A 115343-nucleotide genomic window follows, 5' to 3' on the forward strand; every position below is an offset into this window, starting at 1 on the left:
GGCCGCTCCGGGGAAATGGTCTCGTGCCCTGCTCATTGTTTTCCTGGGATTCTCCTGGCTGCTTCAGGTGTTCCTCCTGGTGGCTGAGTTCAACTTCTTTGCGGAGTTCAACTCCCGGTTCAACACGGTGGCGATCGACTACCTGATCTATCCGCATGAGGTCTTCGCGAACATGTACCAGTCCTTTCCACTCGGGTGGATTCTCGGGGGTGTCACGGCAGGGGGCTCCGTGATCACCTGGCTGCTGCTGAAGGTGGCCGGCCCAACGCGCCGGCCGACCCGGAGTGTTGGCCAGGCTCCGCGTCGTACGGGTTCGGCGCTGAGCTGGGTGCTGCCGGTGGTGCTGCTGACGGCGACACTGCCACTCGTCCCCTGGCAGCAGAGTCATGACCGGGTGATGAACGAGCTGGGCAACAACGGCCTGGTCGCAGGGGTGACGGCGGCGGTGACCCGAAACCTGGACTACACGGCCTTCTACCCCCACATGGATCGTGAGGCGGCTTACCGCCGGGTCAAGGCGCTGCTGGCCACGCCAGACTCCACCTACGTGGAACCACATGATGTGTACAATCTACGGCGGCAGGTGCATGGCCGTCCCGGTGCCAAGCCTCTGAATGTGTGTCTGCTCATGGAGGAGAGCCTGGGCAGCGAGTTCTGGGGCAGTCTGGGGCGCACCAAGAAGGACGGCACTCCGCACACGCTAACGCCCCACCTGGACCGACTGGCCGACGACGAAGGCTGGCTCTTTGACAATCTCTGGGCCGATGGCAACCGGACCATCCGCGGGTTCGAGGGTATTCTGGCGAGCTTTCCGCCCCTGCCCGGGGACAGCATTGTGGCCCGTGACCGTACGGAGAACGTGGAGACTCTGGGCCGGGTGATGACCCGCCAGGGGTACGAGACGCTCTTCATGTATGCTGGTCGCAGCCTGTTCGACGGAATGGGTCCCTTTGCCATCAAGAACGGATGGAAGCGCTTCCTGCATCAGGGCAACTTTGAAAAGCCGGTTTTCACGAATGCCTGGGGCGTTAGCAACGAGGACCTCTATGCCCGCGCCATTCTGGAGATGCGGTCACTGCACCAGACGGGCAAGCCGTTTCTCCTGACGATGTTGTCGGTCTCGAATCACGTGCCATTCACCTATCCTTCCACCGGGCCGTCGCCTCTGGACGCTCTGCACCCTGAAGCTGAGAGACCTGCCCCGGACTATGCACAGGGGAGAATTTCCCAGAACCCTGATGAGCATCGGCGGGAGTTTGCCGTGCGTTATGTGGACTGGTGTCTGGGCCGTTTCTTCCAGGAGGTGAAGAAGGAGCCGTTCTGGCAGGACACAATCTTCGTCGTGGTGGCAGATCACGGCGCGCGCGTGTATGGCAGCCAGGCGGTGCCGATCAAGAGCTATGAGATCCCCATGCTCATCCTCGGCCCGGCGGTGGTCAAGCAACCTGAACGTCACTCCATGCTGGCCTGCCAGCTGGATGTGGCGCCGACGCTGCTGGGGCTCACGGGGCAGCCCTATGAATCTCTCTTCTTTGGCAGGGATCTGCTGAACACGCCGGAAGTGCCCTTTGCCAAGGTGCTCATGCACCACAACCGGGAGGTCGCTTCCTACCGGAACGAGCAAATGGTGGTGTTCGGGCTCAACCAGAGCATGGAGTTCTTTGGCGGGAACCCCAAGAGCGGCAAGATGGCGCCCCTGCCTGGGATGAGTGCGGCCAGTGCTCCGATGGTGGAGGATGCGACGGCGCTCTTTCAAGTGGCGGATGATCTCTACATGAACCGACGCTACCGGATCGACGGTGTTGAGCCGTCAACGGGGCGTGCAGAGGCTGACAAGAATCGCGTGGCCAGAGTGAAAGAGAGCCGGTGAGTGAGGGGAGGCAACGCAGGGTTTTGACCTCGCACTACTCCTTGGGAATCTGCGTCCAGGCGTGTTCCTTCCGCTCCAGGGTGAAGTGAAATTTCTCGCCTTCAAACTCGGTAACCAAATCTAGGATGAGCTTCTTTTCTGATTGCTCGATGATGCGGGCAGTGATGCGTTGCTGCCCTCCATCACCAGGCACATAGATCTGTTTTTTCTCGGGATCGAACTGGATGTATCCTTTGATAAGAAACTCCACACGCTGAAGGTAAGTGAGCTCGAAGAGTTGCTGCGGGAGGGCGAGGTAGATTTCTCCCAGACTGGTGAATTCGTAACTGGTCGTCGCAAGGAAATTGTCGGGCAGCGTTTCCGCCGCGGACACCATCGGGGCAGTTGTCAGGAAGAGCGCAAGGAGCAGAGGGGAACGTCTCATGGGGGCGGCTGATGGGGTTGTTTAACTTAAAGACGCCAGGTTCAGATCCATTCCTTGGCATTATTTGGCACGGACCACCGGGGTGCTCGGTGGAGGGCTCTTGGCGGTGATCGTGATCTTAAGTGCGTTGCTCTTCAGATCGAGCCCGGGCACCATTTCGTAAAGCTTCTGGATGGCTGGCGAAATCTTGGGCTCTGCCAACATCTGCTCGTCGCCGAAGTAGTACTGCACACCTTTCCTGGACGTCTGGTAGTAGAATCGAATGAGGTAAGTGCCTGGAGGGAGCTGGGGGAGCAGTTGAGATTGCCACGAGCCGAAGAAGCCTGATTCGTAGGGATTGAATTCCTTGCCGGAAGGCACGGTGACAAAGTCCTCGATTCGAAGCTCGTTCATGTTGCCACATCGTGACTCGGGAGAAATCTTCAGAGGCTTGCCTTGAGAATCCATGAGCTCAAAGCCGCACTTCGGGTACCGCATCCCGTAACTGGATCCATCCAGGCTGCCTACCAGCACCACGTCTCTGCCGAGATGATTGCCGATGCGGACCTTCACCTTGGGGTGCTCCCCATGGCGAACCACGGTGTTTTCCGCAGAAATCGAACAGGTGAACCACGACTCGGCGGCCGAAACGGTCGCTCCGACTGCCACGAGCATGCACAGGACGAGCGGTTTCATCATCGTGATGGCAGTTCTTAAAGGTTGGATGGGTCCTACAGCCGGAAACCAGTCAGCGTTGCGCTGGGCGGTTCGTCTGAATGGCGGCAACAGTGTCTTCGATCTTTGCCGCCATGCGCTGCATCTTCCGGTTGCCCAGGAGGAGGGTGGTCAACGACAGGAGGGCGAGAGGCAGCCAGACCATGAGCACCCACTTTCCCCAGGTGAATTGCGTGGCGATGATGGTGCACAGGATGGCACCAATGCTCGTGCGGATGAGCCAGCGCATCAGCTTGGCGCGAAGATAGTTCCTGGTGCTCAGGAGAACGGCTTCCTTCTGGGCCAACAGTTCCGCAGTGATGTCAGAAGGATCGGAGTTTGGGGCGGTCATACTCGCGATGTTTTTTTGCTATTGTCTTACAAGGCGAGTGCGGGTCAATATCAATCGGATTGCGCTGTGGGAATCAAAGTGGGGCGCTGCGGTTTTTTTTGTTCGTGACAGCTTCAAATTCATCCTTCGAGCCGTATCATGTCTGTGGAATTCAAGGACTACTACGCAACCCTCGGGGTGGCCCGGGACGCCAAGGAAGAGGACATCAAAAAGGCCTTCCGCAAGCTGGCCCGGAAGCACCATCCTGACGTGGCCGAGGACAAGAAGGCGGCGGAGGAGAAGTTCAAGGAGATCAACGAAGCCTATGAGGTGCTCGGCGATCAGGTGAAGCGCCAGAAGTATGACACGCTGGGAGCTGGATGGCGGGAAGCCGATCAGCAGCAGGGCCAGACTCCTCCGCAATGGGGCGGGGGACGGCGCTACTCCGCTGCTGGTGGGCAGGGGCATGCGCAGGAGTTCCATTTCGACGGCACCGGCTTCAGTGACTTCTTTGAGCAGTACTTTGGGGGCGGTGGTCAGGGAGGGCGGTTTCACGGTTTTGGTGATGAGGAAGGGTTTGCCGAAGAGATGCACCGCCAGGCCAACCGACCCCGTCGTGGTCATGACGTAGAGGGTGATATTTTGGTCACGCTGGATGAAGTGTTGCACGGAACAGAGCGTCCGCTTTCCCTAGCCACTACTGATCCCCGGACCGGAAAGCGGGATACGAAGTCCTTCACCGTGCGCATCCCACCTGGAGCCCCGGAGGGCAAGCGGATCCGCGTGGCGGGCCACGGGGGAGAGGGCGCGGGCGGCGGTGAGGCAGGGGACCTCTACCTGAAGGTGCGCTATGCGGCACATCCGGATTTTCGCACCCGGGGAGGGGATCTGTACTACGATCTCGATTTGGCACCTTGGGAGGCGGTGCTGGGCACGGAGGTGGTCGTGCGCGGTCTTCAGGGCGGCATCAAGGTGCGCATCCCGGCTGGCACCGGCCAGGACGGGCAGCTCCGCCTGAAGGGGCAGGGATTGCCTCAAGGAAAGTCTGGCGTGCGTGGCGATCTCTATGTGGTCGCTCACATTCAGGTGCCCACTGACCTGAGCGAGCAAGAGCTCGCACTCTGGCAGAAACTGGCGTCCGAGTCCCACTTCAACCCCCGTCCCTGAGCAAGCCATGAATCCGACTGAACCTGCTGATTCTGAAGTCCAAACGGTGCACTCACTGGAAGTGGTGGTGGAGCTGACCCACACCTCTCGCCATCTCGTGGCCGTGTATTGCCGACATGGCTTCATTTCTCCCCTGAGTGAGGAGGTGCATGGAGGCTGGACCTTTGACGATGAGGCGGTGAGAAAACTTCGCCGCATGGAGTCCATGCGTGCCGCGTTTGGCATCAATCTGGCGGGACTGCATCTGGTTGAGGAGCTTCAGCAGGAACTGGAGATGCTGCGGGAGGAGGTGCGCTTCCTGCGGGGGCGGGTGCGCTGATCCCGACTGCCCGGTCGCATCATCTGGGCAGCCGCCTTGCGCGTAACGTGATTGATGCTAGTTGAGAAAATGCCCCGTTCCGCTCCGATCTATTTCGACTCCCACATGCATACCACCCTGTGCAAGCACGCGTGGGGAGAGCCTGAGGAGTACGCCCGCCATGCGGTGGAGCAGGGGCTTAAGGGCATCATCATCACCTGCCACAGTCCGATGCCCCGGGGCTTCTGGCCCGGCGTCCGGATGGCAGACGCGCAGTTCGACGAATACGTCGCGCTCGTGGAGAAATGTCGCCAGCAGTTCGCGGGTCAGCTGGAGGTTCGCCTGGGATTGGAAAGTGACTACTTCCCCGGTTTCGAAGACTGGGCGGAGACGCTGCACCAGCGGGCGAAGTTTCACTACATCCTGGGCTCCGTGCACTGGCAGGGTCCAGAGTACCGATCCCGGTTCGAGCAGAAGGGCCCGGACGCCTTCCGCCGCAGCTACTTCGACAACCTCGCGGCTTCCGCCGAGACCGGCCTCTTTGACAGTCTGGCTCACCCGGATCTCATCAAGAACTACCACTCCGCTGACTGGAAGTTCGAAGACTGGGAGGGCGAGGCCGTGAAGGCGCTGGATCGCATCGCCAAAACGGGTGTCGCCATGGAGCTGAATACTTCAGGCGTGCACAAGAGCTATTCTGAAATGAACCCCAGCCTCCCCATGCTCAAGCTCATGCAGGAGCGGGGCATTCCGGTGGTGCTGGGATCCGACTCCCACAAACCCTCCCGCGTGGCGGAGAGCTTCGTTAACGCCCTGCGCACCGTGCAGGACGCAGGCTATGACCGTGTCAGCATCTTCCAGAACCGCAAACGGGAGGAACTGCTCATCGCCGACATCCTGCCCACGCTGGGGAAAGGCGCCGAGACGATGGAGGCGGTGGGAGTTCTTTGAAATAAACCACAGAGGCGCAGAGAGCACAGAGACTGAAACTGAGGTTTAGACAGAATTCACAAAATTAGGGTTCAGCTTTTGCGCATCGCATTTCCCCAGTCCCATTCTGTTAATTCCGTCTAAAAAGTCATTCCTCTGTGTTCTCTGTGCCTCTGTGGTTAATCCATCATGACCATCCTACCCCTGACTCCCTCTCCACCGATAAACGTGGTATCCAAACATCTCCTCCGTTCCGGGAAGGTGGGTTAGCATCTCGAACTCCCCAGACTGCTTCACGCGCTGGAACATTTCCGGGTGGCGCGGGCCGGTGACGGACTCGCCGCAGAGGTAGATGTAGAGCGGCAGGGAGCGGGCCTGGGCGTCTTTTACGATCGCTTCCAGCTCTGCGGGAGTCTTCAGTACTCGCACCTCGTGATCGTAGCTTTCCGCCTGTCGGTCGCTCACTCCGAAAGTGCCCGTCAGCGCGTTGGGTGCCTGGGCGCGGATGAACTCCACGGTCTCGCGAATCGGCTGCCGGTCATGCTCCCGGATCTTCGCGGTAGTATCCCACGTGGTCCAGGCAAAGGCACCCACGAGGAGGGCTAGCAGGCTAGCTTCCAGCCGGGGCTGGCGTCGCGCCAGAAACTGAACTCCCAGCGGCAGCACCAGCACCATGGGGATCAGGGTGTAGATCAGGTACCACACCCACATGGGTTGGTGTTTCAAGGCGGTGTGAGTATAGGCTAGTGCACTTGCCACCGTGATGGCCGTAATTCCAAGATAGCGCGATGCGGGTCGGCGGCAGGCACCGATGAAACCTAGAAGGGCCAGCAGCGGCAGGATGCCGAGTATGAAGATCTTAAAGGGCCAGCCAGCGTGCGTGATCACCAACTCCCAACTGGTGCCGGTGTGGAGATCGGGGAGGGGATTGGTGTGCCCCCAGCCGATGGCCCATCCCGAGAGCAGATCTCTCACCCAAGGCCAACCCATGTCGAGACGGGGAGAGTTGGGATCGTTCAGGTAGAGCAACAACTGAGGCACGCTGGGTGCCATCCACCAGATCACCGGGATAGCGCCCAGAAGGTTGAAACCCACCAGCCGCAGCAGTTCCCGATGCCGTCCGGAGAGCCAAAACTCCGTGACCAAAAAGAGATTCACCGCCGCCGCCACATACAGTGAGCCTGCGAAGCACAGGAGGTAACCTGCCTCTGCGAAGGCAAAGACCAGCCACCAGCGCAGCCTGCCATCCCGTGATGCCAGCAGGGCTGCCACCAGATTCAGCGCCATGAAGGCCATCATGGTGGAGTAGCCCTTGGACTCTGCCGAATAGCGGATGTGCCACGGAGAGATGGCCAGCAGGGCCGCGGCGGCCAGACCCACGGCGGGGCCACCCATCTGAAAGCCCAGCCAGCCTACCAAGATGATGGTCACCAGGGACGAGAGGAATGAGGGCATGCGGAGCGCAGCCTCATTGAACGCATCGGCGGGCGCTCCGGTGACAGCCCGCCAGACGTTCATGGAAACGCGGGAGGCTGCGGCCGTGAAGACGTGGTTGTTTCCATGTCCGTTGTCGAAGAGGGTCTTCTCCCAAGACGCAGGCTTAAAGATGGTGAGGCCATCCTTGTGCACCCACTCGCCGTGGGAATAGACCCGCAAGGAATACTCCTCGTCATTCCAGAGGCTGTGGTGCAACCGCGGAGCCCGTTCCCACGCACCCACGAGGGTGATGGCCAGCATCGCCGCCCAGAACCATGCCGGCGCGCCGGCGTTCTTGGAATGCTGAAGCCCCACCTGCTTGGGCAGCCAGTTGCGGTGCGTCACCAGCAGCAGCGCCGCTCCGACGGCGCTGACGATGCTGGCCCACCAGAGGCCAATGACCCGGAACTCTGGCACGTCCAGTTCCCGCCCTTTTGCCAGCCGCTTTTGCACCATCTTGCCCCACGGTGTTTCCGCTTCGAGCGTGTACACCACACTGCCCACCAGCAGGGCGGCCAGCACCAGCAGCAGCACGGCCCCCGACCGCCCATATTGTGTGGTGAGGCGCTGCCATTGCTGGCGCATCCAAGTGAAGGGGGCGGACAAACTCATGTGGTAAAGAAGGACGTTTGACGGTCGGGCGGTTGTCCCTATGATGCCGCAGGCGCGTGATGCGCAACGTGTTTCCGCATTCAAAACTGCAAACCCCAGAAAGATCCCGATTCAACATGAGTGACGCGTACGAGTGGGCCGCCCGATTTGGCGAGATGTTCGTGAGCTGCTGCGACGAATACGAAGAGGGCAACACCGACTACGATGCGTGGTTTGACGAGGAGGACCTCGCAAATCTGAAGGCCATCGGCTGCAAGCCCCGTGAGTTCTTTGACTTCGTGGAAGATTGCTGCGCGGCGGAGGGGCTGGAGCCCACGCCGGAATCCGCGTTGTTGATCACTGCCGTCCGTCGCGACTACTTCCTGATCGAGCAGAAGGGCCAGACCAGTACCCATGTGGTGCCGCCCTCAGAACTCCCGGCCAAGACGGCCGAGTTGGACGGGATCCCCTGGCTGCCTCGCATCATCGCCAAGGCGGAGGCCAAGCTCCGTGGCGAGATGGATCCGGACACCATGTTCTTCTGCGGGGGCGACCGGGCGTTCCTGAGCCGTCATCACCTGCATCCCGCGGATTTCCTGCGCGTGGTCTGGGCGGCCAAAGGCGACACCGCCCGCATTTTGGATTTCGTTAAAACCGGCAAGTTTTCCTGAAGACGGGAAGGCAAGGCGGGGCTAAAGCCTCGTTGCCTTTTCCCGGCTCCTTCGTACAATCGCTCTCACCCTATTGCTCCCTTCCTCCCTTGCCTGCTGACTTCATTTCCTCCCTCCCCGTCGTTGAAATCGGCCAGGGCGTTCGCTTTGACGGCGTGCGCCCCGTTTTTATCCTTGGGCCCTGTGTGATTGAAAGTGAGGCCTTTGTCTGGGACATGGCCCGGAAGCTCAAGGTCGTCGCCGACGGCCTGGGCATCCAGTGGATCTTCAAGGCCAGCTATGACAAGGCCAACCGCAGTGCGGGCAGCAGCTACCGCGGACTGGGACTTGAGGCGGGTTGTGGCATCCTGGGAGCGATTGGCAAGGAGCTCGGCGTGCCGGTGACCACGGATGTGCACAGTCCGGAAGAAGCGACGAAGGCGGCCGAATGGATCGATTTCCTGCAGATCCCGGCCTTCCTGAGCCGTCAGACCGACCTGATCCTCGCAGCAGGGTGCACTGGGCGTGCGGTGAACGTCAAGAAGGGGCAGTTCATGGCTCCATGGGATGTAAAAAACGTGGCCGACAAGCTCTTGAGCGTTGGCTGTGAAAATTTTACATTTACTGAACGCGGAACCACCTTTGGGTATCAGAACCTCGTCGCGGATATGAGGTCGCTTTACTGGATGAGAGAACTTGGCTACAGAGTGGTGATGGATGCCACCCACTCCGTTCAGCGACCCGGTGGACTGGGCACTGCTACTGGCGGTGATGGCAAGCTGGCACCTGTGCTGGCCCGTGCCGCGGTGGCTGCGGGCTGTGATGGGGTTTTCCTTGAAACCCACATCAATCCCGCCGAAGCTCTTTCGGATGGGCCCAACCAGATTCCCCTGGCGGATCTCCCGGCGTTGCTTCAACAACTGTTGCGAATCCATGAAATTGCCCGCGAATAAAGGCCCCCGCGCTTCCTGGCACCTTTCCTTGCTGCCCCGCGTGGCATGGCAGTTGCTCCTTCTGGCCACCATGCCGGTGCTTGCCCAAGCCCAGAAGGGCGGGGAGAAGTCTCTGACTGGCGCTCCCGATGGAGCGACAGGCGTGGCTGCCGTGACGAGTTCACAGGGCCTGGGGCCGTTTGGCCGCATGCTTCCGGTGGGGCAGCGCAACCTGGATGTGAAGATCCCTTCGTTCCGTGATGGCCGGCCCAACTCGCTCATGCGCGCTGGCAGCATGACCCGGCTGGATGAGGATAACATGGCCATCGAGAAAATGGACATCCGGATGTTTGGCCCTACCAAGGACCGTGATGTGCGGGTGCAGCTGAAGACTGCCACCTACCACATGCCCAGTGCCACGCTGAGCAGCGAGCAGCGCAGCCGCATCAGCCGTGAGGACTTTCAGATGGAAGGGGACAGCATGGTCTTCGATACCAAGAGCCAGCAGGGCAAGATGACCGGGAACGTCCGCATGGTCATCTTCGACACTGAAAACTTCACCAACGGGGATGCGCTGAACGGCGCGGCACCCGCACCGAACGGCCAGCCCATGGAGATGAACCTGGATGAGGATGCGACTGACGGAGCCGCCGCCGAACCAGCTCCAAAAGCATCCACCCTGGACATCAATGCCAAGGCGGTGGAGCGACCCTCCACGCCTCAACCAGCCGGGGGCACTCCAGCAACGCCTCCTGCCAAGAGCTCGGCCGCGCCTGCCGTCCCCAAGGCTGAACCTGCGCCTGCCAAATAATGAGGCGACGTCCGCCCGCTACGCCCAGCCTCCTGCCCCCTCATGTCTTTTCTTTCTCCACGCGAATGCCCCCCCTCCGCATGCCTCCCATGAAAACACTTTGGACGATGATCGGCCTCGCCGCCCTTTCACAAGGGTTGTTGGCCCAGACCAACCGGACGCCCGGCTCCGCCTCCCAGAGCCGGGACGAGGCTGCCAAGGCACTGGCTGAGGCCAACCGGGTGCTGGAGCGGGCCCGTGCCAGTGGCCAGACCGAACTCCAGCGCCGGGCCCGCGAGCAGGCTTCCGACAATGGACGCATGGAAAAGCTCATGGCGGAGGCCAAGTCCAATGTTGCCCCCTCGAACCAAGCGGCGGAAAAGGCCAGAGCCTCCCAGTCGGATGCGCGCTTGAGCCAGGCGATCTCCACCATCTCACCTGAAGGCAAGGCGCTTCTGGCGCAAAATGAGGCCCCCATCCCGACGCTGCGGGTGCCGGAGCCAGCGCAGCCGCGTGCTGTGACCACCAAGCCTTCCGTGCTGGCTGCCGATGGTCCAGGACCCAAGCCGCAACCGCTTAAAGCGACTCCTCTAACCCCGGTGGCCAAGAAGGCTCCGGAACAGACCACGATCACCGCCACGGGGCCGGATTCAGCCAGCTTCTTTGATGGCAGCCAGTCCATGGGCGTGTTCACAGGCGATGTAGAAGTGACACACCCGCAGTTCCATCTGACCTGCGACACGCTTGAGGTCTACATGCTGAAGGAGAATGACAAAAAGGAGGTGAAGCCGGCCGCTAGCGGGGCCACGGCAGGGCAGTTGGCCAAGGAAGGCGCTGCGGGCAAGTCTGGCTCCATCAGTGAGTCCACTGAAAACAGCAACATCAAGCAAGCGATTGCCAAAGGGCGCAAGGTCGTCATCAACAAGCTGAGCGAGACTGGGGAGATGCAAATCGGCACCTGCCGCCACGCGACCTATGTGGGCTCCACGGGTGACATGATCATGCGCGACTATCCGCAGGTGCAAAAAGGCACCAACCTGATTCTGGCGACCGATCCTTCTACGATCATCACCATCCTCAACAACGGACAGCTCAAGGTAAACGGTCCTGCGACCACCAAGATCATCCAGCAAGAGGAGAAGAAGAAACCGGCTGCCGCCGCTGCGGTCCCCGGCGTCATCACACCCACTCTCAGCAAGCCCCAAGGAGCACCACAGTGAGGAAAAAAGGGAAGACAAAGCTTCCAGAGCCCAGAAACTCTGGCCAGCAGGCCATCGACGAACTCGACCTCGGGGAGGGCGACGAAACCTCAGAACCAGAAGAGGACTTTTTCGCCCGTCAGCAGGAGAATTTTGACACCTCTGCAAACGGTGAAGTTCTCCTCTTTACTCGCGGTCTGAAAAAGGTCTATGATGGCCGCACTGTGGTAAATGGCGTGGATATTGAAGTCCGTCGCGGCGAGATTGTGGGCCTTCTTGGTCCCAACGGCGCGGGCAAAACCACCTCATTCTACATGATCGTGGGCCTCGTCCAGCCCAACGACGGCAAGGTCTTCTTCGAAGGCCTGGACACCACCAATGAGCCCATGTTCAAGCGGGCGCGTCTCGGGATGGGTTACCTGCCGCAGGAAGAGTCGATTTTCCGCAAGCTTTCGGTGAGGGAAAACATCCTCGCCGTCATGGAGACGCAAAATTATACGCCCGAGGAACGGGAAATGCAGTGCCAGCAACTCATGGAGAAGTTCGGCATTGACCACGTGGCGGACAACCTGGCGCTCACCCTCTCCGGTGGTGAGAAGCGCCGGCTAACCATTGCCCGGTCTCTTGTGACCGAGCCCAAACTCATCATGCTCGACGAACCGTTCTCAGGGGTTGACCCTCTGGCGGTGGAGGATATTCAGAAAATCATCCTCATGCTCAAAAGCGTCGGGCTGGCCATTCTCATTACGGATCACAACGTCCGTGAAACCCTCGGGATCGTGGATCGCGCCTACCTCATTCATGAGGGACGTGTGTTGCTTCACGGCACCCGGGACGAGATCGTCAACAATCCCCTGGCAAGGGAGCGATACCTTGGCGAAAACTTCAGTATGTAAACTACCACCCATTAAGTGGATGGTGAAAACCACAAGGAGGAACAACCATGCAAGTGCATAACGTAAACCTGCCAATCACCGTAACGGGCCGCCACGTCAGTGTGACTGAGTCCATGCGTGACTATGCCCAGAAGAAGATCGAGAACCTCCACCTCGACTACCCGCGAATCATCGACGCCAAGGTGATTCTCGACGTCGAGAAGAAAGAGCGACAAAAGGCTGAAATCATTCTTCACTGCGCCAACCACATCACTATCGAAGTGGACAGCGTCAGCAGCGACATCTACGCCAGCATCGATGAGAGTATCTCCAAGCTGGCGCGCCGGATGCGCAAATACAAGACCCGTCTTCTCAAGACCCATCACCGCCCGCGCAACGGATCCATCAAGCACCTGGCGGAGCACGTTTTCCACGAAGTAGATCTTCACAAGACCGAGGACGATCACATCGAGCCGGTCATCATCCATCGCGAGAACTTCCGCATGAAGCCTCTCTTTCCGGATGAGGCCATCATGGATCTGGAGCTCAGTGAGCGACCGTTCGTGGTCTTCCAGAACGCGAACAGCAACCGTCTGGCCATTCTCTTCCGCCGCAAGGACGGGGAGTACGGCATGATCGAACCTGACGCCACCAGCCAGGCGGCATAGGCCGCCCTTGTGGCAACCAGATCAAGCAATCGAACGGCGGCCTGCGGGCCGCCGTTCTTGTGTTTGGGAGCTGAGTGAGATTTCGAGGTTGGGTATCAGTTGTTTCTAAAATCCGGCGGTGTACGGGATGAATGCGGAAACTCTCACGGAAATGAAAAAACGGAATCCAATGACGCTGGGCCTGTGCCTTTGCCTTATCACGGTCTTCAATAGTGGGCTGGCTGCCGGCCAGTCGACAGGGGATCTTCAGGCAAAGGTGAAAGAGTTTGCAGCGGGCTCGGAACCCACGCTGACCCTTCCGCCTGGTCGATATGTCCTGCCCAAGGAGGGCCTTGTCCTGCGTAAGCTGAAGGGCCGTACCATCATCGCCAGAGGGGTGACGCTGGTGGGCACGGACCTTGATGCCACGGCGCTGCAGTTTCAAGAGTGCGTCGACGTCGCGGTGGACGGCCTGACGCTGGACTATGATCCGCTGCCGTTCACCCAAGGGCGACTGATCGCGGTGGATCGCACCGGAAGAACGGCGGACTTTCAAGTGAGCGCCGGGTATCCTGAGCTCGAACCTGTCTATCTGGAGGGGAAGAACGTGCACCTGTTCGAGAAAGACTCGCTCCGGTGGAAGAATGGGGCTCCGGACTACTACCCCATGAAGATCGAAAGGCTGGCTCCGGACAAGGGCCGGTTGGTCTTTAGCGAGCATGTGGCGGGACTGGATCAGCTCGCCGTGGGCGACCGCGTGGTGCTCAACGTCCGGAAGAAGCCTGGGGTCTTGGTAGGAAGCGGTTGTGCAAGGGTTCGATTCATCAACACCACGATTCACTCTGCACCGGGCATTGGCATCCTGGTCCGTTTTGCGGAGGATGCCGGAATCTATGAGAATGTCAGGGTGGGTCCCGGTCCACGACCTGAGGGAGCCGGGGAGGATCGCCTCTTCTCCACCTCGGCGGATGCATTCAACGCCGCCTATGCGCGTAAAGGCCCGGTGCTCAGGGGGTGTGACTTCTCCTTCATGGGCGACGATGCCGTGAACTTGCACGGCGTGATGCTGCCGGTGGTCAAGTGGCTGGATGACCGTTCCTTCGTCTCCATGCGAGCGCACAAGAGCGAGAGGTTTGATCTTCTGATCCGGCCGGGTGACGAGGTCCGTTTCCTGAAACCGCCGACCTATGCGATGGCAGCGGCTGGCAGGGTTGAAGCAATCTCATTGTGGGACAAGCCCGACGCGGGCGTGCTGGCCGACATCAAGAAGATCTGGCCGACTTCCAAAGGAGAGGGGGAGGGCGTCTTTTACGTCATCAAGCTGAAGGAACGGGTGGCAGGCGTGGACCCCGGGGACTTCTGCGACATTCCCGCCACCAGTGCGCCTGGGTTTGAGATTCGGGACAGCGCCTTTCACGATCACCGTGCGCGCGGACTACGGCTGATGAGCAATGATGGCTTGGTTGAGAATTGCCGGTTTGAACGTCTCAAGGGAGTGGCCATCAGCATCGGTCCTGAGTATGCCTTCTGGCGCGAAGCGGGATGGTGCAGCGATCTTGTGATTCGTGGAAATCACATCACGGATGTGGGGTTGGGGACCAATCTCCGGCAGGCGGACAACTACACTACCGGAGCCATCACCATCATGGGCAGGAGGGATCCTTCGAAGGAGGACAAATCTCATTTTCAGGGGAACGCCCGCATCCTTGTCGCTGGCAACGTGATTGAAGGTTGCTCCGTCAATGGCATCTCTGTCAGTGCCGCCAGAGAAGTGGAGATCACTGGCAACACGATCCGGAAGGTGAACCTGCTGGACAGTCCGAAGATGGCTGCCGACTACGGCTTGGGGGAGCAAAAGCCAATCTCTGTGCCCCATGGTGGAGCGGTGTTGCGGGACAATATGATTGATCAGTAGGCGTGGTGAGGCGGTGCCGGGCCATCCTCATTGAGTGGGCAAGATTGCCGGACGGCGGCGCCCGGCTTGCAATCTGGCGACGTGTCCCCCCCGGCCTACCTTCTCACTTCATTGAACTCATGCTGGTAGAGGAGTGCCACCGGCACCAGCGCAACCGCTTGGGAGAGGGTGTCCGTGATGCCTGAAAGGCTCTGAGTGTGGATGACGGCGGGGATCATGAGGACCCCCACCAGCAGGGCCGCGCCAAACCAGAACACACAGGTGCGAGAGATGGGATTGCCCGCGGTGCTGGGTTCATGACCCTCATGCAACATCTGGAAAAACATCCTGGCCGCCAAGGCCACGATGATGATGTGGGCGATATCAATCTCCCACTGCAATCCGATGGCGCTGCCGGCGAAATTGTACAGTCCGTGAGCTGCGCTGACACCCAAGAACGCGAGCAGGAAATTGGTGGCATGATGAAACCGGCTGCGCACCAAAACGTACAGATGGTATCCCAGAATGCCAGTGAGGGAGAAGTGAAGGACGTTGGCTGTGAGGAGTCGCACTGTGGCCACCTGGGAGTCATGATCGGTGAAGTAGGCGATGTTCTCATTCAGCGCGAAGCCGAGGCCGACGCAGCCCGCGGTCAGGGCTGCCTGCCGGCCCGAGCGGGCTTTCAGCAAGATTGGCAGGAAGAGCGCAAAGAGCAGAATCTTGCACGCTTCTTCCGGCATGCCGACGTAGAGCACCCAGTGGACCATCTGCTTGGTTGGGTTGTCGGCGGCGCTGGGCATGGGAGCGTACTCCATGGAAATCTGCAGCCAGTGCAGAACCATGACACTGGCGACACCGGCCAGCAGGGGGGGCAGATACCTCACCCAACGATGGGGATCAAGCCGACCGGAGTGGACCAGGATGAGATACCAGATGGCTGCCGCAAAGAGGGCGAGGGAGACGGCGGAGAACTCTGACCAACGTGCCAGCTCCAGCGCCACCGTGGCCCTGAAGGCCAGCTTCCGGTCATCCAGCTGGTTGGCGAGCTCCCGGAGCTGGGCGGCATGGGCTTCCGCCACGACCATGGGGTTCGAGGCAAGTTCACGCAGTACCTCCTGATCCTGCTCCTGAAGGGCCAGTTGCAGAGCCATACGACGGCAGTGTTGCGCATCCACGTACAGTGACTCCTGCAAATAGAAGGGGATGGCTTTGGCCGGCTGCAAAGCAAAGAAGTAGAAGTCCCCCAAAAACTCGCCGGCGTGCCGGACGGCTGGGCGCTGACCTGCGGCATGGATCAGCATTTCACGTTCTGTCTGCATGTCCATGTCCGGCGAGGCGAACAGGCAGCGCACATAGGCGCTGAAGAGGGGGTAGGCATCTGCGGAGGATGCGTGCTTCCGTACCACAGGCTCCAGATTGAACTCTCCCAGCTTCAGCGCTGCGGGGTCGAAAGCCGGGCGATGTCGTGGTTCTGTCTCGGCGAGGATGGCGGCGGTTTGACGAACCCAAGTGGTGAAGCGGTCCGGCTGGGGCTCTGCAACGATCTCCAGACGGCGGAATTCCTCGGTCATCTGCGCATCTTCCTCCGCTGCCGTGGCTTTGACTGGTCGGGCGGTGGAAGTCCTTACGAGGTGAACGCAGCTGGCGAGAAAGACGAATACCCCAAGGATGACGAAGACCCCCTTGATGAGGAACCAGCGGTCACGAGTAAGATGGAACGCGCGGGCACGCCAGGGGCGGGATGATGAGGGAGGGGGCGCCATGCTGCTACCAAAGCCTGAGCCGGGCGGAAGTCATCCGGCCTTTTTTAAAAAGCCGGTCATCCTTTTGATTTAGTTTCACCATCGGGCGGGCCCAAGGGGCTCGGTTCGAGGCATCACCTGATCCTGGAGTGCTCCGGCCCTACAGTCAGGACTCAGTACCACTCGCCCAGGATGAAGTCTGAAATGCGACGGATGTCCCGGATGGCCACGGCCTGATTTCCCGCGCCTTCCTCCTCAGAGAAATCGAGGCGCTGGGCGATGCGTCCGCCTTTCCACACGCGGGCCTTGGCATTGTACGGCCCTACTTGGCGTGGATTGCTCCAGGTGTGGATGGCCAAGGTCCGCTCCTGAAGAGCGGCGGCCATGTGCATGGGGCCGCTGTCCACACTCACGCACGCGTGGGAGTGACGCAGCAGCCAGATGAGCTCCTCCAGCGTGGTCCGATTGAGCAGGGATGTGACGTGGTTGCCGTGAATTTGGGGCGGGTTGGCGTACTTGCCAGCCAGCACCACCGGGTGAGGTGCCAGGCAATCGCACAAGGCCTGAATGGCCTCTGTGGTGAGGGACTTGCCATCACCACGGGAATACGGGTGCAGCACGAGGAAGGTGCCTTCCTTGGGGGCATTCGCCGGCGCGGTGCCCACGGGCAGGGTGAAAGTAATCTCCTCGGCCGGGGTAGGGATCCCCAGGGCGTTCACCAGCGTGAGGTAGCGGTCCACGGCATGAGCCTTGGAATCCACTTCTACGACGTGCTTGTAGAAGAAGGTGGCTCCCTCACGAGCATCTGACAGACCCACGATCGGCTTCACGCCGCGGACCTGGCAGATGAGCGCGCTGCGCAGCAGGCCTTGAAAATCGAGGGCGATCTCCGGCTGCTCACGGGTGCTGGTGTGCAAACTCCGGGCCCAGCTGAAGAGCTTGGGGAAGGTGCTGATCCGGCCAAACTGGCTGCGAGGGAATGGGATGACTTCCGAGATGTCCGGATTGCCTTCCAGCAGGGGCATCCATTCAGGATTGCACACCCAGCGGATGAGGAGCTCAGGGTGGGTTTTTTTGAGGAAGCGTGCCGCCGGCAGGGTGTGCACGATGTCTCCCAGCGAACTGGGTTTGACCAAGAAGACTGACTTGTACTGCGCCAGATCCGGCAACGGCTCAACCATCATCTTCCGAGGGCAAGGCGTTCCGCCAGTATGGGGGGCAGTCCGGCGTCGCAGATCTTCTGCTGCGCCGTGCGCAAGTCGTACTCCAGCCGGCGGATGTTGACCGTCTGCTTCTCGACATCGTACACGGCGTAAGAGGACCGCCAGTCGCCGTCGCGAGGCTGGCCCACAGAACCCACATTGATAAAGTACTTCACGCCGCGGCGCAGGGTCGCATCCGTCTCCCGCAGGCAGCGGACGGTGTCATCCTTCTCATACACCCTGGGTGCGTGAGTGTGCCCGTAGAAGCAGAGCTGCGTGAACTGGTAGCTGAAGCTGGCCATCGCATCGAAGCGATTGGTCACATAGGCCCAGCTGCCGGGGGAATCGAGAGTGGCGTGGACGATGGTGAAGTCCCGCACCTGGCGCACCAGCTTCAGATCCCGCAACCATTGCTTCTGGTCAGGGGTGAGTTTCTGTCGGGTCCACAGCAGTGCGCTTTCCGCGAGCGGATTGAGCTCGTCGAGCGTGCGGTCCTGAGTGGCTTCTTCGTCGTGGTTGCCTTTGACTACCGGGCAATTGAGCGCCTTGACGTACTCCAGGCATTCGCTCGGATTGGCGTTGTAGCCGACAATGTCCCCGACACAAACATAATGGGTGCACTCCTGCTCCTGAGCGTCACCCATGACGGTCATCAGGGCTTCCCAGTTGGCATGAATGTCTCCGAAGATGGCGTAACGCATGGAAGATGGCGAAGTCTAAACGTGGCGCGGACCGGGTTCAGGTCAAGCATTCGTAGCAGTCTGTGGAGGAAAAATGCTCTCCAGAGGGACTATTTACGGTGAGGGGGCGGGGTAGGGGGCAGAGGGTGGCCCACTCGCTGGGCGGCCGGGATGTTGAGTTTGCGTTCCAGAATGTCAAGATCTCTGAGCACAGAGGGGTAGCGGAAGCCCTTGTCATAGTGTCGTTTCAGTATTTCGTACGCCTGCTGCATGTCGCGGGGCTCCCCCAGTTTTACCAGCTCATAGGCGCCCATGCGCTCATAGAACGGCTTGGCACCGTTCTTCGCGGCCAGCAGAAAGGCTTCCGCCGCGGGCCGGGGATCCTTCAAACGGTCGCGGTAGATCTCTGCTTCCCGCACGAGCAGCTTGGGGTTGTTCGGATTGTACACCAGACCCTCCTGCACGATGGTGAGTCCGCGCAGGACGTACTCGCGGAATTCCTTGTTCCGGATGGCTGCCCGCAGGTCCTCGCGTTGCTGGGTGCTGGTGGCGGCATTGTACGCCATGTGCCAGGCGGCCTCATCCCAGTACATGGCCTCCCGCGGCTGCATGCGGGTGGTCAGGGTCATGAGGCTGTCCACCCGGCCCCAGTCACGATCCTCAAAGGCGACGTAGGCGCGCAGGTAGGTGATGCTGGCCACCAGCGAGCGAAGGCCGCCCAAGGCGGCGGCGAATGCCATCTGGCTCACGGACTCCCGCAAGCTCAGGGCCAGGGGGGCATCCCGCAGCTGTGCGGCTTTCAGCGAATCCGCGACCCGGTCTTCCAGCGGCACCTTGACCACCCCCAGAGCGACCAGCAGGAGCACTCCCAGTATCTTGTTTTTCATGGCAGCGAGGGGACGGATTAAAGTTCCTTCTCCACAAAAAAGAGGTAGGCCACGCTTGTGTACCCGACGATGTAAAGCAGGGCGATGCCGGACACCTCGGTGAGCACTCCGAGAGGAATGACCTCTCCGCGGATGGCGGGCTCTGCCAGGTCAAAAAGCGTGAGGTCGGGGCAGAAGACTGCGATGGCTCCGCTCAGGGACTTCTGCCAGAAGCCGGACATCTTGTCCAGGAACCACTCCCGCAGCAGCGACTGGCCGTGGCCTGCGATGACAAACGCGATGCCGACCAGGATGGTGAAGAGGGTGGAGCTGGCAAAGCAGGAGATGAGCAGCGAAACCGCCGCCACGACCGAGGCCTGGAGGAAGATGGCCCACACGGCACTGTGCAGGCTGTAAGTCAGGCCGAAGCGCGAGTTGAGATCCTTGATGAAGGCGATGTTCTCCGGAGTGGCGGCCTGCTCCTTCTCCAGCGCGGCAATCTGGCTGGAGATGATGAGGGATTGCTTCAGGTATAGCATGAGGCTGAAGACCAGATCCATCAGCAGCAAACCACCGCCGAGCAGCAGCATCACGCCCAGCAGCTTGCCAATGAGGTACTCGTACCGGGGGACGGGTTTGCTCAGCGTGGTGTAGAGCGTTCGGTCCTCCAGATCGCGGGGGAGCAGCAGCCCGGTGGCCGCAATGGCGATGATGATGAAGAAGATCTTGAGCGCGCCGAAGGTCCAGTCCTTGAGCAGCTTCAACTGCTGTTCAGGGCTCACCGCGGGGAAGGCAAAGGCGGCGATCACGATCACCATGCTGATGATCCCCATGAAGACGAGGATGCGCATCCGGATCAACTGCGTGACGGTATGCGTGGCCATGGTCCAGATGCGGCCTGGCGAAAAGGAGGAGTAAGCAGAGCGGGAGGGAGCGGAGCTCATGAGAGACTGGGGGGCAAAATCATTCGCCATCACCCGTCTGGGTGGTGGACTGGAGGAAAAGTTTTTCGAGGGTGGTGCGCGGCTTGCCCTCGGATATCAACTGGCTCTTGCCTCCGGATTCCTGCACCAGGGCGTGAATCCTGGCGAGCAGCTCTGGGGAAGCGTCCTGCAGGATGAGCTCCGTCTGATTCTCCACGGAGATGAGATCCTCCAGCTTGCCCTCACTGACCATGCGCCCGTTGGACATGATGCCGACGCGGTCGCACACTTCTTGCATCTGCTCGAGCAGGTGAGAGGTGACCACTATGGTGATGCCTCTTTCCTTGAGCTCCAGGATGAGATCCCGGATGCGGCGGGAGCCCACCGGGTCCACACCGGCGGTGGGTTCATCCAGAATCAGGAGCCGGGGCTCATGGATGAGCGCCTGGGCCAGGCCCACGCGCTGGAGCATGCCTTTGGAGTAACCGCCGATCCGACGTTCGGCGGCGTGAGTGAGTCCGGTGAGCTCCAGCATGGCTTCGGTGCGGCCCTTTAGTTCGGAGCCGCGCAGGCCGCAGAGTTTGCCGTAGAAGTTGAGCGTCTCCCGGCCGCTGAGGTGCTTGTAGAAGTAGGGGTTCTCCGGGAGAAAGCCCACGTCTTGACGGCTGGCCACTTCCTCACTGTCCCGGCCAAAGATGGTGGCTCTGCCCTGGGTGGCCTTGAGCAGGCCCAGCATCACCTTCATGGTGGTGGACTTCCCGCAGCCGTTGGGGCCGATGAGCCCGTACACCTCTCCGGCACCGACCGTGAAGCTGAGCTGCCTGACCGCCAGGAGCGGCTTCTTGGTGAAGCCCGATTTGAACACCTTGGTGAGGTTTTCAACCGTCACGGCAGGCGGGGGGGCGGTGGAGGGAGAGGGGGTGTCCATGGCCAGGTGTTCAGGAAACAATGGTAAAGCCTCTGACACCGGTCAGAGGGGCAATGTTGTTCATTTCCACTTCCTTGATGTTGCCGCCCAGCGAGCTGTTCTGAATGTCCTCAAGGAAGGCGTCGAGTTCCTCCTCATCATAGGAGGTAGCCTGCAGTTCCACCCGCCCGTCAGGCAGGTTCTTCACCCAGCCGGTGACCTCGAAACCGGAGGCGATGCGCTTGACGGCGTAACGGAATCCAACGCCCTGGACTCTGCCAGAGTAAAATACTTGCTTTGAGGTCATGGGTGCGATTGAGAAAAGAGGCGACGCTATTTCATGCCACGTTCCCGTTGGGAAGGCAACATGAGAGCCAGCGATCGAGCGGAAGGGAAGGGAGGCTATTTGCCCGAGCTTGACGGAGCCACGAGCGTCTTCTCCGCCGCCCTGGCAAATGCCTCGGTGGCGGCATCGATCAACAGCACGCCCTGGCCATTGTGAGTGCGCTTCATGATCACGAAGCGTTCGGGACCGTCGAGCTGGAAGACGTCCTTGGCCGCCTTGGTGGAGGGCGTAGCTCCCTTGTACCGACTGAGGAGCCCGGTGCGCATGGCGGAGAAAAAGGCGTCCGCGCCATTGCTATCCTTCCACAGGGTCTGCCAGACGGCATGGTCACGCTTGGCCCCTTCTCCGGCGGAGTAGGTGAGCCACATGTCATTGGCCCAGCCGGGCGCGGTGCTGGCGGCTATGGGTTCCGCCACATGTTGCTTGAGCAGGAGCACCATGCCCAGAGGGCCCATGGTATCCTCCCAAACGGGGGCGGCACCGGCGATCTTTGTCTCAGGAAGACGCAGAGCCAAGGGGCGGAAGGGCTCTTCCGCCAGGTAGAGCTGCGGATCCAGAATCTCGGCGGACGCGGTGGGGAGGCGGTCGTAGGTGGCATCGACCTGCTCCCACCCGCCGATGCTGTGCATGGCCTGCATGAAATCGAGCCCCATGCCAAAGGGCAGCAACTCCAGCTCGCGCAGGAAATTGGGGATGGGGACGGCCCGGGAGGGATCATCTGGATCTTCGCCCACGCCACCGCCGCCGCCCTTGTCCGGGTGACGGAGGGCGTGGAGGAAGCGGGTCAAGGTGGCATCGCCTGCCAGCAGCGACTCCCGGGCCAGGCGCTGGTCCAGAGTGAGCGGCTTGGCCTCTGGCGGGAAGACGGCTTTGCCAAAGTGCTTGAACAGGTATCCGTAGGCCAGCGCCAGGGCGTTCTCCCGCTCACTGGCATGTTCGGCGATCAGGAGCGTCTGACTCTCCTGGTCAAACCAACCCCCGATCTGGTGGGAGAGGAAGGCGGCTTTCAAGGCGATGGCATCGATAGGCTCTGGCACCGCGCCCACGGCAGCGAGCGCTCTGCCAAACTGCTTGCCATAGGAGGGAGGAAACTGCTTGGTCAGCCAGGCCGCGATCCGGCTCTCCACTTCTGCCCGGTCCACAGTCAGGGTGGGCAGGGGGATGTCCTGGATCTCGCGAGTTTTCACCAGTTCGATCCCGATACCGACGAAGTCAGGCGCTTCCCCGCTGGAGGTGGCCTTCATGTCCGGGCTGCAAGGGGGCGTCAGTGTGGGGTTGCTCCCCGTGAGTGAGGCCAGCTTGTCCAGAAGGGTGGAGTTCTCCTTGCGCAGGATGTCCACCTGCTCCTGAAGGTAGGTTACTTGCGACTGCAGGGTTTTGACCTCCTGGGCCGAGCCTGCGGCACCTTCCGCTGCAGGTGCTTCCATGTCCACGGAAGGGTCTAGGCCGGGGAGGCGGGGCGGGGGTATGGTGCCGAGTGCTCCACCCGGATCCGCCGCCGGGGTGGAGGGGGGAGTCTGGCCTGGGGAGGGGGAGGATGAGGGGGCTGGAGGGGAAGGTGGAGAGGGCTTCTGCGTCTGCTGTATCAGCAGGCCAGCACCCACACCCGACGCCACCAGCACAGAAAGAAGAATCAAAGGCCGGGCCATGGGAAATCGTAGAGCAGTTGGGGGGATTGTCGATTGAGGAATCTCGCGCACCCTGAGACACTTTCAGAGGAAGGTTGTTGGACAATCAATCCTGTTTTTCGGGCGGAATTTGTCGATTCCGCGGAATGGTGCTTGAAGGGAGGGACGGGGTGGCCACCATGCACCCGTTTCACCTCCCATGGGCACACGCTGGCGCATCCATCATCAGAATCATGACTTCAGTACCCGTGGCTGGGTCATGGGGGGTGCTCAATGTCACGCCCGATTCCTTTTCAGATGGGGGCAAGTTCTTTGGCACTGCCCTGGCGGTGGAACGGGGGCTGGAGATGGCGGAGGACGGGGCGGATGTGCTGGACATCGGTGGGGAGTCCACCCGGCCTGGGGCCGACCCGGTGAGCGTGGCAGATGAAATCAAGCGGGTGGTGCCGGTCATCAGCGAAATCCGCGGCCGCACCCGGGTGCTGATCTCGGTGGATACGATGAAGCCTGAGGTCGCCCGGGAAGCCCTGGCCGCGGGGGCTGATATCGTCAATGACGTGAATGCCCTGCGTGAGCCTGGCATGCTGGAGGCAGTGGCTGAAACCTCCGCCGGAGTCATCGTCATGCACATGAAGGGCACGCCACGGACCATGCAGGTGCAGCCCACCTATGTAGATGTGGTGCGGGAGGTGCGGGAGTTCTTTCTGGAGCGGCTGGATGCTCTGGCTCAGGCGGGCATCGATCCCCTGCGGGTGGCTCTGGATCCGGGATTCGGCTTTGGAAAAACGCTGGCCCATAATGTTGCCCTGCTGAATGCGCTTGAGGATCTGCGCGTGGAGGACCGTCCCTTCGTTTTGGGCGTTTCCCGCAAGTCACTGCTGGGGGCCCTGGTGGGGGATCTGAGCCTGGACCGCCGTGCGTGGCCCACGGTCGCTCTCTCCTCATGGATGCGGGAGTCGGGTGGCGAGATCGTCCGCGTGCACGATGTGAAGCCGAACGCCCAGGCCATGCGTATGACAGAAGCCATCATGGGGCCTGCGCGGCCTGCATGATGGGGCGGGTTTCTCCATCTATGCGGCACTTTTCCTGCTTCTGGGTGAATCATTCGCAAGTTGACGCCCCCTCTAATCCCAACTATAGCCTAACTCCCGTCGTAACCAAGATGACGGTCTGACTCAAACTACTACCTCCCCTAGCAACATGATCAAAATCGGCATCAATGGTTTCGGGCGCATCGGGCGTCTCGTTTTTCGCGCTATCTGCGACCAGGGCCTCCTCGGTAAGGAAATCGACGTCGTCGCGGTGAACGACCTCGTGCCGGCTGACAACCTCGCCTACCTCGTGAAGTATGATTCCACGCAGGGCAAGGCCAAGGAGGAAGTGTACAGCAAGAAGTCCAGCCCTGATGTTGCTGAAGACGACGTGCTCGTGGTGGACGGTCACGAGATCAAGTGCCTTGCCGTGAGAGAAGGTCCTGCCGCCCTTCCTTGGGGTGAGCTCGGCGTGGACATCGTCATCGAGTCCACCGGCCTCTTCACCGAAGCTGAGAAGGCCGCTGGCCACCTTAAGGCTGGTGCCAAGAAGGTCATCATCTCCGCTCCCGCCAAGAACGAAGACATCACCGTGGTGATGGGCGTGAACCACGAGAAGTATGTGGCCGAGTCCCACAACATCATCTCCAACGCGAGCTGCACGACGAACTGTCTGGCTCCTGTGGTGCACGTGCTCCTCAAGGAAGGTTTCGGCATTGAAGAAGGCCTCATGACCACCGTCCACAGCTACACCGCCACGCAGAAGACCGTGGACGGCCCGAGCAAGAAGGACTGGAAGGGTGGCCGCAGCGCTGCGATCAACATCATCCCCAGCACCACCGGTGCTGCCAAGGCCGTGGGTCTCGCCATCCCGGAAGTGAAGGGCAAGCTCACCGGCATGTCCTTCCGCGTTCCTACCCCGACCGTCTCCGTGGTGGACCTCACCGTGAAGACCGTGAAGGAAACCAGCTACAAGGAAATCTGCGCGGCCATGAAAAACGCCAGCGAGACCTACCTCAAGGGCATCCTCGGCTACACCGAAGACGAAGTGGTCAGCTCCGACTTCATCCACGACAGCCGCAGCTCCATCTTCGACGCTGGCAGCGGTCTCGAGCTCAACAGCCGCTTCTTCAAGCTTGTGTCCTGGTACGACAACGAGTGGGGCTACAGCAACCGCTGCGTTGACCTCGTGAAGTACATCGCTGGCAAGTAAGCCGCGATGTCGCCATTGGGTGACTCGAGTTAGTTAATCATCAAAGGCCGGCGGAGGAAACTTCGTCGGCTTTTTTTGTGTCTGGGGGAGTGTGTGAGGTTTGGTTTTTTGTTGGCGACTGGAGACTGATGAGCCAGTTTTTGGGGCAAATCGAGCTAACGACAGCATCCAATCTACTCATTCCACGTCACCAGATGAAATATGACTTCGGATTCTTTGAGGAGTTCTCTCGTCGACGCAGAAAGCTCTTCGGGTCCCAGGTGGCTGTTGAATCTCCGATGACTGGCTACTTCGGGTCAGCCCGAGCTGCAAGCGACGAGTTGCAAGGGATCTCTGGACCGGAAGGGGACGTCTTCTGTTCCCAAGGTGCCTATTTCAAAGCTGGAGGCAGTATCGCTGAGCTGGATTCCGTGTTGAGTACCAAGTTGCCCGCGGACTTTGCGCAATTTCATGAAGAGTATGGGGAAAGTCTGATCGTAACGCGCAGCGAGCCAATACTGCTCTACCCGACCTCTCGAGTCGTTGCGGACTATCTGGATGATGTTGATGAAGCATCGCTAGAGGGGCGCTTCTTTCGCTTCGCTTGCTACCAGGACCCTCTCTACCTGGGGCTTCGCCTGGATGGGCAAAACAAGGTATGGGAGGTGGTGCGTTGTACCTATGGCTTGCTGTATAGCGAGATGGTCGCTCCACAAGGGCGGCGTACTGTGGTTGCCCCGTCCTTTTATCAATGGCTCAGGCATTTGGTTGATTCGGACGGTTTCCCGGATGAGATCTATCCTCGCGATGGCTTCACTCCATACCATGAGGTGCTTGAGTGAGTGCGGAAAGGTGTAACGTGAACCGTGGGGCACTGAACTCTCAAACGCCGAGGAAGCCCCAAGCCTGGACTCTGGGTTTCTTCCCCGGAGTTCAAAAAGACCAAACGCGATGAAGGAGATAATTGTCACCAAGGTGATTTTCGACATCTACAACAAATACGATGGCGACTTCGGATTGCTCGATGAACGGTGGGCCTCTGAGGGCGATCGAAGGAAAGTTACTTTGCAGCAAACGATGATTTTCTCCGAGTATATGGATAAACTGAGGTGGCTCAAAGTGCGTGCAATATCTGCGGAGCTTAGGGCGGCAATGGAGGCAAGGCTAATGGAGCTTGAGGACTGCATCGAAAATGAAGTGGCAGAGGAAGTCAGGAGGCGGGTGCAACAAGAAAGTCCCTGACGCAGTTCAAGGATCTACGGGGCTTGTTTTGCGCAAGCATCTTGGAGCCGTCGACATCCTTGGTTTCTGCCTGCTAAAAACAGGTTAGCCTGCCTTGTCTGTACTACGACGGCCTGAGCTGTAACGCCACAAGACAGGCTATGCGGGGCTTCGCAGCCTTTGGCGAGGTGGTGGAAAGGTCGGTCAAGAATTCGGTGGATGAAGTGGCAGAGGCTGCGGTAAAGAAAGCGGATGATCTGCTCAGTGACAGTGCAAAGAAGACGGCGCAGGAGTCGACCTCGCATGCAGATGAGGCGGCTGAAGAGGCCGCAAAGACGACAGCACAACATTCTGCGATACTACGGAAGAATCTTGAAGATGCCGGTCGCCCTATTCTCCCAAATGAAGACGCGGCACATATTGTCGCGAGCGGTCATCCGCGTCATGCTGAGGCGAGGGGAATCCTTGATCGGGCGGGAATTGGGGTGGATGATGCAATTAACGGAGGCGGACTCCCGAGTAACACAAAAGTGCCGAATCCTCTTGGGAAAACGACCCGCAACCAGACGCACACGCATTCAAGCATGGACAAAGTAACTCGAGAATTGCGTCAGGCCGAGCGAGATGGAACAGTTCATGACATGTTGAGTGACATTGAGAGCCGTCGCCAATCAGGTAACTTTTAAAGGCACACGTATGACGATTTACCGAATAGAACCGGATGTTGACAATTATTGCAGCCTCCTGCTAGCCGATCCGGTTATGTCTGCATCCAGTCTGATGGCTTTCGATGGGACATCGAGGGCGGATCAGTGGGATCAGCCGATGACTACTGTAGTGGACAATGCTGATGCGCCCCTGCCCGACATTCTGGATATCGGTGCTGGCAATCTCGTTCTTCATGGTCGAGCCTCTAAGCTCATTAGAGATGAGCTGGCTTGTTACTGCGAGTTGCTGCCTGTGTTTTGGCCGGAAAATAGAGGCGAGGTTGTAAACGTTCTCGGACTCAGCGATTGCCTTGACGCCGAGTCGTCCAAATGGGTGATTGGTGCTCAATCCGGTAAGCGGATCAGAATCGAGAAGTATGAGTTCCTAAAGCACAAAGTTCCCGAGAGAATCGTGTTCAAAATTCCGGAGAGGCGGTTTGAAACTTTCTGCACGGATAGGTTCGCCGAGTTTTTGAAGGTGCATAACCTTCGGGGAATCAACTTAGTTCCAGTGTGGATAAGTAGCTCCGATTCGCCGCCACCAACCGCGCGTGACTGAGCTCATGAATACATATTGTCTGCCTTCTGTCGGGAGCGGTGTTGCGATGCTAGAAGACAGGCTATTTTCGGCGCCATTTACCAGGGCGCAGGTAAATCAACTCTATGACAACTACATCAATAATCGGCTCAACAAAGGTCGGGGGACAGTTGCAGAATCGGACTTCTATTTTTCTGAAGCCCAATTCAAAAGAGAAACCGGACGCTAGTCGTGCTCAGCTAAGGCGAGGCGCATCAACGCGCTTGCCGCTGATTTTATGTTGGGTTGCATTGTGCGCCGGGCTTTCTGACAGAAAGCTTTGTGGTGAATCACCGTCTCAAGTGATAGTCGTAGATCAAATCCATGGTGCTTGGGCTGACTGTGATGGGAATGAGGCCTTGCTTGTTTTCTACCCCGGGGGCAAGGTTCTTGCGACTCAATCAAAGGTAGTGGACCTTCCTTTGTCCAATTGGCATGTCGTCGGATCTTGGCGGTCCTTGGGCACTGAAAGATATGAAGTTCGCTGGCCTGATCAAGAACCGCAGGTATTCAATTTTGATCCCAAATCGCATGACGTTCTCCTCTCTCCACATGGATCATGCTCGATCAAAATGGGCAGTCCTAAGCACCTCGATGCTGTCAGGGCCTGGGCTGCGAGAGCGAGAGACGATCGGGGCAAATAGTCGGTCTATTGAAGTGCCAGGAGACAGGCTATTGCAGCAGCTTCTGTTGGCGACTGGAGACTGATGAGCCAGTTTTTGGGGCAACTCGAGCTAACGCCAGCATCCAATCTGCTCATTCCACGTCACCAGATGAAATATGACTTCGGATTCTTTGAGGAGTTCTCCCGTCGGCGCAGAAGGCTCTTCGGGTCGCAGGTGGCAGTTGAATCTGCAATGACTGGGTACTTCGGTTCAGGCCGGGCCGCAAACGACGAGCTACAAGGGACCTCGAGACCGGAAGGGGACGTCTTCTACTCCCAAGGTGCTTATTTCAAAGGCGGAGGCAGTATCGCTGACCTGGAATCCACTTTGAGCACCAAGTTGCCCGAGGACTTTGCGCAATTCCATGAAGAGTATGGGGAAAGTCTGATCGTAACGCGTAGCGAGCCAATACTGCTCTACCCGACCTCTCGAGTCGTTGCGGACTATCTGGATGATGTTGATGAAGCATCGCTAGAGGGGCGCTTCTTTCGCTTCGCTTGCTACCAGGACCCTCTCTACCTGGGGCTTCGCCTGGATGGGCAAAACAAGGTATGGGAGGTGGTGCGTTGTACCTATGGCTTGCTGTATGGTGAGATGGTTAGTTCACAAGGGCGGCGTACTGTGGTTGCCTCGTCCTTTTATCAATGGCTCAGGCATTTGGTTGATTCGGACGGTTTCCCGGATGAGATCTATCCTCGCGATGGCTTCACTCCATACCATGAGGTGCTTGAGTGACATGAAGTAAAGCGCCACAGGACAGGCTATGCGGAACTACCGCTCTTGCATCTCCCTATTCAGACCAGAAGTGATTTGCTTGGAGGGAACTTGTGGACTTGTTTATAGTGCGAACTTCAAATCCATCGGCAAAAAGGTGCTTTATTCCAATTCAGCAATGAATCGCTTGCGGAACATTTTGATCCTCTCTGTGCTTTGGCTATCCTTGGGCGGATTAAGTAGCGTGCTTGCTGTGACGGAGTCACTGAGTGAATCGGTTTTGGCAGATCTTGACGGGAGTGTTCGCCTCGTACTGGCGCGGCTTGATCATCACGATGGGGAAACAGCTTGGGCAGCCAGCCTTGATGCGAAGACCAAGGTTTGGAAGATGGGTGACACCGCGGATCTTGGGTATGCCATGCTTGTCGTTCGTGGGCTCGAAGAGCGTAAGAGGAAGGATGAAACTTTTGTTCTGAAGTCCACGCTGCTGGTTGAGGAGCTTCTTAGGAGTTTGGCAAACAGTCCTAATGTGGCACCTGTTCTCGTGCCTGTACTCCGCAGTTGGATGGCTGACCTTGCGGATGGAAAGTTGCAAGAGCCAAGCCCTGGGGTGATCAGGGCGGTTGCCACCTATTTGGTTGTCGTAGATGAGGCTGGGAATCGGGAATTCCTTGAGAAAGTCGCGAAGGATATGGAAGTTCGCGAACAATCCGAGGAGCGCTATTGGCGGAATGGTGAGCGGGTGCGCTATGCACTGAAACACAAGGGCGATGGCAGCTATGTTCTGTCAATGCCAATGCACCAATGGTGTGGGAAGATTGTGGAACATGCCAGGAGAGATGCTGGTGTGAAATCCGCCCAGGGTGAAAATGCCACGAGATAGGCTATGCGGACGCCGCATCATCTCGATGACCAAAAGGCGTGAAATTATTATTGACTGATTAGTCCAAAATGCAACATTGGTCCCATGGCAAGGCCAAGAGAGTTTGATCGGGAGCAAGCGCTGGAGGGCGCTTTGGAGCTTTTTTGGCAGAAGGGATTCAATCAGGCGTCGACTGATGAACTTCTCGACGCCATGCAAATCCGACGTCAAAGCCTCTACAATGCCTTCGGAGATAAACGAAAGCTCTTCTTGGAAACCCTCGAACGCTATTGTGCGCGGAGCATTTCCGGGCATGTCTCGCTTCTCAACCAATCCACCTCACCGCTCGACGGAATCCAGGATGTCATGTTCAGCGTGATTCGGGAGGATAACAGCGCACGGCTCAGGGGCTGCATGGGCGTCAACTCAGTCTGCGAGTTTGGAAACTCCGATCCTGAAGTCGCAGAAATTCGAGATCGATTTGCATCGATCCTTCAGATACGACTAGTCGCAGCGTTTCGCGATGGCCAAGCCAGTGGAGAGGTTGATCTGAACATGGATCCTAACGAGGCAGCTACTTTCGTCCAAATGACTCTGAGTGCCCTTCAAGTCGGCGCACGCGTTGGGGCGGACATTGCCACTCTCCGGGCCCAAGCTCAGTTTGCGATCAATCGCTTGAGGTCACGTCTCTAACGCTATTTTTTTGACCTATTATTGACCAATCAGTCCATAACAATATGCAAACAACAACCCATACACAAACCCCGACAGCGCTCGTCTTCGGTGGATCACGCGGCATCGGCTCTGCTATCGGCCGCCGTCTGGCCAAAGACGGCTCCAATGTCAGTCTGACTTATGTCTCTTCGCCTGATCGTGCGATCGAAACCGTCGCTGCAATCGAGGGCATCGGAAGGCAGGCTTTGGCCATTAAAGCCGATAGTGCGAATTCCGCCGACATCCAGAATGCGGTCCGGCAAACGGTCGATCGCTTCGGGCGGCTCGACACGGTTGTGGTCAATGCGGGCATTCTGCGAACCGGCGATTTTTCATCTGTTGGACTCGATGAACTCGACTTGATGCTGAACGTCAATGTTCGCGGAGTGTTTTTGGCCATTCAGGCCGCCGCTGCGCATCTTCATCGCGGTGGCAGGATCATCACGATCGGCAGCAACACGGCGGTGAGAAGCGGGCATCCCGGGGCGAGTGTGTACAGCATGACGAAAGCGGCGGTGGCCGTCATGGTGAAAGGCATCGCGGTCGATCTCGCTCCACGAGGCATCACGATCAACAATATCCAGCCGGGTCCCATCGCCACGGATATGACGAAGGACCTGCTCGATAGCTTGTCTTCGCTCATCCCTCTCCAGCGAGTGGGTGAACCCGATGAGATCGCGGCTCTCGTATCCTACCTCGCAAGCCCTGAGTCCGGCTACATGACCGGATCGAGTCTGACCATCGACGGCGGCATGGCCCTCTAAACACTCACACATTCTTGACGACATGAATCGATTTCAACTCGGTCTGGGAGCGGCCATAGGGATCTCCCTCGTCGGAGTTCTAGCCGCACAGATTCTGGCAACGGAACCGAATTCGGAGGCGGCGTCTCCCATTTATGGGGTGGCGCTCCCCGAAGGATTCCGCCGCTGGGAAATGATCGCGCCAGCACTCGAGGCAGAGCCTCTCAATGAACTTCGCGTAGTGGTCGGAAATGCGCTGGCGGTCAAGGCGTACGAAAGTGGGACGCTGCCTTTCCCGGACGGCTCCGTTTTGGTCAAGCTCGCGTGGAAACGTGTTCCGTCACCGGAATTCGAGCCGGCGTCCATTCCCGGCCAGGCCACGACGGTACAGGTCATGGTCAAGGACTCGAAAAAATATTCGGATTCCGGCGGTTGGGGCTTCGGCCGATTCGTTGACGGCAAACCTGTTGACCGGCTTCAACACCAGTCATGCTTCTCCTGCCATCAAGCGCGAGTTCAAAACCACGACTTCGTCTTCACCCGATTCGCCAAGTAATCATCCCGGCAACAAATCTTCACTCTCCGGCTCGTCTGGGAGGGTATCACCTCGAACCTCATTGTCATCGAAAGAAACCTATGAACCAGCTCCTCCAACTCCGTCTCCTTACTCGTGCGGTAGTCCTCACCACCCTGACTCTTCAATTTGCCTTGGCCGGATATACAAATGCGGAATCACCGACCAGCATCTCGTCAGACCGTCCGGTGAAGCCCATCCCATTTGCTCCGTTGAAACAGATCGATGCGGGAGATCTCAATGTAGGGTATGTCGATGCCGGCCGGCAGGATGGTTCGGTCGTTATTCTCCTTCATGGTTGGCCTTATGACATCGATAGCTTCGCAGAGGTGACGCCACTTCTGGTGGCCAAGGGTTATCGCGTGATCGTGCCTTATCTCCGGGGATTCGGAACCACACGGTTTCTGTCGGACGACACCCCGCGCAATGCAGAGCAGGCCGCGTTCGCCATGGATACCATCGCACTGATGGACGCCCTGAAAATTGACAAGGCCATCATTGGCGGTTTCGATTGGGGCGCTCGCAACGCAAACATCTTCGCCGCATTGTGGCCGGAGCGTTGCAAGGCTCTTGTCTCTGTGAGCGGCTACCTCATCGGAAGCCAGAAAGCGAATGAGATGCCGCTCCCCCCGGAGGCCGAACTCTCATGGTGGTATCAGTTCTATTTTTCCACCGAACGCGGCCGCGCAGGTTACGAGAAATATCGAGGCGACTTCGCCCGTCTGATCTGGAAGTCGGCATCGCCGAAATGGCAATTCAGCGACGCTACCTTTAACCGGTCAAAGGTAGCCTTCGACAATCCAGATCACGTCGCGATCACAATCAACAACTACCGCTGGAGGCTTCAACTCGCCGAAGGTGAGGAAAAGTATAAGGATTTGGAAGAACGTCTTGCCAAATTCCCTGTCATCAAAGTCCCGACCATCACCATGGAGGGGGACGCCAATGGCGCACCGCACCCAGACCCCGCCTCGTATGCCAAAAAGTTCTCTGGACCTAGCAAACATATCACGCTTCAAGGCGGCATCGGGCATAATCTTCCGCAGGAGGCCCCGGAGGCGTTTGCGAATGCCATCATCGAGGTCGACGGATATTAGACTTGTGTATCTGGAAAAGCAGGACGGTCTGGAGCGGGTGCGCACCCCGGCGGCACGACGAGAGCAGCTACTTGCGGTGTTCGCCCGCAGCGGCCTGAGCGGGGCGCGCTTCACAAGCGTACCCCGGCCGGGCCGGTGTAAAAAGGAAACGACTTTTCTCATGGCCTGAGCGGGACCACCTCACGATGAGCCTACTTCCTCCACCTCCGGATGAGGGGGTAAGCGCGAATCGGGGGAGAAGGTTAACATTCATCTCATGTCGCGCGCATCGTCTCAAACCGGTAAGGCAGGTAGGTTCAAGGGCTGGACGACCATCCGCTGGGGGAAGCTATCCCTCCGTGGGTGGGCAGAGCTCCTGGGTCTGGTGGCCGCGACGGCGTGCATCGTGGCCATCCTCTTTGTGCGGCGTGAGTACGTGCCGTACCGACCTGGTCACACCTTCAACGTGCACGACGCTGCCTTCTTTGGTTCCGCACATGCGGCAGCGGATGCCGTTCCCATAGAGGGCAACAAGGTGACTCTGCTCCATAACGGCAATGGCATCTTTCCACCCATGTTGGAAGCCATCCGGGGAGCCCGACACACCGTGAATTTTGAGGCGTTCCTGTTTCATTCCGGGAAGGTGGGAGACCAGTTCATCGAGGCATTTAATGAACGAGCCAAAGCCGGTGTGGAGGTTCGTATTCTGCTGGATGGCATTGGTTCCGGCACCTCACTGAAGAACAGTGATGTGAAGAGGATGACGGACGCGGGTTGCCGGTTCGCCTATTATCATCCCACCCGGGCGCTCCGCCTGGACCGGATCAACCGCCGCACTCACCGTCGGGTGCTTGTGATCGACGGGAAGGTGGGTTTTACTGGTGGTGCGGGCTTCGCCGACGAATGGCAGGGGGATGGCGCGAAAGTGGACAATTGGCGCGAGATCCACGCAAAACTGGAAGGTCCAGTCGTAGCCAAGCTCCAGAGCGCCTTCCAGCAACACTGGTTGAGCGAAACAAAAGAGCTGCTCACGGGTGGGCATCACTTCCCCGTGCTGGAGAAGACTGGCACGTTGAGAGTGCAGGCGACCAGTTCAAACGAATTCACCGTGGCGGCCCTGCCTCTGATCCAGGCGGTGGCCATGGCTGCGGCGGAGAAGACCATCTACATCACGAATCCCTATTGCACCCCGACCGAGGATCAAGTCTGGGTGTTGCGTGAGGCAGTGAAGCGCGGAGTTGATGTACGGATGATCCTGCCGGGCAAATACAATGACCAGCCTGCTACGAAGGCGGCAGGTCGGGGAAGCTACGGCGAGCTGCTCAAAGCCGGGGTCAAGATCTACGAGTTCAATCCAACCATGATCCACTCCAAGATCATGGTAGTGGACGGAATGTTTTCCATGGTAGGCACATCGAACTTGGACGCCAGGTCCTCCCTCATCAATGAAGAGATTGACATTTCAGTCTATGACGAAAGTTTTGGCGCGGAGATGAACCGTGTTTTCCTGGAGGACTTCAAGAACTCCAGAGAATACACCCTGGAAGATTTCAAGAAGCGCTCGATCAAGGAGCGTTTCGTGGAGTGGGTGGTAAAGCCATTCCGGTCCCAGCTTTAGGTTGCCGAACGGTGGGGTATTGTTGGTGCCACTATGGTCAAGGTTGTAGGAAAGTGCCGTTGCTACGGATGACCTCGCTGAGCCAGCGTGCGGAGTCCTTGAGCGTGCGGACCTGAGTGGCGTAGTCGACGTGAATGAGGCCGAAGCGTTCCCGGTAGCCGCGACTCCATTCAAAGTTGTCTAGAAGCGACCAGTGGAAATAACCGGCCAGCGGAATGCCCTCCGCATGGGCGCGATGCAGCTGGCGGAGGTAGCGGGTCAGAAAATCGATTCTTTGGGCATCATGCACGCGCCCATCAAGGGCAACCCAATCCATAGAAGAGAGGCCGTTTTCGAAGACGTAGAGGGGCAGGCGATAGCGCTCATGGAAGAAGCGCGAAGCCCAGTACATCCCTTCAGGGTGCAAGGGCCAACCGGTCAACGTGCGGGGTTCGCCAGGGCGCTCAGGAAGCACCTTCCATGGGCGATCGACGGCACTTTCAACAATGCGTCCGAAGTAGTAGTTAAACCCAAAGAAATCGAGCGGTTGCTGAATCTCCACGAGGTCGGACGCGGGCAGGGCGTCCAGAAAAGCAGGTAGGTTCTGACCGAGGACATCGGGATAGCGGCCATGGATCATCGGCTCGGGCCACCAGACGTTGTCCAGCCAGAGGTCATGGTCTGGCTGCCATTCGGGTTCCAACGTGAGACGTCTTGCTGCTTCAACACAGGCAGGATCGTCCGGCTGGGCGGGAATCCCAATCTTGGTGGCGATGGCGAAGCCGATCTGCGAGTCTTTGACCCTCTGGCGGATGATGGGGACGGCACGACCATGAGCAAGATTCACGTGATGGACGGCCCGCATGGTCTCCAGGTGCGGGAGCTTGAGTCCTGGAGCGTGGCTGCCTTCAGAGTAGCCCAATCCGATGAAGATCTGTGGTTCGTTGAAGGTGATCCAGTCCTTGACGCGGTCACCCAAGTGGCTTGTCACACGGTCTGTGTAGTCGGCGAAATGGCAGGCGATCTCCCGGTTCAGCCAGCCTCCGCGTACCTGCAGTGCTTGCGGCAGATCCCAGTGGTACAGGGTCAGGTAGGGGCGAATGCCAGCCTCAAGCAAGCCATCGACCAGGCGAGAGTAGAAATCGAGTCCCGCCTGGTTGATGCTTCCTGTGCCTTCGGGGAGAATGCGGGACCAGGATACGGAGAAGCGAAATGCATGGAGACCTATTTGCTTCATCAAGGCAATGTCCTCCGGCCAGCGGTGGTAGAAGTCACACGCGGTGGCGGTGGTATCACCACTGAGGATTCTTCCCGGCTGCCGACAGAAGTCATCCCAGATCGAGGGACCCCGGCCATCGGCGGTTGCCCCGCCTTCAATCTGGGCGGCTGCCGTGGCGGCACCCCAGACGAAGCGGTCAGGGAATCTAAAGGGCGTCGTCATTTGGTTCATCTGTCTCCCACTGTCGTGGTGGGATGGTTTCCCCATTGGAACAGTTTTTGCACAGGAGGTGAAGTAAACTATTTGTGCAGCATCATTGAGCAGGCGCTGGTCGAGGCAAGTTGCCTGGCATTCCGTGCTTGGATGTTCGGTAGTAGGTCAGTACTCAGAAAAAACAGACTTCGTGCAATCCGATTGCGCTCGAGGCTTGTTCCTCAGGCGTGAAGAGGTTTACCATCGCTCAAAACTAAATCCTTTAACATGCGTTGCTGAAAGTCCCGTCTCGCCGTGATGGCATGTAGCGGATTGTTTTCATATGAAGCCCTTTACCAAAGAAGCGATGATCGTACTGAGTTCCTTTGCGGTAGCCGTTTTGGTCGTATCGCTTCTTTTGCGTGAGGCACCTCCATGGATGAAAGCTGGGGCTTTTGTGTTTCTGTTTATGGGAGGGTCAGCGATTTGTAGGTTGTCATTGCGATGACATCAGACGCGGCCTTTTCAGATCTCGGGCGGATACATGATTTGCGGGGCCAATTGGATGACACCCTGGCAGGAGTACGGCGTGTGAAGTCATGCCCTCTTCGGGCTGTTGGCTTGTGTAAATACTTGCTCTCCGAAACGAATTGCCGGGTTTAATTGACACTTGTGCAGTTGCTGAATCAGGCTTTACCATCCGATAAAACAAAATCCCCGAACATGTATCGCTCAAAATCCCGTCTTGCTGCCCTCGCCTTACTCCCGATCGCCTTGCTAACAGGTTGTGATTTCCGGCTCTCCACCAACGATTCTTCGGAATCTTCGTCAAGTTCATCATCACGTGGATCGAATCGGAAGGAGATCGCCGAAAGCATTGATAAGGAGGAAGCCCTTGATGCGATCCGTCTTCAGTCTGCAACCGATCCGGGAGGGGAGAAGGCTGTAGCCTTTCGCAAGCAGATGGCGGAGCTCTTGTATGCTCAGAAGTTTGACGAACTGGAGAAGGAAGCGGCTGCTGCGCGAGCCAGCAAGGAGGTGTTCGCGAACGGGACCTGGAAAATATCGCAATTCTATTTTGCGTTTGAGCGCAAGAACCGAGACGCACAAGGACTCTGGAACGTAACGGAAGATGCCCTCCAGGCGTGGCAGAAGGCCTTCCCGAGCTCTGTGACCGCCCGCATCGCCTATGCGGACTTTCTTGTGGACTACGCCTGGCACGCGCGTGGCACCGGCTATGCCGACACGGTTACCCCTGAAGGCTGGAGGCTGATGAAAGAACGACTCTCTCAGGCGAACAAGGTCCTCGTCGATGCGCGCAAGCTTCCAGAGAAAGATCCCGTGCTGTATTCCGTCGCCCTGCAGGTCGCCTTGGGAGTCGGCCTGGATAAGGCTGGCTACGAGAAGCTCATGGACGAAGCGTATGCGTTTGAGCCGACCTTCTGGGGTTATGATGCGTCCCGGGCCTACTCCTTGCTGCCCCGGTGGTACGGAGAGCCAGGAGAGTGGGAGGCGTTTGCTGCCAAGGCGGCAGCACGTCCAGACGGTCTGGGTGCGGAAGTGTACGCGCGCATCGTGATGCGTCTGGTGGACTTCCACGAGAACCTCTTCAGGGAATCGAAAGCGTCATGGCCCAAAACCAAAGAAGGAATCGAGATCCTGAAAAAGAAGTATCCTGAGTCGGTGGAGATCCTCAGCTATGGAGCGCTGCTGGCGACCTGTGCCAACGACAACAAGACTGCCAAAGCGTACTTTGAGGAACTCGGCGACCGTTACTTGGAGGAAGGCAAGATCTGGCCGTCTAAAGAGAGCTTTGTGCACTACCGCAAGTGGGCTCGTACGGGCAAGTGGTGAATGTGCGAGGGGTAAGAGCAAGTACGAGAGTGTGTTGCATGCGACGAACGATTGTTTCTCTTTCGCTTTTGGCTGCTGCGGTGTCGGTTCTCCCGGCTCAGTCCATTCAGGATCGCCTGCGGGATCTGGGGGAAATCCCCATTTCGGAAAGGAGCGCAGAAGAGCGGGAGCGCTACGAGCGACGTCAATACAGGGAGAGGATTGTGCAACTTTTGCCCGAGTTGAACAAGGAGCGGCTTCGTGATTTGCCAGACAATTCAGAAGAGCTGCGTGAGCTGTATGCTTACAGGCTAAATTCTATCTTTGAGGTCAATTTCCCGTGGCAGGAGCTTATTGATCAAGATATCCTGACCCGCGCGGCGGCGGCGGATGTTTGTGCGGGATTGTTGGTGAAACCCAGGGATTTCAATGATCGCTCAGGCGTGATCGATTGGGTGTACAATCACTCTGAGGTAAGCTGGGCAAGGCGGATCCTTGATGCGGCCGTTCAGCTATATAAAAGGGACAAGGGTAGTCTTGAAAGTGTGGACATTCGGTGCATCGCTCGCCTTGCTGCCAAACTCGGTGATGCTAGCCACCTTGATCTTTTGAGTGATATCCAGAAATCATACAATGTTGGATTGGAAGAGCATATCTTGAAGAAGCGGCTGGGGTTGGATCCGGCAAGCCAAAGCTCCAAGAGCTCAGAGCGACTGGATGAGAGCAAGTCACCGAAGCGATGAGATGATGCGCACCTCCCAACCATGAAAATCCACCACCTCAACTGCGGCATTCTGCATGCCCCACCCAGTCCCAAGGCTTCATGTCATTGTCTGCTGATTGAGCATGAAAGCAGGTTGGTGCTGGTGGATACCGGGATCGGTCTGGAGGACATCAAACATCCTGTGGAACGGATCGGCCAGTTTGCGATTGAGGCGGCAGGGTTTCAGTTTCATGAGGAACTGACGGCGGCGCGGCAGGTGGAAAAGCGTGGCTTCAAGATTGCGGATGTGACGGACATTGTTCTTACACATGGTGATCAGGACCACGCGGGAGGGCTGGCGGATTTCCCCTCGGCCAGGGTGCACGTCTCGGTGGAAGAGTTGGCTGCCATTGAGTCCAACTGCGGACGATACTCTGCGGATCAGTTTGCGCATGGGCCCCGATGGGCTGCGCACGGGGGCTCATCTGTTCGCTGGTTCGGGTTGGAGGCGCGGCCGTTGGCTTTGGTGCCGGGGTGCGAGATTTACCTCGTACCGCTCTTTGGGCACACTCTAGGACATTGCGGGGTGGCGGTTCACGAGGGGGAGCGGTGGCTCTTGCATGTAGGCGATGCTTATTACCTGAAGGCGGAGCTCTCGACGGATGATCATCCGGTATCCGCGTTGGCGGCGATGCGGGCAGAGGATGACGCGTTGCGGCGGGCGAGTTTGTCGGAGCTACGTCGCCTGGTAAGGGAACATGCCGCGGAGATTGATATGGTGGGCTACCACGACTTTGGTGAGTTTCCGGCTGGGATGGTGTGATATCGGATAGGCGCGGTCCTCGCTGTGATCATCCCGGGAGGGGGCTGACACGGTTTGTAGAACTCACTGCGGAGTTCCGATCTCCTTGGTGATGTACCCAGGGTGGTGGCTCGTGCCTCGCCTTACCTGGGCTGGAATGGTTGACGCCTTTGGCGTCAGATGCCCTGATGCACGTAACTACCTTGCTTCGGGTGTTCGTGAGTTGGGAGCGGTGATTCCTGCGGCGCTGTTCCCGCTTCTGCGGTGTCTGCTTCACACAGGACTCCCGAAAGCGGTCCACCTCACACCGCAGTCCCAAAATTCCGCTGCGCGGAATCAGGTGTTGGTTGAGCGAGGTGGCTTAGGGCAGCGCTCAGCTTTCTTTGCTTCAAGCACGGCCGAAGGCCAATCCCTTACGGAATGATGTGCACCTCGTCGCCCACGCGGACCATGCCAAAGACTTTCTTGGCGATTTCGTAGGGGAGGCGGATGCAGCCGTGAGAGGCGGGGCGGCCGGTCACGTAGCCACTGTGCAGACCGATGGAGCTGCAGTTCAGCCGCATGAAGTAGGGCATGGGGACCTTGTAGATGGTGGAGGTCCAGTCCTTATACTTGTTGGTGATAACGTAGCGACCGGCAGGGGTGCGATAGCCGGCACGCCCGGTGGAGATCTTGGTGTCGATCTGGCGCACGCCTTCAATTTCCACCCAGGCCTTTTGATTGCTGAGATCCACGGTGACCAGAATGTGGGGCTCGGACTCGGGTTGGCGGCCCAAGAGGATGCGCATGACGTACAGGAAGCGCTGGTCGGCGGCGAAGTTGATCGCGTACCGGTAGCTGGGCATCGTGTGCGCCTGCTTGTTGGCACCGTATTCCAACAGGAGGGCGACAGCTTCCACATCGCCGCGGCCTGAGGATGCCATGAGCGGGGTGATGTTCTTCTCCCGCTTCAGCTGCCAGCGCAGGAATTCATCGGAGACCGAATTGATAATCTCTGATGAAACGGGGTAGGCGAAGGGCTTGCCGGGGTTGCCGCCGGCGGCCAGCAGGGCTTTCAGGAGGAAGGGGTGGCGGCGCAGGGACGCTAGTGCGACGGGAGTCTGGCCATCTGCCCCCGCCATATTGGGATCGGCTCCGTGGAGCAGCAGAAAGATCGCCATAGCGGGCTGACCCGAGCGAAGGGCCAGACACAGGGGGGTGTCCTTCTCAGGCGTGATCTCGTTGGGGGAGTAGCCCTCGTTCAGCAGACCAGCCACCAGTTCCTGATCGCCAGCGAGTACTGCCTCATAGATGCCGGGCTGGCCGGGCACCTGATGGACCGCGCTGGAAGGCAGAGCCGGGGCGACAGTGGTCGGTAACTCTGTGATCGCGGTGGGCTTGGGCAGCTCCGTCGCGGCACTGGAATGCCGGGTGCTGGTCTCCATCGACAGCAATTCTTCCGCCTTCAGGCTTGAGATCGCAAGAAGGGGCACGCACAAGGCCGCGAGAGAGAGCGGTTTCATGAATCGCCGTAAGTGGGGGTGAGGGACAATGTGAGAAAAAAATCGATCTGCAAGCAGTGTCTCGTCTCTATTCGACGGCGACGGAAGAATGGAGGGTTCAAAAGCCACAAAAAGTCGGAAAAGTTTACGGCTTGGGTCGGCGTTAGACTTTCTCCCAATTTCCTCAGTTGCCCCTGATTGATCAAGACTCCCATGAAACGCCGCAATTTTCTCCGAACCGCCACGCTGGGCACCGCCGCCCTCGCCATATCCCCTGCGCCTGGTGCGGAGGCGCCGTTTGCCTTCAAGTACCTCAACAGCTCTGCCATGTATGGCAATCTGCCGCTGGAGGTGGTGATCGCGGAGACACCCAAGACGGGGGCCAGCAGCCTGGATGTGTGGCCGCGCAAACACGGTACTCAGCGGGAGCAGATGGACGAGTTGGGGCATGAGAAGGTGGCGGCTCTGCTGGAGACCCACAAGGTGAAGCTGGACTGCATCACCCGCTACGACCTGGGTCCGTTCAAGCTTCAGGATGAGATGCTGGTGCTCAAGAAGTTCGGCGGCAAAGTGCTGGTCACCGGGGGCTCTGGCCCCGTAGGCCTGACCGGCCCAGACCTGAAAAAGGCGGTGCAGGAGTTTGTGGAGAAACTGAAGCCTCATCTGGCAAAGGCAGGGGAGCTGGGGCTCACCATTGTCATCGAGAACCATATCAAGAACCTCATCGACGCGCCTGATTCGATCCGGTGGCTGGCAGAGTTTGGCAAAGAACTTCCTCTGGGCATCGAACTCGCTCCTTACCACCTGCCGCAGGATCCGGAGCTGATCGCCAGCCTGGTTCGTGAACTCGGTAGTAAACTCTCTGTGTTCCTGGCCTGGGAATATGGGATGGGTTGTATGAAACCGATGCCCAAAGACGAGGAACTGCAGCAGCTGCCCGGGCGGGGCAAGCTGGACTTCGTTCCCATTGTGAAGGCGCTCAAGGAGATCCGGTTTGCCGGGTACACGCAGGTCTTCATGCATCCCACGCCGCGGGGCATCCCCATCCTGCCGACGGCGGAGCAAACGACGGCGGAGATCAACCACTCCCGGACCTATCTGGAGAACTGTCTCGCCAAGGCGTAGGCCAGCCCTCTGGCTCCTGCATTCATTACTTTCCCAGTCCCGGCATGCCCTTGCTGCGCTTTCTCACCCCTCTGGCACTCTGTCTGGCTTTCGCCGGTAAATCCGCCGCCCATCCAGGGCAGGCGGATCCCGTTGAGTACCCCTTCGTGGCGGGCTTTGACCGCTTCTACTCCGCGGAGGATGATGAGGATCATCTTGCGCAGGGCGGGATGCTGCTGCTCCAGGAGTTCAACTGCACCGGCTGCCATGCTGCGCCGAAGGGCTGGGAGGAGCGCCTGGAAACGCGCCCCAAAGTGGCGCTGGATGGAGTCGGCAGTCGTTTGAGCGCCGACGAACTCTGGCTCTTCATCCGGAGCCCCCAACATCGCAAGAAGGGCACCCTCATGCCGGGTCTGTTCGCCGGCGAGGATCGGGATCCAAAGGTGGTGGAGGCGCTGACGGTGTACCTCGCCAGCCTGAAGAAGGAGCCCAAGAAATTTCCGCAAGGAGACGTGGAGCGTGGACGCCAGCTCTACCACACGATCGGCTGTGTGGCCTGCCATGAGCCCGCAGCGCTCACGGATTACAAACCCATCGAGGCCCCGCCTGGGCTGGATGTGGAGAAGCCAGGGCTGCCCTCGGTGCCCCTGCTGCTGGCAGACAAGTACGACTTTCACGCCCTGGCGGCCTTCCTCCAGGATCCCCTGAGCATCCGCCACGCCGGGCGCATGCCTGCCACGGAGCTTTCCGACCAGGAGTCGGCCGACGTGGCCGCGTACCTGCAGTTGAACCGCGAACCCTCGAACACCATGGAGCGCACGCTGCTGGCGTTGCCTCCTCAAACCCCGGAGGAGGGGCGCAAGCAGTTTGTGGCCCAGGGCTGCACGGCCTGCCATGATGCTGGCAAGGTGGAGCCGCTGCCCCGGGTGAAGCCGCTGAAAGAGGTGCAGGTGACGCAGGGGTGTCTCTCCACCACGAAGAAGGCGGGCATCCCGGACTACGGCATGAGTGATCTGCAGCGTCGCGCAATGCTGCTGGCGCTGAAAGACGTGCAGGGCACCACGCCACCGCCGCGGTCCACGCTGCAGACCGTGGACGCCTTCCTCATGAAGATGAACTGCTACGCCTGCCACGAGTGGCGGGGCACCGGCGGGCTGGAGGAGCCCCGCGCGCAGTACCTGACGGTGTATGATGCGGCGGCGCATTCCCTGGGGGAACTGGGCCGCCTGCCGCCCAAGCTGGACGTGGCCGGCCGCAAGCTGACGGATGAATGGTTTGCCAAACTGCTCTGGGGTACCGGGGGAGGAGTGCGCAACTACATGACCACCCGCATGCCCCGGTTCGGCCAGGACAACTGCGTGGGCTTCCTGCCCGCCCTCAAGGAATCAGCCAAGCCCGAGAAGCCGATCGCGATTGATACCAGCGGTCTGCTCAAGCATCACCGCTCTGAGCTGGGGCGCGGTCTCATGGGCGTAGGGACCGGGGGCTTGGGCTGTGTGTCCTGTCACGGTCTGAAGGATCGCAAGTCGCTCGGCGTGCCGGTGATCAATCTCACCCACACGGTCCACCGTCTGACACCAGAGTATTTCAAAGAACTCCTGATCAATCCCCAAGTCACGCAGCCCGGCACGCTGATGCCGCCGCTCTTTATGGGGCGGAAAAGGCCGACCAGGAGATCGAGCAGCTGTGGACGTATCTGAAGGAGCTGGATCAATCCCGGTTGCCCGAAGGTCTCCTCCAGACCGGGGACTATGAAATCAAGCCGGAGAAATCTGACCGTCCGGTGGTGTTCCGAACCTTCCTGGAAGGCGCAGGCATGCAGGCGGTGACGGTGGGCAGCCCGAAGGGCGTGCATGCGGCGTTTGATGCGCTGGAGATGCATTGGGCCGTGGTCTGGAAGGGGCGCTTTGTGGATGCCATGACGACCTGGGAAGAGCGGGCCATGACGCCAGCCAAGCCGCTGGGCACCCTGGGGCCGGCCCTGCCCGTGCGCATGCCGCTGGCCCGTCTGAAATCTGCCAGCGATCCGTGGCCAGATGCCTGTGGTGAAGCGGCGGGGTATCACTATCTGGGCTACCGCACCACCAAGGATGGCACGCCTGTCTTCCTCTATGAGGTGGACGGGCTGAAGGTGCAGGATACCATGATCCCGGCACCTGAAGGAAAGGGCCTGCTCAGGAAGATCACCATCACTGGGGCTGGCGATGCCGCCGCTGCAGGGTGGTATTTCCTGGGGGTGGACACGAAAGCAAAACCCCAACCGGTGATCCTGAACAAAGGGACGGTGGAGTTCGAGGAATTAATCAAGTTTTAACGCGTCATGCGAAAGTACATTTCCACCGGGCTCCCCATGCTGGCTGCCCTTCTCATGGCCCAGCTTCCTGCCGCGGCCCGGGCCGCTGGTGCGAACCCCGCCTACACCGTGACCCCCTATGTGCTGCCGGATGGGGTGAAACTGGAGGCGAGCGGCCTGGCCGTGCTGCCGGATGGCCGGCTGGCAGTCTCTGTGCGCAAAGGGGAGATCTGGATCCTGGATCATCCTGAGGCAGACCCCGCCGACGCCAAGGCCGTGGGGTATCACCTTTACGCCTCCGGTTTGCATGAGCCGCTCGGGCTGCTCTCGCATGACGGTGCCCTCTACACCGTGCAGCGCTCAGAACTCACCAAGATCCGGGACACAGACGGGGACGGCGTTGCTGACGAATACCTGGCGGTGGCCAAGGGATGGGGGGTAAGCGGAAACTACCACGAGTATGCCTACGGCCCTGTGCTGGATCGTGAGGGGAACTTCTGGATCACGCTGAATGCCTCCATGGGCGCCCCGGTGAAATTGGCCGGACACCGCGCCGTGGAGAAACACTGGCGGGGCTGGGCGGTGAGCGTCTCCCCCGACGGGAAGTTGTCTCCCATGAGTGCAGGTCTGCGCTCGCCCTGCGGGATCGCGGTGAACGCGGAAAACGATGTGTTCTGCACGGACCAGCAGGGGAACTGGTGGAGCACCAATCCGCTGTTGCATCTGCGTAAGGGGGCGTTCTTCGGCCATGCAGACTCTCTGCCGGACGCCCAGTTGCCCCAGTCACCGGTTGCCGATCCCGGGAAGCTGCCGCAGGGAATCACGGTGGTGGAGGCCTCCCGCCAGGTGAAGGGGTTCGCGCTGCCGGCCGTGTGGTTCCCGTACGTGAAGGCGGGTCAGAGCCCCACCGGCCTGGTCTGTGACCTTACGGGAGGAAAGTTTGGCCCGTTCGAGAAACAGATGTTCGTGGGCGAGTTTGTGCTCTCCGGCGTGAATCGTGTTTTTCTGGAGAAGGTGGGGGGTGAGTACCAGGGGGCGGTATTTCGCTTTCAGGACGGACTGCAGAGTGCCGCCCTCAGCCTGGCCTTCCTCAAGGATGGCTCCCTGCTGGTAGGCGAGTCCAACCGCGGCTGGAACTCCCAAGGTACCCGCTCCTTTGGCCTGGAGCGCATCCAGTGGACCGGCCAGACACCGTTTGAGATCCAGAAGATGGAGGCGCAGCCCGAGGGCTTCCGCGTGACCTTCACCGATGAGGTTGATCCCGCCACCGCCAGCGCGCCTGGCAACTATCAGATGAGCAGCTACACCTATCTCTATCATCAGAAGTATGGGGGAGATGAGGTGGAGACCAAGCCTGTGGTGATCTCGAAAGTGACCCTGGAACCTGGTGCCAAATGCGTCCTCCTAAAGTGTGAGGACCTGCGGGAAGGTTATGTTCACGAACTCGTCATTCCGGGCGTGCGTTCTAAAAAAGGGGCGCAACTCGCTCACCCTGAAGGCTATTACACGCTAAATCGCATTCCAGGGAAATGAGGCGGACCGGGCCAGTGAAAATTATTTCAAAAAAATTCGCCCCGCATTGAACACACGGGATAGGAGGCACTCTAATCTATCTGTAGTGTTGTGTGAGTGATTACCAACACTGCTGTCTTGAGAGTGATTGGTTGTTGTCAATCAAACCCGCGCAAGCGGGATATGTGTTGAGGTTGATGCCAAAAGGGCTGGGCGAATGGGAGTTCGCCCAGCCCAACTCTTTTTTGGGGATGAGTCACCAATCAAGAGGGTGGTGCTTGTCCGCGGGGAGCGAGACCGTCTGGAGAGAACTGTGAAATCTCTTATCTGACAATTTGGGATTCTTTGAACACTCTCCATCCTACCCGTACTAACTCTACTGTAGTGCTGTGTGAGTGATTACCAGCACTGCTGTCTTGAGAGTGATTGGTTGTTGTCAATTAAACCCGCGCAAGCGGGATATGTGTTGAGGTTGATGCCAATAGGGCTGGGCGAATGGGAGTTCGCCCAGCCCAATTTTTTTTGTGACGGGTTGGTCACTTTGGCTTTACAATGTAATAGCATCGGTGATACAGATCGCATCGATGAAACTTACCCCCGTTATTTTTGCATTCACAGCGCTGTTTGTTCAGGCCTCTTGTACCACGAGTCCCCATGCCGGGGATATTGTCTCTGAGAAGGTTGTCCACTTTGCGGGGAAAAGGTTTGTGCAGCAGCGCATTGTGCTGACGACCGATCCCTACGAAACGGAGCTTCGCTCGATCCAGATCCGCTAAGGGGGCTTATGAAGCTGGGGCTCCTCAGGGGCGCCCAGCTCGCACCACCTTCACCCAGGTGGTCTCACCACAGTATGCAGCGGCCTTGGCAGCCAGGGCTGCTGCATCTGTTTCTGACTGTGCTACCGCAAAGACGGTCGAGCCAGAGCCGGACATGAGGGCGGCGTGAGTCTCCACCTGGTCCAACAGCCACATCTTGAGCGTTGGCAGCAGCGACCATTTTTCAAACACAGGGCGTTCCAGGTCATTCACCATGAGCCCCCAAGGACAGATTTGCGGGGCGTAGAGCACTCCTTGAAGCTGGGAGGAGGTGCTCCACTGCTTGTAAGCCCACGGGGTGGGGATGCCGAAGGGCGGCTTGATCAGCACCACCGGTAGTTGCCAGGGGAAATCTACCGCGGTGAGCACCTCGCCACGTCCAGTGGCATCGCAAACAGCATCATACAGGAAGAACGGCACGTCAGACCCCAGCTGGGAGCCCAGGGTGACCAGCGTTTCCTGGGAGAGGGGATGTCCAGCGAGCAGGTTGAGCCCGCGCAGCGTCATGGCGGCATTGCTGCTGCCGCCCCCCAGCCCGGCTCCATGGGGGATCCGTTTTTCCAGATGCAAGCTCCAGGACTGGACCGTCCCCGTCGCTTTCTCGAAGGCGCGCACGGCCTTCATCACGAGATTCGTCTCATCTGTGGGCAGGGACGTGTCGGTGCAGGTCAGCTCGCTTTTTCCAGCAGTTGCTCCCTCAGAGAAGGACAGGGTGTCACTCAGGTCCAGCGGGCAGAGGCGGGTGTCGAGAGCATGAAAACCGTCCTCCCGCTTGCCCAGCACCCGCAGGTGCAGGTTGATCTTGGCGGGGGAGGTGAGCTGGAGAACAGGTGACGACATTACCTTCGTGAATACGCGGTTCAGGCCTCTGGTCAACGAGGATGCTTTCCGATGCGAATGTTCAAAAAAGCCAGACGAATTATCCAAAAAACTTGTCAAATTCCTGCTTATTCAAGTAGCCTTGGCAAAAATTCACATGGTCCCTAGAGGAGGTTCCATGGGGCGGACATTTGGCACGTTTTTGTCATTCACGTCATGAAGAATCTCAAGCGACCCCCCGCTAAGAAGTCGCCAGCAAAGAAGGCCGCTCCATCTGCGAGGAAACCCGCTCTGGTAAAGTCGAAGGCTGTACCTGCCCCCGCCTCAGTTGCGAAGAAGCCGGAGCCCAAGGCTGCCTCGAAGCCGGCAGCGAAGCCCGTCGCGCCTGCGGTCGTGTCCATCGCCGCCTGGGAAGATGATCCTGAGTCAGGGCTAAAGCTTGCCCACCGTTCTCCGGCCACCCTTACGTTAGGGAGCCTGCCGCTTCAGTTGCGGGGGGAGGCACCCAAGCCGGGGCTGTACCCACCTGGGACGGACCCTTTTCGCTATTGGAATGCTGCGGACGCCCTGAGACGGGCGCGGGAAGTGTGGCGCCCGCATCTGCCTGAGACGGTGCAGTGGCAGGGGGGAGCCCCGCTGGAGGTGGATGTAGCGGGCACGAATGATCTCAACGCCTACTACGACCGCAAGACCATTTCTTTCTTCATGGGGGAGGTCAAAGGACGCCCCATTCACACCGCCGAAAGCCCGGATATTGTCGCACACGAGTTGGGCCATGCGGTGCTGGATGCTCTCCGGCCGGATTTGTGGGATGCGGCGCTCGATGAGGTGGCGGCGTTTCACGAGTCGTTTGGCGATATCACCGCCCTGTTGACCGCCTTGCAGCTGGAGTCAGTGTGTGAGCACGTCATCAAAGAAACAGGAGGGCTCATTTACCAGAATTCCACGCTGTCGCGCATCGCTGTGCAGTATGGCAAGGCGGTGCATGATCTGAACTCCGGCTCTGCGCCGCCAGACTGCCTGCGGAACGCGGTGAATTCCTTATTCTACCGGGAGCCCATGCACCTGCCTCCCATGGCACCGCATTCTGAGCTGTCCTCAGATCCTCATTCCTTTTCCCGAGTTTTTACCTCTGGATTCTTCGAGGCCATGGCGGGCATGCTCAAGGTGCATGCCGCAGAGCCGACCGCTGCAGATCTTCTTTCCGTCGCGAAAGATGCTGCAGCCCTGCTGGCAAAAGCGGTGCGGACAGCAGCACTCAGCGCCGCCTTCTACAGTGAGGTGGCCGCCCAGGTAATCTGGGCGGATGCCGCGCTGTTCAGCGGCAAGTATGATGAGGTGCTGCGCAGCGCCTTTGTGCGTCGGGGGCTGTTGAGCCTGGAGGCGGTACGCAGCCTGCGTGCCGAGGCCAACCGGGCGCTCAATACCGGCAAACCGACCCCAGGCGGCGATGAAATGCCGCGCGGCCGGGACATGATGATGCGCGCCACCGCCTATGGCTTGGGGGAGGGTGCCTTGGTCGTGCGCACTGCTTCGTTCTCACGCCGGGGCATGATTGCTCCAGCGGCACCGGACGCTGGCTCCACGCCGGTCCCGGGAGTGGAGCAGGCAACACAGTCCTTCCTGGAGACCCTCTTCCGTCGGGGGCGCGTGGATTTCAGCCTTTGCAAGCCGGGTCTGAGCAGCGTGCCCCATACGCACGTGAAGCGAAAGACCCACTATCTGGTGGAACAAAATGGCCAGTATCACTTGCGTCGCCGGTGTTTTGATGAAGGGTTCGAGGACTTGATCGTCTGATCCTTTGTCTATGAAACTCGAGAAGGTAAAGTTTGTCCTCATGGCCCAGGACATGGACCGGGCCGTCGCGTTCTATGCAGACACCTTTGGTCTGCAAAAGGCCTTTGTCAGCCCTTGGTGGTCGGAGCTTCTGTTTGGCGATGCCATCGTGGCCCTGCACGGAGGAGGGGAGGGGGAACAAACCGTCACCAGCCTCAGCTTCCAGGTGGATGATGCCGCCGCGGCATGTGGCGTGATCGAAGCTGCCGGCGGGAGCATCGTAGAGCCGCCGGTGCAACGTGAAGGCGAGCCGATCAAACTCGGACGCTTCGCGGACCCTGAAGGGAACTTGGTAATGCTGACTCAGTACGTTGGGGAGTAGGGCGCGCGCTCGGCTGCGGGCCGCATAATCGGCCGTCAATGCGCCTTGGAGGCTCGGGGAGCGCACGCAGCGTTGGGACTCGCGAGGTGCACCCAAACATTCATGCAACATCGCATTCGAGCGACATGGAGGCGTTGAGGGAGGTGGGAGGAAAAGCGTCTGCTGTCGGCCTTCCCACCTGAGTATCATCGACGTACGGTACCCAACGTAGACTCGCTGGAAGCTCGCCAACGTTGGGCTTGTAGCAGAATCCTCTTCGAGGAAGAACTTCGACTGAGGGCGCGGGAGTTGCCGGTCCATTGGCGGCCACTCGAAAACCCGCGCGATTGGTCCGCTCACCTGAGGTTGACAACAACAAACGGTATTGGAGGTGAATGGGCAGAAGCGGCAGCCCTGGGGTGGTTGTGAGCTGAGGAGCGCTGGATGAGAGAGGTCGTCGGGGCCGCTGCCGCCGTCTTGGGATTGCAGGAAATTACGAGAGCCGCCAAAGCGGTGTCAAGCCACCGACACTCCAAGACGCTTCGCGACATTCGCCAATGCTGGAGCAGCAAGCCCCGTGTGGCATGGCGAATCAGCGCGTCCTCGTCTTGGAGGCGACGTTCTTCCGTGAAGAGGATAACGCTGCAAGCCCCCACGTAGACCTGCTGCAAGCAGGTCTACGTGGGGGCTTGCAGCGTGGGGAGCCTCTACTCCGAGGGAGCGGCCGTGGATGCTGGTTCGGCGAGTAAAGGCATCGTGCTGGGATTGGCACGGTCATACACCACCACCTTGGTTTTCTTGAACACCATCAGCATCTCGCCTTCATTTTCGAGAGCGAAAAGGATCTCAAAGCCAATGTCTCCCCTTCGCTTCAGAGCCACAAAGAGCTCAAGGATTTCAGACTGTGTCCACACGTGGAAGTGGATGTCATCGCAATCCAGTACGCTCTGGTCAGCCGCCTTCTCTGGTTCGGGATGTTTACTGACATGCTGATGCCATTCCAGGTAGGCATCCCTGCGGGATGTTTCCGGTCCGGCGGAGTAGTCCCGCTCCAGGTGAGCCAAGGGAGTGAGGGGGCGGGAATAGTCGAAGGTGTAGCGCTTGTCTGGGGCGGAGATGATGAGAATGCCTTCAGGCTTCACCACCCTGAACCAGTTCTGCACGGCGAGCAGGGGATTTTCCAGGTGTTCAATGACGTCATGGACGATCAGGAAGTCCTGGCTCTCATCTTCAACCGGCTGGAAGGTCTGCACGTCCACGACAAAGTCTACTTTGACGAAGTCGCGGCCGGCCAGCATCGGATCGCTTCCATATTTGGCGAGCAGTTCATCGGTGGAGGCCTGGTCCGCGTACCGAAGTTGGACCCCGGCAGGAACCGGGTGCGGAGTGGTCAGCGCGCCGTACTCTATGCCCGTGCCCTTCAGGAACTGCATGCCTGCAGCGCCGCGGTTGAAGTGCAGGTTTTTGAAAGCATCGTCCGATTTGGAGAACGGAGCGACAGGTCGGCGGATCTTGTAAACCAGCTCGGGCGAGGTGGAGTTTCCGTCGCTGAAGGTCAGCATCACCGTCAGCAGTGCCTGGCCATTGTTGGGAAGCGGGACCTGATGACGAAAGCCACAGGTCATATCCTCAAGCTTGTAAGTTCCCTCGAGGAAGTCGGCGACATCCGGACGAATCACAGTGGGAAGGAAGTTGCAGGTCACGCCATCGCTGACGGAGACACTGACAGTCACCTTGTTGCCTGATGTCGAGACCGCCCAGCCCTCAAACAGAACGGTCGTCGGACTGGAGGACAGACTCTCCATGGCGGATGGGGAGCTCAGCGCCCACATCATGGACCCACTCGTGGGAGAGCCATTTGCTTGCGAAGATTTGGAAGCACCTGGCAGGGGGATGAAGTTTCCTGAATCCGTGTCGACTGGGGGCGCACCGGTTGATTTTCCAAGCTGCTGCGGAAGGGATCGCCCGCCTGGCAGATGCCTCCAGGGTTTGTGCGTCCGCGGCGGGAAGGCGAAGGATCCCGTCTCGTCATCGATTGTCAGGTTTGGATTGTAGGCGGGATCGTTCTCGATGAGGGCCGCCCACTTCTGGGAAAAATGCCGCAACTCTCCGCGGCCTCGGGTGACGTCATCCGCTGATTTGAACGTGTAGCCGCGGCTGGCCGATTCATGGTGTTTCACCTTGGCAAAGGGCGTGTACACATTCCGGTAGCCGGCGGACAGGAGCTTGAGGCAGAAGTCGACATCGTTGAAAGCAATCGGCAGATTGACATCGTCGAGCCCCGCCACTTCGAGGTACTTGCTGCGCTCCACGACCAGGCAGGCACCGGTGACTGCAGACACGTTGTTCACCACATGGGCTCGGCATCCGATTCCCAGATAGTCGCCCGGGCAGTGGCGGTAGTAGTGCGCCGCGACACCGCGGGCACCGAGGAACACGCCAGCGTGCTGAATCAGTCCGTTGGGGAAGATCAGCTTGGCTCCCACGGCACCAACCCCAGGCCGTATCGCGTGGGAGACCATTTCCCACAGCCAGCCGGGGTGCAGGATCTCCAGGTCGTTGTTGAGCAGGGCCACCACCTGGCTGTCACAGGAGGCTACGCCCAGGTTGTTGAGCTTTGAGTAGTTGAAGGGCCCTGGGGACTTCAGCACCCGCACACAGGGGCGTTTGCTGATTTCATCCAGGTAGTTCAGGACCTCAGGCTCGGTGGATTCATTGTCGATCACCAACACCTCAAAATTGGGGTAGTCGGTGACGGAGGTGATGGTATCGACGCAGATTTGCAGCAGTGTTCCCAGATTCCGTGTGGGGATGATAAGGGTCACGGAAGGGGCGGGATCCGGCAGTGGGTGCGTGATCCGGAACATGTGGATGGGCAGCACTTCGATCTTGGCCCCGCTGCCACCGGTTCTTTCCAGATGCTCCAGTACGACACGCTTCGCATTTTCAATGGCGTAGGGTTTTTCATCCGGGCCAGACGCGGTGCTGCCGGGGATGATGCGCCAGTGATAGAGAATGTGGGGAATGTGCCGGATGCGGTCGGGTGAGGTCGCTTCGATCAAGCGGAACGTCAGATCCCAGTCCTGGGCACCTTCTGTACCGAGTCTAAAGCCGCCGATCTGCCGCACCAGGCTGGTCCTGAAAGCTGCCAAGTGGCAGATGCAGTTCTGTGCTGTCAGGAGTTCTCGGTTGAACTCAGATTTGAAGTAGGGCTCGAACCGGAAGCCGTGTTCATCAATCTTGTCCTCGTCGGAGTAGATGAGGTCGGCGTCCGGGTGGTTGATGATCTCCAGCGCGAACAGATAGAGGGCATGCCGTGTGAGCTCGTCATCGTGATCCAGAAAAGCAACGAACTCCCCGGTGGCCAGTTCTATGGCGCTGTTCGCTGCGGCGGAGATGTGTCCGCATTTCTCACGGAAGACCACCTTGATGCGGGAGTCGAGCGCCTGATACTCCTCCAGCACCTTGCGGATATGCGGCTTGGTGGAACCGTCATCCGCGATGCAGAGCTCCCAGTGGGGGTATATCTGTTCCCTTGCAGACTCGATGGCCCGGCGCAGCCAGGGCTCCGCCACATTCCAAACGGGCATGATGATCGAGATCAACGGGCGGCGTGGAAACAGCTTGATGTGCGCCCGCATGGCAAACCAGTCACTCTCACCCAGCGTGTCGAATTGTGCCACCCACCGGGCATACCCCTCGTGACCCGGGCGTGCGGACAGGCTCGCGACATGTTGCTGCTGTTGGATCGTGAGCGTGTGACGAAGGTCGTCGCGTTGCGAGCGAAACTTTGCAGCTTTGGACTGAAGCTTCGCCTTCTCCGCCGCGAGGGCTTTGAGGCGCTGGCGCAGTTCCCCTTCTTTGGAGTGAGACTTTCCGAAGGGCCGCCTCACCAGTTGAGCAATCTTGCGCCAGGGAGACTTGGAATCTTTGTCGTGCATAGAATAGGATGAAAGCTCTGTCGTCAGGCAGGCTGGCTATCGTTGGGCGCAAACGCCGAAGGATGGGCCGTTGGGGTGGTTCGGCAGGTCAAAGTTCACGGTGACCCGGCTGAAACCAAAGTGAGCAAAGGCATCGAGGATGCTCTGCCGGGTGAGCCACAGGCTGTTGGGAAGCGCTCCGCCACAGAAACCGGTCCATTGAACGGCCTCCTGGTAGGACTGCCTGGCAAACTCGTAGGTAAAATCCTTGTAAGCAGCCTTCTCCGGATCTGCAAAGCGTCTGGCCAGGTAATCCGTGGTGGGAATGATCGTGCGATCATAATAGTGTGTCCAAAGGAAAACCTTGTCAGTCTGGCTGCACACCAGGTCCAGCAGCTCCATGGGGTCGATCATGTGATACAACACCCCGCAGGCCAGGATGGCGTCATAGTGAGAAGGGGCCTCTTTCAGGTGCCCGACGCAGTCGCCCAGAAGGAAGCTGACCTTGTCGAGCTTGAAGGCCTCCTTGACGCAAAGGCACTTCAAGAAAGCCCTCCGGTTCGCTTCCACGGCAGTGACGTGCTTTGCGCCCATCTGCTGCAGTGTCCATGAGTGGGCCCCTTCCAACGGCCCGAGTTCAAGGACATTAAGGTCTTTGAATCCGCTAAATTCTTCAGCGGCCCACTGGATGCGTGGATCGTTGAAGAGTACGGCGGGGCCCGGTTCGGAACTCAGACCAGAATCCAGCGGCATGGCTGAAGACCAATCTCCACGGAAGATGTCCAGCATGTTCTGCGAATTTGGCACCCTTGTATCGTAGAAGTTGAGGGCATCGGCCGGTGGGTTTTGCGATTCGGCAGAGGCTGGCGGGTGTGACTGGCCAGATATCGGGGCCTGAGGTGAAGGGGCGCTCGTGCCGGTGGGCTTGGGCAGGGACACCTTTGGTTTCCACTTCGCGGCCTTGGAAACAAATTCCAGGGCAGATTTTCGACGCCGACGGGAGGGAAGAAGGCGACCTGCGAGACCTTTGACGTGATCGAGGGACTGTCGCAGACGCTTCTGGCCTTCATCGACCGATCGCGCCCATTGCTCCTTCGCCAGCTTGAGTGAAGCGTTTTTGCGTTCCAGTTTCTGATAGGCTTCGGACAAGAGTCCCTGCAGGTGGGCGATGATGGCCTTCTTCTCAGAGTTGAAGGCGGCAATCTGTGCCTTGGCCGTGCGAAGTTCTGCTTGAAGGGTGCCGCTTTTTCCACTGCTTTCAACTGCAAGGATCCATTGAGTTCTGGCTTCCAGGTAGCTGGTAAGCAACTCTATGCGGTTGTACTCCATGTCATTGAGCATGGGGCCAAGCAGCTTTAGTGCCTTCTCGACGGAATGCAGTGCTTCTTTGCGTTGCGGGTTCAGGGAGTCACGATGCACGAGAATTCCCAAGCCAAATATGCATGGCACGAGAACCAGTTCCCAGTCCGGGTTAGTCGCGACAAAGTCCTCGACCGCCGTAAGCACGCCGTTTTTATCCGCGCTCGACCGACGGGCGAAGGGATGGAGCCCGGCCGGCAGAAAACCTCCGGCGTGGACAGGCTCCGGTTCCTCAAGGCGGAGGCTTCCTCCCGTGGTGACATCCTGGCGTTCTTCTGGGGCAATATCCTGGAGACGATAATAGAGATCCCGTCTCGCCCAAGGCCAGCTCACATCATGCAGGAAGATGAGCGGGTGGTCTTGGGGATTAATGGCTAGACTGCTGATGGCGGTCAGCTCTCGCGACACCGTGGCGTAGTTGTGATCGCCGTCGATGAAATAGACGTCGTGGCGGGGTGAGCGGGCGAGGTAATCCAGTGAACGGGCCTGATGGAAGAAGGCGTTCACGCCGTCCACTCCTGGGGATGGATGGCTGTCGATGCTGGGGTCCACCCCATGGTATTGTGCACCCAAAGCCTGGCAGGCCTCGATAAGCCAGTTGCTGGCCTTGCCGTTCTCTACTCCGATTTCGCAGATGGAACCGGGGTTCCAGGCCTCCAGCAAGGGCTGGCAGAGCGACTTGAAGTTGGACATCGAGGCCAGTACCGGACCCTCTTCGACGGGGCGCTGGAGTGGGGAGGCAGGGGACTGATTGCGGGCGGGTAGAGTAGCAGGGGACTCCTGGGGGAGCTGTCGGGTCTCGAGGCTCCCGGTACGGGCCGTGGGTTTGTGGGCGAAGAGAAAACAGGCAGAGGCCAGCTCGAAATTGGTGGCTTCAGGGAGTTCGCGGACATAATCCTTGTCCATGTACAGGGAACCGTGCCCGATGAGCTCCTCAATGCGGAGGTTGAGGAAATCTCGCTGGGTCTGCCCCTGGAGTCCGGTGACCCAGCTTCGCAGGAACCAAGTCAGGGTGTGGACGGGTCCGGTGCCGGGAGTGACCGCCATATTGTCAATAGCCAGGCCAGAATCGAACAGATTCTGCAGCCCCTGGGCTGTCATGTTGTAGAAGTGGTTCGGGTAGCCGTGGACAGGCTGCAAGAAGGGGACGGCGCAAATCAGCTCACCGCCGGGCTTGAGCACCCGGATGATCTCCCGGGCGCACCGGAACGGGTCTTTCACGTGCTCCAGCACGGCAATCGAGAACACCGCATCAAACGAGTTGTCTTTGAACGGCAGTTCTTCGCCAACGCCCAGCACATCGGTCGAGTCGTACGCGACAATCTCGTAGTTCACCACATTCTGGAAATAGATGGGGCGACGCCCGGCACCACAGTCAAGGATGATCCCGTCCTCGTACTTCCGGACCAGAGCCATCAATGTTTCGTCGTAGCCATGGCCGCTGATGTTCTCGGTGTCGATAATGGAAAACTGGGCGCGAAGCTCCGGCGAAAGGTAATCAAGGCACTCCGCCGTTTCCACCATGGGAATGTCGGTGCGCATGAGCGGGCGGATCCGCGCGAGCTTGGCTTGTTTCGGGGTGCTGATGTCGGAGGCCGGCCGGCGCTGCCCGAAACCAGAAACTTTGCCTACAGAATCAAAATGAGCTCTTCCTGAATCAAAGCTGCCATTGGCAATCAGCTGCCTGACAGAGGGATTGGCGCGAAGATACGCCTCCTCATCAAAATTCTCATGGGTTGCAGCTTCCTGTAGAGGGTACTCCTTGAGCATGGCCCCCCATAGTCATTTCCCGTGTGGCAGACAAGGAGGAATTCCGATGGATTATGGAAACTTTAGTTGGATGTGGAAATGATTAGAACAGGCACGAGTCGGTGACCCAGCAGCTGGGGCGGGGATGGGCTCCTAGCAGCACTAAACAAAACGGCCCGACCGGTAAAAACCAGTCAGGCCGCTTCTGCGATCTGAATCAAGTCGATCGATGAACCTACCACTTGGCGGACGGAGCCCAAGTCATGGAGAGGCGGTTGGCACCGGTGGCAAAAAGGTTGGCGGACTTGGCGCTTTCAGGTTCCGGGTAGTCGAACACCTTGCCTTCGTAGTTGCGGATAAGGGTGTGGTGGCTGTCCTTGTTGAGGACGTATTCCGGGTTCACCGGCACCTTGCCGCCGCCGCCGGGGGCGTCGATGACGAACTGGGGCACGCCGTAGCCGGTGGTGTGGCCGCGGAGGTTTTCGATGATCTCCAACCCCTTGCTCACGCTGGTACGGAGGTGGGAGCTGCCTTGAATCAAGTCACACTGGTAGAGGTAGTACGGGCGCACGCGGCTCATGAGGAGCTTGTGCACGAGGGCCTTCATCACATCGGGATCGTCGTTCACGCCGCGCAGGAGCACGCTCTGGTTTCCCAGGGGAATGCCATGGTTGGAAAGGCGTTCCAGGGCTTCCTTCACCTCGATGGTGATTTCCCGTGGGTGATTGGTGTGCACGCTCATCCAGAGGGGGTGGTACTTGGCGAGCATGGTGCACAGCTCAGGCGTGATGCGCTGAGGCAGGAAGATCGGTACACGAGAGCCGATGCGCAGGAACTCGATGTGAGGGATGGCACGCAGGCGCTTGAGAATGGCCTCCAGCTTTGCGTCGGAGAAGAGCAGGGCATCACCACCGCTGAGGAGGACATCGCGCACCTCCGTGTGGGCCTCCAGATACTTGAAGACCGCCTCGAACTCGGTGTGCAGTTCTTGATCACCCACACCGCTGACCACCCGGCTGCGGGTGCAGTAGCGGCAGTAGCTCGCGCAGCGGTCCGTCACGAGAAAGAGCACGCGATCGGGGTAGCGGTGCACCAATCCGGGAACTGGCATGTGGGAGTCCTCACCACAGGGGTCGGACATTTCATCTGGGTCATCCCAAGTCTCCTCGATGCGAGGGATCACCTGGCGGCGGATGGGGCAGTCGGGATCGGTGGGGTGGATGAGGTTGAAGAAATGTGGCGTGATCGCCATGGCCAGCTTGTTGCCGGAAAGCAGCACGCCCGCGCGTTCTTCCTCGCTCAGCACCAGGTGTTCCTCGAGCTTGGCCAGGGAATTGACCCGGTTCTTCAACTGCCACTGGGCACTGTTCCACTCTGCCTCGGACACGTTCTTGTCTTTCCAATAGCCGGGGGCGTGGCTGCGGAACGCTTTTTCAGGAAGGCTGGATGGGAGCATGGAGTGTTGTGCCGTGATGCTAGAACGGCCGTTGTTGGTGTCAAATTCGTAAGAAGTACGACAGATGCGGCTGTCGTGGTCACGTTCTGGATCAAAACTTTTCATGGGGATTGGTTGCGGCGGGATGGAAATGTTTCAGCGTAGGGCTACCCTGTGTTAAAAAGACGCCATGTTGCAGCACGCCCGCGAAATTGCCCCCTCGGTCTCCTGGGAGATCCTTGTCCGGGTGAAACGCAGCGGCGGTATGTCCGTCAACGAACTGGCGGCGGAGTTGAAAATGTCCTACATGGGCGTCAAACAACACTGCGATGATCTGCGTAAGCAGGGTTATGTGGATACGTGGCGTCGTGCGAAAGGGACGGGCCGCCCCGAGAAAATTTATCGACCAGCTCCCAAGCTGGATCTGGTGCTGACCAACTGGGGCAGTGAACTGTGTCTGGGCCTGCTGTCTCATGCTGCTCAGGCGTATGGGGAGTCTGCCCCAGACCGCCTGCTCTATAGCTACCTCCAGCAGAAGGTGGAGCGCTGGGCGTCGAAGATGAAGGGAAAAACTCTCCGGGACCGCCTGGCGGAACTGGTGAAGATGCGCAACGCGGACGGATGGATGTCTGAGCTGGTGGTGGACGAGCAGGGCACGCGGTTGCTCGATCACCACAGTCCTCTGGCCGAAGTGGGGCGCCTTTATCCGAATGTGTGGGAAATGGAGTCGCGGGCACTCACCAAGGTGCTTGGTATCCCCATTGACCGCACGGTGAACGGGACCCGCAGTGAGATGAAGCTGATCACCGGCGAGGAGGTGCCTTTGCCTGCGGCGGTACCGGTCTCCACCCTGGCGGAGGCTGTGGCGGCAGTGATGGATCCTGAGCCGGAGCCTGAGATCGAGGTCGATTCTGAGTCGACATTTGAGCCTGAACCCGTGCTGGACGCAGAGCCGGAGGCGGAACTGCCGCCTGGCCCTGAGCCCCTGCCGGAACCGATGCCCATGGTGGCGATTGAAGTAGTGGCCGTCCCCCCATCGGCTCCTGAGCCACTGCCCCTCCCGGCGGCAGAGGAGGAGACCCGGTCATGGCCGGAGCCCATCACGAATCCTGTGTTTGCCGACGTGCCTGACGTGAAGTTTGAGCCAGAGGAGATCGAGCCACCGCCGTCTGATTTTGCCGAGGCAGGGCCAGGCAATGCTCCAGAGCCAGAGCCGCAGCCGGCGGAAGTGATCCCCAGTGTGCTGGCACCGAAGCCCAAAGCCGTGACGTCGCCTTCCAAAAAAGGCCAGCCTGTGCAGGCGGATCTTTTCGACTTCTAGCTGCTGTGGATGAGAGGCAGCGCAGGGGATGGTACCCCGCGACTGCCACCCGCACCCAGGCTGCTATTTCTCTATTTCCTTTTCATCACCAGATGGAGGCGGCGTGCCCAGATCGGCGGCGATCTTCTCATGCAGGCGCACCACGTATTCCTGCAGGCGTTTGGGAGTCTTGGGATCGCGCTTTGGCAGAGCGGCGATGCGGTCTTTGACGGGCAGCGCCTTGTCATCAAGGGCGTCGAGTCCGTTAAGCGCCTCCATGGCAGCCGGTTGGCTGCTCTGCGTGGGATCTGCCTCCTTCACCAAAAGGTCCAGGCAGGCGGGCAGGTCGGCCGGGCTGCCGTACTGGCCCAGGGCTGAAGCTGCGGCGATACGTACGCTGGGGGAGACGTCCCTCAACAGGGCCAGCAATTGATCGTGACCAGCTTGAACCCCGGTCACGCCGCGCATTTGAAGCCCGAGCACTCCCCAGTAGCGCATGAGGGGATGCTCATGTCCAAGTGCGGTGAGAAAAGGAGCCGGATCGGGATTTGTGTATCGAGAGGCTTGAGAGGCCAGGGTAAACACCGCCTCAAAGGGGTAAGCCGCATCCGTCTTGAAGGCATCACGGGGTGACTGCTGGTTCCCGGAAATTCGCAGCCGCTCGGCTTCTGGGATGAAGCCCAAATCGCGGATCTTGCGGGCTTGATCTTCCACCGCCTTCCGTAGTGTATCGAGGCGGGCTTGTTGGTTGGGTTCACTGGCCAGATTGTTAACTTCCCAACGGTCGCTTTGCAGATCGTAGAGTTCTTCCACCGGCTTGGGTTCCCAGAAGTGACGCTGGTCCTCGTTCAGCTTGCCGGCGATAGCCAGGTCACGCCAAACCCGGGCGGTGGGCATCTGGAACATGTAGCCGAGATGCTGGCCGTAGGGCAGATGCGGCATGTAGTGCCGGAGGTAAACAAAGCGGCCATCGGTGACGCTGCGGACCAGATCATAGCGTTCGTCCATACGACCGCGGAATCCGTGGAGGAACTCTGGGGCTGGCTGGGTGTGAGTCCCGGCAAAGGCGCGTCCTTGCAGGAATGACGGTGCCTCCTTGCCGATCAGGCTGAGCAGGGTGGGGGCGAGGTCCACGAAGCTGACGAGTCGGTCGGTCGCGCCGCCTTGCTGGTAGCCTTGGGGGGCCAGGTGCGCATACTGGGGAGGGAAATAGACAATGAGGGGAACCTGCAGGCCGCTGTTGTACGGCCACCGCTTGCTGCGGGGCATGCCTGCGCCGTGATCGCCATAGTAGAAAACTATAGTGCTTTCTGCCAGGCCGGCGTCCTCCAACTCCTTCAGTCGTCGTCCCACTTCCTGGTCCATCTCCGTGAGTTTGTCATAGTACTGCGCCCAGTCATGGCGCACTTCCGGCGTGTCTGGGTGGTAGGGTGGGATCGGGGCCGCTGCGGGATCATGCACCAGTTGGTGCCCCGGCGTCCTGATCTGGCTCTCGTGTGAGATGGTGGTGTTAAAGACCGCAAAGAACGGTTGGCCTGCGGGCCTTTTGTTGTAGTGAGCCTTGGCGCTGCTTTCATCCCAGGTGCCATCAGGCTTCTCCAGATTGTAGTCCTCCTTGCTGTTGTTGGTGCAGTAGTACCCTGATGCACGGAGGAGCTGCGGGTAAAGTTGGGCTTCAGCAGGCAGGGGCACGAGGGACCGCATGTGCTCGCTGCCATCTCCTGTGGGGAAGCGTCCGCTGATGATGGTCGTGCGGGCCGGAGCACAGACGGGAGCATTGGACCACGCCTTGTTGTACCTCAGACTCCGGGCGGCCAGCGCATCCAGGTGGGGAGTCTTGGCATACGTGTCGCCGTAGCAGCCAAGCTGGGGACCGTTGTCCTCACTCGTGAGCCAGAGAATATTGGGCGGCGCAGCGGCCTGGGATGCGGCACGAGGAATGAACAGAAGCAGGCATAAGAGCAAAAGGGGACGGCGCGGAAACATCCCGCTAAGACGAAGAGTGGCCCTCTCGAATTGCAACCATTTGCCCATGGGGCGAAACCCTCTATGGTGGGCGCATGCCAGAGCACGTCATCCATCACAAGGTCAAACGGCCGTCGTCCATTACCGTGGGCGAGTTCTTTGAGCGAAACAGGGAGGCGCTCAAGCTCAAGTTGATGGGGACGGTCACAGGATTCTCCCGGAAAATCAACGAACCTTCCGTGAACCGGCCGGGCTTGGCCCTGAGTGGATTTTTCACCTACTTCGCGTACAAGCGCATCCAGGTCATCGGGAATTCTGAGGTGTCCTACCTCAATGGTCTGGCTCCAGAGGAGGCCAGTCGCCGGTTCCGACAGCTGTGCATGGCCGATATTCCGTGCCTCGTGGTCGCGCGGGAGAAGCGACTGAATCCCGACTTGATCCGGGTGGCGGATGAGAATGGCATCAGCGTCTTCCAGACCTCCATGGTGACCATGAAGTTCATCAACGCCGCCACCATCCGGCTGGACTGGGCCTTCGCACCCACCACGGTCATTCACGGGTGCCTGGTGGACGTGCAGGGGGTGGGGGTGCTCATCCAAGGGCCCAGCGGCAGTGGCAAGAGTGAGGCCGTGCTGGGCCTGCTGGAGCGCGGGGCGAGTATGGTGGCAGATGATGCCGTCCATTTCCGCATGATCGAGGAGCGTGAGATCCATGGTCGGGCTCCTGACCTGACCCGCAACCTGATCGAAGTCCGCGGAATTGGCCTGCTCAATGTCGCCGCCATCTTCGGGGTGGGGGCCGTCCGGCTGTCGAAACGGCTGGATCTGGTCACCCAGTTGGTGCCAGATGCAGATCTAAGTGAAGTCGAACGGTTTGACGCGGGCACTCACACAGTTAACATTCTGGGAATGGATGTTCCGCTTCTTCAAGTTCCGGTTGTGGCCGGTCGAGATGTGGCTGGACTCATTGAAATCGCCGCCCTAAACCACAAACTGAGAACCTTTGGCTACAATAGCGCTGCGGAATTTGACCAAAGGCTCTTGAAAAAAATGGCGGATGAGCAATCAGGGTAGTCTCAGATCGCACTCTTGGCCGTTAGGAAAAAAGACAGCATGAGCACTTGCACCCAAGAATTTACCATCAGCAACAAACTGGGCATGCATGCGCGCCCTGCAGCGCAATTCGTCAAGAGAGCCAGCAAGTACAAGTGTAATGTCTGGGTGGAGAAGGATGACGAGCAGGTGAACGGCAAGAGCATCATGGGTCTCATGATGCTGGCTGCCGGTCACGGCGCGAAAATCATCGTCACTGCGGAGGGGGCCGATGCTGAGGCCGCCGTCAAGGAACTTGGCTCCCTGATCCAAAGTGGGTTTGACGACGGGGACTGACGCTGCTTGCATAGGCGCCTCAGTTCACCTTCTTATCCCTTGCTGGCATGATTCCCGCTAACGCGGGGCTCGTCATGTGTCTTCAAGGGGGTCATTCCTCATCTCTCATGCCCGAAACCGCCATCAAGACCGAGCGCGTATTTTTAGGAACGCCCGTCTCAGGCGGCGTGGCCCGCGGGGTCGTGCGCCTCATTGGAGGCGCATTTGAAGAACCCCATCGCCGGGTCATCCCCAAGGGAAAGATCGACGCAGAGATTGAGTGCTTCTACGCCGCCGTGGAGGCGACGCGGGAGGAACTGGAGGCCCTCATCGCTCGCATGGACGGGGAGGAGGACCGCCACTCCAGGGAAATCTTGGAAATGCACACCATGGTGCTGAACGACAGCCTCATCACCGACCAGGTGGAGGAGGCGATCCGGGAGTATCGGGAATGCGCGGAGTACGCCTACTACCGGGTGGTACGCAAGTGCATCGATTCATTCCAGCGTATCCCCGACTCCTACATGCGCGAGCGTGCGCTCGACATTCGGGACGTCGCCCAGCGCGTTTTGCGCCATCTCACGGGGGACAAGCGGGAGGATGACCACTCCGACACCCCTGCGGTGTGCATCGCCCACGATCTGACTCCCAGCGAGACCGCTCAGCTGGATCGCAATCAGGTCCTCGGGTTCGCCGTGGAACTCGGCAGCAAGACTTCCCATACGGCCATCGTCGCCCGGTCGCTCAATCTGCCTGCCGTGGTGCGTCTGCACGGCATTTGCGAAGAGCTATACAATGGAGATGAGGTGCTACTGGACGGGGACGAGGGTCTGTTAATCCTCAATCCCACCAAGGAAACCCTGGCTCGCTATCGCAAGCGTGAGGCTGCCGCAGAAAAGCGCGAAGCCGCCCTGTTGGCACAATGCGGCGAGCCCGCCGTCACGCAAGACGACCGCCGGATCACCGTCGCAGCCAACGCAGAGTTCGTGGAGGAGATTCCCCACATTCAGGAGTGTGGGGCGGAGGGCGTAGGCCTGTTCCGTACCGAGTTCCTCTACCTAGAAAATCCAGACGCTCCTGAGGAAAAGCTCATCGAAGTGTACACTGAGGTGGTCAAGGCGATGGCACCCCAGTTGGTGGTGTTCCGCACGCTGGACCTGGGCGGTGACAAGCTGGACCCCGCGTATGCTGAGGAGGTGGAGCAGAACCCCTTCCTGGGATGGCGGGGCATCCGTGTTTCCCTGGCACGTCCAGAAGTGTTCAAGCGCCAGTTGCGCGCCATCTTGAAGGCCAGCCGGCATGGGCGTGTGGCCATCATGTACCCCATGGTGTCGAGCGTTCGTGAAGTGGTCGAGGCGAATCAGCTGCTCGACGAATGTCAGGCTGAACTCACCGCGCTCGGAGAAGCCTTCGATCCCAAGATCCAGCGGGGTGCCATGATCGAGATTCCCAGTGCCGCGGTCATCGCAGATTTGCTGGCACCGCACGTGGACTTTTTCAGCATCGGTACGAATGACCTCGTGCAGTACACCCTGGCAGTGGACCGGGTGAATGAGCGCGTGTCAGAGCTGTACCAGCCCACCCACCCAGCCGTGCTTCGGCTGATCAAGACGGTGGTGGAGGCGGCGCACCGACAGAATGTCTGGGTGGGAATGTGTGGGGAAATGGCTGGCGATATCGCCGTGACGCCTTTGCTCGTGGGTCTGGGGCTTGATGAACTAAGCGCCTCGAGTGGTCAGGTGGCCAAGGTGAAGCACGCCATCCGGAAGCTCAACTCTGTCGATTGCGTGCAGCTTCTGGAGCGCAGCCTGAAGGAGTCTGACGCTCTCAAGATCCAACACGAGACGCAGAAGTTCGCCCGGAAGCACTACGGCGACATCATGCCTGAGACTCACTAGGCTGGACGGGATTTACTCCCTTCCCGCTGCTCAAGCAGGCATCGCGGCGGTTGGGGCAGGCTTCTTGGTTTTGGCAGATTTTTGACGTGCGGGGAGGCGATCGTTGACCGCGACAGCTGCACGGAAGGTGTCCCCAAACAGGAGGCGACGGGCGGGATCGAACTGAGCGGACACTTTGACCAACCAAGTGTGGAGCAGGGCTTGAAGGGGCATCTGGGTCCATTCGTGCGCCAGCACATCGGAAAGATCGAGATCGATCGTATGGATCTCATCTGCCAGCTCGGCAGACGGTGCGGGGACAGTGACGTCCACACCATCCAGCAGGTCCATCAACCGGGACGCTTTGCTGTTTTCCCAGACGGACTCGTCCTCATCGTACTCGCTGCCCGTGGCCATGTGGAATACAGCATACTGCACCTGGTCTCCGTAAGTCCGCGCCGCGGAGGTGACGCCATCGAAGCTCTCTTCGTCGCTGGTCACCGGCATCGCCACCAGGATCTCCATGCCGTCCTGCCCGAGAGAGGCCAACACACCGGTGTGCTCGAAGTACTCAGAAACCGCTTCTGCCAACCCGGACTCCACCTCCAGCAGCACCAAATCCACCGCATGGAGATAAGGGGCCAGGCCATTGCGATAGAGAGCATCCACGGGCAGACGATGGACTCCATCGTCATCGTTCCCATCCGCTTCCGTGAGGCACAGCGCCAGATGAGGCACTTGATGACGATCCAAATACCGCTGGATTGTGCGCATCAGGGTGGTCTTGCCGGACCCTGCGAAGTCGTTCTGGATGAGAATGAGCCTCTTCATAGAAAGTGGTGGTGGCTTAACTTTAATAAAATATGTAATTACTATGATTAGCGGTCAATATGAAAATTATGGTTTTATTTATAATTTCCCATTTGGCTGTGTGTGACGACATGGTGCTTGTCGCAAATTTTTAAACAACCTGGAAGTTCACCCCCATTTGGGTGGGGGCGACATAACTGGCATGTGGCCAAGCTGGACACGCCCGTCCGTGGTTTGCTCCAATAGACGAACTTCAGCCGCGTACTCTGGCGCGAAAGGAGGGCAGATTTCTGGATTCGTCCAGTACCTCTCTAGAGGTACTGACTGCGAAGGTAGTCTTCCAGAGCATCTTGCCAGGCGCGAGGCGTGCTACCGGAGAGTTCCACGTATCGACTGATGTCGAAAGCGGTGAACTCTGGGCGGTCCGCTTTGAAGGCGGGGAAGTTCACCCGCGACTGACCCTGTACGGTGGTCGCCCGCAATGGCAATCCAAGTGCCGCGGCGATGTCGAGCGTCTTTTGCCCGTACTCCTGCCAGGTGCATGAGCCGCTATTGCAGAGGTGGAGGATGCCGCGATACCGGATGTCTGACATCATCGGCTCAATCCATTCCGCGAGATCGTCGCTGAACGTGGGGCAGGAGACCTTGTCGGCGATGGCGAAGACTTCGTCGTTCTCCAGCGCTCGTTTGAGAATCATGTCTGGGAAACTCGGGCGATCCTTGCCAAAAAGCCACGAAACACGGACCACCAAGAAATCCGGAGAGGCGTTCAACACGGCGTGCTCACCCGCCAGTTTGTGTCGACCGTAGACGTTGATCGGCTCGGTCGGATCGCTCTCTGTACGGAGCGCAGGGTCGTTTCCCGCAAAGACATAGTCAGTGCTGATGTGGATCAGCCGTGCACCGTGTTGCTTGCAGTACTCAGCGAGGCGGGCAGGGGCCTCGGCGTTGGTCTTGAGCGACTCTTCAGGATGCTCCTCACAGAGGTCCACGTTGGTGGTGCCGGCGGTGTAAATCACGACGCTCGGGTTCAAGCTCTGCAAGAAAGGGGCGATCGTCTCAGAGCGCGAAAGATCAAGGTCTGAGCGACGCACTGCCACCACATCATGCTTCGGGGCATACTTCGTCACGAGCGCTGAGCCCAGCCGCCCGCCCGCTCCGATAATGACAACCTTTCCGCCCTGAGTCATGCGAGCGGCCATAGTGGCGTGATCAGGGGGGGAGGCAAGCAGTTTCTGCTGATCGCATTCTGGTGGTATGGAGGAAAATCTGTGCGGTCCAGGCTTTCGATCTCCCTGAAGTTCAGGTTCGTGCCACGCTGGCCCGCCTTCACCCGGTGCGGCCTTTGGCACAGCCCTCGCAGGCCTGCTGATACATCCTCCGTGAAGGGTGACCTCAGCAGTGTCTCACACCAAAAGAGATACGCCGAGCCCGCGTAAATGTTCTACGAATTCCACCTTGGGCTGTAGGTCCACCCTGAGAATTTCGGTGCGAATGTCGCCATTCCTGATGAGCCCAAAGCGGCGCTCATCTCTGTGCCCCGGCGGGCTGGACGGCTTTCTCAGCCTCATCATGACCGTGCGTCCAGAGCACGCCCCAGGTGACGATGGTGGCGATGAAGGCAAACAAGATGGCGAGGATGACTCCGATGAGCAGGGCTCGATTCTTCGGGATGGGCGTGGGATTGGGGGGCTCCAGTTTCATGGTGACCATGGGGGTTGGTAGGAGACAAGCTCCTGCCCCTGAATCGCCCGACCCCTGGTGAATGATCGCGAGGAAGATGCCGCAGGCTGGTGCCGCGGGTGCTTCCCTCAAAGGGGGGTCAGTGCGGTGGATTCTTTGCCAGTGCCGTAGTGGTTTCCGCAGCGGGGGACGGGGCCGTTGCTGTCACAGGGAAGCGGCGTCTCACGTAGACTGCGCTCCGCACCTCAGGCTCCTGTCCGGGTGGATCGATGAGCTTCCAGCCGCACATGCGCAGCAGGCTCAGTCGCCCCGGCGGCTTCTCCATGTAGATTTCCCATGACGCCCAATGTGGCACCCAGATCTCTTTGACCCACCAGTAGTCTTTGTACACCCAGGTTTCCCCTCTCACATGCTGTCGTTTACTGGTGGGGGACCCCATTTCCTCCACGACTTCCAATGCCGTGGCACCAGGGCGCAAGTTGGCTGGATTTCCGCCCATTTTATAAGGCAGGATGCTCTGGCATGAGCAAATGAAGGCAGCAAGACCAAGGGCTGCTGTGACCTGAAGAGAGGGCTTGGACAGTCGGGTCATGGGTGGAGATGTTAGGGGTAAGAACCTTGGTGGCGCTGGTTCAGGGGGTGCCATCCTTTTTGAACAGCCGCTTGAGCCAGCTTGTACGCCGGGGCGGAGGGTTGACGCTGTCGCTTGAAGGGGGAGGGGCCGTCACGGTCGGCGTGGCCGCTGGATTGAGCGGCCGGCCAGCCTCCTCCAGCGTGGCGGGGTCGATGGGAATGCTCGTTTGCGGTCCCAAGGTGGCCTGGATTAGCTCGTCGGTTTGGGCTTGGGGATCGTCCGGATTGATGATCCGAGGGGTTATGAGGTAGAGCCGTTGGAAACGGCCGTTGGTGACCTTCTTGTTCTTGAACGGCAGGCCTACGACAGGAATCTTGCTCAGGATGGGAATGCCGGATTCTGACTTGACCTCCTGATTGCGATACCTGCCTCCGATCAGAAGACTCTCACCATGCTGCACAACGGCCTGGGTGATGACGCGATTGTCATTGGTGGCCGCTGCCACATTGGTGTTGGCGAGTTCAGCATCGGTGAGAGTTCCGTCTCCCACTTCGATACCTAGATAGACTCTCCCGGGCCCTCCGTCGGGGTGGTTCATGATTCTGGGGAGAACCACCAGATCCAGGCCAGATGCCACCTTGTAGAGGTAGGACTGGCGTTCTCCCGCAACTGGCAGCACAGCGCTCGTTTGATCAGTGAGCCGGGCAGGCTGGTTGTCCATGGTCAGCACGGAAGGCCGGGAGAGCACCTGGGCTTTGCCTCGTTGTTCCAGCGCACGGATGTTGGAGAGCACCGCGTAGCTGGAGCCTACGATCAAAGTGGTCTGGTTCAGGCCCAATGCGCCGGTGGTGAGGGCGGCGGGGATCTCCGGCGGGTCCTTGTCAAAAGGGGAGCCGGTGATGGCGCCTGTGGTGGGATTGGTGTCGAAGAATCGTCGGTCAGCGCCAAACCCGACGCGGAACGGCACTTCCCGGCTCTCGATCTTCTGGGTGCCTTTGACGAGGAAGCTGCTTTGCCAGTCCAAGCCATCGCTCACTTCCAAGTCCACGATGGCGGCGGTGATCTCCACCATGAAACGGGGGATATCCAGCATATCGATGATCTCGCGGTAGCGGGGCTCGCGGCTGGCATCATCTACAATGATGACTGCGTTGCGCGTGGGGTCGGCGATGATGAAGGGTTCATCGGTCGTGGGTTTGGCCAGATCCGCGATGAGCATGGAGCGCAGGATCTGCACCACTCCGGCGCTCTCCCGCACATCCACGGCTCCCGTGGCGGCGGCGCTGCCCAAAACCGTGGCGCGAAGCTGGTTGCGTTCGGGTTCGGCCCGGGCGTACTTCAAGGGAAAGATCATGGCCGTCTTGCCCGCAGGGACTGGAGGTGTCGCAGCAGCAGCGGCCGTCGGAGCTTCAAGGCGGATCCCCAGCTTCACCGCCACGCTTTGCACATGGTTGACGTAGGCGTCCGGGCCGCTGACGGACAGTGTGGTGGTTGCAGTGTCGTACTTGATCTCCGGCCCTGCGACACTGGAAACGAGGGCGGACCTCAGCGCTGGCTCGTTGACGGCAGGAACCTTGTACTTTCGATCCAGGCTGGCGTCAGGCTTGAAAATGAGAAGGTTTCGCGTGCCTTTGAAGAAGCAGGCATCCAGGCCGTTTTTGGCCAGCAATTCTTGAAGATAGGGGGTCCGCATCCCTTGGGCAGGAGGCGTGAATTTCTTGAGGCTATCCACATTTTGGAACTCAAGAGTGATGCCTTCCCCGCGACTCAGTTGGGTGAGTGATGCTTTGAGTTTCGCTACTTCTGTCTGAGTGGAGGCATCCAGCTTTTCCTTGAAAACCTCAGTGGGCTGCCGCCAGAAGTTGTCATCTACCGTGATCGCGGACAGGTGCCCGACCGTCCAGAAGACCAGGACGCACAGGCCCAGCACGGTCTGGCAGGGTCGCGAGGGAAAGGGGACGAAGAGCGGACGACTCATTTGAAGCGCGGGGCAGCAGGTTGAGTGGGGAAGAGCGCGGGATCAGGTGCGGGGGGCGGCACCACTGGCGCGGGCAGTTCTGGCCCCAACGGGTGGACTTCCTCAGGACCAACGAGACGGGGGGTGATGAGAAACAACCGTTGCAGTTTCAAGTCTGAGTTCTGGCGGTCTTTGAACGCCAGGCCGACCAGGGGAATACGGCTCAGCAGGGGCACGGCGCCAGTTTGCTTGCGTTGTTCATGGCGGTAGCGTCCCCCGAGCAAAAGGCTTTGGCCGCCGTACACGAGGGCCCGGGTGTAGATAGAGCTCTCGGTGAGCAAGGCGGAGTGCTTGGCGCTGGCGTTGACGGTGCCGTCATTCGCCGTGGCGGTCACGTTGTCGTCCTTGATCTCTATTTCCAGCAGCACCGCGCTCTCCTGATCGCGGTGCATGACCACTGGCTTGATGCGCAAGGCCAATGGAGCATTGATCCGGAAGAGATCGGCGTTGAACTCCCCGGGCACAGGCAGAAGCAGGGAATTGTTGTCATAGAAGAGGGCCTCAGTGTTTGCGACTGTCAGGAGGACTGGGCGGGAGACCACTTGGGCCCGGCCGTTGGACTCGAGAGCCTGCACTCTTGCGGCAAGTTTCCCGCTGGTGCCGGTGATGAGGGTGGACACGTTCAGCCCCACGGGATGGAAAACCTTGTCGGCCGTCAGCACCCCCGCCGGCGTAGTGAGCAATCGTAGGCCGTTGGCTGCCCCCTCGCCGCCAAATTTCAGGCCGCCGTCAAAGGAACTGGCCGCCGTACCCACGGCTTCGGTTATTTCCTCTTTTCCAAGCCCCGCCCAGTCGACCCCCCACTCCAGGGTGTCGTTGGCGTTGATATCCATGATGGAAACGCTGATCTCCACCAGCTGAGGGGCTACATCGAGCTGTTGGACGATTTTCTCATAGATGGGGATTCGTTCAGCAAGATCACAGACGATCAACCGGTTGGTGGCCCTCTCGGCAATCACCGTTCCGCGGAGGGTCGGGAGATTTGCTACGGCGGGAGGAGCGGTTCCTTTGGGCACGCTTGCGGACTCGTATCCGCGTTTCTCAGCGCCGGCGGTGTCAAACTTGGCGACCGTGGGTTCCTGCTGGATGAAGTCCCTCGGGTCCACCCGCACCACGCCCTCAGGCAGGAGCTTCTGCACAGGCGGCATCACCTGGATGCGGGAACTCTCAGGCAGATCCGTGTTCCCGGTGCCATGGTCACTGCGACCGGTGGTGGGAAAGATCGAGGCGCTCTCTCTCCCGTCTGCGACACTGGCTTTCAGCATGTCCTCCAGCACGGCCGCGGATTCCTCCTGTCCGGCCATGGGAAATGGTTTGTAATAGTCGGTGCCCAGATTGTTTCCCAGCCGTTGTGCCGTCCCTGCCAGCACGAGTGCTTTTTCAAACGTGTCTGTGCCACCGCTCGAAACGCGTCTGGGGGCATTGGTGCCAAAAATTTTCCCTGTAATTTCCACGAACGCCGTGGCCACACCGGGGATCTTCACCTGAGTGGGCAGGTCGGTGGCAGACTTCGGGGATGCGTTTAGGAACTGGCCCTCCACGGAGGCATTGCGCAGCTGGAACACCTTCAGGACCATGCGCCCCAGCTTCAATTCGTTGCGAGGCACCGCTGGTTGGGCTGCGGGAGTAGGAATGGCAGCTGCTTCATTGGCAGTGAGGGGAGTGACGCCGCCCGTGGGATCGAGTTGCAAGCTTGGGTCTGTTGCCTTTGGACCCGATGTCCCCATGGAGGTGGTGATCGCCTTGCCATTGATGACCGACGTGGGTGAAGACTCGTTGCCTTTGGATTTCGGCGGCGGGTAGAAACCGAACATGCGCTCCGAGCGGGTCCGATCTGCCGCGAGCGACACCTCGTCCATCGCGAGCGGGTGGCCCTCGATGCGGCAGCGGGTGTCTGCATACCGCTCCATTTTGAGGTTGGTGCGGGAGGACAGCTCTTCGGCAAGATTTTGCCAGCCCGCATCATCCATGGGCAGGTAAAGTTCCTGCGTGGAACTCCATGATGCCAGGTGAAGCTGCGTGTAGTAGGGGGGCTTGTCCGCAGGGACATCGGGTTTCTGGAAATAGTAACGCAGAGGAAACTCGGCAGCGAGGCGGGCGATGGTCAGGGTGATGTTCTGAGTGGTGACGCTACGCTTCCACTCCCTGAAAGACGCCGCTTCCTGCTCCTGGGAGCTGGAGGAGGCGTTGCGGTTGGATTTCAGCCACCTAAGATGGTAGGCGGTGTCGCCCCACTTCAACAGATCGATCCGGCCAGGGCCTGAAGAGGGTTCAACGGATTGGACGTAGGTGCCTGCCAGTTTCTCCACGAACTCAGCTGGGCTGGTGGAGTCATCGAGAAGCTTCTTGAGTTGATCGTCCGCTGTCTTTTTGGGATTGCCCGGATTTTGAACCGGCGACGGTATCGGGATGGGGGCGGGGGTGGGTGTTGGCGGACCGGGCTGGGCGTGACCTGCCGGAACCACCAGCATCAGGGCGGTGATGCCGAGCGAGATGGCAGCGTGGCGAGTGAGAGCAAGCATCATGTGATGGGTTCAGTTGGCTGCCAGGTTAAGGAATAGGCGTTTCCCAGGCCTTGGCCCATTCGATGATCTGCCCAAGCACGTCGGGGGTGAGGCGCACGCCGTGGTTGAGCCCCGGGGTGCCTTGTGTGTGGATACCCACCGCGAAGGTATCGAGGCTGTTGGTCACGTGAAGGATGGGCCCGCCGCTCTGCCCATCCTCACTGTCGATTCGGTGATTGAGCATCGCCGATCCCGCCGGGCCGATGAATCCGGCGGCTGCCCAGACTTGAAGGCTGAGGTCGATAGGATAGCCGGCGACAAAGCAGATGAGCCCATTGAGTTGCTGATCGGAAAGGACCGCCGTGCCCATCCAGGGAGCATCAAAATTCAGAAGGATCAGGCCGTAGTCATGCTCAGGGCTCTGTCGGGATGCCCACTCAGGATGCACGACATACGTGGTGCTGGTACTGGCGGGAATGACGGTCCTTCCGTCTTGCAGGCCGGGAAACACATTGATGGAGACTGCCCGGTTACCTTCTTCTAGCAGGCAGTGACCTGCAGTCACCAACAGACGACGTCCCACGCAGAATCCCGAACCGCGAAAGGTCTTGCCGTTTTCAAACGTGGCCTCCAAATACGACACGGCATTCCACGGTGAAAACTCCGTGTTTTTCGCCTGTCGTCGATCATTCCCCGGATCCATGACGTCGCGGGTGGCGGCAGGCGGCGCTACTGATGACGGTGTGGGCGTGCGTTTCGGTGGCCGCGTCAAATGGGCGGGTCGTGCCGCAGGGAGGTTCTGTGTGACTGGATAAATGCCAAGTGACTGAGCAAAATTTGATGATGCCTTTTCTTCCGGCTTCCACCCATGGCGGGCGGAGGGTTTGGAAGGCTTCTCGGGTGGTGTTTCCCGTCCAAGCAGCGGAATGGCGCGGCTGGTCTTCCGCCGGGGGCCCAGCAGCACGGGGGTCTGGGCGAATCCGAGGAGTTTCATCCGCTTCCGTGTCTCCAGGAGCAGTCGCTCGAAGGTCACCGCTTTACCGCCCGCACCCAACTCGCGGAGTGACTGGGCGGTGCAGTAGGTAAAGGCTCCATGGGCGACAGAGCCATGATCATACTCCGCGGCGAGTTCTGCCTCCTCACAGGCCTGGAGTAGAAGCGGGAGGTAGGGGCCCTTGTGCCCGAGCTCCTCTCTCAAAGTGTCGTAGCTTGCGTCATCCACCTGCCTCAGCACGTTGGCGCGGCCGATTTTCCTGAGAGTGCCTGACTTGCCAAAGTATCTCGCCTTTTCCGCTGCCTGCATGGTGCGAGTCTTTGGGCCGACGGCATGGGCAGCGCGCAGTACGGGAGTGAGGGGCCGCTCCTCCCAGATCTTGAGTCCGGCATTCCACTGCATGCCACGGTGGCGGATGTCTCCGGGAGCCTCGATGCCGCGAACCCGCTGCGGACCCCGGTGGGCGCCACCGGCATGGCAGCAATCCAAGATGGCAATGAAATCTGCCTCGTAAGGGAGCTGGGAGTAAAGCCGCCAGAGATCATCGTCCACGATCGCGGAATCCCTGCTGAAGGTGAAGTCATGCGCGACGAGGCATTCATCCTGGCGGTCCACCACCTCACCGGTGCTGTAGGACTCCAGTTGGGCGCCATGACCGCTGAAGAACAGGACCCTGCTGTCGCCCGCAGCGGCTCCATCCAGGAGCCAGTCCAGTCGCTCGCGGATGGCTGAGGCGGTGGCTCTCTCATTATGCAGCATTCTGATCTGCTCGGGTGCCATGCCGCACTCCTGCAGCACGGAACTCATAAGGTACGTGTCGTTGACGCAGCCCTTCAGTTCTGGGATGGAGGCATGCTGGTAACGGTCAATCCCAATCAGCAGGGCTCGATGAGTGGGCTGGAAGACGGAATTCTCTGCCTTGCTTGCTTGAAGGGAAGTCCGCGAGCGGCGTCGCGGACGCTGGTTGCGGTGCGGTATCGAGGGCAGGCGTCCGGCGTATCGGAGGACATCCGGCCAGAGCCATTCCCGGGCGGCGGGGTGGTCCAGGTATCCGTGCCGGTCAGAACCGGCGGCGATGACCTCGTGGTTCAAGGAGCCATCAGCACTGACAAACGGCGTCAATACCTCCACGAACGCCTCATCTCGGAGGCCTGGGGTGGAGGCGAAGGTGCGATCATGGGGATTGTGCAGGTGGTACCAGCGCGAAGACCCGACCGGCAGCATTCGACCCCCATAGACATTTCGCACGATGGGATGGCCCAGCGGAGATCCTGGGGTCACAAGAAGGCACTTTTGGGCCAGGTGAGGGTTACTGAGAAGGCAGTCGTAGGCGGCCAGGGATCCCACTCCTGGGGCGATCACAAGCAGAGGGAGCGGGCCAGCGGAAGTTTGGGCAGCCAGTGCGGCAGCCAACTCGTCGCTCATTTGCCGCCGGAGTTGTGCATTGCTGGTCCATACCGAGATAAGCGCGGCACAGTCTGCTATCTGTTCAGCGGCGGCAGATACCACCTGATTGCCACGCAGCAGATCGCCCATACCGCGGATGACCTGTCCTTGGGCGAGCTGGGCGATGGCCTGCCTTCGGTCGTTTGCGTCAAGCGCCGCGACGGCCGTCCGCCATGCCGTCAGCGGGAAGTCGGTGCCTGTGGCCTGAGTGCCAGGATGCCATTGCTCCAGTTCATCTTGCAGCACCTGGTGCCATTGTTGCCAAGAAGCCAGTTGGCGCGGATTGCGCCCTTCGCCGTGAATCCAGAGGACATTCATGCGATGGGAGATGCTGAGGATTAAAAGATTACGCCATGGGTGCGTGAAAGGCGTCTGGCCCTTCTACAGTGGGATCGCGAAAAGTAGCAACTGCTTTCTTGAGTAAGTTTTTCTATGGAGATGGAACGGAGCGGTGAAAGGCGAGCACCTGAGAAGAGGGCTTCATGGCGCAATAATAATGCCGTGCCCTCTTTAAAAGGGCACGGCATGCGCAAAACAAGTGGATGGAGGCTGAGGTGCTGGCGAGCGCTTATTTGGCGGGAGCCGGTGCTGGCGTCGTGGCGGGCTTCTTTACGGGGGTGCTCGGCAGGGTGCTGTTTCCCAGGTTGAAGGGGGCGGCGGGCTTTTCGCCTAGCAGTTGCAGCTTGAACCACTCGGCCATGCGGGCGGTGTCTTGGGGCATCTCCTGCCAGCCGCCGTGGCCGGCACCATCGCGAATGACGAGCTCGCACTTCACTCCGAGCTCCTGGCACTTTTCATGGAACCTTGTGGATTGGGTGTGCGACACCTGGGGGTCGGCATTGCCGTGGACAATGAAGATCGGCGGCTGGCCCTTGTGCACCCAGTAGATCGGGGAAACAGCGCGCCCCAGCTTCTCACGACCTTCCGGGGTGTCGGACTCAGGTCCAAAAGCATCTTTGTAGGCGGCGAGCCGGCCGATGCCCACGGCGTTGTCTCCGGGCTCGAACCAGTTGAGATAGTCCGTGGGAGGGTAGAAGCAAGCCACGGCATTCACGGCGCTGCTCTCTCTGTCCACAGGGTCTTTGGCGTTGGGGGTGCCTTCACCACCGCGCGTGGCGAGCATGAGGCTGAGGTGTCCGCCCGCACTGCTGCCCGTCACTCCCAGCTTGTTCGGGTCCACGCCATACTTCGTGGCGTTGGCGCGGATGAACCGCACGGCCCGATTGAGGTCGGCGACGATCTCCTCCACATGGAAACGCGGCTGGGTGCCGTGCACCACCACAAAGGTCGTGAAGCCAGCCTGGGGCCAGCCTCCGTCATTGATGCCGTTGTGATTGGACTTCCATCCACCACTGACGATCTTGATCACTCCCGCGCCGTTCGGTTGGGCAGGCTTGAAGATATCCATGGTCAGAGCTACGCCATCATGTTTGGTGTAGATCACATCACTAATGCGCTCCACCGGGGCGGGGGATTCGGCATGGAGTGAACCGCAGCCGAGGGTGAGTCCCAGGGCGAGTAGGGAGAGGAATCGAGCAGGTTGTTTCATGAAATCGAAGCGGGAGGGAGGAGGATGGAGGTTGCTCAGGCCCCGGTCGTGGGGCGGTCTTCCAGGGCACCTTGTTCCTTCAGGAACTGAAGTTGCTGCACCACTTGCCGGTCACGGAGGGCCACCACCTCGGCCGCATCCCGCTGTGTCCAGTCATAGAACCCCTGACCGGCTTTCATGCCCGTGTGGCCCTCCTGGACGCGGGTGGTGAGGGATCTGGCCGGCTCCCGGTCCACGGCCAGATGGGGGAATAGGTAACTCTCGATGCTCTGCACCAGGGGCAGACCCACGAGGTCCATGTTTTCAAATGGACCCAAAACTGGCAGACGGAGGGCGAAGGTCCATTTCACGACTCGGTCCACATCCTGCGCTGTGCAGACACCGGCATCCACGAGTGCGAGAGCCTCCCGCCACATGGCGTGCTGGAGGCGGTTGCCGATGAACCCGGGCACATCGGCGCAGCGCACTGCGATCTTGCCGGCATGCTGGAGCAGCGTCATGGCGCGTTGCACCTGGGTTTCCGGCGTGCCCTCCCCGGGGATCACCTCCACGACGGGGATAAGGTGGGGCGGATTCCAGAAATGTGCTCCCACCAAGATGCCCACCAGACCGCTGCCTCGGGCCATGTCTGTGACGCAAAGGGCGCTCGTGCAGGTCATGATCAGGGCCTTGCGTTCCCGGCAGTGAGGAAGCTGGCTGAGGAGGGCGGTTTTTTGATCCATCTCCTCCGCCACGCATTCCAGGATGGCATCCGAGGTCTCGTCCACCTGTGCAAGTCTGGATTCAAGAGTCAACGTTCCGCCGCTGTGTGGCGCAGGGCCGAAGTGCTGGTTCAGGAATGCCTCTGTGGCATCGGTGGTTTCTCTGATTTGGGTGTGCTTGGCTTCGTTCCGCGCCCAGAGTGTCACCTCATGCCCGGCCCGGCGAAACAACACGGCGGCTGCGGCTCCCATCTGCCCAGCACCCAGGATGCCAATGCGTAGAGGGTCGAGCGATGGAGCAGGGGAGGTGGCGGAGGACATGGGTGTGAAGGGGAACTGGCTATAACGGAGGGTCGGTGGCAAACCAATCTTGTTGAATGCAAAACGAGGGATTCAACTGGATTCACCCCCGGTCTCCGTTAGCGTGGACACAGTCTTCTTCCAGACAGCACCTGAGCATGACCGACTCGCCGGAAACGAATGGCAACCCTGGGATCAATCTTTCGGGTCGGGCCGCAGACTGGCCGGAGGCGCTGGTCAGGCATCTTGAATCTCAAGTGTTGATCGAATACTTCCGGTCGAGCCGATGGTTCGGGGGCAAACGACGGGCGGTGCAGCAAGTGCGGCTGACCTGTGAGGTGCCGGGACCGTGGCCAGCAGAGACCCGCTTCTTCCTTGCTGAGGTCGTGTATGCGGACTTTGAAAGGGAAATGTACCTGATGCCCCTGGCGGTGGTGTCGAAGGTGCGGCTTGAACATGAGGTGGAGGGCCGGCCGGCTACAATGGTGACTGAGGTGGGGTCGGACGACTTCGTGGTCGATGCCCTGGGTCTCCCAGCCTTTCGCGCTGCCTTACTGGCGGTTCTGAACGGGGCAGGGGGCGTCGATGGCGGCCTGTGGCCTGCCGGCGAGGGTCTGGCGACTGTCTTGGCGAAAGGCGGCGAGGAGAGCCGGCTCATGAGCGTGGAGCAATCCAATGCCTCGATCGCAGTGGGATCCCGGCTCTGGCTCAAGGTGTATCGCAAACTGGAGCCTGGGCTGCAGGTGGAAGTCGAGATGATGGATTACCTGCACCAGTCGGGTGCCTTTCCTCATGTTCCACCCGTTCACGGCAGTCTCAAGCTGACGTCGGAGCAGGGAGATTCCACTGTGGCCGTCCTCATGGAAAAGGTGGGCCATGTTGGCGATGGCTGGGCCTCGGCGCTGACCTGCCTGGCCGCAGGATTCGACGAGTTGATGGCCAGTGATGCCGCAAGAGCCGCGAAGACGGAGCGGGCATTCCCCTTGCCGATGCGGCGGTTCCTGGCCCGCGCCCGACAACTGGGGGGACGGACGGGGGAGCTGCATGGAGCTCTGGCGGTGAGCGGAACTGGGAATCAAGCATTCACTCCAGAACCTTGGACCGCAGAAGACACGCTGGAATTGCAGGAGACCACCCATCTGACGGTGACAAGGCTCCTCGCGAGCCTTGAAGATGGAGCCACCAGTTTGCCAGAAGAATGGGCCCCCCTGGTTCACGAAGTTTTGGCGGGACGAGAAGCTCTGTTGGGAATCTTGGATCGCCCGGCGGCCGCTTTGGTTGGGGGGCAGAAGATTCGCATCCATGGGGACCTGCACCTCGCGCAGGTTCTGGACATGGCGGAGGACTTTGTCTTCATCGACTTCGAAGGGGAGCCAGTCCTGACGATGATCGAGAGGAGGGGTAAACGTCTGCCTCTAAAGGATGTGGCAGGCATGTTGCGCTCCTTCCACTATGCCGCGGCAGCCGCGCTAAAAGGGCGTCCGTGCGAGGAGCGGGCGATGTTGAGTGAGGTGGCGGAGGCGTGGGCCGCCGAGGCTGGCCGGGCGTTTCTCGCGGGATACCGGGAGGCCACTTGCGGGGCGAATTTTCTTCCAGAATCGTCGCTAGCTTTTGATGCCCAATTGGCGATCCTCCTGCTCGAGAAGGCGGCGGCGGAGGTCCAGTATGAATTGAGCTACCGTCCCTTCTGGGCAGACATCCCATTGCGGGCGGTCTGTAGTTTGATAAATCCAGACGAAACCGCGCTCTCGAACTCGTTGTGAGTCAACACCGTGGCAGCTCTCTGCCCGGCGTAGGCATTGAACAAATCTACATCATGCGCCCCAAGCTCTTTGTATTCGGGTTGGTCTTTGCAGTGGCAACGTCAAGCAGCCTCACCAGCTGCAAAAGCCCCGTCAAGAAGCTGAGGGGAGACCGAGCCTTCATCACGTACCGGCCTCCGCCTGAGGGCTCTGACTATGTCAAGGTAGCGGTCAAAGACCTGATCGACGTCAAAGGCGAGGTCACCACCGCTGGCTCTGAGTACCTCTACAAACACGCGGCTCCGGCTGAACATGACGCGGCTTGTCTGGGCCCTGTGCGGCAGAGAAATGTCTGGATCGTGGGAAAGACAAATCTCAACGAACTGGCGCTGGGAGCGACAGGTATCAATCACTACTTTGGCACGCCTAAGAACCGGCTGACCGGCCAGCGCCGGCTCATGCCAGGAGGCTCCTCCAGTGGATCAGCTGTGGCGGTGGCCAATGGCAAGGCGGACATCGCGATCGGCACCGACACGGCGGGTTCCATCCGCACTCCCTCCGCGTGCTGTGGTGTTTTCGGTTTGAAAACGACAAAAGGCCTCATCTCCCTGAAAGGGGTGCACCCGATCTCTCCCAAAAACCTGGATACCGTGGGGCCAATGGCCAAGAGTATCCCCAAGCTGGTGGAGGGCATGGACCTGCTCAAGCCGGGATCGGCGGCCGCGTATGCGGAGCAGGTGGCGGATCAACCCAGCGGCAGAGGCATTCGGGTGGGGCGTCTGTACGTTCCGGGCACAGACAAGGCCGTGGACGATGCGGTGGACCGTGCCCTGACCGACGCGGGATTTAAGATTGTCCGGCTGAACAAGGCCTTCGAGGAGGCATGGGATCAGGCCCAGACCCACGGCAACACGATTGCGGTGGCAGAGGGGTATGAGAGTGACAAGGATTTCCTCGACAAACGGGGTGTTTCTTCCGCGACTAAGGCGGCCCTGTTACTCGGGGATCTGAAGCATGACCGCCGGAGCTATGATGATGCTCTGGCTTGGAAATCGACATGGCAACGCACCCTGAATCGAAAATTTTTGCAGGTCGATTTCATCGCTTTGCCCACTTTGAAGGGGCCGCCGCTGCGAATTCCGTTCATCGGGAAGTCGGCCGTGTTTGAGGCGCTCGTCCTTGGCTATCAGAACACAGTGCCAGTGAATTACGCCGGAAATCCGGCGGTAGCCATTCCCATACCGCTTGAGAACAAACGGATTCCGGTCACGAGTCTTCAGCTAATCGGGCCGAAAAATAGTGAAGCAAAGCTTTTGAACGCCGCCAGAATCGTTGCGTCCAAGAGCGCATGATGTGCCTTCCCCCTTACCGCCTTGGCAATCGTGCTGGGGTCCTTCTTACGTCGGCCCTGCTGCTTGCCGGGGCCTGTGTTCAGGCTGAATCTCCTGAGCAGCTCATGAAAGAAGCTGATGCTCACGACACGAGGCTGGAAGCCTCGCAGGCGCTGGAAGACTACCTGAAGCTTGAGCAGCTGGAACCAAACAATGCGGACGTGCTGGTGCGAATCGCCCGCCAGTACCGGCATCTGATGGCGGACGCCAAGTCCTCGGGCGAGAAGCAGCGACTCGGGGCCACTGCCCTGGAATACGGTCGGCGGGCCGCGGCCATCGCTCCAATGAACTCGGATGCCCAGCTCTCCTGTGCGATCAGCTACGGCAAGATGCTTCCCCTGCAGAGCAACAAGGAGCAGGTCGCCTGTTCGAAGTTGATCAAGGAAGGGGCGGAGAAGGCCATCAAACTGAACTCCAACAATGACCTGGCCTGGCACATCTTGGGCCGTTGGCATCGTGGGGTGGCCAGTGTGGGGGCGGTCAAGAAGGCGCTGGCTTCCATGATCTACGACAAGCTGCCCGACGCGACCAATGAGGAAGCTGCAGAGTGCCTGGAAAAGGCCGTCAAACTCAACCCCAACCGCTTGATGCACCAGATCGAGCTGGGCCGCACCTACGCCCAGATGGGGCGCACGGAAGATGCCCGCCGCTGCTTGAAGAAGGGGCTGGCCATGCCTACTCTGGAGAAGGATGACGCCGCCATGAAGGAAGCCGGACGGGAAACCCTGGCATCCTTGAACTAGCTGATTCTTTTCAGTTTCAACCCCCAAAACCTACTCCGGGGCCTGTCGTTCGCGTATGCGGGTGGCAGGCCCCGGTGGCGTTTGGTCGGTCAGTGAGTGGTCACTGGTGGCAGACCCTGCTCAGCTGGCGGTACGATGGCGGTCCAGTCAGGCAGGCTGCACAAAGAGCTGTCGATGTACAAGTGATGCCACAGCTGTGTGGACACCACTGCGGCGAGGCCCATTTCCACCGAAAGTCGCGGCATGGATCCTTCCCGCAGATTCTGATAGGATTTGCGCCATTGGCTCACGGCCGCAGCGTCGAAATAACCGCTGCGGTTCAGAGACTCCTCACTCAGCAGTTCGTTGATGAACTCCGGAGAGGGGTCGAGATGGAAGCTGTCGAGCGGAGCGCGGAAGATGACCTTGCCCCGTTTGTAGACAGAAGGCGGTACCCACCGCTCGGCCAGCAGACGGAGGATGTGCTTGTCCCGGAAGCCGTTGAGCTTCCACTTCGGATGAAGCTTGGAGGTGAAGTCGAACACCTCCTCATCCAGAAACGGATACCGGACTTCGACAGAGGAGTGCATGGCGACACGGTCGCCCTTTGCCTGAAGCAGATGCCCTGCGAGCGTGACCCGGCCGGCCATCCAGACCCCGCGATTGGCGGGGGCCCACCGCTTGGCCCTGGTCAGGTCCATCTGGAGGGATTCCCAAGGCTCAATCGTGTCCAGCATGGGGCGCATGGCCTCGCTGTAGAAGCGGAACTTGGTGATGCTAAGCAGTCCGTATGAATCCACCCAGGCATTGGGGCCACCGATCACGTCCTCGATCTGCCGGCGGATGGCGCGGGAGTACTGGGGGACCTTGTTCATCCGCAAGTAACCGCGACGCATCCAATCACTGAGGCGGACGTTGGGCAGCACGTCCAGGTACCCCAGCACCTTGGAAAGTTTGTACCAGGGATAACCCATGAGCCACTCATCCGCGCCTTCTCCCGTCAGCACCACTTTCTGACCGCTGGCGTTGACCTTTTGAGCGAGTTGGAGCAGGGCTGCACAGGAGGTGTCAATGACGGGAGCTTCTGCCGCCTGAATAAGTCGGGGATAAGTGTTGAGGATATCCTCTGTTCGGAAGTTCTGAACTATGGGAGGAGGCGCGCCAATGTGACGGGCCACCATGCTGGCAGCATCGAGTTCGTCCAGCTCGGGATGGTCGACGCGGACCGTGTAGGTGTGCACGTTCTTGCCATGCAGATGACAGGCCAGAGCCAGGATCATGCTGGAATCCACCCCGCCGGAGAGATAGGAGCCGACGGGCACATCCGCCCGCAGTCGCATGCCGACCGCGTGGAGTAAAGTTTTCTCGAAGCGATCTACAAGGTCTTTCTCGTTGCCATCCTCCTCCTGTCCCTGGTCGGGGAAATCCATCTTCCAGTAGGAGCGCTCGTCCAGGGTGGGGCCCGTGTTGGGACCTCCTGGTTGGATGCGCAGGTAGTGTGCCGGGGGCAGCATGCGCACCCCTTCGAAACAGGTGGTTGGTCCCGGGAGCGCTGCGAAGGTGAAAACTTGATCGATGCCCTTGCGATCAGGCCGGGCAGGTACCAGGCCGGAGGCCAGCAGGGCTTTGATTTCAGATGCGAAAAGCAGCCAGTCGCCCTGGCGGGTCCAGAAGAGGGGAGCAATGCCAAAGCGATCGCGCCCCAGAATCAGTTGCTTCTTCGAATCATCCCAAAGGGCAACAGAAAACTGCCCCCGTAGTTTTTCGAAGAAACCCTCTTGAAAATCTTCCCACATATGGGGAAGGATTTCGGTGTCGCAATGGGTGCGCAGCACATGGCCGCGCTCCGTCAGTTCCCTGCGTTTTTCAATGTGGTCAAACAGTTCACCATTGAACACAACATGAACGTTGCCCGACTCGTTCTTCATGGGCTGCTGGCCATCCGCCAGGCCCACGATGCTGAGCCTCCGGGAGGCCAGTCCGACGCCCGGGCGGATGAAGAATCCCTCTTCGTCCGGACCGCGATGCACGATCGCCCGGGCCATCCTGCGGAGAACCTCTTCTGGCACGGTCCGCTCACCGCTCAGATCCAGCATGCCTGCAATGCCACACATAATCTTCGTATCGCTTTTGGATGACCTTTAGGACAGTCTTTTCTGTGAAAAACTGTTGCATTAAAAAAAGACAAAATGTTGGCAGGAAAAGCGCGACAAACCCCCTCACCGCGAATAGAAGGGGTTCAGTTTCTGCATGGTTGCGGAATTTCGTTGAAAATCGTTCATGCTTCCCGAAGTGTAGATGTTCTCGTACAGCAGTAATTCAGTGATTCACGTATATTTGAAGACAATTCTTGTATGAACAAAGAAGGAATTGCCATCGTTGGTGTCGGATGCCGCTTCCCCGGAAAGGTCGCGGACATGGAGTCCTACTGGAAGCTGCTTGCCGAAGGCCGTGAGGCCGTTGGTGAAGTTCCTGCAGACCGGTGGAATTTGGAACGTTACTACGATGCGGAGGCCGGGATTCTCGGCAAGTCGATCGCCAGCCGGGGTGGGTTCGTGGAATCACTCGAGCAGTTCGATCCCCAGTTCTTTGGTATTTCCCCACGTGAGGCTCCGTTTGTGGACCCGCAGCACCGCCTGCTGCTGGAGACTGCCTGGGAGGCGATTGAAGACGCCGGTCTGGTGCTGGACTTTGAGAAGGGCACCGATCTTGCCGTGTACGTGGGCATCTCCCACAACGACTACCAGATCATCCAGGCCTCCCCGTATGATTCCTCGGGCATCAGCCCTCATACGGCCACGGGCAGTGCGCACAGCATTGCGGCCAACCGTATCTCTTACTGTCTCAATCTTACTGGCCCCAGTGTGGCCATGGACACCGCGTGCTCCTCTGCACTCACGGCCGTGCATGCGGCATGTGAGCACATCTGGAGCGGACGTGGTGAAGTCGCCCTCGCGGGCGGCGTGACCATCATGATCAACCCTGGTGGGTTCATCGGGTTCTCTCAAGCGTCGATGTTGTCACCTGATGGTCGTTGCAAAGCGTTCGATGCTTCTGCGAACGGCTTTGTGCGTGGTGAAGGCGCTGGCATGGTCTTGCTGAAGCCGCTTTCGAAAGCGATTGCCGATGGCGACCCCATCCATGGCGTCGTGGTGGGCACCTCTATCAACCAGGATGGTCACACCAATGGTATCTCCCTGCCCAGCCCTGAGGCTCAGGCCCGGTTGGTGCGTGATGCCTGCCGTGATGCCGGTGTTGATCCTTCGAAGATCGGTTTTGTCGAAGCACATGGTACGGGCACGGCAGTGGGCGATCCGATCGAGGCCACCGCGCTGGCGGAAGCTCTCTGTGCCGGCCGTGCATCGGATGATCCGCTGCCAATTGGTTCGGTGAAGACCAATCTTGGGCACCTGGAGACCGCCGCAGGGGTGGCCGGGCTTCTGAAGGCGCTGCTGGTGCTGAAGCACCACCAGATCCCGCCGAGCCTGCATTTTGAAACTCCCAGCCCGCACATTGATTTCCCGGGCCTGAAGCTTCGCGTTCCGACCTCACTGGAGCCGTTCCCGGCGATCGATGGTGAGCGCCTGGTCGGGGTGAACTCCTTCGGGTTCGGTGGTGCCAACGCTCACGTGATCGTGTCTGAGGCTCCCGCACGTCCGCAGCCGGACGGTCCGGTGCTGGCAGATGGCCGCGCCTGGCCGCTTGTGCTTTCCGCCCGTTCGGAAGAAGCGTTGCGTGGCAACGCGGGTCGCATCGCCGACTGGCTGGAAGCCCGCTCCAACGCGAATGGCAGTACACCTTTGTTGCCGGACCTGACTTACACCCTCGGGGCCCGTCGCAACCATCACCAGTATCGCATGACGCTGGTGTCCCAAACGATGCCTGAGGCGATCGAAGAACTGCGGGCCTATGCCGCAGGCACTCCGGGGCCGAAAGTGCAGGAGGCCTTCACTCCGCGTCCGGAGCAGGCTCCCAAGGTGGGTTTTGTGATGAGTGGTCAAGGACCCCAGTGGTGGGGCATGGGCCGTGAACTGATGAAGCATGAGCCGGTGTTCCGCGCCACGATGGAGCGCTGCGCCGAGGCCATGAAGCCTTGGGCCCGGTTCTCCCTGCTTGAGGAGCTGGCCCGCACCGAAGATACGTCCCAAGTGGCCCGTACCGAGGTGGGGCAGCCGGCGATCTTCGCCATGCAGGTGTCTCTTGCTGCCCTCTGGCAGTCCTGGGGTGTGAAGCCCGCCGCCGTTGTCGGGCACAGTGTGGGTGAAGTGGCAGCTGCCTGCGTGGCTGGCATCTTCAGCATCGAAGAAGGCGCTCGCATCATCGTGCAGCGCGCCCGCTTCATGGAAGACTGCGCCCGTGGTGAAGGCACTATGCTGGCCGTGGGGCTTGCCGAAGAGGAAGCCCGCGCCGTCATCGCACGTCATGATCGCACCGTGAGCATCGCGGCCTTCAACGGCCCGCGCTCCCTCACCATGGCGGGGTCGCGTGTCTCCCTGGAGGCCATCCAGTCTGAACTTGATAGCCAGGGCGTGTTTGCCCGGCTTGTGAAAGTGGACCATCCCTTCCACCACGCGCTCATGCAACCTGCCGCAGATGCCCTGGTGGCTGCGCTGGCGGAGATGAAGCCTCTGGCGGACACGATCCCGTTCTTCAGTACGGTGACAGGTGAGCGCTGCGCCGGTGAATCCTGTGATGCGGCCCACTGGGGTCGTGGCATCCGCCAGCCGGTGCTTTTTGCCCCGGCAGTGAACGCCCTCGCCGACTACGGTGTGGACGTCTGGCTGGAGATCAGTGCGCATCCCGCGCTGGCCCACTCGATCCAGGAGTGCCTCACCGCACGCGGAGTCAAGGCTCCGGTTCTTTCCTCGATCCGCCGTGAACGCGAGCATGAGACCATGCTTGAGACGGTGACCAATCTGCACCGCAATGCGGTGGAGGCGGACTTCACTGCCATCACCCCGTCCCGCCGTCAGTTGCCGCTGCCTGCTTATGCATGGGATCGCAGCCGTTGGTGGAGTGAGTCTCCGGACTGGAAAGAAGGTCGTCTTGGCAAGGGTGGCCGTGGTCTGCTGGACACGCGTCTGCCACGGGCGACCCCGACCTGGTCAGCCCGCCTGGATTCCCGCCACATGTCCTTCTTGAAGGACCACAAGGTGGAAAGTCACGTCATCTTCCCCGCAGCGGGTTTTGTGGAGCTGGTCCTGGAAGCAGGGGTGCAGCTCTTTGAAGGCCGCCCCTTTGCTGTTGAGGACTTTGAGATCCGCAAGCCGCTCATCCTGCCGGAAAACCCGTCCAGCATCCAGCTGGAGGTGACCTACGAGAGCAACGAGCGCACGTTCACGATCCAGAGCAAGTTTGAGAACGCAGCTTCGTGGTCGGTCCACGTGGTGGGCACGATGCGCAGCGAGCGTACGGAGTCGACCTTTGCCGGCACCGACTGGGAGTCCGCCTCCAAGGAAGTGCAGGGACTGGAGAAAGTGGATCTGACCCACTTCTATGATCACATGGCCGACAAGGGCCTGCGTTACGGTGAAGAGTTCCGCGGTGTGCGTGAACTCGCTGCCGCCGGTGGCCGCTCTTCCGGGCGGGTCGCCTTGACGGATGCTTCCGCGGTCCGCGCAGGGGAGTATCAGCTGCATCCGGTGCTGATGGACGGTGCTCTGCACGTGTTCTCTGCAGGTGCTCGCACGGTGGAAGGTCGCAAGGCCCGGCTCAAGCTGCCGGTGCGCTTTGCCCGCATCCTCTTCCTTCGTTCGCCAGGGGCCTCCTGCAAGGTGGAAGCTGGAGTTCAAGGATTTAACGATGAGTATCTCCAGGGCCGCCTCGGCATCTACGATGAAGAGGGCAACCCGTGCGTGCTGGTGGATGGCTTCCGTGCCATCGCCGTGGCCGGGGTGCGTCGTTCCGGCGGCGGGGGAGGCATCCGGGATCTCATCTATAATGTGGGCTGGGAGCGCAAGCCGCTGGCTGGTGTTCCGGCCACTCTTGAGCCGCTGCCGCTGTCCCGCCTTCAAGAGGCGGCCGGTGTGGCCCTTGATGAGGTGGTGAATGCCCGTGGGCGTGCCAAGCTGGAAGCCGCACTGGCGGCAGGCGATACGCTCGCCGCGGCTCACCTCGCGCAGGGACTGCGCAAGATGGGTGCGGGTGATCTGATCACGGCAGAGGCGCTGGGCGTGGCTCCGGCACTGCAGCCGGTTTTTGGTCAGCTCATGACCGGCCTCGTGCTGCGTGGACTCGTGGATGCGAAGGACGGTGGCTATGTGCCCACCGCAGAGTTTGACAGTGCGGCCGCCACGGCGGACGACACGCTGCGCGAGTACGTGGAGCAACATCCCGGCCATCTGCCGGAGGCGCTGCTCTGCGTCGCGAACTGCGCCGAACTGACCCCGATTCTTCGTGGTGAGAAGGAGGCCGTGCAGGTGCTCTTTGGCGGAAGTGGTGCGGATCTTCTGGACCAGTTCTACGGTGACGGTCTCTACACGAGTCACTGGCTGGCTGCGATCGCAGCCACGGTGCAGGAGGCGGCCAAGGCGCTGCCGGAAGGGCGTGGTTTGCGCATCCTTGAAATCGGTGCAGGCACAGGCGGTCTCGCCTCGTACCTGCTGCCGAAACTTGAGCGCGGTCTGCATAGCTACACGTTCACCGATATCTCCGCCTCGTTCTTTTCCGGTGCCATGCAGAAGCTGGCCGGATTCCCCGAAGTGGAGTACCGCGCGTACGACTTGGAGCGTGGCCCTGCGGAGCAGGACTACAAGCTCGGCTCCTATGACTTTGTAATTGGCACGAACTGCGTGCACGCCGTGAGCGACGTGCGGGTGGCCCTCGGTCATCTGCGTGATCTCCTCGCACCCGGCGGCAGCCTGGTGTTCATGGACACCGCCTCGCCCCAGCTCTGGACGGAGACCGTCTTCGGTCTCACGAGCGGCTGGTGGAGCCTGACGGATCGCGAACTTCGTCCTGTGCAGCCGCTCATGGAGCGGGAGCAGTGGGAGAAGGTGCTGAAAGAAGTTGGGTTCGAAGAAACTGCCTCCCTCCCGGGCCTGATTGGTCCGCGTGGTGGGGAAGGGCAGATCGGCGTGCTGGCCCGCAAGGCCTGGACGACGGAAGCCGCCCCGGCCGAGATCGAGGAAGCAACGGCAGAAGAGGCGGCCGAAGGTGTTGACCTGGAAACCTCCTGGCTGGTCTTTGCTGATGCTGGCGGAGTGGGCGACCAGCTCGTGTCCCGCCTGCGTGAGGCTGGTGCCCGTTGCCGCGTGGTGACACGCGGGGGTGCCTATGCTTCTGACGGCCAGGATCTGTTTACAGTACGGGCAGAGGCTCCGGAAGACTGGACTCAGCTTGTGACTGAGGTGGTGGCTGAGGCTGCTCCTGAGCGCTTGGTGTATCTCTGGACGCTTGATGAGCCGGCTACACCGACGAATGAAGACGACGTGCTGGGTGGGACGGATGCCCTGTTGCATCTGGCCCAGGCCCAGGATTCCATCTGCCCGGCGGCCAAAGTTCGCCTGGACCTGATCACCCGTGGCGCCCAGTCAGTGGGTCAGGAAGTTCCGGTTACGACGGTGGCTCAGTCTCCGGCCATCGGGATTGCCCGTGTGATTCACAATGAGCAGCCCAGCATCTCGTGCCGCTGCGTGGATCTGCCGCCGGTCGCCTCGGAAGGGGATGTGGATCTGCTGTTGGGTGAACTCGGGAACCGCGACGCAGAGCGCGAAGTGGCCTTCCGTGGGGAAGCCCGCTACGCCATGCGTCTGACGCGTGGACGTTCCGTGCAGGAACAGTGGCTCGATGCCTCGGTGCCGCTTCGTCTGGAGTCGAAGGATCGTGGTCACCTGGATGCTCTGGCGTTCGCGCCGTTTGAGCAGCCAGCGTGCGGTCCGGATGATGTGGTGATCGATGTCATGGCCGCAGGGATGAACTTCCGCGACGTGCTCAAGGCCCTGGCGTTGTATCCTGGTGAAGCCCCGGATGCCCGAATCTTCGGGGACGAAGTGGCTGGGATCATCACTGCCGTGGGTGCGAATGTGGATCACGTGCAGGTGGGCGACCGCGCCTTTGGTCTGGCCGTGTTCGGCATGGCCACCCAGACGCTGGCCCGTGGCTGTGACGTGCGCGTCATGCCGCCCGCGTTGAGCTTCGAGGAAGCAGCAACACTGCCGGTGGTCTTCATGACCTCGTGGCATTCCCTGGTGAATGTTGCCCGCATGCGTGCGGGGGAAACCATCCTCATTCACGCCGGTGCCGGCGGGGTGGGTATGGCCGCCATCCAGATCGCCCGTCACCTGGGTGTGGATGTCATCGCCAGTGCGGGTAGTGCCACCAAGCGCGCCCTCCTGCTGAACATGGGGGTGAAGCACGTCATTGACTCCCGCCGTGGCGACTTCGTGGAGGCCGTGATGGCTCTCACTGATCGTCGTGGGGTGGACGTGGTGCTCAACGCACTGGCCTCCGAGGCCATCCCGATGGGGCTGGCATGTCTCTCAGAATTCGGCCGGTTCATTGAAATCGGCAAACGCGACATTTACCAGAACTCCCGCATCCCGCTCTGGCCGCTGCGTAACAACGCCTCCTTCCACGTCGTGGCCATGGATGCGGTGTTCAGTGGCGATGGCAAGCTGGCCCGCCAGCTTCTGGCTGATGTGACGGAGCGTGTGGAGCAGGGGGCATTGCACCCGCTTCCCTTCCGGGCCTTCCCGGCGTGCCGCGTGGACGCTGCCTTCCGCCAGATGGCGCAAGGCAAGCACATCGGCAAAGTGGTGGTCTCGTTCGCTCCTGAGTTCGTCTCGCGGCGTGGTGAGGCTCCCGTGCCTGCCTTTGAGGTCCGTCCTGACGGAGCTTATCTCATTACCGGTGCCTTCGGTGGCTTCGGCCGCGTGCTGGCCAACTGGCTGGTGGAGGCAGGTGCCCGTCATCTGGTCATGAGCAGCCGTAGCGGCTTGAAGACCCCGGGTGCTGCAGAGTTTGTCCAAGGTCTGGAAGCCAAGGGTGTGCAGGTGCTGACCGTGTCGGCCGACGTGGGCTCCAAGGATGATGTGGCCCGTCTCTTCAACGAGATTGGCCAGCTCGAGGTGCCACTCAAGGGGGTGATGCATCTGGCGATGGTCATTGATGACGCCCCGCTCGGGGTGCTCAATCGCGACCGCATGAAGTCGGTGCTTACGCCCAAATCCTATGGTGGCTGGTTGCTCCATGAGCAGACCGCTGGCCTGGATCTGGACTGCTTCTTGATGTTCTCCTCGGTTTCCAGCGTGTTTGGCAACCCGGCGCAGGCCAACTATGCGGCGGCGAACGCCTTCCTCGACTCTCTTGCCCACCACCGTCGTGCGCTCGGCTTGCCGGCGCTGACTGTGAACTGGGGTGTGCTGGGTGGGGAAGGTTATGTGGCCCGCAATGAGAAAGTGGCTGAGTTCCTGGCGCGCCAGGGGACGGCGGCTCTCTCACCTGGTGAGGTGGTCGCCCTGCTCGAAGGATTCCTTGCCGCGGGCACTGCTCAAGGTGTCGCCATCCGGGTGGATTGGAACAAGTGGCGTCAGTTCTTCCGTGGTATGCAGGAGAACCCCTTGCTGGAACGCATCTTCGCCACGGGCATGGATGACGAGCAAGCTGGTGGTGGCACCAGCGACTGGCGTCTCCGCATTGAGTCCGCCTCTGCTGACGAACGGGAGGGCGTCATCGGCGCCGCCGTGCGGGATGTGGTGGGCGGGGTGCTCCGCGTGAAGCCGGACAGCCTGCGCAACGACCAGCCGCTTACCGATCTGGGGCTGGATTCCCTCATGGGTGTGGAAATCGAGAACTCGCTGGAAGCGGCGATTGGCGTGGCTCTGCCACCTACTAGCCTGATGCGGGCTCGCACCATCGGTCAGATCGTGACCCTCATCGCGGAGCGTGTGGGAGGCAGCAAATCCGGGGCAAGCCCAGCTGCATCAAGCGCGCCAGCGGTGGTGGAGACACCTGCCGCAGTGGAAGAGGTGGATATCGAGTCCCTCAGCGATGAGGACCTTGACCGCCTCTTGGGGGACGACTCGTCCGACGATGTGACGCCGCGTGCCGGTTCCACTGGTACGACTTCTGCGATCTCCTGAGGACATGTCTGACGACAAGCGCGCCCGGCTCAAACAGCTCCTCGCCAACGGGGAAATCAAGCTTCATCCACTCTCCCTCTCCCAGAGGGAGTTGTGGGAAACAACGCCGGTGCCGGTTTCGGACCCTGCCAACCACATCTGCAGTCTGATTTTCATGCGGGGCAAGATCCCGCCTGAAATGACGCGGCAGGTGGTACAGCGGGTGGTGGACCGGCAGGAAGCGCTACGGCTGTCCTTTCTCCCGGGAAAGGACCAGCCGTTTCAGATGGTGCGTGCGACAGGGGAGGCGAACATCAAGTTTCGTGATCTGCCCGAAGCCCAGCAGCGTCCTGATGCGCTGGAGGAGGCGGTGCAGGAGATCTTCGGTGAGCCGTTTGATCTCATGCACGGGCCTCTCTATCGGATCGAGATGTTGTCCCGCTCGGCGGATGACATCGTGCTCGTTTTTGCCGCTCACCACACCATCGCTGATGGCTGGAGTCTGGGGGTGTTTGTACAAGACCTTTGGGCCTCATGTCTGGGCTTGATGAAGGGGGCGAAAGGCCCCCTGCCTCCGGTGCCGATGACCTACTCTGCCTGGAGTGCCGCGGAGCGCGCCCAGTGGCCAGTCACTGAGCTGGAGCAGCGAGCCACCTATTGGAAGCCGTTGCTGAAGGATGCTCCGCGTTTGTGGACCCCGCCGGTGAGGCGTCCTGGTGAACCTCATGCGTTGCGTCGATGGGTGACGGAGATTCCGGCCCCGTTGACTCAGGCCATTCAGGACCTTGCCAAGAAACATCACGCCACTCTCTACAGCACCATGTTGTCGGCGTTTCAGACCACGCTTTGTCAATGGACGGGTGGGGAGGATATCGTCGTGGGTTCGCCGGTGGCGAACCGCACTCATCCTTCCATGAAGGAGACGATGGGCTATGTGTCCGGCGTGGTGCCAGTGCGTGGGCAGGTGGTGCGAGACCGCCCTTTTTCGGAGACCTTGAAGGTGGTGCATGAGTCCACCATGGATGCGTTTGCCAATGCCATGCCCTTTGCAGAGCTGGCGAAGGCGGTGGGGGATGTGCCATCGCCCGGCCACAATCCGCTCTTTGATGTTCGTTTTGCCTTGCAGAATCACCCCGTGCCAGAAGTGGGGTTGCCAGGCATCTCCATGAAGCTGCGCATGCGCTCCACTGGCACGGCCAGGTTCGATCTGGCCTGTGAAGTGACGCAGGATGGAAATGTGCTGGAATTGGTCTGGTTGTCCCGGGATTCCCTGTTCACCCAGCCCGAGATTGAAAAGCTCAATGACCTGTATCAACTTGTGCTGACGCGGGCCTGCCAGGCACCCGGCCAGACCAGTGCCGCGCTCATGTCTTGACGACTTGACGGAACACCCTCCTTACGATCGTGATGAACACTGCCCCAGTTCAAGCACCCGCACCGGCAAGCAATCCGCTTGAGGATCCGCATGAGCCTCACTGGGTGAGCCGTGCTGCGTTTCCGCTGCTGACCTTGATGCTGGTCATCAATCTCGCGGGAATCTTTTTCGCGCTTTTCTACAACAACTACTGGGTGGCGATTCCACTCATGCTGACCGCCAGCCACCTTATGCATGGGAACCTCATTGGTTTCCATGAGGCATCGCACGGCATGCTGCGCAAGAGTCGTTTCCTCAATGAGGTGGACGGTGTGCTCATCGGACTGCTGAGCAACACCAGCTTCAGCCTCTACCGGGCGGCACATCAGACGCATCATGCGCATCTCTCATCCGAGCGGGATGAGGAGTTCTGGCCGTTTGTGGATCCCAAGCAGCCCCGCTGGTTCCGGGTGGTGGCCGCCGTCGCAGAGCTTTCCTGTGGTCTGTATGTCACCCCGATGGTCTTCCTGCGCACGTTCCTCCGGAAGAACTCGCCGATCCGCAGCAAGAAGGTGCGTCGCCGCATCTGGAACGAGCTGATCTTCATTGTGGGGTTCTGGACGGTGACGGTGGCCCTGGTGGCTTACTTCGGTGTATGGAAGTACTTCCTTGGCCTGTATCTGGTGCCCGGGTTTATTGCCGGGAACCTTCAGGCCTGGCGCAAGTATATTGAGCATGTGGGTTTGACGGGCTCGACCATCCGCAGCGCCACCCGCAGCATTGTGGCAGACTCGATCATGGGCCGCATCGTGTCATTCTCGTTGCTTCATGAACCCTTCCATGGTGTGCACCACCAGCGGGCGGGTCTTCCGCACGCCGAACTGCCTTTGCATCGGGCGGACCTGATGCCGGTGCACGAGGATGATCATCCGCCGTTTCCCAGTTACTGGCATGCTTTCCTGCACCTCCTCGGATGCTTGAAAGACCCTCAAGTGGGAGCGCAGTGGCGACGGGCCGGAGCCCAGAAATAGCCGCATAGGGGCGAAAAGCCCATGACGCCAGTGGCGTCAATCCAACGGCCCGGGACGGAGATTGCTTTGCAGTCTGACCCCGGGCTCTTTTGTTTTGCGCAGAGGGTGAGGGGTTCGTGTATTCAACGCTCTGTCGAGGGTGCGCGAGAAGCTGATGCCGCGCTCTTCTCGAGAGGATGGTTTCCGGGGCGAGGGGGCAGGTTTTGGGCCGTCCATCCCCAGGAAAAACCTCTGCGTCTCCCTCATGCTCAATCGGTTGCCAGTCGCAGAACGATCTCACCCAACCATCTCCGGGGTACTGCCCGATCCCTTGCGAAGACCGGACACGCGGTTCTCTACGCGTTGTGACGGTGTCCAGATGCAAGAACTGAACCCTACCAAGAACCCCAACATGAATACGACTGCCAAAACATCTGCCGCCAGCCTGGTCGCTGCGGCATTCATCTCAATGAGTACCGTGGTCTCCGCCCAGGTCACGGTCGCGGAGACTTCGACAACCGGCTACGGCACCATCACGACTTATTCACCCGGGCAGACCCTCGTGGTGAATCAAGAGTCCGGTTCGCCAATCAGCTATTCCGTCACCAAGCAGACGACGTTTGTGGATGAGGCGGGACAACCCGTCGAGGCTACTCACATCACTTCCGGCGTTCCGATTTCGGTGAGCTATGTGCGTGATGGCGACCGCATGGTGGCCTCTCGGGTGATTGTTAAGAAGACCGTGACGACGACTGGCGGCCCGGTGGCGACCCAGACCACCCGCACGACCACTACAACCACTACGGGTGCCGGGACGATCTCGCAGTTCAGCCCTGGCCAGACCATTGTGCTGCGTTCCACCTCGGGACCTCTGACCTATGCCACCTCCAGTTCCACCGTGTATGTGGATGAAACGGGTGCCCCGGTAGCGGTGGAGAAAATCTCAAGCGGTGTGCCTGTGACGGTGCACTATGTGCAGGAAGGGGACCGTATGATCGCCAATCGCGTGGTGGTGACCCGCACTACCGCTGTACCCACCCGTCCGCTGACCAAGGATGAGCGTGAAGATCTGAAGGAGCAGCGGGAAGAGGCGAGGGAGGATGCCCGGGAACGCCGCAAGGAAGCACGAGAAGAGGCGAAGGAGCGCCGGGAAGATCTCAAGGACGACTAAGTGACGCTTCCTTCAAAGTTTTTTCTTTCAGGCAGCGGTATCCCTCGCGATGATTGGGGGACCGCTGCCTGTTTTGTTTCTGCAACGACGTGTCAACACCCTGCGTTAACCATCATCGCTGAGCTTCTATGAAACTGGTACCCTTTCTGACTGCCCTCGCTGGCGGCGTTTTCTTGTCCACCGCTGCGCTGGCAGCCGATGCCCCCGGCGCGGCGGAACTCGCGGCAAAGCTGAGTGATCTCCAGCAGGATGGCAATACGTTCATCCGGGTGAAGATGATCGTGAGCTCCCCGGCCAATCCTTCTGATCCGAAGACCACGCTGCAGCTTCAGATCAAGTCCCGACGCACTTCGGCGGGTCAAACGGATGTGCTGTATCAGGTCCTCTTTCCCAAGGAACGGAAGGGTGAGGCGGTGCTCATCAGCAGCAATGGCAGCGGGGCGACCTTCACGCCTCCCGACAAGGTCCAGCCCTTCGACGCCTCAAAGTTCAAGGAATCCCTGCTGGGAGGCGATCTTTCCTATGACGACGTTTCGGACAATTTCTTCGCCTGGAAAGATCAGAGTCTGGCGGGTACCGAGACCGTCGGCAATGTGAGCTGCCAGATCCTGGAATCCAAGCCGAAGGGCGCACGCTCCACCTATACGATGGTGAAGTCCTGGATCGACACGAAGCGCATGGTCCCACTGCGGGTGGAGAAGTACTCTGGCAACCAACTGGTGCGCCGGATCGATACCTCCGACGTGGCCAATGTGGACGGGCGCAACGTGCTGGCCATGCTGGTGATTCGCAGAGCCGGGCAGCCCACCGCCACAGAGATGGATGGCTCCCGCATCAAGCGCGGGGTGAGCTACACCGACGCGGATTTCAGCGCAGAAGGGCTCAAGAACTTGAACGGGCCCAAAGGGGGCGAGTAGTCCTTCTCGAAGAACACGGCGCATCAAGTTGGGTATCATGAATGAACAACAATCGTCTGGACCATCTGAAGCTCCCCGTGTAGCCTCCGGCATGGCAGAAAACGCGCCGTCGGCATCCACACCTTCCGTGTATGAGGCAAGGGGATTGAAAAAGGAGTTCGACGGCGGCAAAGTGGCCGCATTGCGGGGCGTGGATTTGGACGTGAGGGAAGGGGAGTTTGTTGCCATCACGGGCCCAAGTGGCTGTGGCAAGAGCACACTCCTGCAGCTGCTGGGATCTCTGGCATTGCCCTCTGAAGGTTCTCTCAAGTTCCGAGGACGCTCCATTCCGGACATGCCGGATCCGGCCCATTACCGGTCTCACGATATCGGATTTGTTTTCCAGGCCTTCCATCTGCTGCCCACCTTCACGGTGCTGGAGAATGTGCAGATCCCCATGTTCGAAGGGGGGTTGACGAAGTCCCAGCGAAGAGACCGTGCGGCGGAACTTTTGGAATCTGTCGGCTTAGGACACCGCCTCACCCACTTTCCCTCCGAGTTATCGGGCGGGGAGCGTCAGCGAGTGGCGATCGCCCGTGGCCTGGCCAACGGACCCTCTGTGGTGTTGGCGGATGAACCCACGGGCAATCTGGACAGCGCCAACGCTGAGCAAATCCTGGACTTGCTGCTGAAGCTGCACCGCGATCGCAAGGTGACGCTGGTGCTCGTCACACATGATCTGGGCATCGCCGGACTGGCCACCCGCACCATCCGGATGAAGGATGGTCGCGTCGTTTCTGAGACCTCCCCTTCAACGCCGTCTCCTGCCAATCACCCATGACCTTTTTCACTATTGTAACTCGTGGATTGATGCGTCGTCCGGTGCGGACGGGGCTCACGCTGGCCGGTATCTCCATTGGCATCGCTGCGGTGGTGGCGCTGGTGGGCATGGCCTGGGGCTATGAGAAGAGCATCGGCAAGCAGCTCGACGTCATTGGCATCGACATGATTGTGAGCAACATGGGCGGAGGCATCATGCCGAAGGTCTTCGACGCAAACGTGGAGGAGAAGGTCGCCAGCCTGCCGAAGATTAAGGAAACGACATCTCTGCTGATGCAGCTGATCAGCGTGGAAGACGCGCCCATGATCATGGTGTCCGGCCGCAAATGGGGTGGGTTTACATGGCACCAGCTCAAGGTGGTAGAAGGTCGCATGATCAAGGACGAACATGAACCGGCGGTGGTGCTGGGACGGCTCGCGGCCGAGGTGTTGAAAAAGAAGATCGGTGACACCGTTCTTCTGGATAGTGAAGAGCTGAATGTGGTGGGGATCGTCGATGGCGGATCGGTCGTGGAGAATGGCGCCATCATCCTCTCTCTGGCTGTCATGCAGAGGGTTACCCTCAATGAAGGCAAGGTGAACTTCATCGACATCCGCCTTCAACCGGGCACTGACAAGAACGGGGTGACAGAAACGGCGGCGGAGATCAAAAAGATCTTCCCGGAAGGGCGTGCCGTGAAGGCCAGTGAAGTGGTGGGTACCAGCCAGGGCTTCCGGGTGGCCCAGGCGATGAGCTGGAGCACCTCCATCCTCGCCATCGCGGTGGGGATTCTGGGGGTGATGAACACCATGCTCATGACCGTGTTCGAGCGGACGCATGAGATTGGCATCCTGCTGGCAGTGGGCTGGCGGAAGCAGCGGGTCATGCTGATGGTGCTGTTTGAGTCGGCGCTCCTGGGCCTGCTGGGCGGGATTCTGGGAGTGCTGCTCGGTGCGGCAGGACTCTTGATCCTGGAAACCACGCCCGCCATCAAGGGGATGCTGGAGCCAGATCTGAGCCCGAAGCTCCTGATCACCTCAGTGCTCATTGCGGTGGTGGTGGGCTTGATCAGCGGGCTCTATCCTGCGTGGCGCAGTTCCAGGCTTTCCCCTGCCGTGGCCATCCAGAGCTGAGTTGACGCAGATTTACTGCGAGTTGACCCGCCCGCCTCTGGCGATGGCCCGATTCATTTTTTACACAGACCGGTGCAGCATCTGCTTCTGGGCGATGAGCATCTTGGTTCTTTGGCTGTCTAAAGCGTCACTCGCATGAAGAATTTGAAACCGATGGAGGCTGTGGCCGTGTTGTACGCAACCGGCCAGGAGGACGTGTCGCGGGCGATCGTGGCGAGCTTGAGTCAGACCATTTTTGGTGGAACTGGGCTGGAGCCGGCGAATCGTGCCAAGCAATTGCTGGCCCGCATCTCCTACAGGTTGTTGAAGTGGACCACGCGTTCGGTGTTGCCGGATGGGGCGAGTCACGGGGATGCCACGGTGTACCGGAACGTCATTCTGGACAGGTCCGGGCACCCCTACGCAGCCGCCCTGATGGGAACGACGAGCAAGGCGACGCAATGTCTGGTGGAAGGTGGGGATCCCATGAACAGCCAGTACATGATGATCTCCCCAGAGATTCGGCAGAACGCCGGCACGTGGGACCGGATTTTCCTAGACTCAGTGCAGGGGAAGGACGTGCGACTGCGCATGGTCTGGGAGACTCTGGCAACGTACGAGGCGGCCCGGGCCCTGCTGGATGGTGGCAAGAGTGTGCGAATGAAGGCGGTGGCTGCGGGAACGGGCCTGAGCCTGATCCTGGTGTATGACCGGCTCATTCGTGACGGTTTCGATCCCAGCCGGATCACGGTGTCCATCACCGACCGTGACCCGGTCAACATCGAGAAGGCAAACCGGCTGATGGACAAGATTGAGACCACCAAGGGGCGCACGGCGGTGCAGGAGCGAAGCGGTGGCATCCTGGCCAGGCCAGAGGACCTTTTTGCCAGGCTGGGCCATGGCGACACCGGCCTGGAGCCCTATGATGTGGTCACGGCCATCGGCATTCTGGAGTACTTCCACGGGCATACCTACACCACCACGGAACACCATCTGAACCTGTCTGTGCAGGCGGAGGCTGCTTCGGCGATCGACCTCGTGCAGCGCCTGGATGAGATGGTGTCGGACCAGGGGAGCGTGGTGGTCAATACTTACCGGCGGAATGCTGCCACCCAGCTTCTGGAGTTGTTCGGGCGGCGCTTCGACTACCGCGACCACGAGAATCTGACGGCTTTGATGGCGGCGGCCAATTTTGAACTGACCCGGCTGATGGGTTCCGGTCACGTGTACGACGTGGAGGTGTACGGAAAAAAATCCGTCACAATGGCTGCGTAGGCGGGTGGGAAGCGAAGGTCCGCTTGACGAGTGCCCTATTCGGCATTTACAGGCGGGCCAACCATGCGCTTGCCGACGACTCTCTGTGCCGCTGTTCTCTGGATAGTCACCGTGTGTGTGACGGGGTGCTCCGGGTATTCCTCGGTGCGAATCAAGCGGCCAAAGGCCAAGGCTGAGAGTCTCTCCGGAGCGGTGCTGAAGAAGGCGCTGGGGGATCCACGAAAAGAGCCCGAACTGCAAATCGGGCGTCTGCTCAATGCAGCGTCGCTGGCGTCAGACAAGCTGCGTCGCAACCCAACGAACAACCAGGCCCGTCGCGACTACAACTTTGCCATTGGCCGCATCTTTGAGGTGATCCACGAGGCAGGCCTGGAGCCGTGGAAGCAGCCGATCAAATGCCCGGGCAAAGACGGGCCGTGGACCTTCTCCATCAAGACCGATGGTGATCCTACGCACGATCCTTCGCTCTTCCGCATCCTGCCAGCCGACCGGTTTGAGTTTAACGGCAGCCTGGTGAAGCAACGCACGGTGAAGCAGGGCATCGGCGCGCCCATGGTGGCTTCCAGCAAGCCCGGGCTGGACTTCACGAAGAAGGACCGCTTCATCATGGGGCAGAACGTGTACTACGGGCTGACGGTGCTGATCCGGTTTGACGGTCAGCGTTGCACAGCCGTTTCCTATGACCCTCTGCAGGTGGAGAACGTGCAGTTGTCCGGCCACAGCTTCCCACTCGCCGCGGATTTCACTGCCGCGATTGGACTGGCACTGGCGGAGTTGAAGCCCCGGCGCACGGAGTTGGAGCGGATGTTCCGTCCAGACCAGTTCGCGGGTACCAGCCGTCTGGCCAGACTGCAGCCCTATGAGGCTCATAAGATCCCGATTCTGTGCATCCATGGTCTGGGTGACTCCCAAGCCACTTGGGCCCCGATGATTGAAGCCTTGCGTGGGGACCCGGTCATCCGCCAGCACTACCAGTTTTGGTTCTACACCTATCCCACTGGTTTCCCTTATCCCTTGATGGCGGCGGATCTGCGGAAAGAGCTGGATGACATGTCAGCCAGGTACCCCGGACACAAGAAGTTCGTCGTCATTGGCCACAGCATGGGCGGGATGATTGCGCGTGAGCTCATCACGGACAGCGGTATGAAGCTGTGGAACGCCTACTTTGATGTGCCGCCGGGTGAGCTTAAGGTGTCTCCGGAAGGCCGCAGCATCCTGGAAAACACTTTGATCTTCAACCACCGGAGCGACATCTCCCGGGTGGTCTTCCTCTCTGCCTCCCTGGGGGGCAGTGACGTGGCAGTGGGATTCTTTGGCAGGCTGGGCAAGAAGCTCATGGGCAACAGCACGGCCATTCTCGGTGACATGGACGACACCATGAAGGCGGTGAAGGCTGCCAAACCGGCCAACACTGGTGAGCCGATCCTGGCGATGCCTAACAGCCTGGATGCGTTGGATCCGGACAATCGCTTCCTAACCACGATCAACAACATTCCTCCCACGCCGGGAATTCCGTACCACTCCATCATCGCGGACCGCGGCAAGGGTGGCAATCTGGACAAGACCAAGCCGGTAAGCACTGATGGTCTGGTGCCCTACTGGAGCAGCCATATCGACGGGGCGCAGAGTGAACTGATCGTGCCCAGCGGGCATTGGTCCAATCAAAACCCGCAGGCGATTGCCGAGGTACGGCGAATTCTGCTGTCGCACATTGGTCGGAAAGCCAGCCCGGTGGCCCCGTCCGCCCCTGAGCGGCAGGATCTCAACACGAATGAACTACAGTTGCCCGCAGGGGCTGCCCGCATCCTGGATTGAGGTGGGGCGGGTGCAGCTCTGCGGAGGCCTGGAGTGGAAACGCTACTCTACGAGCCACAATTTCCTTAAACCCCCGTCCTTTCCCAGCACGGGGTCAAAGTCGGGCAGGGGAACTTGCTTCACACGATCCAGAGCCTGGGGGCGCTCGCCAGGTTCCCCAGTGAGGATGTCGCATTCCCTGCCATCGGGGTAGGCACCCACCACACCGAAGTCGTGGCTGTGCTCGATGCACATGTGCCCGACGCCCGCAGGGATGACGACTACGTCCCCGGCTTGAACCTGTGTCACGTGCCCGTTCGCGCCGCCCAGCTTGAGGGTGGCGGAGCCTCGGTACACTCCCAGAACCTCATGGGTGTTGCTGTGGTAGTGGTGGTAGGGATAGACTCCGTTTCGCCACGAACGGGTCCACTGGTTGGTCGCGAACTGTTGCTCGAACACCACTGCCAGATCTTGCTGAGCATCCTCCGCCAGTCTCACCGTGCCTTGGTAAAGCAGGAGGGGGAGCGGACTGTTGGGGATACGCCCGTCGTCCGCAAACGTGAAGGTGTCTGGAGCGGGGGGATGAAAGTCAGACATGGGTGGGAGCGGGCGCGATTGGGCGGGCTTTCGCGAATGAATCGCACCTGGAGGCTGGCTGGGCGGCTTCAAAAGGCCCACGAAACCTTCACTCCGAACCAGCGTGGAGCACCAATGCTGACCAGATCATCTCCCGAGCGGCCGGTTTCGACCTCTTCATCAAATACGTTCTCCATCACCAGGGACACGCGCAGTTGTGAGTTGATCTGACAGCTGATGGAGGCGTCCCATACGAGGTAGGAGTCCAGTATCTGCGTGTTCAGATCGTCCTCAAACTGTTCACTGCCATATCGCGCCTGGATGAGGGCCTGCCAGCGCTGCGCAGGCCGCCAGGTGACGCCTCCGGTCAGGACATGAGGAGGTGCCTGGGCGAGTTCACGCCCATCCAGGGCTGCGGAATGCGCTTTCACTTCGGTGTCCGTGTACAGGTAGCCTGCATTCATTTCCAGCCAGGTGGTCGGCTCCCAGCGAGCCTGAAGTTCCAGCCCGGTCGAGACAACCGAGGACACATTTTGCCGTTGGCGGTACACGCCTCCGTCTGGCACCACTGTACCGTCAGGGGCGGTGCCCGGGCCATTCAAGAGGGTGACGTTGGCCACGGCATCCTTCAGTTCGTTCCAGAAGACGGTTGCCCCCAAGTGCCAGGCCTTGACTGGTTCCCAGGTCACCCCGGCTTCCACGCCGGTGAGTCGCTCAGGTTCCAAGCTGGCATTTCCCACCGTGATGTCATTGCGCACGCGGAAGGGGCGATAGAGTTCATTTAGCGTGGGGACTCGAAAGCCGGTGTAGGCGGCGCCACGCAGCACCACTCCCTCCATCACCGTATGAGTCAGCCCCAGACGGCCGTTGGCCACCACGCCATCACGGTCGGGGTAGTCCACATCCAGCAGAGGGCTGTTGGGGGCGATGACGTTTTCCCGACGATGGCCGGAGGCAAGCCGCCAGTAGTCCGCCCGGCCCCCTAAGGTGAGTGCCCAGTCGTCAGGGAGTTGCCAAGTCTGCTCGGCAAAGAGGCCTTGCAGCCACTGTTCACCGCCAGCCACGCGGTGGTTCAGGAAATGACCGGAGTCAAACCGGAAACGTTCGCGGGTTTCGCCTTCGATCCAGCGTCCATCCACACCGAAGATCAGGCGGGAGCCCTCCTTGACCGCGACCGGGAGAGGGAGCCCTCCCACCCAGGTGGTGGTGAGGCTGTAGCCCAGGGAGTGCGCGGGCACCTGGTACTGATCCAGCGCAGATGTCTCTGCGGTGCGGTCGGCATTCACCGAGCTGAAGGTGCTGGCAAACTCGCGGTCCTGGTAGTAGAGCAGAGCTTCCCAGCGGACATCGCCAGCCGGCCCCCGCAGGCCGAGGCTGAGATCCAGGGCCTCGGTGCGATTGCCGGTGTAAGGCGTGCCGTTTCCGCGATTTTCCTCGAACCATGCTCCCCGCAGGGTTACCTCAGTGCCTGACTCGAGGGTGGTGGCAATGCCTGTCTCGGCCAGGAAGGAACGTGAGTCTGCGTGGATGTCCACCGGGCCACGCTGGCCAGCCTGCACTACGGGGTACCCATCCGTGGCCTGTTCATGGAAGGTGGTGGTGATGCGGAACCGACCGGCATCCACCTGGGAGAGCAGGGTGGCTGCATGGGTCTCCCGGTCGCCGGCGAGAGCCTCCACCGTCACGTGTTCCGGCTGGTGCCGGGTGAGGTAGAGCGTGCCGCCCAAGGCGTTGTTGCCAAAGAGCCCCGCGCCGCCGCCCTGCTCCACCTGAACGGTCCCGAGCAGGGCAGGAGGGAGGCGGTTCCAGTACACCCAACCTCCGAACGGGTCATTCTGGGGCACGCCATCCAGAAGCACCAAGGTGCGGCCAGCTCCGTTCGGCCCAAGGTTGCGCAGGCTGGGGCCTTGTGTGGTGGGATTGGCCACCTCACTACCGGTGCGCCGGAAGAGGCTGAAGCCCGGCACTGCGGTCTTCAACACTCCGTCCAGGGTTCCTTGAGGGAGATCGAGCACCTCCTGCCGCGTGAGAGAGGTCACTCCAAACGCGCTTTGTGCGAGGGAATCCACCGGATAGCGGGAGGAAACTACTTCCACCTGCGGCAGCTCCTCTGGCTGCTGGGCGCAGAGGGTGGTGGCAAGGGAAAAGAGCAAGAGGCAGCCGGTGGAAAGCTGAAAAGGGGAGGGATGGCGAGGAACTGGCATGAGTTTGGCAGGCTCTTGAAAACGGTGGAGGTGCCGCGGATTCAGCATGGGATTCACGGCAAACTCGATCAAGTGCCCGCGTCTGGGAAGATGAACCATCTTTTATTCGCTCTTGGCAAACGAGGGGACAGGATCGAGTCCCGCATTAGCCGTCCCTATGAATATTGATCGTCCAAGCCAGCCATCACTTGCTCACTGTGGTGTCGAGGGGATGGCAGGCTTGCGGGTGACCCGGCGCGACCTGGCGAGGGGGCTGCTGGCCGGGGTTTTCAGCAGGATGACATCGTGCCGAGAGGCGGAGCCCGTGGAGGATTCCGAGAGCACCCGCCCGGCCCAAACATGGCGTCGGCGACCTCCGGCGGAACTCGGCTTGGATGCGAGGAAGCTAAGGGCCTTCACAGAGCACGTGGGCGGCAACGGCTGCATCATCCGGCGAGGCTGGCTGGTGCACGACTGGGGGCATCCTACAAAGACGATTGAGGTGGCTTCTGCGGGCAAGCCTGTGGTGGCCCACTTTCTGTATCGTGCGATCGAGTTGGGGCTGCTTCCCGGGCTGGACAGTCTGGTGATGGACCATGAGCCTCGTTTGGGGGATCTCAATGCGCGGCTGGGTTTCAAAGACCGGCAGATCACCTGGAGGCATCTCCTACAGCAGACTGCCTGTTACGGTAGCGCCAATGCTCCGGGTACCTTGACTACAATGACCTGCAGATGGCGTTGTTCTGGAGGGTATTGATGTTCAAGGTTTACCGGACGCATATGGAAACGGTCAATCACCATGTGCTTCTGAAGCATCTGACGAGAAAGATCGGCTTGGAGGACCGGCCGTGTTTCATCAAAGGAGGGGAGCTTACTTCCCCCGGCCATCTCAAGATCTCGGCACGGGATTTTTGCCGGTTCGGGCTGCTGTATGCGCGGGGTGGCAAGTGGAGGGAGAGTGGGCTACCACCTCTATCACCAGAGAGCGTGCACGAGGCTTTGCGGCACCCCCTGCCGACGAACATGCCCAAAGCGCACGGAAAGGCGGATGTCATCAGCGGTGAGGTCTCCTATGGAGGCGGCACCCAGCAGGAGGAGAATCTCGGCTGCTACAGTAACATGTGGTGGATCAATGGCGTGGACGCCAGGGGGGTAAGAACGTTTCCGGATCTGCCTCATGAGATGTTCTCCGCGGTAGGGCAAGGGGGGACTCACGTGATGGCGCACCTCACTTCCCCCGGCCTCACCGTGGCCTGGACGCGTAGCAAACTTCCTGCAGCTACAAAGATGACGGGTGCGGGCAAAGACCGGGTGAACTACGCCTTGAGCCTCTTGCTTCGCGCCGTGGGTTAGAGAAGGCGTGACGGGGACCGGTACAAGGGTGTTGCGTTTTGCCCATGGACGTCCACACTGGAGACTTCTTCACCCCCTCTGACCTCCCCAAGCCATGAGTGATCGCAACGCGAAATCGGAATACCTCGTCCTCTCCCGCGGCCAGTGGGACAAGTCGCTTTCCAAAGAGCAGATTCAGACCGCCATCGACTCGTTTTACGTCTGGATCGAAGGCATGATCGATGAGGGCAAGATGAAGCATGGTCAGCGGCTTGCCGTGGGCGGAAAGACGGTGGGAGCCAAGGGGGTGATCGTGGATGGCCCATTCGGCGAATCGAAAGAAGTGATCGGAGGCTACTGGTTCATTGTCGCGGAGAATCTCGACGAGGCCGCAGAGTACATCTCGGGCAATCCCTGTATCCAGTGCGGGCTCTTCTTTGAACTGCGGCCTCTGGAACTGGAGCGTGCCAGAGCGTATGCCGAGACGAATGAAACGCCGGTGGAGGCGTAGATGACGAACGGAGGGAAGGAGGGCGCCGACAAAGGTTGCGACCCATACCCGCTCCCTCATGGGTTCATGGAGGCAACGCACTATGAAGCATCCGGCGGCGGTGCCTCCAGGTGTCCCGTCATGGCGTGCCACTCTGTTGCGAGCCGGCGGGTGGAGGCTGCGTCAGGCATGTGCAGCTTCTTTCGGATGTTGGCCCGGTGGGTGTCCACGGTCTTCACCCCCAGGTCGAGCTGACGGGCGATTTCATGCGTATCCAGGCCCTGGCCAAGGCAGCGGAAAACATCCAGTTCGCGGCCGGAGAGGGGAGTGAGGAAATCACGGGTGCCTCCGCCAGCATCCAACAGTGCCTTGATGACGATGTGTTGTCGGAACGTCCGGCTGACGTGGGGCTCATGCCGGGCGGCCTTTTTCAATGCGGAACAGAGGCTCCTGAGCGGATCGTCCTTCCGGGTGTATCCCACTGCACCCGCAGAGAGGGCAAGGGCGGCGTACAGAGGCTCCTCGTGGTGAGACACGATCAGAATGGCGACATCGGGATCCCGTCCTAGCATTTCCAGGAGGATGCCAGTGCCGTCTCCTTCAGGGAGGCAGGGGTCGAGCACCACCATGTGCGGCCGCTCCGTCTGGAAGACCTCCAGCGCGGTGGTCGCCGTCCCGGCCTCCCCGCAAACGGCAAAGCCGCTGAGCTGGCGGAGGATGGCCCGGACGCCGAAGCGGAAGATGGGATGGGCATCCACCAACAGCACCCGGCAAATGCTCCGAGAGTCAGGCGCAGGGATGCTGCCCGACTCCCACTCCGCAGGGGTAAGGATCTCTGCGGAGGAAGGGGGAGGCGAGGTCGGCTGTGCAGTCACTTCAGCACGGTGAGATTCCATGGCCCGAATGGTGAGGCGGGGCGTGCCGATCCTTTTTCCCTGAATCGTGCGTGGGATCGGTGCCGGAGCATGGATGTGATAAAGAGTACTGCCTCCTGACTGATTTCCCGCCGGGCACGTCTCTTCTCGTTAGTTGCGCCCTGCCGCCATCCGGTTGGCGGGCTTTTCCCCCAGCAGTTTCCACTCCCGGGCGAGCTTCACCATATCCTCCGCTGATTCCAGGGAGAGTTTGGTCTTGATGTGAGCCCGGTGGGTTTCGATGGTTTTCACACTCAGGCCCAGACGGTCAGCGATTTGTCGGGTGCCCAAGCCCTTGCCGAGCCAGTGGAACACTTCCATTTCGCGGTCGGAGAGTCCTTGAAGAGTGTAGCTTTCCTGGGGTTGGCCGTTGTTCTGTAGGAACTGCTGAATGAGATGCCGCTTAAGCCGGGGACTCAGATAGTAGTCCTGCCGCAAGGCATGCTCGATGGCATCCTCAAGCTGATCGAGAGAGTCATCCTTCCGCAGGTAACCACAGGCACCGGCCCGCAAGGCCCGGAGGCCATAGAAGGCTTCATCATGCATGGAGACGATGAGGATGGGGGTGCGGGGGGCTTCCGCCTTCATCATCTTTGTCAGTTCAATGCCATCTCGTCCGGGAAGGCTAATGTCCAGCAGGACGAGGTCCGGTTTCAGTTCCCGGAAGGCAGCCAGGGCAGTGGCAGCGTCTTCCGCCTCTCCACAGACCTCGGCCATGGCCATATCGCTGATCAATTCCCTGAGCCCAAACCGAAAGGCTGGGTGATCGTCCACCACCAGGATGCGAGACTTCGTCGGCGCGTTGATGACGGATTGGGGAGGTTCTAAAGATGTGTCTCCTGCCTTCATACCATCACATGGGAATCGCCGCTCCAGCCACTGGTGCGTGGACCACGCAGAAAAGAGGCAGAAGATAAGTCCTCCGGCTCGCCCTTGCAGCTGGAGCAAAGACAGCAGGAAGTGTGCTAGAGCGTGGGACGGACGGAGTGACGCAGAGAAAGAATGTCATGCAATGAGTATGGCCGCCACGTCATGAGCAGGCGGGATGAGATGGGACCGAAAATCGCCAATCCTGATCGGATGCTGGCAAGATGATTCATCACCCCCCCCTGATGGATGGCTCAGGGGAGACCTTGGGTGCTAATGCTCGACCGGCAACCGGAAACTGCCATAGTAGCAGGGTCATGCATCGAGTGTGATGACTTGTTGTGGATGTAGATGACGGCCCGTATCGCACGAGGGTGCAGTGCGGGCCGTCTATGCGTCTCTGGTGGTGGTGCCCAAGATTTTTGTGGAGGAGCTTGCCCTCGAACCGCCTGGGTTCATGAAACACTCCAGGGCCGGCATTTTGAAAGGCGGAACCCTTCCTTTGAATTGATTGCCGGATGTGTCTGAATGCCATCCTCGTCATGCGCTAGGGTGCCAGGAGGGTGGCCAGAGTGCGGGAAAGCTTTTTGAGAGCGAGTACGAGACGGGTCTTCACCGTGCCCAGGGGCAGGCTCAGGTGGCTGGCGATCTGTCTCTGGCTCATGCCTCGGAAGTAGGCCAGTTGCACGGCGTGGCGCTGATCCTCGGGCAGCCCGTCCAGGCCGGACTGCAGGAGATGATGCAGTTCATTGTGCCGGACCTGCCCGTCAACTGTGACCGTGCTGGCTTCCTCCCGATCACGACAGGACTCATAGTGGAGCGCCAGGTTTTGAGCCCGGGTAAGCACCCGGGTGGCATCCATGGCCCGGCGTTTCGCGATGGTGACGATCCAGCCGTAGGGCTGGCCTTTTTCAGGATTGTAATTTTGGGCCTGGAGCCAGATTTGCAGCAGACATTCCTGCACCACATCATCGCAATCTGCATTGGATGGGAGGACCTTCCGGGCTACGGCCTGGAGGTGGCTGCGGTACCGCCGGTGCAGTTCTTCCAGACAAAGTGGGCAGCGTCGCTGGCTGATCAAGCGGATGAGCTCCTGATCAGAGAATGAGGCAGGGTAGGAAGGGAGGTGGGAATCCACCTCATGAGAGGGGCTCGGGAGAGCGTCTTCCATCGCTAGAAGAGTCGAGAGTCTCGATGTAAGATAAAAGGCCTGGGCTGGCAGTGTCCTGCAAACCATCGCCGAGAGTCAGGGAATGCCCCGCTTCACGGCCGATCCTGCCACACACTCCGTTCCGGGGCCATGAAGAGACCCAGATCCCCGTCGCTGGCGACGTCCTCAGTGCGAGCCCACTCGAGAAGGGTGGAGACGAAGGAACCGAAAGACATGCCCATGCGCGCAGCCTCAGAGTCCACCCATACGGCGAGTTCGGCATCCAGCGCCACCTTGCGTACGCAGGTGTCGGTGGGAATGGGTTGAGGGGGAGAATGGACTGGGGACTGGGCGGCAGTGCCGAAGAGCGGATGGATGGATTGCATGAATGCAAAGATGGCTGGGCGTGAAATCCGCGGTGAGGGGGGAGACTGCGGCAGGAGTCTGAGCAGCACCATAACGCAGGGTCTGCTGACCTCTGAATGTTAAGTGCATCCCTGATCGATTTCTAGGGGTTCTTTCTTAGACTTTCGGTTAGCTGGTAGTTTCTTTCTCAGGCGCGCCCCAGAGGAAGCGCAGTCGCGATTGGTCAGAGACAGCCATTCGGGCACTGCGTCGAGGCAGCAATTACCCCAAGACGTTGCACAAGAATTGCTTGCGCCAGAGGCAAGGCGGACTATTTCCGAAACCGCTTCACCGACTCGACATGAGCAAATATTCCTCCGCCATCCGTCCCGTGCCGTCTCGTCATCGCGTTTCTGGGAAGCTGCTACGGGCAAAGAAGCTGGGATGTTCCCTGATGGTGATGGGATTATGGGGTGGGGCGCGTGCCTATGCACAACCGGACGCGGTGCCGGTGCCACCTTCTTCTGTGGAGCAGGGGCAGACCCCTCTGGAGGAGGCTTTCAGCGGCCGACCTCGTCGGGCGCAGGCGGCTCAGGCTGCGGTGGAGGCCCCGCCGGGGACGAAGTTTAGTCTGGACTTCCGCACCATGTATCTGGGGCGGCAGAACTACGACGGCTCCGAGACGGAGAGTCTGGCGACCGGGGGGTGGGCTGGGGTGAAGACCGACTACTTCCTCGACCATTTCTCCTTCGGTGCCACGGGGTACACCTCCCAGAAGCTGCATGGCGACGCTGACGAGGATGGCGCGCTCCTCTTGGGACGTGGTCAGCATGGTTACGAGGTGCTGGGGGAGCTCTATGCGGATGTGAAGATCGTTGAAGGGCTGAACCTCACAGTGGGGCGCAAGGAGTATGACACCCCCTTCATCAACCGGAACGACTCCCGGATGACTCCAAACACGTTTGAAGCCATCTCCCTGATGGGTGGCACCAAGATCGGAAACAAGGGGGCGTCCTTGCGATACGGACTGGGCTACGTGGACTCCATCAAGGAGCGAAACTCGGACGAGTTTGTCTCCATGTCGGTGGACGCGGGTGCCGAAGTCGAACGGGGCGTGATTGCGGCCGGGGGATTGTACAAGCAGGGGGGCTTCTCCCTTGGGGCGCTGGACTACTACTGCCCGGACATCGTGAACATCGGCTTCGCGGAGGCCAAAATGGAATTCAACATCCGGGAGGGATTCGCCCCGCGGCTGGCGGTGCAGTTCATTGATCAACGGAGTGTCGGGGATGATCTGCTGCTGAACCCTGGCGACAGTGGCCAGCAGTACGGCATCAAAGCCGAACTGCCAGTGGGGCAGGCGCTCTTCACCGCGGCGTACACGAACATCAGCGGTGAGATGGGCATGATGAGCCCCTGGGCTGGATATCCGGGCTACACCAGCGTGCAGGTGGAAGACTTTAACCGCGCAGGAGAAGCTGCCTGGATGCTGCGCGCCGCGTATGAGTTCAAGGAAATCCAAGGGCTCAGCACCTATGCGCTCTGGGTGCATGGCCTGGCGCCGGATGAGCCCGGGAAGCAGGCCCGGGATGAGTACAACTTCAACCTTCAGTGGAATGCACCGGATGGGGCGTTCAAGGGCCTCTCTCTGCGGCTGCGCTATGCGCTGGTGGACGAGCGAGCGGCGGCGACGGATGAACTTACGGATCTCCGACTGATCTGCAACTACGCAATCAGTTTCTGACGCAGCGGAAAGGCGGGTGGATTCGGGGCCCAAGGATCACAGCCCCTGGTCATCTGCTGGCCCGATCCTGACTAAGGGAAACCGGGGGCGGAGCGGCCAGGGGCTGGATTGGGGGTCAGAGATGCGTGAGGCTGCTTCTGGATGCAGCGATTTTCCCCACGCAAAATTGGGGTCGAATAAAAGAGAATTACGGGGCTGCAGCCTGAGCCTCGACGTTCACGGTGTTCATGGCCAGCTTGGTGAGCTTCTTGTCTGTGTCACCTTCCTCGTCCAGAGTGGTCTGCAGCACGCTGGCGGCAGCTGACTCGCCCAGGATTTCTGCGAAGGTTCGAGCCGTGCCATAGGCGGCAATTTCATAGTGCTCCACCCTCTGGGCGGCACCGATGAGCAGGGCATCCACCACCTCGGGAGTCCCTCCCTTGCTGATGAGGTCTGAGCCTTCAGCGATGAGGCCCTCCATGGCTTTGCACTTCTCCACCCGGGAGGTGGTCTCGCCCATGTCGGACAGGATCTTCTCCAACCGGTTCACATGTTCCTCGGTCTGGCTGAGGTGTTCTTCAAATCCCGCGGCGAGCTCTTCATTGGAGCTGGCTTTGGCCATCTTTGGCAGGGCCTTGGTCAGCTGGCGCTCAGCGCTGAGAAGGTCCTTGAGTTCATGCACGTAAGCGTCGTGAAGTGTTTCGAGTTTCATACATGGTGGCATCGCGGAGTTGGCAGAGGTCGGGGGTGACGGATGCACCCCTGATGGCAGGTTCAGGGATCACCATTTCCGTGAATGGGGTTCAAGGACTAATATATTCGACATCGAGGGGGCGGCCCATCGCGGCGAGACCTTCTGGGTGTGATGCACACGATGCGACATGCAACGCCGCACTCGGAGGAATGCGGCTCCGCTACGCCCTGGTGAATCCCGGGTCAGTCTTCGTGAGCCAACACCAGGGCTTCTGCAGGAGTGGAAACTGCCACCGCAAAGTCACCGCGCAGGATGCGCAGAGCGAGACGTTCCTCATTGATCTCCCGTGCCGTGCGTACTCCCAGACGACGGAGCACTGGCAGAGGTGGGCACCAGCCCTGCACCGCGTGTTGCAGCAGGAAGGCTCCCACAGCCAGGGTGAGCCAGCCCCAGCGGCGGTCTTCCACGATCGCCAGCGTGGCAGAGGCAAGTACGATCGTGGAGGCATTGGCCTCGAGCACGCGTTCGATGTCCCACTCCTGTTCCAGCACCAGGAGACGTTGTGTGATGGCATCCTTGTCACCTGCGGCCAGTTGGGTCAGGCGATCCTCCATCTTCCGGCGGATGCGAAGGTTCACCTCATCGGCTGTGTTGGCGGCCACGCGGTCATCGGTGGCAGGCGAGGAATAGCTGGAACGGATGGTATTGGCTGAATTCATCGTCAGTCGGGGTGAGGGGCAGGAGGGAGCCGTTAGGAGCTCCATTCCTGTACCTGGGTTTGATTTCCCGACTGAATCGACGCCCAACCGGATTCCCAACGCCTCCAATGCAGCAAACTGGCCTGTGACCAGCCGCCTGATGGGGAAATAGGGGAATCGCCCGACCTGCGTGGGACGGGATGGGGCCGATCTGTATGAAAAGACCCTGTCCCCACACCCATGAACGCCCTCCGCCCCTTCCTCCTGGTCTGCTCTGGTTGTTTCCTCGTGTTTGCTGCCACGGCATGCGACCGCAACAAAGAGCATGGGCCGCGGCAGGAAGGGCCGCCCACGCGGGATTACGACACGCCACGCGATACCGGATCCGATCCCACACGTCCGGCCACACCCATACCCCCGCAAGGCGGCAGTGCCACTCCGGAGGGCGCTCCTGCTCCGCCTGCTGTGCCGGGCGCGCCCGCTGCACCTGCTCCAGGGCCGCCGCCTGCGCCTACCCCGGCACCGAGCGCTCCTCCTGTGCCAAGTGCGCCAGCGCTGCCGCAGGCGCCGCCAGCGACCCCGCCTTCACAGGAATAGGCCGACTGGCTGGCACTTGTCCCACTTGAGCGAGGTCTTCACCTCTCCTCGTGGGCGTTGCCAGCGTGCGCCAAGGCGCAGGATTGTTCGTCCAGCTCATGCCACTCACGAGCCAGCTGAACGATCGACTCCGATGTGGGCATGCGCAGTTTGCTTTTGATATGCGCCCGATGGGTTTCAATGGTTTTGACGCTAAGCCCAAGTTGCATCGCGATCTGCCTGGTGCCCAGCCCTTTGGCGAGCCAGTGAAATACCTCCATCTCCCGGTCGGAGAGTCCTTGAATGCCCTGCTTGCCCTCTGGCTCCACCGTGGCGGTGTGCGAGAGCTTCGTGACGAGATGAGCGAGGAGCTTGGGGCTTACATAGTGGATTCTGCTCGCGGTATGGCGGATGGCATCAGCCAGTTGGGAGAGGGTATCGTCTTTGCGCAGGTATCCATAGGCCCCGGCCTTGAGGGCACGCAACCCGTAGAACAGCTCGTCATGCATGGTGAGGACCAGCACGGAGGTAAGTGGGCGTTCGGCGAGCATCATCTTTGTGACCTCGATACCGTCCCTGCCGGGCAGGCTGATATCCATCACCACCAGATCGGGCTGAAGATCACGAAATGAGTCCATGGCAGAGGCTGAATCAGCAGCCTCACCGCACACCTCGAATCCTTCGATGTCGTGCAACATTTCGACGACGCCAAGTCGAAAGCCCGGGTGATCATCCACCACCAGGACCCGTGAAGTGCGAGCGGACTTCTGAGCGGCAGCAGCGGGAAGAACGGAGGCAGGCATGACGCGATGAATCGCGGCAAATGTGCCTGCCGGGCGTATCGCAATCGCGGTGGGTAACTATCGCTGAGTTTGGTTTTTACCGCGAATTAATGCTGACAGAGCCTTAGTTTGCAGCGGAAACTCGCATGCTCCCGGCCGGGCAGTTGCTACCCGGCCAGGGCGAGAGGTCAGCTAGCGGTGCCCATAGCACTTGTAGACGCGGTGATGCCGGCCGTACCAGATGTGGACGTGGTGATGACGATGGCTGCCACAGAAGCGCTGCTCAATGCGTGGACGACGATGGTGATGGTGACCATGCCGGTGGCCGTGACGATGGCCGACGGTTTGAACCTCATGAGTGGCCTCACCATGGCGGTGATTGTGACCTTCACGTGCTGAGGCTGTGGTCGGCATCAAACTAGTGGCCAGGACCATGGTCGCTGCGGCAAGCATGGCGAAAAAGGGGCGGCTGGAGGGGGGCTTCATGTGCGTCAGGGGGGAGGGGTTTGGGGATGGAACGCGGTTCGCGGAGCAACGTCTGCTACCGGCACTGAATCTTTGATGGAATCAGATGAGTGTTTATTCATCTGAACTAAGATTCGTTTGGGAATCGTCCGCGCGCCCCAGGGAGGACGGGATCGTCACCTTCATGAAGAAGGGCGGGGTGATTGCTCACCCCGCCCTTCTATTGACATTGCTGATGCCTGCTCTCGTTTGTCTGAGAGGCCCCTCCGGGCTTGGTTCAAATAAATTACATGCGGCGCTTCCTTCTGAGCACCAGCATTCCCAGGGCGAGGGCCAGCATCGCGAAGCGCCCGGGCTCAGGGACGGCACTGAGGTAGACGGTCCCCGTGGTGCTGAAGAGATCGGTACGCCACACCAGCCCGAGAGTGGAGACGTCCACTCCGGTGAAGTTGAACGTGTAGCCGTTGTTGACGAAGGCGCTGTTGATCAGGGTCCAGTCGATGAGGTTGAAGCTGCTGCTGTCCGTGGGGGTAAACCCGGCATCCAGCGCGACATTGATGGTGCCGGTGAGTGTGAGTCCCGTCAGGCCATTGATGGCATCGTAGCCGGCAGTGGAGGCCCCGCGATCAGCCCCTTTGATGTCAAAGAAGAGGCCGCTGGTGGCGGTGGTGGTGAGGGCGCCATGGATGGTGGCCAGCCCGGTGGCACCGCCGCTGCCGATGACCAGGTTGCCAGAGGAGTCCACTCCATGACCGTTGATGGTGCCCAGAAGGTCCAGCGTGGCTCCGGAGGACACACTGACCTGGCTGCTGAGGGAGCCGTTGACGGCAATGGCCAGGGTGCCGCCCGTGACCTGGGTGCTCCCGGTGTAGGTGTTCACGCCAGACAGGGTGAGGATGCCTGCGGTGCTCTTGATAAGGGCCACTTGTGCGCTGGCACCATCCACGATGGTTCCGGCGTAGGTGCTGGTGCCCGTGACGGTAAGCGTGCTGGTTCCTGACGCTGCACTGTTGGTCACCACGGCCTGGCCGGTGCCGGCACGAGAGAGCCCGGTGATGGTTTCATTGTACCCGTTCAGGTCGTAGGTGCCGTTGCTGTTGGCGGTGGCGTCACCCAGCGCCACGGTGGTCCCGTTGGGGAGCACCTCAGAGGCCCCGTTTTTCAGGGTGCCTCCACCCTGCACCACCGTGTTGCCATTGTAGTTGTTGGTGGTGTTGGTGAGGGTGACCTGGGCGTTGGAGATGATGGTGTGGGAATTCGCATTCGTACCGGTGATGTTCCCCGTGATGAGGAAGGCCCCCTGCGAGAAGGTGAGCGGGCGGGCATTGTGGGTGAGGATGCCGCTGAGCGTGAGAAGGTGGCCGCTGGAGTTCTTGATGATGCCGCCGCCCACGCCAGAGACCGTGAAGTTGCGGGCCAGCGTTGCGTCCACCAGACCCGTGTAGTCCAGCGTGCCGGTGGTGGTCGCTGAGCCCAGGGTGATGGCAGCGGCACCGGTGCCCAGAGCCTGGGCGGTGCCAATAGCGGCAATGTTGCTGACGCGCAGGGTGCCATCCGTCACGGAGACGGCACCGGTGTAGGTGTTGTTTCCGTTGACCGTCCAGATGCCGGTGCCGCTCTTGGTGATGCCCACCACCTGGCTGGTATCGCTAATCACACCGTTGAGCTCGCCCTCCGCAGGGCCATCCAGCGAAAGGGTGCGGCCGGAGGTGGCGGTATTGGAGTCGATATTGCCGTTGATGATGAGCTTCCCGGCCTGGGCGTAGATCTTGGCCTGGCCGCCGCCGCCGTTGGTGAGGTGGATGACGCCGTTGATGGTGTTGGTGCCGGCCAGGTTGATGAGAGCGCCGAGGGTGGCGGTGCTGCCATCACTGCTGAGATTCCAAGAGTAGTTTGCTCCCAGAGTGAGGTTGCCTGAAGTGCCGTCAAGCACCACAGCGGGACGGGCGGCATTGGCCACGTTGATGGTCTTGTTCCCCAAGCCCAGGTTCTGATTCCCGGTGACG

General features: G+C 60.0%; 95 protein-coding genes (1 of these 95 running past the window's edge). 56 read left to right on the forward strand and 39 right to left on the reverse strand.

Translation table 11 applies throughout. From position 1 onward, the window contains the following. A partial coding sequence (locus tag BV106_RS19555) for an LTA synthase family protein (protein ID WP_038167403.1) occupies positions 1 to 1870 on the forward strand: 1870 nt, incomplete at its 5' end. Positions 1871 to 1904: 34 nt separating this feature from the next. On the opposite strand, the gene BV106_RS19560 is transcribed toward BV106_RS19555, so the two are convergent. The 3 genes from BV106_RS19560 to BV106_RS19570 are packed head-to-tail and all read right to left on the reverse strand — an operon-like array spanning position 1905 to position 3339. Beyond that, positions 1905 to 2294 carry a hypothetical protein gene (locus BV106_RS19560; RefSeq protein ID WP_265595859.1) on the reverse strand — a complete coding sequence of 130 codons (390 nt, stop codon included), beginning with the start codon at positions 2292 to 2294 and terminating at the stop codon, positions 1905 to 1907. Between the two features lie 60 nt (positions 2295 to 2354). After that, positions 2355 to 2972 (reverse strand): hypothetical protein, encoded by a 618-nt coding sequence (locus BV106_RS19565; RefSeq protein ID WP_038167408.1) that lies wholly within the window; start codon positions 2970 to 2972, stop codon positions 2355 to 2357. 49 nt (positions 2973 to 3021) lie between these two features. Further along, positions 3022 to 3339, reverse strand: a complete 318-nt coding sequence (locus tag BV106_RS19570) for a hypothetical protein (protein WP_038167409.1) — start codon at positions 3337 to 3339, stop codon at positions 3022 to 3024. A 138-nt stretch (positions 3340 to 3477) separates the two neighbouring features. Here BV106_RS19570 and BV106_RS19575 point away from each other — a divergent pair, with 138 nt between their 5' ends. The 3 genes from BV106_RS19575 to BV106_RS19585 all read left to right on the forward strand — a co-directional run bounded on the left by BV106_RS19575 (position 3478) and on the right by BV106_RS19585 (position 5734). After that, positions 3478 to 4485: a J domain-containing protein gene (locus BV106_RS19575; protein WP_038167410.1), complete on the forward strand. Its 1008-nt coding sequence runs from the start codon at positions 3478 to 3480 to the stop codon at positions 4483 to 4485. 7 nt (positions 4486 to 4492) lie between these two features. Then, the gene (locus tag BV106_RS19580) at positions 4493 to 4804 is read left to right on the forward strand and encodes a chaperone modulator CbpM (protein ID WP_038167412.1); all 312 of its coding nucleotides are present in this window, start codon (positions 4493 to 4495) and stop codon (positions 4802 to 4804) included. A gap of 69 nt (positions 4805 to 4873) precedes the next feature. Next, positions 4874 to 5734: a histidinol-phosphatase gene (locus tag BV106_RS19585; RefSeq protein ID WP_038167413.1), complete on the forward strand. Its 861-nt coding sequence runs from the start codon at positions 4874 to 4876 to the stop codon at positions 5732 to 5734. A 177-nt stretch (positions 5735 to 5911) separates the two neighbouring features. On the opposite strand, the gene BV106_RS19590 is transcribed toward BV106_RS19585, so the two are convergent. Continuing rightward, a complete protein-coding gene (locus BV106_RS19590; protein ID WP_081891965.1) occupies positions 5912 to 7801 on the reverse strand; it encodes a glycosyltransferase family 39 protein in 1890 nt (629 codons plus the stop codon). Positions 7802 to 7917: 116 nt separating this feature from the next. On the opposite strand from BV106_RS19590, the gene BV106_RS19595 reads away from it, so the two are divergent. The 7 genes from BV106_RS19595 (at position 7918) to BV106_RS19625 (ending at position 14788) form a co-directional block, all read left to right on the forward strand. Beyond that, on the forward strand, positions 7918 to 8451 hold the full coding sequence (locus BV106_RS19595; RefSeq protein ID WP_038167416.1) for a hypothetical protein: 534 nt from the start codon (positions 7918 to 7920) through the stop codon (positions 8449 to 8451). Positions 8452 to 8540: 89 nt separating this feature from the next. Beyond that, positions 8541 to 9383, forward strand: coding sequence for a 3-deoxy-8-phosphooctulonate synthase (kdsA, locus tag BV106_RS19600; protein WP_081891967.1), 843 nt, complete (start codon positions 8541 to 8543; stop codon positions 9381 to 9383). Then, positions 9364 to 10173: a hypothetical protein gene (locus tag BV106_RS19605; RefSeq protein WP_038167418.1), complete on the forward strand. Its 810-nt coding sequence runs from the start codon at positions 9364 to 9366 to the stop codon at positions 10171 to 10173. Before kdsA ends, BV106_RS19605 begins: the two co-directional genes overlap by 20 nt. Before the next feature lie 89 nt (positions 10174 to 10262). Beyond that, positions 10263 to 11372 carry an LptA/OstA family protein gene (locus BV106_RS19610; protein ID WP_265595860.1) on the forward strand — a complete coding sequence of 370 codons (1110 nt, stop codon included), beginning with the start codon at positions 10263 to 10265 and terminating at the stop codon, positions 11370 to 11372. Next, positions 11369 to 12247 carry an LPS export ABC transporter ATP-binding protein gene (gene lptB / locus BV106_RS19615; protein WP_081891969.1) on the forward strand — a complete coding sequence of 293 codons (879 nt, stop codon included), beginning with the start codon at positions 11369 to 11371 and terminating at the stop codon, positions 12245 to 12247. Before BV106_RS19610 ends, lptB begins: the two co-directional genes overlap by 4 nt. 47 nt (positions 12248 to 12294) lie before the next feature. After that, positions 12295 to 12894, forward strand: a complete 600-nt coding sequence (gene raiA, locus BV106_RS19620) for a ribosome-associated translation inhibitor RaiA (protein WP_038167423.1) — start codon at positions 12295 to 12297, stop codon at positions 12892 to 12894. 127 nt (positions 12895 to 13021) lie between these two features. Continuing rightward, positions 13022 to 14788: a right-handed parallel beta-helix repeat-containing protein gene (locus BV106_RS19625; RefSeq protein ID WP_038167424.1), complete on the forward strand. Its 1767-nt coding sequence runs from the start codon at positions 13022 to 13024 to the stop codon at positions 14786 to 14788. Between the two features lie 95 nt (positions 14789 to 14883). Here BV106_RS19625 and BV106_RS19630 read toward each other — a convergent pair whose 3' ends face one another. From BV106_RS19630 to BV106_RS19665, 8 genes are all read right to left on the reverse strand, one after another. Further along, on the reverse strand, positions 14884 to 16530 hold the full coding sequence (locus BV106_RS19630; RefSeq protein WP_038167425.1) for a PrsW family glutamic-type intramembrane protease: 1647 nt from the start codon (positions 16528 to 16530) through the stop codon (positions 14884 to 14886). 152 nt (positions 16531 to 16682) lie between these two features. Next, entirely contained in the window at positions 16683 to 17693 is a 1011-nt protein-coding gene (locus tag BV106_RS19635; protein WP_081891971.1) for a glycosyltransferase family 9 protein, read from the reverse strand. Further along, entirely contained in the window at positions 17690 to 18412 is a 723-nt protein-coding gene (locus BV106_RS19640) for a metallophosphoesterase family protein (protein ID WP_038167429.1), read from the reverse strand. The genes BV106_RS19635 and BV106_RS19640 overlap by 4 nt, the downstream gene beginning before the upstream one ends. Positions 18413 to 18501: 89 nt before the next feature. Further along, positions 18502 to 19278, reverse strand: coding sequence for a hypothetical protein (locus BV106_RS19645; protein ID WP_038167430.1), 777 nt, complete (start codon positions 19276 to 19278; stop codon positions 18502 to 18504). A gap of 17 nt (positions 19279 to 19295) precedes the next feature. After that, entirely contained in the window at positions 19296 to 20201 is a 906-nt protein-coding gene (locus BV106_RS19650) for a hypothetical protein (RefSeq protein ID WP_265595861.1), read from the reverse strand. A 19-nt stretch (positions 20202 to 20220) separates the two neighbouring features. Further along, positions 20221 to 21108, reverse strand: a complete 888-nt coding sequence (locus BV106_RS19655; protein WP_038167434.1) for an ABC transporter ATP-binding protein — start codon at positions 21106 to 21108, stop codon at positions 20221 to 20223. Positions 21109 to 21118: 10 nt separating this feature from the next. Then, a complete protein-coding gene (locus tag BV106_RS19660) occupies positions 21119 to 21394 on the reverse strand; it encodes an acylphosphatase (protein WP_038167435.1) in 276 nt (91 codons plus the stop codon). 95 nt (positions 21395 to 21489) lie between these two features. Then, positions 21490 to 23082, reverse strand: coding sequence for a hypothetical protein (locus tag BV106_RS19665; protein WP_038167436.1), 1593 nt, complete (start codon positions 23080 to 23082; stop codon positions 21490 to 21492). 212 nt (positions 23083 to 23294) lie between these two features. On the opposite strand from BV106_RS19665, the gene folP reads away from it, so the two are divergent. From folP to BV106_RS19730, 13 genes are all read left to right on the forward strand, one after another. Then, positions 23295 to 24113, forward strand: coding sequence for a dihydropteroate synthase (folP, locus tag BV106_RS19670; protein WP_038167655.1), 819 nt, complete (start codon positions 23295 to 23297; stop codon positions 24111 to 24113). Positions 24114 to 24261: 148 nt separating this feature from the next. Further along, positions 24262 to 25305, forward strand: coding sequence for a type I glyceraldehyde-3-phosphate dehydrogenase (gap, locus tag BV106_RS19675; RefSeq protein ID WP_038167438.1), 1044 nt, complete (start codon positions 24262 to 24264; stop codon positions 25303 to 25305). A 194-nt stretch (positions 25306 to 25499) separates the two neighbouring features. Beyond that, the gene (locus BV106_RS19680) at positions 25500 to 26126 is read left to right on the forward strand and encodes a hypothetical protein (RefSeq protein WP_265595862.1); all 627 of its coding nucleotides are present in this window, start codon (positions 25500 to 25502) and stop codon (positions 26124 to 26126) included. A 109-nt stretch (positions 26127 to 26235) separates the two neighbouring features. Continuing rightward, entirely contained in the window at positions 26236 to 26526 is a 291-nt protein-coding gene (locus BV106_RS19685; RefSeq protein ID WP_038167442.1) for a hypothetical protein, read from the forward strand. A gap of 140 nt (positions 26527 to 26666) precedes the next feature. Then, positions 26667 to 27191 (forward strand): AHH domain-containing protein, encoded by a 525-nt coding sequence (locus tag BV106_RS19690; protein WP_038167443.1) that lies wholly within the window; start codon positions 26667 to 26669, stop codon positions 27189 to 27191. 76 nt (positions 27192 to 27267) lie between these two features. After that, positions 27268 to 27771 (forward strand): DUF1629 domain-containing protein, encoded by a 504-nt coding sequence (locus BV106_RS19695; RefSeq protein WP_265595863.1) that lies wholly within the window; start codon positions 27268 to 27270, stop codon positions 27769 to 27771. A gap of 791 nt (positions 27772 to 28562) precedes the next feature. Then, positions 28563 to 29189: a hypothetical protein gene (locus BV106_RS19700; protein ID WP_265595864.1), complete on the forward strand. Its 627-nt coding sequence runs from the start codon at positions 28563 to 28565 to the stop codon at positions 29187 to 29189. A gap of 28 nt (positions 29190 to 29217) precedes the next feature. Then, the gene (locus BV106_RS19705; protein ID WP_265595865.1) at positions 29218 to 30051 is read left to right on the forward strand and encodes a hypothetical protein; all 834 of its coding nucleotides are present in this window, start codon (positions 29218 to 29220) and stop codon (positions 30049 to 30051) included. 84 nt (positions 30052 to 30135) lie between these two features. Beyond that, on the forward strand, positions 30136 to 30723 hold the full coding sequence (locus BV106_RS19710; RefSeq protein ID WP_038167451.1) for a TetR/AcrR family transcriptional regulator: 588 nt from the start codon (positions 30136 to 30138) through the stop codon (positions 30721 to 30723). A gap of 44 nt (positions 30724 to 30767) precedes the next feature. Beyond that, complete coding sequence (locus BV106_RS19715) at positions 30768 to 31508, forward strand: 3-oxoacyl-ACP reductase family protein (protein ID WP_051946076.1); 741 nt, start codon at positions 30768 to 30770, stop codon at positions 31506 to 31508. Positions 31509 to 31530: 22 nt separating this feature from the next. After that, positions 31531 to 32043: a cytochrome P460 family protein gene (locus BV106_RS19720; RefSeq protein ID WP_038167453.1), complete on the forward strand. Its 513-nt coding sequence runs from the start codon at positions 31531 to 31533 to the stop codon at positions 32041 to 32043. Between the two features lie 80 nt (positions 32044 to 32123). After that, a complete protein-coding gene (locus BV106_RS19725) occupies positions 32124 to 33158 on the forward strand; it encodes an alpha/beta hydrolase (protein WP_038167454.1) in 1035 nt (344 codons plus the stop codon). A gap of 256 nt (positions 33159 to 33414) precedes the next feature. Next, positions 33415 to 34755, forward strand: a complete 1341-nt coding sequence (locus tag BV106_RS19730; RefSeq protein ID WP_051946077.1) for a phospholipase D-like domain-containing protein — start codon at positions 33415 to 33417, stop codon at positions 34753 to 34755. Positions 34756 to 34792: 37 nt separating this feature from the next. On the opposite strand, the gene BV106_RS19735 is transcribed toward BV106_RS19730, so the two are convergent. Continuing rightward, positions 34793 to 36175, reverse strand: a complete 1383-nt coding sequence (locus BV106_RS19735) for a GH1 family beta-glucosidase (RefSeq protein WP_265595866.1) — start codon at positions 36173 to 36175, stop codon at positions 34793 to 34795. A 933-nt stretch (positions 36176 to 37108) separates the two neighbouring features. Between BV106_RS19735 and BV106_RS19740 the strand changes: the two genes are divergently transcribed. From BV106_RS19740 to BV106_RS19750, 3 genes are read left to right on the forward strand one after another with little or no spacing between them, the layout of a single operon-like run. Beyond that, a complete protein-coding gene (locus BV106_RS19740; RefSeq protein ID WP_038167456.1) occupies positions 37109 to 37999 on the forward strand; it encodes a DUF4034 domain-containing protein in 891 nt (296 codons plus the stop codon). Positions 38000 to 38037: 38 nt separating this feature from the next. Continuing rightward, complete coding sequence (locus tag BV106_RS19745; protein ID WP_265595867.1) at positions 38038 to 38721, forward strand: hypothetical protein; 684 nt, start codon at positions 38038 to 38040, stop codon at positions 38719 to 38721. Positions 38722 to 38742: 21 nt separating this feature from the next. After that, positions 38743 to 39504 carry an MBL fold metallo-hydrolase gene (locus BV106_RS19750; protein WP_038167461.1) on the forward strand — a complete coding sequence of 254 codons (762 nt, stop codon included), beginning with the start codon at positions 38743 to 38745 and terminating at the stop codon, positions 39502 to 39504. Positions 39505 to 39896: 392 nt separating this feature from the next. Here the strand turns inward: BV106_RS19750 and BV106_RS35885 are convergent, their stop codons facing one another. Further along, entirely contained in the window at positions 39897 to 40985 is a 1089-nt protein-coding gene (locus tag BV106_RS35885) for a L,D-transpeptidase family protein (protein ID WP_051946078.1), read from the reverse strand. A gap of 192 nt (positions 40986 to 41177) precedes the next feature. On the opposite strand from BV106_RS35885, the gene BV106_RS19760 reads away from it, so the two are divergent. The 5 genes from BV106_RS19760 to BV106_RS19780 all read left to right on the forward strand — a co-directional run bounded on the left by BV106_RS19760 (position 41178) and on the right by BV106_RS19780 (position 46649). Then, positions 41178 to 42089: a TIM barrel protein gene (locus tag BV106_RS19760; RefSeq protein ID WP_038167463.1), complete on the forward strand. Its 912-nt coding sequence runs from the start codon at positions 41178 to 41180 to the stop codon at positions 42087 to 42089. A 44-nt stretch (positions 42090 to 42133) separates the two neighbouring features. After that, positions 42134 to 43768 (forward strand): c-type cytochrome, encoded by a 1635-nt coding sequence (locus tag BV106_RS19765; RefSeq protein ID WP_038167465.1) that lies wholly within the window; start codon positions 42134 to 42136, stop codon positions 43766 to 43768. A 20-nt stretch (positions 43769 to 43788) separates the two neighbouring features. After that, the gene (locus tag BV106_RS19770; RefSeq protein ID WP_038167467.1) at positions 43789 to 44382 is read left to right on the forward strand and encodes a hypothetical protein; all 594 of its coding nucleotides are present in this window, start codon (positions 43789 to 43791) and stop codon (positions 44380 to 44382) included. 6 nt (positions 44383 to 44388) lie between these two features. Beyond that, positions 44389 to 45894, forward strand: a complete 1506-nt coding sequence (locus tag BV106_RS19775; protein ID WP_038167468.1) for a large multi-functional protein — start codon at positions 44389 to 44391, stop codon at positions 45892 to 45894. Positions 45895 to 46457: 563 nt separating this feature from the next. Further along, complete coding sequence (locus BV106_RS19780) at positions 46458 to 46649, forward strand: hypothetical protein (RefSeq protein WP_038167469.1); 192 nt, start codon at positions 46458 to 46460, stop codon at positions 46647 to 46649. Positions 46650 to 46673: 24 nt separating this feature from the next. Here the strand turns inward: BV106_RS19780 and ispE are convergent, their stop codons facing one another. Beyond that, positions 46674 to 47528: a 4-(cytidine 5'-diphospho)-2-C-methyl-D-erythritol kinase gene (gene ispE / locus BV106_RS19785; protein ID WP_038167472.1), complete on the reverse strand. Its 855-nt coding sequence runs from the start codon at positions 47526 to 47528 to the stop codon at positions 46674 to 46676. 195 nt (positions 47529 to 47723) lie between these two features. On the opposite strand from ispE, the gene BV106_RS19790 reads away from it, so the two are divergent. Both BV106_RS19790 and BV106_RS19795 read left to right on the forward strand, forming a co-directional pair. Then, positions 47724 to 49304, forward strand: coding sequence for a hypothetical protein (locus BV106_RS19790; protein ID WP_265595868.1), 1581 nt, complete (start codon positions 47724 to 47726; stop codon positions 49302 to 49304). A 10-nt stretch (positions 49305 to 49314) separates the two neighbouring features. After that, positions 49315 to 49665, forward strand: coding sequence for a VOC family protein (locus BV106_RS19795; protein WP_038167473.1), 351 nt, complete (start codon positions 49315 to 49317; stop codon positions 49663 to 49665). 686 nt (positions 49666 to 50351) lie between these two features. Here BV106_RS19795 and BV106_RS35895 read toward each other — a convergent pair. The 3 genes from BV106_RS35895 to BV106_RS19815 form a co-directional block, all read right to left on the reverse strand. Continuing rightward, a complete protein-coding gene (locus tag BV106_RS35895) occupies positions 50352 to 53585 on the reverse strand; it encodes a glycosyltransferase (RefSeq protein WP_051946081.1) in 3234 nt (1077 codons plus the stop codon). Positions 53586 to 53621: 36 nt separating this feature from the next. Then, positions 53622 to 56693 carry a methyltransferase domain-containing protein gene (locus BV106_RS37425; protein WP_051946082.1) on the reverse strand — a complete coding sequence of 1024 codons (3072 nt, stop codon included), beginning with the start codon at positions 56691 to 56693 and terminating at the stop codon, positions 53622 to 53624. A 214-nt stretch (positions 56694 to 56907) separates the two neighbouring features. After that, positions 56908 to 58128: a KamA family radical SAM protein gene (locus BV106_RS19815; RefSeq protein WP_038167668.1), complete on the reverse strand. Its 1221-nt coding sequence runs from the start codon at positions 58126 to 58128 to the stop codon at positions 56908 to 56910. A 169-nt stretch (positions 58129 to 58297) separates the two neighbouring features. Between BV106_RS19815 and BV106_RS35905 the strand changes: the two genes are divergently transcribed. Further along, on the forward strand, positions 58298 to 59428 hold the full coding sequence (locus tag BV106_RS35905) for a winged helix-turn-helix transcriptional regulator (protein ID WP_051946083.1): 1131 nt from the start codon (positions 58298 to 58300) through the stop codon (positions 59426 to 59428). A 63-nt stretch (positions 59429 to 59491) separates the two neighbouring features. Here the strand turns inward: BV106_RS35905 and BV106_RS19825 are convergent, their stop codons facing one another. Continuing rightward, positions 59492 to 61393 carry a sulfatase-like hydrolase/transferase gene (locus BV106_RS19825; protein ID WP_038167475.1) on the reverse strand — a complete coding sequence of 634 codons (1902 nt, stop codon included), beginning with the start codon at positions 61391 to 61393 and terminating at the stop codon, positions 59492 to 59494. Between the two features lie 74 nt (positions 61394 to 61467). Between BV106_RS19825 and hprK the strand changes: the two genes are divergently transcribed. The 3 genes from hprK (at position 61468) to ptsP (ending at position 64637) form a co-directional block, all read left to right on the forward strand. Continuing rightward, positions 61468 to 62445 carry an HPr(Ser) kinase/phosphatase gene (hprK, locus tag BV106_RS19830; RefSeq protein ID WP_038167477.1) on the forward strand — a complete coding sequence of 326 codons (978 nt, stop codon included), beginning with the start codon at positions 61468 to 61470 and terminating at the stop codon, positions 62443 to 62445. A 39-nt stretch (positions 62446 to 62484) separates the two neighbouring features. Then, positions 62485 to 62760 carry an HPr family phosphocarrier protein gene (locus tag BV106_RS19835; protein WP_009961215.1) on the forward strand — a complete coding sequence of 92 codons (276 nt, stop codon included), beginning with the start codon at positions 62485 to 62487 and terminating at the stop codon, positions 62758 to 62760. Between the two features lie 107 nt (positions 62761 to 62867). Continuing rightward, on the forward strand, positions 62868 to 64637 hold the full coding sequence (ptsP, locus tag BV106_RS19840) for a phosphoenolpyruvate--protein phosphotransferase (protein ID WP_051946084.1): 1770 nt from the start codon (positions 62868 to 62870) through the stop codon (positions 64635 to 64637). Positions 64638 to 64667: 30 nt separating this feature from the next. Here ptsP and BV106_RS19845 read toward each other — a convergent pair whose 3' ends face one another. The 9 genes from BV106_RS19845 to BV106_RS19885 all read right to left on the reverse strand — a co-directional run bounded on the left by BV106_RS19845 (position 64668) and on the right by BV106_RS19885 (position 77215). Next, complete coding sequence (locus BV106_RS19845) at positions 64668 to 65447, reverse strand: hypothetical protein (protein ID WP_038167478.1); 780 nt, start codon at positions 65445 to 65447, stop codon at positions 64668 to 64670. 290 nt (positions 65448 to 65737) lie between these two features. After that, entirely contained in the window at positions 65738 to 66628 is an 891-nt protein-coding gene (rfbD, locus tag BV106_RS19850) for a dTDP-4-dehydrorhamnose reductase (RefSeq protein ID WP_051946085.1), read from the reverse strand. A 325-nt stretch (positions 66629 to 66953) separates the two neighbouring features. After that, positions 66954 to 67130, reverse strand: a complete 177-nt coding sequence (locus BV106_RS19855; RefSeq protein ID WP_265595870.1) for a hypothetical protein — start codon at positions 67128 to 67130, stop codon at positions 66954 to 66956. Positions 67131 to 67248: 118 nt separating this feature from the next. Further along, positions 67249 to 67701, reverse strand: coding sequence for a hypothetical protein (locus tag BV106_RS19860; protein WP_265595871.1), 453 nt, complete (start codon positions 67699 to 67701; stop codon positions 67249 to 67251). A 40-nt stretch (positions 67702 to 67741) separates the two neighbouring features. After that, entirely contained in the window at positions 67742 to 69661 is a 1920-nt protein-coding gene (locus BV106_RS19865; RefSeq protein ID WP_038167484.1) for a secretin N-terminal domain-containing protein, read from the reverse strand. Continuing rightward, complete coding sequence (locus BV106_RS19870) at positions 69658 to 72225, reverse strand: secretin N-terminal domain-containing protein (RefSeq protein WP_038167486.1); 2568 nt, start codon at positions 72223 to 72225, stop codon at positions 69658 to 69660. The genes BV106_RS19865 and BV106_RS19870 overlap by 4 nt, the downstream gene beginning before the upstream one ends. 25 nt (positions 72226 to 72250) lie before the next feature. Further along, positions 72251 to 74962, reverse strand: coding sequence for a caspase family protein (locus tag BV106_RS19875; RefSeq protein WP_038167488.1), 2712 nt, complete (start codon positions 74960 to 74962; stop codon positions 72251 to 72253). A gap of 250 nt (positions 74963 to 75212) precedes the next feature. Then, positions 75213 to 76193, reverse strand: coding sequence for an alpha/beta hydrolase (locus tag BV106_RS19880; protein ID WP_038167489.1), 981 nt, complete (start codon positions 76191 to 76193; stop codon positions 75213 to 75215). Positions 76194 to 76228: 35 nt separating this feature from the next. Further along, entirely contained in the window at positions 76229 to 77215 is a 987-nt protein-coding gene (locus BV106_RS19885) for a 3-hydroxyacyl-CoA dehydrogenase NAD-binding domain-containing protein (protein ID WP_081891977.1), read from the reverse strand. 137 nt (positions 77216 to 77352) lie between these two features. On the opposite strand from BV106_RS19885, the gene BV106_RS19890 reads away from it, so the two are divergent. The 3 genes from BV106_RS19890 (at position 77353) to BV106_RS19900 (ending at position 81070) form a co-directional block, all read left to right on the forward strand. Beyond that, positions 77353 to 78957: a hypothetical protein gene (locus BV106_RS19890; RefSeq protein WP_051946086.1), complete on the forward strand. Its 1605-nt coding sequence runs from the start codon at positions 77353 to 77355 to the stop codon at positions 78955 to 78957. Positions 78958 to 79010: 53 nt separating this feature from the next. After that, positions 79011 to 80288: an amidase gene (locus tag BV106_RS19895; protein WP_038167680.1), complete on the forward strand. Its 1278-nt coding sequence runs from the start codon at positions 79011 to 79013 to the stop codon at positions 80286 to 80288. A gap of 104 nt (positions 80289 to 80392) precedes the next feature. Then, a complete protein-coding gene (locus BV106_RS19900; protein ID WP_265595872.1) occupies positions 80393 to 81070 on the forward strand; it encodes a hypothetical protein in 678 nt (225 codons plus the stop codon). An 89-nt stretch (positions 81071 to 81159) separates the two neighbouring features. Here the strand turns inward: BV106_RS19900 and asnB are convergent, their stop codons facing one another. Next, on the reverse strand, positions 81160 to 83163 hold the full coding sequence (asnB, locus tag BV106_RS19905; protein ID WP_038167492.1) for an asparagine synthase (glutamine-hydrolyzing): 2004 nt from the start codon (positions 83161 to 83163) through the stop codon (positions 81160 to 81162). A 240-nt stretch (positions 83164 to 83403) separates the two neighbouring features. Between asnB and BV106_RS19910 the strand changes: the two genes are divergently transcribed. The 9 genes from BV106_RS19910 (at position 83404) to BV106_RS19950 (ending at position 100563) form a co-directional block, all read left to right on the forward strand. Next, positions 83404 to 91131 (forward strand): type I polyketide synthase, encoded by a 7728-nt coding sequence (locus BV106_RS19910; protein ID WP_265595873.1) that lies wholly within the window; start codon positions 83404 to 83406, stop codon positions 91129 to 91131. Between the two features lie 4 nt (positions 91132 to 91135). Further along, a complete protein-coding gene (locus tag BV106_RS19915; RefSeq protein ID WP_038167493.1) occupies positions 91136 to 92485 on the forward strand; it encodes a condensation domain-containing protein in 1350 nt (449 codons plus the stop codon). 32 nt (positions 92486 to 92517) lie between these two features. Further along, a complete protein-coding gene (locus BV106_RS19920; protein WP_038167494.1) occupies positions 92518 to 93495 on the forward strand; it encodes a fatty acid desaturase in 978 nt (325 codons plus the stop codon). Positions 93496 to 93886: 391 nt separating this feature from the next. Beyond that, the gene (locus tag BV106_RS19925) at positions 93887 to 94645 is read left to right on the forward strand and encodes a hypothetical protein (protein ID WP_265595874.1); all 759 of its coding nucleotides are present in this window, start codon (positions 93887 to 93889) and stop codon (positions 94643 to 94645) included. Positions 94646 to 94773: 128 nt separating this feature from the next. Further along, positions 94774 to 95562: an outer membrane lipoprotein-sorting protein gene (locus tag BV106_RS19930; protein ID WP_038167497.1), complete on the forward strand. Its 789-nt coding sequence runs from the start codon at positions 94774 to 94776 to the stop codon at positions 95560 to 95562. Between the two features lie 91 nt (positions 95563 to 95653). Continuing rightward, complete coding sequence (locus BV106_RS19935) at positions 95654 to 96382, forward strand: ABC transporter ATP-binding protein (RefSeq protein WP_038167499.1); 729 nt, start codon at positions 95654 to 95656, stop codon at positions 96380 to 96382. Beyond that, entirely contained in the window at positions 96379 to 97494 is a 1116-nt protein-coding gene (locus BV106_RS19940; RefSeq protein WP_038167502.1) for an ABC transporter permease, read from the forward strand. The genes BV106_RS19935 and BV106_RS19940 overlap by 4 nt, the downstream gene beginning before the upstream one ends. A gap of 135 nt (positions 97495 to 97629) precedes the next feature. Next, positions 97630 to 98748, forward strand: a complete 1119-nt coding sequence (locus BV106_RS19945) for a hypothetical protein (protein WP_038167503.1) — start codon at positions 97630 to 97632, stop codon at positions 98746 to 98748. Positions 98749 to 98811: 63 nt separating this feature from the next. Next, positions 98812 to 100563, forward strand: a complete 1752-nt coding sequence (locus tag BV106_RS19950) for an alpha/beta fold hydrolase (RefSeq protein ID WP_265595875.1) — start codon at positions 98812 to 98814, stop codon at positions 100561 to 100563. Positions 100564 to 100605: 42 nt separating this feature from the next. Here the strand turns inward: BV106_RS19950 and BV106_RS19955 are convergent, their stop codons facing one another. Next, entirely contained in the window at positions 100606 to 101139 is a 534-nt protein-coding gene (locus BV106_RS19955; RefSeq protein ID WP_038167504.1) for a cupin domain-containing protein, read from the reverse strand. Positions 101140 to 101207: 68 nt separating this feature from the next. Next, entirely contained in the window at positions 101208 to 103322 is a 2115-nt protein-coding gene (locus BV106_RS19960; protein ID WP_265595876.1) for a TonB-dependent receptor, read from the reverse strand. Between the two features lie 277 nt (positions 103323 to 103599). On the opposite strand from BV106_RS19960, the gene BV106_RS19965 reads away from it, so the two are divergent. From BV106_RS19965 to BV106_RS19975, 3 genes are all read left to right on the forward strand, one after another. Then, positions 103600 to 104058 (forward strand): hypothetical protein, encoded by a 459-nt coding sequence (locus BV106_RS19965; protein WP_265595877.1) that lies wholly within the window; start codon positions 103600 to 103602, stop codon positions 104056 to 104058. A 266-nt stretch (positions 104059 to 104324) separates the two neighbouring features. Continuing rightward, on the forward strand, positions 104325 to 104654 hold the full coding sequence (locus BV106_RS38690) for a hypothetical protein (protein ID WP_265595878.1): 330 nt from the start codon (positions 104325 to 104327) through the stop codon (positions 104652 to 104654). A 94-nt stretch (positions 104655 to 104748) separates the two neighbouring features. Beyond that, complete coding sequence (locus tag BV106_RS19975) at positions 104749 to 105144, forward strand: YciI family protein (protein WP_038167508.1); 396 nt, start codon at positions 104749 to 104751, stop codon at positions 105142 to 105144. A gap of 80 nt (positions 105145 to 105224) precedes the next feature. On the opposite strand, the gene BV106_RS19980 is transcribed toward BV106_RS19975, so the two are convergent. The 4 genes from BV106_RS19980 to BV106_RS19995 all read right to left on the reverse strand — a co-directional run bounded on the left by BV106_RS19980 (position 105225) and on the right by BV106_RS19995 (position 108440). After that, positions 105225 to 106019, reverse strand: a complete 795-nt coding sequence (locus BV106_RS19980; protein ID WP_038167511.1) for a response regulator transcription factor — start codon at positions 106017 to 106019, stop codon at positions 105225 to 105227. 129 nt (positions 106020 to 106148) lie between these two features. Beyond that, positions 106149 to 106886 (reverse strand): response regulator transcription factor, encoded by a 738-nt coding sequence (locus tag BV106_RS19985; RefSeq protein ID WP_051946088.1) that lies wholly within the window; start codon positions 106884 to 106886, stop codon positions 106149 to 106151. 565 nt (positions 106887 to 107451) lie between these two features. Further along, positions 107452 to 108075, reverse strand: coding sequence for a sigma-70 family RNA polymerase sigma factor (locus BV106_RS19990; protein WP_038167513.1), 624 nt, complete (start codon positions 108073 to 108075; stop codon positions 107452 to 107454). A 92-nt stretch (positions 108076 to 108167) separates the two neighbouring features. Continuing rightward, positions 108168 to 108440 carry a hypothetical protein gene (locus tag BV106_RS19995; protein WP_265595879.1) on the reverse strand — a complete coding sequence of 91 codons (273 nt, stop codon included), beginning with the start codon at positions 108438 to 108440 and terminating at the stop codon, positions 108168 to 108170. A gap of 320 nt (positions 108441 to 108760) precedes the next feature. On the opposite strand from BV106_RS19995, the gene BV106_RS20000 reads away from it, so the two are divergent. Then, entirely contained in the window at positions 108761 to 110143 is a 1383-nt protein-coding gene (locus BV106_RS20000) for an OprD family outer membrane porin (RefSeq protein WP_038167518.1), read from the forward strand. Between the two features lie 187 nt (positions 110144 to 110330). Here BV106_RS20000 and BV106_RS20005 read toward each other — a convergent pair whose 3' ends face one another. Then, on the reverse strand, positions 110331 to 110834 hold the full coding sequence (locus tag BV106_RS20005) for a ferritin-like domain-containing protein (RefSeq protein ID WP_038167520.1): 504 nt from the start codon (positions 110832 to 110834) through the stop codon (positions 110331 to 110333). A gap of 224 nt (positions 110835 to 111058) precedes the next feature. Continuing rightward, positions 111059 to 111535 carry a DUF2892 domain-containing protein gene (locus BV106_RS20010; protein WP_051946089.1) on the reverse strand — a complete coding sequence of 159 codons (477 nt, stop codon included), beginning with the start codon at positions 111533 to 111535 and terminating at the stop codon, positions 111059 to 111061. A 219-nt stretch (positions 111536 to 111754) separates the two neighbouring features. Between BV106_RS20010 and BV106_RS37430 the strand changes: the two genes are divergently transcribed. Beyond that, positions 111755 to 112111 (forward strand): hypothetical protein, encoded by a 357-nt coding sequence (locus tag BV106_RS37430; protein ID WP_081891983.1) that lies wholly within the window; start codon positions 111755 to 111757, stop codon positions 112109 to 112111. Between the two features lie 38 nt (positions 112112 to 112149). Here BV106_RS37430 and BV106_RS20015 read toward each other — a convergent pair whose 3' ends face one another. Then, positions 112150 to 112893, reverse strand: a complete 744-nt coding sequence (locus tag BV106_RS20015) for a response regulator transcription factor (protein ID WP_051946090.1) — start codon at positions 112891 to 112893, stop codon at positions 112150 to 112152. A 204-nt stretch (positions 112894 to 113097) separates the two neighbouring features. On the opposite strand from BV106_RS20015, the gene BV106_RS38695 reads away from it, so the two are divergent. After that, on the forward strand, positions 113098 to 113271 hold the full coding sequence (locus BV106_RS38695; RefSeq protein WP_265595880.1) for a hypothetical protein: 174 nt from the start codon (positions 113098 to 113100) through the stop codon (positions 113269 to 113271). A 352-nt stretch (positions 113272 to 113623) separates the two neighbouring features. Here BV106_RS38695 and BV106_RS20020 read toward each other — a convergent pair whose 3' ends face one another. Then, positions 113624 to 115343 carry the end of an autotransporter-associated beta strand repeat-containing protein gene (locus BV106_RS20020; RefSeq protein WP_038167521.1) on the reverse strand. The gene runs 5093 nt beyond the window's last position, so 1720 of the gene's 6813 nt are visible here — the last part of the coding sequence; its start codon lies off the right edge, out of view; it ends in the stop codon at positions 113624 to 113626.

The sequence above is a fragment of the Verrucomicrobium sp. BvORR106 genome, assembly GCF_000739655.1.
Classification (GTDB): domain Bacteria; phylum Verrucomicrobiota; class Verrucomicrobiia; order Verrucomicrobiales; family Verrucomicrobiaceae; genus Verrucomicrobium.

Bases quoted from the DNA above. Each gene is read 5' to 3' on its own strand.
- BV106_RS19560 (WP_265595859.1), bottom strand. From the start codon at position 2,294: ATGAGACGTTCCCCTCTGCTCCTTGCGCTCTTCCTGACAACTGCCCCG.
- BV106_RS19565 (WP_038167408.1), bottom strand. From the start codon at position 2,972: ATGATGAAACCGCTCGTCCTGTGCATGCTCGTGGCAGTCGGAGCGACC.
- BV106_RS19570 (WP_038167409.1), bottom strand. From the start codon at position 3,339: ATGACCGCCCCAAACTCCGATCCTTCTGACATCACTGCGGAACTGTTG.
- BV106_RS19575 (WP_038167410.1), top strand. From the start codon at position 3,478: ATGTCTGTGGAATTCAAGGACTACTACGCAACCCTCGGGGTGGCCCGG.
- BV106_RS19580 (WP_038167412.1), top strand. From the start codon at position 4,493: ATGAATCCGACTGAACCTGCTGATTCTGAAGTCCAAACGGTGCACTCA.
- BV106_RS19585 (WP_038167413.1), top strand. From the start codon at position 4,874: ATGCCCCGTTCCGCTCCGATCTATTTCGACTCCCACATGCATACCACC.
- BV106_RS19590 (WP_081891965.1), bottom strand. From the start codon at position 7,801: ATGAGTTTGTCCGCCCCCTTCACTTGGATGCGCCAGCAATGGCAGCGC.
- BV106_RS19595 (WP_038167416.1), top strand. From the start codon at position 7,918: ATGAGTGACGCGTACGAGTGGGCCGCCCGATTTGGCGAGATGTTCGTG.
- BV106_RS19605 (WP_038167418.1), top strand. From the start codon at position 9,364: ATGAAATTGCCCGCGAATAAAGGCCCCCGCGCTTCCTGGCACCTTTCC.
- BV106_RS19610 (WP_265595860.1), top strand. From the start codon at position 10,263: ATGAAAACACTTTGGACGATGATCGGCCTCGCCGCCCTTTCACAAGGG.
- raiA (WP_038167423.1), top strand. From the start codon at position 12,295: ATGCAAGTGCATAACGTAAACCTGCCAATCACCGTAACGGGCCGCCAC.
- BV106_RS19625 (WP_038167424.1), top strand. From the start codon at position 13,022: ATGAATGCGGAAACTCTCACGGAAATGAAAAAACGGAATCCAATGACG.
- BV106_RS19630 (WP_038167425.1), bottom strand. From the start codon at position 16,530: ATGGCGCCCCCTCCCTCATCATCCCGCCCCTGGCGTGCCCGCGCGTTC.
- BV106_RS19635 (WP_081891971.1), bottom strand. From the start codon at position 17,693: ATGATGGTTGAGCCGTTGCCGGATCTGGCGCAGTACAAGTCAGTCTTC.
- BV106_RS19640 (WP_038167429.1), bottom strand. From the start codon at position 18,412: ATGCGTTACGCCATCTTCGGAGACATTCATGCCAACTGGGAAGCCCTG.
- BV106_RS19645 (WP_038167430.1), bottom strand. From the start codon at position 19,278: ATGAAAAACAAGATACTGGGAGTGCTCCTGCTGGTCGCTCTGGGGGTG.
- BV106_RS19650 (WP_265595861.1), bottom strand. From the start codon at position 20,201: ATGAGCTCCGCTCCCTCCCGCTCTGCTTACTCCTCCTTTTCGCCAGGC.
- BV106_RS19655 (WP_038167434.1), bottom strand. From the start codon at position 21,108: ATGGACACCCCCTCTCCCTCCACCGCCCCCCCGCCTGCCGTGACGGTT.
- BV106_RS19660 (WP_038167435.1), bottom strand. From the start codon at position 21,394: ATGACCTCAAAGCAAGTATTTTACTCTGGCAGAGTCCAGGGCGTTGGA.
- BV106_RS19665 (WP_038167436.1), bottom strand. From the start codon at position 23,082: ATGGCCCGGCCTTTGATTCTTCTTTCTGTGCTGGTGGCGTCGGGTGTG.
- folP (WP_038167655.1), top strand. From the start codon at position 23,295: ATGACTTCAGTACCCGTGGCTGGGTCATGGGGGGTGCTCAATGTCACG.
- gap (WP_038167438.1), top strand. From the start codon at position 24,262: ATGATCAAAATCGGCATCAATGGTTTCGGGCGCATCGGGCGTCTCGTT.
- BV106_RS19680 (WP_265595862.1), top strand. From the start codon at position 25,500: ATGAAATATGACTTCGGATTCTTTGAGGAGTTCTCTCGTCGACGCAGA.
- BV106_RS19685 (WP_038167442.1), top strand. From the start codon at position 26,236: ATGAAGGAGATAATTGTCACCAAGGTGATTTTCGACATCTACAACAAA.
- BV106_RS19690 (WP_038167443.1), top strand. From the start codon at position 26,667: ATGCGGGGCTTCGCAGCCTTTGGCGAGGTGGTGGAAAGGTCGGTCAAG.
- BV106_RS19695 (WP_265595863.1), top strand. From the start codon at position 27,268: ATGTCTGCATCCAGTCTGATGGCTTTCGATGGGACATCGAGGGCGGAT.
- BV106_RS19700 (WP_265595864.1), top strand. From the start codon at position 28,563: ATGAAATATGACTTCGGATTCTTTGAGGAGTTCTCCCGTCGGCGCAGA.
- BV106_RS19705 (WP_265595865.1), top strand. From the start codon at position 29,218: ATGCGGAACTACCGCTCTTGCATCTCCCTATTCAGACCAGAAGTGATT.
- BV106_RS19710 (WP_038167451.1), top strand. From the start codon at position 30,136: ATGGCAAGGCCAAGAGAGTTTGATCGGGAGCAAGCGCTGGAGGGCGCT.
- BV106_RS19715 (WP_051946076.1), top strand. From the start codon at position 30,768: ATGCAAACAACAACCCATACACAAACCCCGACAGCGCTCGTCTTCGGT.
- BV106_RS19720 (WP_038167453.1), top strand. From the start codon at position 31,531: ATGAATCGATTTCAACTCGGTCTGGGAGCGGCCATAGGGATCTCCCTC.
- BV106_RS19725 (WP_038167454.1), top strand. From the start codon at position 32,124: ATGAACCAGCTCCTCCAACTCCGTCTCCTTACTCGTGCGGTAGTCCTC.
- BV106_RS19730 (WP_051946077.1), top strand. From the start codon at position 33,415: ATGTCGCGCGCATCGTCTCAAACCGGTAAGGCAGGTAGGTTCAAGGGC.
- BV106_RS19735 (WP_265595866.1), bottom strand. From the start codon at position 36,175: ATGACGACGCCCTTTAGATTCCCTGACCGCTTCGTCTGGGGTGCCGCC.
- BV106_RS19740 (WP_038167456.1), top strand. From the start codon at position 37,109: ATGGCGGAGCTCTTGTATGCTCAGAAGTTTGACGAACTGGAGAAGGAA.
- BV106_RS19745 (WP_265595867.1), top strand. From the start codon at position 38,038: ATGCGACGAACGATTGTTTCTCTTTCGCTTTTGGCTGCTGCGGTGTCG.
- BV106_RS19750 (WP_038167461.1), top strand. From the start codon at position 38,743: ATGAAAATCCACCACCTCAACTGCGGCATTCTGCATGCCCCACCCAGT.
- BV106_RS35885 (WP_051946078.1), bottom strand. From the start codon at position 40,985: ATGAAACCGCTCTCTCTCGCGGCCTTGTGCGTGCCCCTTCTTGCGATC.
- BV106_RS19760 (WP_038167463.1), top strand. From the start codon at position 41,178: ATGAAACGCCGCAATTTTCTCCGAACCGCCACGCTGGGCACCGCCGCC.
- BV106_RS19765 (WP_038167465.1), top strand. From the start codon at position 42,134: ATGCCCTTGCTGCGCTTTCTCACCCCTCTGGCACTCTGTCTGGCTTTC.
- BV106_RS19775 (WP_038167468.1), top strand. From the start codon at position 44,389: ATGCGAAAGTACATTTCCACCGGGCTCCCCATGCTGGCTGCCCTTCTC.
- BV106_RS19780 (WP_038167469.1), top strand. From the start codon at position 46,458: ATGAAACTTACCCCCGTTATTTTTGCATTCACAGCGCTGTTTGTTCAG.
- ispE (WP_038167472.1), bottom strand. From the start codon at position 47,528: ATGTCGTCACCTGTTCTCCAGCTCACCTCCCCCGCCAAGATCAACCTG.
- BV106_RS19790 (WP_265595868.1), top strand. From the start codon at position 47,724: ATGAAGAATCTCAAGCGACCCCCCGCTAAGAAGTCGCCAGCAAAGAAG.
- BV106_RS19795 (WP_038167473.1), top strand. From the start codon at position 49,315: ATGAAACTCGAGAAGGTAAAGTTTGTCCTCATGGCCCAGGACATGGAC.
- BV106_RS35895 (WP_051946081.1), bottom strand. From the start codon at position 53,585: ATGCACGACAAAGATTCCAAGTCTCCCTGGCGCAAGATTGCTCAACTG.
- BV106_RS37425 (WP_051946082.1), bottom strand. From the start codon at position 56,693: ATGCTCAAGGAGTACCCTCTACAGGAAGCTGCAACCCATGAGAATTTT.
- BV106_RS19815 (WP_038167668.1), bottom strand. From the start codon at position 58,128: ATGCTCCCATCCAGCCTTCCTGAAAAAGCGTTCCGCAGCCACGCCCCC.
- BV106_RS35905 (WP_051946083.1), top strand. From the start codon at position 58,298: ATGTTGCAGCACGCCCGCGAAATTGCCCCCTCGGTCTCCTGGGAGATC.
- BV106_RS19825 (WP_038167475.1), bottom strand. From the start codon at position 61,393: ATGTTTCCGCGCCGTCCCCTTTTGCTCTTATGCCTGCTTCTGTTCATT.
- hprK (WP_038167477.1), top strand. From the start codon at position 61,468: ATGCCAGAGCACGTCATCCATCACAAGGTCAAACGGCCGTCGTCCATT.
- BV106_RS19835 (WP_009961215.1), top strand. From the start codon at position 62,485: ATGAGCACTTGCACCCAAGAATTTACCATCAGCAACAAACTGGGCATG.
- ptsP (WP_051946084.1), top strand. From the start codon at position 62,868: ATGCCCGAAACCGCCATCAAGACCGAGCGCGTATTTTTAGGAACGCCC.
- BV106_RS19845 (WP_038167478.1), bottom strand. From the start codon at position 65,447: ATGAAGAGGCTCATTCTCATCCAGAACGACTTCGCAGGGTCCGGCAAG.
- rfbD (WP_051946085.1), bottom strand. From the start codon at position 66,628: ATGGCCGCTCGCATGACTCAGGGCGGAAAGGTTGTCATTATCGGAGCG.
- BV106_RS19855 (WP_265595870.1), bottom strand. From the start codon at position 67,130: ATGAAACTGGAGCCCCCCAATCCCACGCCCATCCCGAAGAATCGAGCC.
- BV106_RS19860 (WP_265595871.1), bottom strand. From the start codon at position 67,701: ATGACCCGACTGTCCAAGCCCTCTCTTCAGGTCACAGCAGCCCTTGGT.
- BV106_RS19865 (WP_038167484.1), bottom strand. From the start codon at position 69,661: ATGAGTCGTCCGCTCTTCGTCCCCTTTCCCTCGCGACCCTGCCAGACC.
- BV106_RS19870 (WP_038167486.1), bottom strand. From the start codon at position 72,225: ATGATGCTTGCTCTCACTCGCCACGCTGCCATCTCGCTCGGCATCACC.
- BV106_RS19875 (WP_038167488.1), bottom strand. From the start codon at position 74,962: ATGAATGTCCTCTGGATTCACGGCGAAGGGCGCAATCCGCGCCAACTG.
- BV106_RS19880 (WP_038167489.1), bottom strand. From the start codon at position 76,193: ATGAAACAACCTGCTCGATTCCTCTCCCTACTCGCCCTGGGACTCACC.
- BV106_RS19885 (WP_081891977.1), bottom strand. From the start codon at position 77,215: ATGTCCTCCGCCACCTCCCCTGCTCCATCGCTCGACCCTCTACGCATT.
- BV106_RS19890 (WP_051946086.1), top strand. From the start codon at position 77,353: ATGACCGACTCGCCGGAAACGAATGGCAACCCTGGGATCAATCTTTCG.
- BV106_RS19895 (WP_038167680.1), top strand. From the start codon at position 79,011: ATGCGCCCCAAGCTCTTTGTATTCGGGTTGGTCTTTGCAGTGGCAACG.
- BV106_RS19900 (WP_265595872.1), top strand. From the start codon at position 80,393: ATGAAAGAAGCTGATGCTCACGACACGAGGCTGGAAGCCTCGCAGGCG.
- asnB (WP_038167492.1), bottom strand. From the start codon at position 83,163: ATGTGTGGCATTGCAGGCATGCTGGATCTGAGCGGTGAGCGGACCGTG.
- BV106_RS19910 (WP_265595873.1), top strand. From the start codon at position 83,404: ATGAACAAAGAAGGAATTGCCATCGTTGGTGTCGGATGCCGCTTCCCC.
- BV106_RS19915 (WP_038167493.1), top strand. From the start codon at position 91,136: ATGTCTGACGACAAGCGCGCCCGGCTCAAACAGCTCCTCGCCAACGGG.
- BV106_RS19920 (WP_038167494.1), top strand. From the start codon at position 92,518: ATGAACACTGCCCCAGTTCAAGCACCCGCACCGGCAAGCAATCCGCTT.
- BV106_RS19925 (WP_265595874.1), top strand. From the start codon at position 93,887: ATGAATACGACTGCCAAAACATCTGCCGCCAGCCTGGTCGCTGCGGCA.
- BV106_RS19930 (WP_038167497.1), top strand. From the start codon at position 94,774: ATGAAACTGGTACCCTTTCTGACTGCCCTCGCTGGCGGCGTTTTCTTG.
- BV106_RS19935 (WP_038167499.1), top strand. From the start codon at position 95,654: ATGGCAGAAAACGCGCCGTCGGCATCCACACCTTCCGTGTATGAGGCA.
- BV106_RS19940 (WP_038167502.1), top strand. From the start codon at position 96,379: ATGACCTTTTTCACTATTGTAACTCGTGGATTGATGCGTCGTCCGGTG.
- BV106_RS19945 (WP_038167503.1), top strand. From the start codon at position 97,630: ATGAAGAATTTGAAACCGATGGAGGCTGTGGCCGTGTTGTACGCAACC.
- BV106_RS19950 (WP_265595875.1), top strand. From the start codon at position 98,812: ATGCGCTTGCCGACGACTCTCTGTGCCGCTGTTCTCTGGATAGTCACC.
- BV106_RS19955 (WP_038167504.1), bottom strand. From the start codon at position 101,139: ATGTCTGACTTTCATCCCCCCGCTCCAGACACCTTCACGTTTGCGGAC.
- BV106_RS19960 (WP_265595876.1), bottom strand. From the start codon at position 103,322: ATGCCAGTTCCTCGCCATCCCTCCCCTTTTCAGCTTTCCACCGGCTGC.
- BV106_RS19965 (WP_265595877.1), top strand. From the start codon at position 103,600: ATGACATCGTGCCGAGAGGCGGAGCCCGTGGAGGATTCCGAGAGCACC.
- BV106_RS38690 (WP_265595878.1), top strand. From the start codon at position 104,325: ATGCCCAAAGCGCACGGAAAGGCGGATGTCATCAGCGGTGAGGTCTCC.
- BV106_RS19975 (WP_038167508.1), top strand. From the start codon at position 104,749: ATGAGTGATCGCAACGCGAAATCGGAATACCTCGTCCTCTCCCGCGGC.
- BV106_RS19980 (WP_038167511.1), bottom strand. From the start codon at position 106,019: ATGGAATCTCACCGTGCTGAAGTGACTGCACAGCCGACCTCGCCTCCC.
- BV106_RS19985 (WP_051946088.1), bottom strand. From the start codon at position 106,886: ATGAAGGCAGGAGACACATCTTTAGAACCTCCCCAATCCGTCATCAAC.
- BV106_RS19990 (WP_038167513.1), bottom strand. From the start codon at position 108,075: ATGGAAGACGCTCTCCCGAGCCCCTCTCATGAGGTGGATTCCCACCTC.
- BV106_RS19995 (WP_265595879.1), bottom strand. From the start codon at position 108,440: ATGCAATCCATCCATCCGCTCTTCGGCACTGCCGCCCAGTCCCCAGTC.
- BV106_RS20000 (WP_038167518.1), top strand. From the start codon at position 108,761: ATGAGCAAATATTCCTCCGCCATCCGTCCCGTGCCGTCTCGTCATCGC.
- BV106_RS20005 (WP_038167520.1), bottom strand. From the start codon at position 110,834: ATGAAACTCGAAACACTTCACGACGCTTACGTGCATGAACTCAAGGAC.
- BV106_RS20010 (WP_051946089.1), bottom strand. From the start codon at position 111,535: ATGAATTCAGCCAATACCATCCGTTCCAGCTATTCCTCGCCTGCCACC.
- BV106_RS37430 (WP_081891983.1), top strand. From the start codon at position 111,755: ATGAACGCCCTCCGCCCCTTCCTCCTGGTCTGCTCTGGTTGTTTCCTC.
- BV106_RS20015 (WP_051946090.1), bottom strand. From the start codon at position 112,893: ATGCCTGCCTCCGTTCTTCCCGCTGCTGCCGCTCAGAAGTCCGCTCGC.
- BV106_RS38695 (WP_265595880.1), top strand. From the start codon at position 113,098: ATGCCGGCCGTACCAGATGTGGACGTGGTGATGACGATGGCTGCCACA.